106 protein-coding genes and 1 tRNA gene (1 of these 107 cut by a window edge) are annotated in these 112615 nt (G+C 72.7%); 58 read left to right on the top strand and 49 right to left on the bottom strand.

Annotation, left to right across the window (positions count from 1 at the left end; translation table 11 throughout):
- Positions 1-114: 114 nt before the first annotated feature.
- Entirely contained in the window at positions 115-1644 is a 1530-nt protein-coding gene (locus ACZ7LK_RS22525; RefSeq protein WP_471142927.1) for an FAD-dependent oxidoreductase, read from the bottom strand.
- Between the two features lie 82 nt (positions 1645-1726).
- Between ACZ7LK_RS22525 and ACZ7LK_RS22530 the strand changes: the two genes are divergently transcribed.
- Both ACZ7LK_RS22530 and ACZ7LK_RS22535 read left to right on the top strand, forming a co-directional pair.
- The gene (locus ACZ7LK_RS22530) at positions 1727-2980 is read left to right on the top strand and encodes a cytochrome P450 (RefSeq protein WP_471142929.1); all 1254 of its coding nucleotides are present in this window, start codon (positions 1727-1729) and stop codon (positions 2978-2980) included.
- 162 nt (positions 2981-3142) lie between these two features.
- Complete coding sequence (locus ACZ7LK_RS22535; RefSeq protein ID WP_471142931.1) at positions 3143-4138, top strand: esterase/lipase family protein; 996 nt, start codon at positions 3143-3145, stop codon at positions 4136-4138.
- A gap of 61 nt (positions 4139-4199) precedes the next feature.
- Here the strand turns inward: ACZ7LK_RS22535 and ACZ7LK_RS22540 are convergent, their stop codons facing one another.
- The 4 genes from ACZ7LK_RS22540 to ACZ7LK_RS22555 form a co-directional block, all read right to left on the bottom strand.
- A complete protein-coding gene (locus ACZ7LK_RS22540; protein ID WP_392275764.1) occupies positions 4200-5243 on the bottom strand; it encodes a lytic polysaccharide monooxygenase auxiliary activity family 9 protein in 1044 nt (347 codons plus the stop codon).
- A 281-nt stretch (positions 5244-5524) separates the two neighbouring features.
- Positions 5525-6109, bottom strand: coding sequence for a hypothetical protein (locus tag ACZ7LK_RS22545; protein ID WP_471142934.1), 585 nt, complete (start codon positions 6107-6109; stop codon positions 5525-5527).
- Positions 6110-6188: 79 nt separating this feature from the next.
- Positions 6189-6689, bottom strand: a complete 501-nt coding sequence (locus tag ACZ7LK_RS22550; protein ID WP_471142937.1) for a ribonuclease FAU-1 family protein — start codon at positions 6687-6689, stop codon at positions 6189-6191.
- Positions 6670-7593 (bottom strand): GNAT family N-acetyltransferase, encoded by a 924-nt coding sequence (locus tag ACZ7LK_RS22555; protein ID WP_471142939.1) that lies wholly within the window; start codon positions 7591-7593, stop codon positions 6670-6672. Before ACZ7LK_RS22555 ends, ACZ7LK_RS22550 begins: the two co-directional genes overlap by 20 nt.
- Positions 7594-7665: 72 nt before the next feature.
- On the opposite strand from ACZ7LK_RS22555, the gene ACZ7LK_RS22560 reads away from it, so the two are divergent.
- Positions 7666-8040, top strand: coding sequence for a GntR family transcriptional regulator (locus ACZ7LK_RS22560; RefSeq protein WP_469463893.1), 375 nt, complete (start codon positions 7666-7668; stop codon positions 8038-8040).
- 114 nt (positions 8041-8154) lie between these two features.
- Here the strand turns inward: ACZ7LK_RS22560 and ACZ7LK_RS22565 are convergent, their stop codons facing one another.
- From ACZ7LK_RS22565 to ACZ7LK_RS22580, 4 genes are all read right to left on the bottom strand, one after another.
- Entirely contained in the window at positions 8155-9249 is a 1095-nt protein-coding gene (locus ACZ7LK_RS22565) for a DUF5925 domain-containing protein (RefSeq protein ID WP_392275769.1), read from the bottom strand.
- Between the two features lie 76 nt (positions 9250-9325).
- Positions 9326-10129 carry a polysaccharide deacetylase family protein gene (locus ACZ7LK_RS22570; RefSeq protein ID WP_392276052.1) on the bottom strand — a complete coding sequence of 268 codons (804 nt, stop codon included), beginning with the start codon at positions 10127-10129 and terminating at the stop codon, positions 9326-9328.
- Positions 10130-10151: 22 nt separating this feature from the next.
- Entirely contained in the window at positions 10152-11144 is a 993-nt protein-coding gene (locus ACZ7LK_RS22575; RefSeq protein ID WP_471142942.1) for a glycosyltransferase family 2 protein, read from the bottom strand.
- Positions 11141-11971 (bottom strand): glycosyltransferase family 2 protein, encoded by an 831-nt coding sequence (locus ACZ7LK_RS22580; protein WP_392275770.1) that lies wholly within the window; start codon positions 11969-11971, stop codon positions 11141-11143. The genes ACZ7LK_RS22575 and ACZ7LK_RS22580 overlap by 4 nt, the downstream gene beginning before the upstream one ends.
- Before the next feature lie 830 nt (positions 11972-12801).
- Here ACZ7LK_RS22580 and ACZ7LK_RS22585 point away from each other — a divergent pair.
- Both ACZ7LK_RS22585 and ACZ7LK_RS22590 read left to right on the top strand, forming a co-directional pair.
- On the top strand, positions 12802-13611 hold the full coding sequence (locus tag ACZ7LK_RS22585) for an SGNH/GDSL hydrolase family protein (protein ID WP_392275771.1): 810 nt from the start codon (positions 12802-12804) through the stop codon (positions 13609-13611).
- Positions 13612-13904: 293 nt separating this feature from the next.
- Complete coding sequence (locus tag ACZ7LK_RS22590; protein WP_392275772.1) at positions 13905-14168, top strand: hypothetical protein; 264 nt, start codon at positions 13905-13907, stop codon at positions 14166-14168.
- A gap of 136 nt (positions 14169-14304) precedes the next feature.
- Here the strand turns inward: ACZ7LK_RS22590 and ACZ7LK_RS22595 are convergent, their stop codons facing one another.
- The 4 genes from ACZ7LK_RS22595 to hmgA form a co-directional block, all read right to left on the bottom strand.
- Positions 14305-15501, bottom strand: coding sequence for a CaiB/BaiF CoA transferase family protein (locus tag ACZ7LK_RS22595; protein WP_471142946.1), 1197 nt, complete (start codon positions 15499-15501; stop codon positions 14305-14307).
- 90 nt (positions 15502-15591) lie between these two features.
- Positions 15592-16791, bottom strand: coding sequence for a type ISP restriction/modification enzyme (locus ACZ7LK_RS22600; protein ID WP_469463898.1), 1200 nt, complete (start codon positions 16789-16791; stop codon positions 15592-15594).
- A gap of 14 nt (positions 16792-16805) precedes the next feature.
- Positions 16806-17555, bottom strand: coding sequence for a GntR family transcriptional regulator (locus tag ACZ7LK_RS22605; RefSeq protein WP_392275774.1), 750 nt, complete (start codon positions 17553-17555; stop codon positions 16806-16808).
- 12 nt (positions 17556-17567) lie between these two features.
- Positions 17568-18890 (bottom strand): homogentisate 1,2-dioxygenase, encoded by a 1323-nt coding sequence (gene hmgA, locus ACZ7LK_RS22610; RefSeq protein WP_392275775.1) that lies wholly within the window; start codon positions 18888-18890, stop codon positions 17568-17570.
- A 326-nt stretch (positions 18891-19216) separates the two neighbouring features.
- Here hmgA and ACZ7LK_RS22615 point away from each other — a divergent pair, with 326 nt between their 5' ends.
- The 6 genes from ACZ7LK_RS22615 (at position 19217) to ACZ7LK_RS22640 (ending at position 27360) form a co-directional block, all read left to right on the top strand.
- Positions 19217-21424: a molybdopterin oxidoreductase family protein gene (locus ACZ7LK_RS22615; protein WP_471142949.1), complete on the top strand. Its 2208-nt coding sequence runs from the start codon at positions 19217-19219 to the stop codon at positions 21422-21424.
- A gap of 120 nt (positions 21425-21544) precedes the next feature.
- The gene (locus tag ACZ7LK_RS22620; protein ID WP_392275777.1) at positions 21545-22927 is read left to right on the top strand and encodes a CitMHS family transporter; all 1383 of its coding nucleotides are present in this window, start codon (positions 21545-21547) and stop codon (positions 22925-22927) included.
- Entirely contained in the window at positions 22927-24159 is a 1233-nt protein-coding gene (locus ACZ7LK_RS22625) for an MFS transporter (RefSeq protein WP_471142951.1), read from the top strand. Before ACZ7LK_RS22620 ends, ACZ7LK_RS22625 begins: the two co-directional genes overlap by 1 nt.
- A gap of 120 nt (positions 24160-24279) precedes the next feature.
- On the top strand, positions 24280-24747 hold the full coding sequence (locus tag ACZ7LK_RS22630; protein ID WP_392275779.1) for a DUF3574 domain-containing protein: 468 nt from the start codon (positions 24280-24282) through the stop codon (positions 24745-24747).
- 104 nt (positions 24748-24851) lie between these two features.
- Positions 24852-26246, top strand: coding sequence for an aldehyde dehydrogenase family protein (locus ACZ7LK_RS22635; RefSeq protein ID WP_471142954.1), 1395 nt, complete (start codon positions 24852-24854; stop codon positions 26244-26246).
- Positions 26247-26280: 34 nt separating this feature from the next.
- Entirely contained in the window at positions 26281-27360 is a 1080-nt protein-coding gene (locus tag ACZ7LK_RS22640; RefSeq protein ID WP_392275781.1) for a zinc-binding dehydrogenase, read from the top strand.
- Between the two features lie 114 nt (positions 27361-27474).
- Here ACZ7LK_RS22640 and ACZ7LK_RS22645 read toward each other — a convergent pair whose 3' ends face one another.
- Positions 27475-28170: a TetR/AcrR family transcriptional regulator gene (locus ACZ7LK_RS22645; protein WP_392275782.1), complete on the bottom strand. Its 696-nt coding sequence runs from the start codon at positions 28168-28170 to the stop codon at positions 27475-27477.
- Positions 28171-28232: 62 nt separating this feature from the next.
- On the opposite strand from ACZ7LK_RS22645, the gene ACZ7LK_RS22650 reads away from it, so the two are divergent.
- From ACZ7LK_RS22650 to ACZ7LK_RS22660, 3 genes are read left to right on the top strand one after another with little or no spacing between them, the layout of a single operon-like run.
- A complete protein-coding gene (locus ACZ7LK_RS22650; RefSeq protein WP_392275783.1) occupies positions 28233-29384 on the top strand; it encodes an acyl-CoA dehydrogenase family protein in 1152 nt (383 codons plus the stop codon).
- 58 nt (positions 29385-29442) lie between these two features.
- The gene (locus ACZ7LK_RS22655; RefSeq protein WP_392275784.1) at positions 29443-29730 is read left to right on the top strand and encodes a YiaA/YiaB family inner membrane protein; all 288 of its coding nucleotides are present in this window, start codon (positions 29443-29445) and stop codon (positions 29728-29730) included.
- A 59-nt stretch (positions 29731-29789) separates the two neighbouring features.
- A complete protein-coding gene (locus ACZ7LK_RS22660) occupies positions 29790-30431 on the top strand; it encodes a TetR/AcrR family transcriptional regulator (RefSeq protein ID WP_471142959.1) in 642 nt (213 codons plus the stop codon).
- Here ACZ7LK_RS22660 and ACZ7LK_RS22665 read toward each other — a convergent pair.
- Positions 30422-30883, bottom strand: a complete 462-nt coding sequence (locus tag ACZ7LK_RS22665) for a MaoC family dehydratase (protein ID WP_392275786.1) — start codon at positions 30881-30883, stop codon at positions 30422-30424. The genes ACZ7LK_RS22660 and ACZ7LK_RS22665 overlap by 10 nt on opposite strands.
- A gap of 102 nt (positions 30884-30985) precedes the next feature.
- On the opposite strand from ACZ7LK_RS22665, the gene soxR reads away from it, so the two are divergent.
- Positions 30986-31486, top strand: coding sequence for a redox-sensitive transcriptional activator SoxR (gene soxR / locus ACZ7LK_RS22670; RefSeq protein ID WP_392275787.1), 501 nt, complete (start codon positions 30986-30988; stop codon positions 31484-31486).
- 23 nt (positions 31487-31509) lie between these two features.
- On the opposite strand, the gene ACZ7LK_RS22675 is transcribed toward soxR, so the two are convergent.
- From ACZ7LK_RS22675 to ACZ7LK_RS22695, 5 genes are all read right to left on the bottom strand, one after another.
- Positions 31510-31926, bottom strand: coding sequence for a DUF2267 domain-containing protein (locus ACZ7LK_RS22675; RefSeq protein ID WP_392275788.1), 417 nt, complete (start codon positions 31924-31926; stop codon positions 31510-31512).
- Between the two features lie 93 nt (positions 31927-32019).
- Positions 32020-32445 (bottom strand): Hsp20/alpha crystallin family protein, encoded by a 426-nt coding sequence (locus ACZ7LK_RS22680; protein WP_392275789.1) that lies wholly within the window; start codon positions 32443-32445, stop codon positions 32020-32022.
- 157 nt (positions 32446-32602) lie between these two features.
- Positions 32603-33313 (bottom strand): 3-keto-5-aminohexanoate cleavage protein, encoded by a 711-nt coding sequence (locus tag ACZ7LK_RS22685; RefSeq protein WP_471142964.1) that lies wholly within the window; start codon positions 33311-33313, stop codon positions 32603-32605.
- Positions 33314-33444: 131 nt separating this feature from the next.
- A complete protein-coding gene (locus tag ACZ7LK_RS22690; protein WP_392275791.1) occupies positions 33445-34056 on the bottom strand; it encodes a hypothetical protein in 612 nt (203 codons plus the stop codon).
- A gap of 326 nt (positions 34057-34382) precedes the next feature.
- Positions 34383-35621, bottom strand: coding sequence for an exo-beta-N-acetylmuramidase NamZ family protein (locus ACZ7LK_RS22695; protein WP_471142967.1), 1239 nt, complete (start codon positions 35619-35621; stop codon positions 34383-34385).
- Between the two features lie 252 nt (positions 35622-35873).
- Here ACZ7LK_RS22695 and ACZ7LK_RS22700 point away from each other — a divergent pair, with 252 nt between their 5' ends.
- From ACZ7LK_RS22700 to ACZ7LK_RS22710, 3 genes are read left to right on the top strand one after another with little or no spacing between them, the layout of a single operon-like run.
- Complete coding sequence (locus ACZ7LK_RS22700) at positions 35874-36641, top strand: SDR family oxidoreductase (protein WP_471142969.1); 768 nt, start codon at positions 35874-35876, stop codon at positions 36639-36641.
- Complete coding sequence (locus ACZ7LK_RS22705) at positions 36638-38299, top strand: class I adenylate-forming enzyme family protein (RefSeq protein WP_392275794.1); 1662 nt, start codon at positions 36638-36640, stop codon at positions 38297-38299. The genes ACZ7LK_RS22700 and ACZ7LK_RS22705 overlap by 4 nt, the downstream gene beginning before the upstream one ends.
- Positions 38300-38342: 43 nt before the next feature.
- Positions 38343-38936: a TetR/AcrR family transcriptional regulator gene (locus ACZ7LK_RS22710; RefSeq protein ID WP_392275795.1), complete on the top strand. Its 594-nt coding sequence runs from the start codon at positions 38343-38345 to the stop codon at positions 38934-38936.
- Between the two features lie 9 nt (positions 38937-38945).
- Here the strand turns inward: ACZ7LK_RS22710 and ACZ7LK_RS22715 are convergent, their stop codons facing one another.
- The 4 genes from ACZ7LK_RS22715 to ACZ7LK_RS22730 all read right to left on the bottom strand — a co-directional run bounded on the left by ACZ7LK_RS22715 (position 38946) and on the right by ACZ7LK_RS22730 (position 43976).
- On the bottom strand, positions 38946-40802 hold the full coding sequence (locus ACZ7LK_RS22715; protein WP_471142972.1) for a lysyl oxidase family protein: 1857 nt from the start codon (positions 40800-40802) through the stop codon (positions 38946-38948).
- Positions 40803-41060: 258 nt separating this feature from the next.
- The gene (locus ACZ7LK_RS22720) at positions 41061-42275 is read right to left on the bottom strand and encodes an acyl-CoA dehydrogenase family protein (protein ID WP_471142975.1); all 1215 of its coding nucleotides are present in this window, start codon (positions 42273-42275) and stop codon (positions 41061-41063) included.
- 9 nt (positions 42276-42284) lie between these two features.
- The gene (locus ACZ7LK_RS22725; RefSeq protein WP_392275798.1) at positions 42285-43307 is read right to left on the bottom strand and encodes a phosphotransferase family protein; all 1023 of its coding nucleotides are present in this window, start codon (positions 43305-43307) and stop codon (positions 42285-42287) included.
- 372 nt (positions 43308-43679) lie between these two features.
- Positions 43680-43976 (bottom strand): hypothetical protein, encoded by a 297-nt coding sequence (locus ACZ7LK_RS22730; protein ID WP_392275799.1) that lies wholly within the window; start codon positions 43974-43976, stop codon positions 43680-43682.
- A 114-nt stretch (positions 43977-44090) separates the two neighbouring features.
- Here ACZ7LK_RS22730 and ACZ7LK_RS22735 point away from each other — a divergent pair, with 114 nt between their 5' ends.
- Entirely contained in the window at positions 44091-45017 is a 927-nt protein-coding gene (locus ACZ7LK_RS22735) for an NADP-dependent oxidoreductase (protein WP_469463911.1), read from the top strand.
- A 36-nt stretch (positions 45018-45053) separates the two neighbouring features.
- On the opposite strand, the gene ACZ7LK_RS22740 is transcribed toward ACZ7LK_RS22735, so the two are convergent.
- The 3 genes from ACZ7LK_RS22740 to ACZ7LK_RS22750 are packed head-to-tail and all read right to left on the bottom strand — an operon-like array spanning position 45054 to position 46281.
- Complete coding sequence (locus ACZ7LK_RS22740) at positions 45054-45365, bottom strand: DUF202 domain-containing protein (protein ID WP_392275801.1); 312 nt, start codon at positions 45363-45365, stop codon at positions 45054-45056.
- Positions 45365-45757, bottom strand: coding sequence for a YidH family protein (locus tag ACZ7LK_RS22745; RefSeq protein ID WP_392275802.1), 393 nt, complete (start codon positions 45755-45757; stop codon positions 45365-45367). Before ACZ7LK_RS22745 ends, ACZ7LK_RS22740 begins: the two co-directional genes overlap by 1 nt.
- Positions 45754-46281 (bottom strand): NUDIX domain-containing protein, encoded by a 528-nt coding sequence (locus ACZ7LK_RS22750; RefSeq protein WP_392275803.1) that lies wholly within the window; start codon positions 46279-46281, stop codon positions 45754-45756. Before ACZ7LK_RS22750 ends, ACZ7LK_RS22745 begins: the two co-directional genes overlap by 4 nt.
- Before the next feature lie 86 nt (positions 46282-46367).
- On the opposite strand from ACZ7LK_RS22750, the gene ACZ7LK_RS22755 reads away from it, so the two are divergent.
- Positions 46368-48026 (top strand): FAD-binding dehydrogenase, encoded by a 1659-nt coding sequence (locus ACZ7LK_RS22755; RefSeq protein ID WP_469463912.1) that lies wholly within the window; start codon positions 46368-46370, stop codon positions 48024-48026.
- Between the two features lie 76 nt (positions 48027-48102).
- On the opposite strand, the gene ACZ7LK_RS22760 is transcribed toward ACZ7LK_RS22755, so the two are convergent.
- Genes ACZ7LK_RS22760 through ACZ7LK_RS22775 form a run of 4 tightly spaced genes read right to left on the bottom strand, consistent with a single transcriptional unit; the run spans position 48103 to position 50889 of the window.
- The gene (locus ACZ7LK_RS22760; RefSeq protein ID WP_392275805.1) at positions 48103-48480 is read right to left on the bottom strand and encodes a nuclear transport factor 2 family protein; all 378 of its coding nucleotides are present in this window, start codon (positions 48478-48480) and stop codon (positions 48103-48105) included.
- On the bottom strand, positions 48477-48902 hold the full coding sequence (locus ACZ7LK_RS22765; protein WP_392275806.1) for an ASCH domain-containing protein: 426 nt from the start codon (positions 48900-48902) through the stop codon (positions 48477-48479). The genes ACZ7LK_RS22760 and ACZ7LK_RS22765 overlap by 4 nt, the downstream gene beginning before the upstream one ends.
- Before the next feature lie 57 nt (positions 48903-48959).
- Entirely contained in the window at positions 48960-50357 is a 1398-nt protein-coding gene (locus ACZ7LK_RS22770) for a GntP family permease (RefSeq protein ID WP_471142982.1), read from the bottom strand.
- Positions 50358-50379: 22 nt separating this feature from the next.
- Positions 50380-50889, bottom strand: a complete 510-nt coding sequence (locus ACZ7LK_RS22775) for a gluconokinase (RefSeq protein ID WP_392275808.1) — start codon at positions 50887-50889, stop codon at positions 50380-50382.
- Positions 50890-51031: 142 nt separating this feature from the next.
- Here ACZ7LK_RS22775 and ACZ7LK_RS22780 point away from each other — a divergent pair, with 142 nt between their 5' ends.
- From ACZ7LK_RS22780 to ACZ7LK_RS22795, 4 genes are all read left to right on the top strand, one after another.
- On the top strand, positions 51032-51733 hold the full coding sequence (locus ACZ7LK_RS22780; protein WP_469463915.1) for a FadR/GntR family transcriptional regulator: 702 nt from the start codon (positions 51032-51034) through the stop codon (positions 51731-51733).
- Positions 51734-51937: 204 nt separating this feature from the next.
- Entirely contained in the window at positions 51938-53404 is a 1467-nt protein-coding gene (locus tag ACZ7LK_RS22785; RefSeq protein WP_469463916.1) for an amino acid permease, read from the top strand.
- A 141-nt stretch (positions 53405-53545) separates the two neighbouring features.
- Positions 53546-54631 carry an S-(hydroxymethyl)mycothiol dehydrogenase gene (locus ACZ7LK_RS22790; protein WP_392275811.1) on the top strand — a complete coding sequence of 362 codons (1086 nt, stop codon included), beginning with the start codon at positions 53546-53548 and terminating at the stop codon, positions 54629-54631.
- Complete coding sequence (locus ACZ7LK_RS22795; protein ID WP_392275812.1) at positions 54631-55260, top strand: MBL fold metallo-hydrolase; 630 nt, start codon at positions 54631-54633, stop codon at positions 55258-55260. Before ACZ7LK_RS22790 ends, ACZ7LK_RS22795 begins: the two co-directional genes overlap by 1 nt.
- Here the strand turns inward: ACZ7LK_RS22795 and ACZ7LK_RS22800 are convergent.
- Together ACZ7LK_RS22800 and xylB are read right to left on the bottom strand one after the other, a co-directional pair.
- Positions 55244-56173 (bottom strand): RluA family pseudouridine synthase, encoded by a 930-nt coding sequence (locus tag ACZ7LK_RS22800; protein WP_469463917.1) that lies wholly within the window; start codon positions 56171-56173, stop codon positions 55244-55246. The genes ACZ7LK_RS22795 and ACZ7LK_RS22800 overlap by 17 nt on opposite strands.
- A 23-nt stretch (positions 56174-56196) precedes the next feature.
- A complete protein-coding gene (gene xylB / locus ACZ7LK_RS22805) occupies positions 56197-57657 on the bottom strand; it encodes a xylulokinase (protein WP_471142987.1) in 1461 nt (486 codons plus the stop codon).
- An 82-nt stretch (positions 57658-57739) separates the two neighbouring features.
- Between xylB and xylA the strand changes: the two genes are divergently transcribed.
- Complete coding sequence (gene xylA / locus ACZ7LK_RS22810; RefSeq protein ID WP_392275815.1) at positions 57740-58909, top strand: xylose isomerase; 1170 nt, start codon at positions 57740-57742, stop codon at positions 58907-58909.
- A 579-nt stretch (positions 58910-59488) separates the two neighbouring features.
- Here the strand turns inward: xylA and ACZ7LK_RS22815 are convergent.
- Together ACZ7LK_RS22815 and ACZ7LK_RS22820 are read right to left on the bottom strand one after the other, a co-directional pair.
- Positions 59489-60736: an ROK family protein gene (locus ACZ7LK_RS22815; protein ID WP_471142989.1), complete on the bottom strand. Its 1248-nt coding sequence runs from the start codon at positions 60734-60736 to the stop codon at positions 59489-59491.
- Positions 60737-60815: 79 nt separating this feature from the next.
- Positions 60816-60900, bottom strand: a tRNA-Leu gene (locus ACZ7LK_RS22820).
- A gap of 141 nt (positions 60901-61041) precedes the next feature.
- Between ACZ7LK_RS22820 and ACZ7LK_RS22825 the strand changes: the two genes are divergently transcribed.
- The 3 genes from ACZ7LK_RS22825 to ACZ7LK_RS22835 all read left to right on the top strand — a co-directional run bounded on the left by ACZ7LK_RS22825 (position 61042) and on the right by ACZ7LK_RS22835 (position 63739).
- Entirely contained in the window at positions 61042-62373 is a 1332-nt protein-coding gene (locus tag ACZ7LK_RS22825; protein WP_471142992.1) for a M20/M25/M40 family metallo-hydrolase, read from the top strand.
- 175 nt (positions 62374-62548) lie between these two features.
- Positions 62549-62782, top strand: coding sequence for a chaplin (locus ACZ7LK_RS22830; protein ID WP_392275818.1), 234 nt, complete (start codon positions 62549-62551; stop codon positions 62780-62782).
- A gap of 138 nt (positions 62783-62920) precedes the next feature.
- Positions 62921-63739 carry a chaplin gene (locus ACZ7LK_RS22835; protein ID WP_471142995.1) on the top strand — a complete coding sequence of 273 codons (819 nt, stop codon included), beginning with the start codon at positions 62921-62923 and terminating at the stop codon, positions 63737-63739.
- Positions 63740-63809: 70 nt separating this feature from the next.
- On the opposite strand, the gene ACZ7LK_RS22840 is transcribed toward ACZ7LK_RS22835, so the two are convergent.
- Entirely contained in the window at positions 63810-63998 is a 189-nt protein-coding gene (locus ACZ7LK_RS22840) for a DUF5703 family protein (protein WP_005319466.1), read from the bottom strand.
- Positions 63999-64045: 47 nt separating this feature from the next.
- Between ACZ7LK_RS22840 and ACZ7LK_RS22845 the strand changes: the two genes are divergently transcribed.
- Positions 64046-64705, top strand: a complete 660-nt coding sequence (locus tag ACZ7LK_RS22845; RefSeq protein ID WP_392275820.1) for a hypothetical protein — start codon at positions 64046-64048, stop codon at positions 64703-64705.
- Between the two features lie 95 nt (positions 64706-64800).
- On the opposite strand, the gene ACZ7LK_RS22850 is transcribed toward ACZ7LK_RS22845, so the two are convergent.
- A complete protein-coding gene (locus tag ACZ7LK_RS22850; protein WP_471142997.1) occupies positions 64801-67032 on the bottom strand; it encodes a helix-hairpin-helix domain-containing protein in 2232 nt (743 codons plus the stop codon).
- On the bottom strand, positions 67029-68012 hold the full coding sequence (locus tag ACZ7LK_RS22855; protein ID WP_392275822.1) for an aldo/keto reductase: 984 nt from the start codon (positions 68010-68012) through the stop codon (positions 67029-67031). The genes ACZ7LK_RS22850 and ACZ7LK_RS22855 overlap by 4 nt, the downstream gene beginning before the upstream one ends.
- 187 nt (positions 68013-68199) lie before the next feature.
- On the opposite strand from ACZ7LK_RS22855, the gene ACZ7LK_RS22860 reads away from it, so the two are divergent.
- Positions 68200-69252, top strand: a complete 1053-nt coding sequence (locus ACZ7LK_RS22860) for an LLM class F420-dependent oxidoreductase (RefSeq protein WP_392275823.1) — start codon at positions 68200-68202, stop codon at positions 69250-69252.
- A gap of 298 nt (positions 69253-69550) precedes the next feature.
- Positions 69551-70336, top strand: coding sequence for a ferritin-like domain-containing protein (locus tag ACZ7LK_RS22865; RefSeq protein ID WP_392276053.1), 786 nt, complete (start codon positions 69551-69553; stop codon positions 70334-70336).
- 11 nt (positions 70337-70347) lie between these two features.
- On the opposite strand, the gene corA is transcribed toward ACZ7LK_RS22865, so the two are convergent.
- The gene (gene corA / locus ACZ7LK_RS22870) at positions 70348-71346 is read right to left on the bottom strand and encodes a magnesium/cobalt transporter CorA (RefSeq protein WP_469465264.1); all 999 of its coding nucleotides are present in this window, start codon (positions 71344-71346) and stop codon (positions 70348-70350) included.
- Positions 71347-71399: 53 nt separating this feature from the next.
- Between corA and ACZ7LK_RS22875 the strand changes: the two genes are divergently transcribed.
- From ACZ7LK_RS22875 to mshC, 4 genes are all read left to right on the top strand, one after another.
- The gene (locus ACZ7LK_RS22875) at positions 71400-72086 is read left to right on the top strand and encodes a histidine phosphatase family protein (RefSeq protein ID WP_392275824.1); all 687 of its coding nucleotides are present in this window, start codon (positions 71400-71402) and stop codon (positions 72084-72086) included.
- 65 nt (positions 72087-72151) lie between these two features.
- Positions 72152-72742 carry a DUF3090 domain-containing protein gene (locus ACZ7LK_RS22880; protein WP_156695229.1) on the top strand — a complete coding sequence of 197 codons (591 nt, stop codon included), beginning with the start codon at positions 72152-72154 and terminating at the stop codon, positions 72740-72742.
- Positions 72706-73533, top strand: coding sequence for an SCO1664 family protein (locus ACZ7LK_RS22885; protein WP_469465263.1), 828 nt, complete (start codon positions 72706-72708; stop codon positions 73531-73533). The genes ACZ7LK_RS22880 and ACZ7LK_RS22885 overlap by 37 nt, the downstream gene beginning before the upstream one ends.
- A 121-nt stretch (positions 73534-73654) precedes the next feature.
- On the top strand, positions 73655-74884 hold the full coding sequence (gene mshC, locus ACZ7LK_RS22890; protein WP_392275826.1) for a cysteine--1-D-myo-inosityl 2-amino-2-deoxy-alpha-D-glucopyranoside ligase: 1230 nt from the start codon (positions 73655-73657) through the stop codon (positions 74882-74884).
- A 115-nt stretch (positions 74885-74999) separates the two neighbouring features.
- Here the strand turns inward: mshC and ACZ7LK_RS22895 are convergent, their stop codons facing one another.
- The 5 genes from ACZ7LK_RS22895 to ACZ7LK_RS22915 all read right to left on the bottom strand — a co-directional run bounded on the left by ACZ7LK_RS22895 (position 75000) and on the right by ACZ7LK_RS22915 (position 81508).
- Positions 75000-76130: a PAC2 family protein gene (locus tag ACZ7LK_RS22895; RefSeq protein ID WP_471143003.1), complete on the bottom strand. Its 1131-nt coding sequence runs from the start codon at positions 76128-76130 to the stop codon at positions 75000-75002.
- Positions 76131-76542: 412 nt separating this feature from the next.
- Positions 76543-78153 carry a glycerol-3-phosphate dehydrogenase/oxidase gene (locus ACZ7LK_RS22900; protein ID WP_392275828.1) on the bottom strand — a complete coding sequence of 537 codons (1611 nt, stop codon included), beginning with the start codon at positions 78151-78153 and terminating at the stop codon, positions 76543-76545.
- 6 nt (positions 78154-78159) lie between these two features.
- Positions 78160-79686, bottom strand: coding sequence for a glycerol kinase GlpK (gene glpK / locus ACZ7LK_RS22905; protein ID WP_471143007.1), 1527 nt, complete (start codon positions 79684-79686; stop codon positions 78160-78162).
- 31 nt (positions 79687-79717) lie between these two features.
- On the bottom strand, positions 79718-80509 hold the full coding sequence (locus ACZ7LK_RS22910; RefSeq protein ID WP_392275830.1) for an MIP/aquaporin family protein: 792 nt from the start codon (positions 80507-80509) through the stop codon (positions 79718-79720).
- A 234-nt stretch (positions 80510-80743) separates the two neighbouring features.
- Positions 80744-81508, bottom strand: coding sequence for an IclR family transcriptional regulator (locus ACZ7LK_RS22915; protein WP_392275831.1), 765 nt, complete (start codon positions 81506-81508; stop codon positions 80744-80746).
- A gap of 236 nt (positions 81509-81744) precedes the next feature.
- On the opposite strand from ACZ7LK_RS22915, the gene metH reads away from it, so the two are divergent.
- From metH to ACZ7LK_RS22935, 4 genes are all read left to right on the top strand, one after another.
- Positions 81745-85257, top strand: coding sequence for a methionine synthase (gene metH, locus ACZ7LK_RS22920; RefSeq protein WP_392275832.1), 3513 nt, complete (start codon positions 81745-81747; stop codon positions 85255-85257).
- Positions 85258-85394: 137 nt separating this feature from the next.
- Positions 85395-86096, top strand: a complete 702-nt coding sequence (locus ACZ7LK_RS22925) for an HAD family hydrolase (protein WP_392275833.1) — start codon at positions 85395-85397, stop codon at positions 86094-86096.
- A 478-nt stretch (positions 86097-86574) separates the two neighbouring features.
- On the top strand, positions 86575-88173 hold the full coding sequence (locus tag ACZ7LK_RS22930) for an ABC transporter substrate-binding protein (RefSeq protein WP_392275834.1): 1599 nt from the start codon (positions 86575-86577) through the stop codon (positions 88171-88173).
- Positions 88174-88237: 64 nt separating this feature from the next.
- On the top strand, positions 88238-89827 hold the full coding sequence (locus ACZ7LK_RS22935) for an ABC transporter substrate-binding protein (protein ID WP_392275835.1): 1590 nt from the start codon (positions 88238-88240) through the stop codon (positions 89825-89827).
- A gap of 139 nt (positions 89828-89966) precedes the next feature.
- Here the strand turns inward: ACZ7LK_RS22935 and ACZ7LK_RS22940 are convergent, their stop codons facing one another.
- Both ACZ7LK_RS22940 and ACZ7LK_RS22945 read right to left on the bottom strand, forming a co-directional pair.
- Positions 89967-90638, bottom strand: coding sequence for a response regulator (locus ACZ7LK_RS22940; RefSeq protein ID WP_392275836.1), 672 nt, complete (start codon positions 90636-90638; stop codon positions 89967-89969).
- 17 nt (positions 90639-90655) lie between these two features.
- Entirely contained in the window at positions 90656-91591 is a 936-nt protein-coding gene (locus ACZ7LK_RS22945; protein ID WP_392275837.1) for a RecB family exonuclease, read from the bottom strand.
- Positions 91592-91698: 107 nt separating this feature from the next.
- Here ACZ7LK_RS22945 and ACZ7LK_RS22950 point away from each other — a divergent pair, with 107 nt between their 5' ends.
- The 3 genes from ACZ7LK_RS22950 to ACZ7LK_RS22960 all read left to right on the top strand — a co-directional run bounded on the left by ACZ7LK_RS22950 (position 91699) and on the right by ACZ7LK_RS22960 (position 94628).
- Positions 91699-92946 carry a site-2 protease family protein gene (locus ACZ7LK_RS22950; protein ID WP_392275838.1) on the top strand — a complete coding sequence of 416 codons (1248 nt, stop codon included), beginning with the start codon at positions 91699-91701 and terminating at the stop codon, positions 92944-92946.
- Positions 92947-92964: 18 nt separating this feature from the next.
- Positions 92965-93852, top strand: a complete 888-nt coding sequence (locus ACZ7LK_RS22955) for a tRNA (adenine-N1)-methyltransferase (RefSeq protein ID WP_073758328.1) — start codon at positions 92965-92967, stop codon at positions 93850-93852.
- Between the two features lie 203 nt (positions 93853-94055).
- The gene (locus tag ACZ7LK_RS22960; protein ID WP_471143011.1) at positions 94056-94628 is read left to right on the top strand and encodes a hypothetical protein; all 573 of its coding nucleotides are present in this window, start codon (positions 94056-94058) and stop codon (positions 94626-94628) included.
- 4 nt (positions 94629-94632) lie between these two features.
- On the opposite strand, the gene ACZ7LK_RS22965 is transcribed toward ACZ7LK_RS22960, so the two are convergent.
- A complete protein-coding gene (locus ACZ7LK_RS22965; RefSeq protein WP_392275840.1) occupies positions 94633-94944 on the bottom strand; it encodes a ferredoxin in 312 nt (103 codons plus the stop codon).
- A 232-nt stretch (positions 94945-95176) separates the two neighbouring features.
- On the opposite strand from ACZ7LK_RS22965, the gene arc reads away from it, so the two are divergent.
- The 5 genes from arc to prcA all read left to right on the top strand — a co-directional run bounded on the left by arc (position 95177) and on the right by prcA (position 100899).
- Positions 95177-96943, top strand: coding sequence for a proteasome ATPase (gene arc, locus ACZ7LK_RS22970; RefSeq protein WP_392275841.1), 1767 nt, complete (start codon positions 95177-95179; stop codon positions 96941-96943).
- Positions 96944-97211: 268 nt separating this feature from the next.
- Positions 97212-98723: a depupylase/deamidase Dop gene (dop, locus tag ACZ7LK_RS22975; RefSeq protein WP_392275842.1), complete on the top strand. Its 1512-nt coding sequence runs from the start codon at positions 97212-97214 to the stop codon at positions 98721-98723.
- A 166-nt stretch (positions 98724-98889) separates the two neighbouring features.
- Positions 98890-99108: a ubiquitin-like protein Pup gene (locus ACZ7LK_RS22980; protein ID WP_016325855.1), complete on the top strand. Its 219-nt coding sequence runs from the start codon at positions 98890-98892 to the stop codon at positions 99106-99108.
- Between the two features lie 149 nt (positions 99109-99257).
- The gene (gene prcB / locus ACZ7LK_RS22985) at positions 99258-100103 is read left to right on the top strand and encodes a proteasome subunit beta (protein ID WP_392275843.1); all 846 of its coding nucleotides are present in this window, start codon (positions 99258-99260) and stop codon (positions 100101-100103) included.
- Between the two features lie 34 nt (positions 100104-100137).
- Positions 100138-100899 (top strand): proteasome subunit alpha, encoded by a 762-nt coding sequence (prcA, locus tag ACZ7LK_RS22990; protein ID WP_064069118.1) that lies wholly within the window; start codon positions 100138-100140, stop codon positions 100897-100899.
- 104 nt (positions 100900-101003) lie between these two features.
- Here the strand turns inward: prcA and ACZ7LK_RS22995 are convergent, their stop codons facing one another.
- Positions 101004-102050: a LacI family DNA-binding transcriptional regulator gene (locus tag ACZ7LK_RS22995; RefSeq protein ID WP_471143246.1), complete on the bottom strand. Its 1047-nt coding sequence runs from the start codon at positions 102048-102050 to the stop codon at positions 101004-101006.
- Positions 102051-102363: 313 nt separating this feature from the next.
- Between ACZ7LK_RS22995 and ACZ7LK_RS23000 the strand changes: the two genes are divergently transcribed.
- The 10 genes from ACZ7LK_RS23000 (at position 102364) to tatC (ending at position 110791) form a co-directional block, all read left to right on the top strand.
- Complete coding sequence (locus tag ACZ7LK_RS23000) at positions 102364-103644, top strand: MFS transporter (protein WP_471143016.1); 1281 nt, start codon at positions 102364-102366, stop codon at positions 103642-103644.
- A gap of 9 nt (positions 103645-103653) precedes the next feature.
- A complete protein-coding gene (pafA, locus tag ACZ7LK_RS23005; RefSeq protein ID WP_064069120.1) occupies positions 103654-105015 on the top strand; it encodes a Pup--protein ligase in 1362 nt (453 codons plus the stop codon).
- A gap of 242 nt (positions 105016-105257) precedes the next feature.
- Entirely contained in the window at positions 105258-106241 is a 984-nt protein-coding gene (locus ACZ7LK_RS23010; RefSeq protein WP_471143019.1) for an FKBP-type peptidyl-prolyl cis-trans isomerase, read from the top strand.
- A gap of 46 nt (positions 106242-106287) precedes the next feature.
- Complete coding sequence (locus ACZ7LK_RS23015; RefSeq protein ID WP_392275846.1) at positions 106288-106659, top strand: FKBP-type peptidyl-prolyl cis-trans isomerase; 372 nt, start codon at positions 106288-106290, stop codon at positions 106657-106659.
- A 170-nt stretch (positions 106660-106829) separates the two neighbouring features.
- Complete coding sequence (locus tag ACZ7LK_RS23020; protein ID WP_392275847.1) at positions 106830-107786, top strand: helix-turn-helix transcriptional regulator; 957 nt, start codon at positions 106830-106832, stop codon at positions 107784-107786.
- Positions 107787-107802: 16 nt separating this feature from the next.
- Positions 107803-108759 (top strand): helix-turn-helix transcriptional regulator, encoded by a 957-nt coding sequence (locus ACZ7LK_RS23025; protein ID WP_392275848.1) that lies wholly within the window; start codon positions 107803-107805, stop codon positions 108757-108759.
- A 71-nt stretch (positions 108760-108830) separates the two neighbouring features.
- Entirely contained in the window at positions 108831-109079 is a 249-nt protein-coding gene (locus tag ACZ7LK_RS23030; protein ID WP_392275849.1) for a hypothetical protein, read from the top strand.
- A gap of 20 nt (positions 109080-109099) precedes the next feature.
- Positions 109100-109297, top strand: coding sequence for a hypothetical protein (locus tag ACZ7LK_RS23035; RefSeq protein WP_392275850.1), 198 nt, complete (start codon positions 109100-109102; stop codon positions 109295-109297).
- A 212-nt stretch (positions 109298-109509) separates the two neighbouring features.
- The gene (gene tatA / locus ACZ7LK_RS23040) at positions 109510-109785 is read left to right on the top strand and encodes a Sec-independent protein translocase subunit TatA (RefSeq protein ID WP_392275851.1); all 276 of its coding nucleotides are present in this window, start codon (positions 109510-109512) and stop codon (positions 109783-109785) included.
- 49 nt (positions 109786-109834) lie between these two features.
- Positions 109835-110791: a twin-arginine translocase subunit TatC gene (tatC, locus tag ACZ7LK_RS23045; RefSeq protein WP_471143025.1), complete on the top strand. Its 957-nt coding sequence runs from the start codon at positions 109835-109837 to the stop codon at positions 110789-110791.
- A 62-nt stretch (positions 110792-110853) separates the two neighbouring features.
- Here tatC and ACZ7LK_RS23050 read toward each other — a convergent pair whose 3' ends face one another.
- Positions 110854-111351 carry a hypothetical protein gene (locus ACZ7LK_RS23050; protein WP_471143027.1) on the bottom strand — a complete coding sequence of 166 codons (498 nt, stop codon included), beginning with the start codon at positions 111349-111351 and terminating at the stop codon, positions 110854-110856.
- 213 nt (positions 111352-111564) lie between these two features.
- Between ACZ7LK_RS23050 and ACZ7LK_RS23055 the strand changes: the two genes are divergently transcribed.
- Positions 111565-112615: the 5' end (the start) of a DEAD/DEAH box helicase gene (locus ACZ7LK_RS23055; RefSeq protein WP_392275854.1), read on the top strand. The gene runs 1769 nt beyond the window's last position; 1051 of the gene's 2820 nt are visible here — the first part of the coding sequence; its start codon is at positions 111565-111567; the stop codon falls past the right edge of the window.

Raw genomic sequence — 112615 nt, forward strand, 5'->3', positions numbered from 1 at the left:
GGCGACCGACGACAACGCCGCGAGCGCGCGTGCAGGACACCGCGGGCCAGGCGAGACTTTCCGGACACGACCTAGGACGTGCTCTTCGCATCCGGCCCGGTCCGAACGACACCCCTAGCGCTCCGCCAGGCCGGTCTTCGCCAGGTAGCGGTCGAGGTGGGCGGGGTCCTGGGTGGCCAGGCCGATGTGGCCGTCGGGGCGGACCAGGAACAGTCCCGCGCCCAGCTCCTCCGCCAGGGCGCCGCCGGCCACCCGGTGCGTGACGACGGCCGGCGGTACCCGGGGTGGTGTGCGGTCCACCACGAGCAGGGTGAAGTGCGGGCCCCGCAGCAGCTCGAAGAGCCGCCGCGTACCGCCGCCCTCCGTGGAGCAGGGCAGGTCGGGGGCGCGGTCGCCCGCCTGGACGGCCGTGCCGGGGAGCCGTTCGCGGGTCTCGGTGCTCAGGGCGCTGTCCCGGTAGTGGACCGACAGCAGGTGGGTGGTCCGGCCCCGGTGCCGTGCCTGCTCGTCACCCCCGTCCGGGCTGCGGCCCGCCCGGTAGAGCCGGGAGCTGAGCTCCAGGACGTGCGCGGCGGCGGGCCGGCGCTCTGCCTCGTAACTGTCCAGCAACGCGTCCGGGGCGTGGTGGCGCAGCACCTGTCCCAGCTTCCAGCCCAGGTTGTAGGCATCCTGGACACCGATGTTCAGCCCCTGCCCGCCGCCCGGCGGGTGGGCGTGCGCGGCGTCGCCCGCGAGGAACACCCGCCCGTCCCGGAAGCGCTCGGCCAGCGCGGTACGGGGCCGGTAGTACGAGTGCCACAGCACGTCGGTGACCGCGTCGGCGGGCAGGTGCGTGCGGGTGGCGACCAGCTCCCGTACCGCGTCCTCGGTGAGCTCCCGTTCCTCGCCGTCCGCCCGGGCGTTGAGCTGGAACGCGTCCATGCCGGGCAGCGGGCACAGCAGCAGGCCCGCGTCCCCGCCGCCCGGGCCGTCCGGCCAGATGTGCCAGTGGTCCTGGTCCAGGCCCCGGACGCGCACGTCCGCCACCACGGCCGGGCGCAGCCCGCCCTCCTCGCCCTTCATCGCGACGCCCAGCGCCTCCCGCACGGTGCTGCGCCCGCCGTCGCACCCGACCAGGTACGGCACGGTCAGTGTCCGGCGGCCGCCGTCGGCGTGCTCCAGCTCGGCCAGTACGTGCCGCTCCGCCTGGTGCAGGGTCGTCAGCCGGGTTCCGTACTCCACCGTCCCGCCCAGGGCCAGGAACCGGTCGCGGAGGATCTCCTGGGTACGCCACTGCGGGACCAGCCACGGCTCGGGATACCCCGACACCGGCGCCCCGGGGTCACGTTCGAGGAGCCGCCAGGTGCCCTCCCGGCGGCCGTCCCGCCAGGTCTGCATGGGCGGGAACGGGCCGCCGGCCGACCGGAGCTCCGCCATGACCCCGAGGTCGTCCAGCACTTCCTGGGTGCGGGGCTGGAGGCTCTTGCCCCGGGAGCCCCCGAAGAGCCGTTCGCCCGCCTCAACGACATGCGTACGGACGCCCCGGCGGGCCAGGTCGCAGGCGAGGGTGAGCCCGGTCGGGCCGGCGCCGACGACCAGGACGTCCACGGCGCCGTGCACCGGTGCCCCTCGGCGCGGTGCGGCGGTGTGCGGGTCGGTGGGCATCTCTCACCGCTTTCTGCCGTGCGGGCACGGCCTGGGAGTGCACGGAACGGTTGTCTGCCGGAAGATGCGGCATATGTGGAATATGCCCCTGAAGCAGTCACCCGCGTCGAGTGGCCGGCCACATCCGCCCACATGGCCGGACGCCGTCGGCTGTCCCTTCGACTTCAGCGAGGCCCTCGATTTCGACCCGGTGCTCGCTGACCTCATGGCCAGGGGGCCGGTGAGCCGCGTCCGGCTGCCCTACGGCGACGCCGACGCCTGGCTCGTGACCAGCTTCGACGGGGTACGGCGGGTGACCACCGACCCCCGGTTCAGCCGCGCGGCCATCGTCGGCCGGGACTATCCGCGGCTGACGCCGGAGCCCATCGTGTCGCCGGAGTCGGTCAACGTGCTGGACCCGCCGCACAGCGGCCGCCTGCGCCGCGTCGCCGCGCGGGCGTTCACCAAGCGGAACGTCGAGCGCATGCGGCCGGCCATCGAGCGGGTGGCCCACCGGCTGCTGGACGGGATGGCCGAGCACGGCCCGCCGGCCGACCTGGCCCACCACCTCTCCACCCGGCTGCCGCACCACACCATCTGCGAGCTGCTCGGCGTGGCCCCGGCCGACCGGCCGCTGCTGCTGCGCCGGACGCACGAGATGCTGGCCACCGCCCCGGAGGCCCGGCGGACGGCGGCGGACGCCAAGCGGTTCCTGCGCGACCACTTCACCGACCTGGTGGCCCGGCGGCGGAGGGCCCCGGGGGACGACCTCATCAGCGCCATGGCGACCGCGCACGCCGGTGACGGTGAACGGCCCCTGGACGACCGCGAACTGGCGGTCCTGGCGGTGACCCTGATCCTGAGCGGCAACGACACGGCCACCTGCCAGATCAGCAACATCGTCTACACCCTGCTCACCCGCCCCGGCCGGTGGGAGGAGCTGGTGCGCGACCCCGCGCGGCTGCCCGGGACGCTGGACGAGCTGCTGCGTCTCATCCCGTTCCGCAAGGGCGTCGGCATCCCGCGCGTCGCGCTGGAGGACGTGGAGGTGGAGGGCGTCCTCATCCGCGCGGGCGACTTCGTCCATGTGTCGTACCTCGCGGCCAACCGGGACCCCTCGGTGTTCTGCGACCCCCATGAGCTGGACCCGGACCGGCCGGCCCACCCCCACATGACCTTCGGCTGGGGCGGCCACCACTGCGTGGCCGCGCCCCTGGCGCTGGCGGAGCTGCGGGTGGCGGTCGGGGCCCTGGCCGAACGGTTCCCCCGACTGCGGCTCGCGGTCCCGGCGCGACAGGTGCGGTGGGACACGGAGACGATCCGGCGCTTCCCGCTGCGGCTGCCGGTGAGGTGGTAGGACGTCAGTTTTTACCGACGCGTAACTTCCTTGTTGCCGCTACCCGTGCGTAGCTTGGCATGAGCACGGCATGACTGCCGTGCCTCCCCACCAGTGGTCCGGGCCACAGGGCGTACCGCCATCGCCCCATCCCCATTCCTTGAGCCGCGAGGAGACCACTCGATGCTGCCCTCACGCCCGCCCTTCCGCAGACACGCCCGCGCCGCCACCCGCACCCCCTCACCCGGGTCCGCCCACACCCCCTCGCCCGGGTCCGCCCGCACCCCCTCACCCGGGTCCGCCCGCACCCCGTCACGCGGCCGCTCGCGCCTGCGCCGCGCGCTCAGGGCCTCCGCCGTCCTGCTGCTCGCCGTCGCCGCGACCCTCGCGCCCGCCTCCGCCGCCCAGGCCTCGGCCCCCAGCAGCGGCTGGAACGACTACACCTGCCGGCCGTCGGCCGCCCACCCCCGCCCGGTCGTCCTCGTCCACGGCACCTTCGGCAACTCCGTCGACAACTGGCTCTCCCTCGCCCCCTACCTGGTCCGGCGCGGCTACTGCGTCTTCTCCCTCGACTACGGCCAACTGCCGGGCGTGCCGTTCTTCCACGGCCTCGGCCCCATCGCCGCGTCCGCCGGACAGCTCGACACCTACGTCGACCAGGTCCTCGCCGCCACCGGCGCCGCCGAGGTGGACCTCGTCGGCCACTCCCAGGGCGGCATGATGCCGCGCCACTACCTCAAGTTCCTCGGCGGCGCCGACAAGGTGAACGCCCTGGTCGGCATCGCCCCCGACAACCACGGCACCACGCTCCTCGGCCTGGCCGAACTGCTGCCGTACTTCCCCGGCGCGGCCGACCTGCTGAGCGCCAAGACCCCCGGTCTCGCCGACCAGGTCGCCGGCTCCCCGTTCCTCCAGAAGCTCAACGAGGGCGGCGACACCGTGCCCGGCGTCCGCTACACCGTCATCGCCACCAAGTACGAGGAGGTCGTCACCCCGTACCGCTCCCAGTTCCTCGACGGGCCGGGCGTCCGCAACGTCCTGGTCCAGGACCTGTGCCCGCTGGACTTCTCCGAGCACGTGGCCATCGGCCTGCTCGACCGCATCGCGTACCACGAGGTCGTCAACGCCCTGGACCCGGCGCACGCGACGCCCACCACCTGCGCGTCCGTCGTCGGCTGACGCAACGACGCGAAGGGGCCCGTCCGGATCCGGACGGGCCCCTCCCGCATGCGACCGGTCGTCAGCGCGTGGACCTGCGGCGGGCGCTGCCGAACAGCACGGCGGCACCCACCGCGAGGACGGCCGCGCCACCGGCGGCCAGGTACGGGGTCGCACCGCTGCCGCCGGTCTCGGCGAGGTCGGCCCCGCTCGCGGCGGCGGCGACGGGCGAAGGGGTCCCGGCACCCTGGGCCTGGAGCGTGCCGGCCTGCTCGGCCTGGGCGGTCGCGTCCGCCTGCTCGGGCCGCCCGGACTCCTGGGCGGTGGAGCCCGCCGGGCTCGCGGGCGCCGCGGGGCTCGCGCCGTGGTCGTCGCCGCCGTGCCCGCCGTGGTCGACCGTCGACTTGTCCGTACCCTGCTCGATCTGCTCGTCGGAGGGTGCCGACGCGACCGGCGCGGGAGCGCCGCCCGTCTGCCCGTCGTCCTTGCCGAACACCACGTCGGAGCAGGTGTAGAACGCCTCGGGCGAGTCGGAGCGCTGCCATATCGAGTAGATCAGGTGCCGGCCGGACCGGGCCGGGACGGTGCCGTCGAACACGTACGCACCGCTCTCCAGCCGGGGGTTGGTCACCTTGGCGAACGGCTTCGCCTCCAGGTCCGACCACTTCAGCGGCTTGGCCGGGTCGTAGCCGTCCTTGGTGATGTACAGCTCGAAGGACCCCTTGTGCGGGGCGGTCGCCTTGTACCGGAAGGTGTGGCCGCCGGCGGCCAGCTTCGACGAGGGCCAGTCGCCCCGGGGCAGGTCGAGCCCCTTGTACTTGTCGCGGTTGGCGCTGCACAGCTTGCCGTCCGGGATCAACTTCCGGTGCTGGCCCGCCGCGTTGGCGATGTTGACCTCGTTCCAGTCGTAGAACGCCTGCGGACCGCTCGCCGCCAGCGCCGCCTTGCAGGCCGCCGAGTCCGGGCTCTCCGGCCCCTCCGCGTAACAGGCGGACACCCGGCTGACCGGATCGGTCATCGTTCCGTGCGCCATGGCCGGCGACGCGGCCGGTCCCGCGAGCGTGAACGGCGCGAGGCCCAGGACGACGGCGGCGGCTGCCGGCTTGCTGAGGCGGCGATCAGTCACGATGACGTTCTCCTTCGAGGGGACGAACAGATGTGGGGGGTTACGGACCCGGGCCCGGACGGGCGGCGCAGCCCCCCGGCTTCGGCACCGACGGTCCGGACCAGCTCCGGTGATCGCCAAACTAGCCCCTGGAAACGCCTGGTCCGGCCCCTGCGAGCGGCTGATGAGGATCCTTATGCTCCGCTTAAGGCGATGCTAAGAAGACGCTCAGGTAGCCGCTCGGCAGCCGCCCGCCCGGCCGCTCGGCTCGCCGGGCGCGCCGGCCCCCCGCTCCGCACGCCCTAGTCGTCGTCGACGCCCAGGTCGGCGCGCATGGAACGCTTCATCTCCCGCAGGTGCGGCCAGACCCCCCGGTGGAACTCGTCCTCCAGGCCCGCCAGTTCGCCGGGGTGGGCGGCGGGCGCCGCACCGTACTGCCGGAGCGTGCCGTACGCGGCGTTCAGACGCGACTTGGCCGTGCTGCACGTGCGCAACACCGCCTCCGGGACCACCATCTGGGCCTCCGCGTAACTGTCCCGGAAGGCCAGCCTGCTCGCCTCCAGATCCGCCAGGGACGCCTCGGCGTCCTCGCCGCGCCGCAGGGCGTGCAGATGGCTGGTCATCGACGTCAGGAACTGGCGCGCGGCGGTGTTCAGCGCGATGTAACAGGCGCGCCGCCGCTCCAGGTTCTCGCGCCGGCGCTGCTCGGCCAGCTCCACCCGGCGCAGCTCCTCTGCGTGCTCGCGCTCCTCGCGACGCTGCTCGGCCGCCGCGCGCAACTCCATCCGCTTGGTGCGGTCCGCGCGGTTCTGCGTGAGCAGCGCGGCCCCCAGAGTTCCCGCCACGCCCACGACGGCGACCAACAACCCCGCCCAACCGGCGCCCATGTACGTCCCTTCATGCCCCGCGGAAGACCTCCGCCCCACGGTAGGCGCCCCGCCGGAGGCCGTGCGCCCGCGTCGTCCCCTACCGCGAGCCGGGCTCCAGGCCGCCCGGCAGGCCACCCGTCCGGGCCAGGGCCTCCAGCGTGTCCAGGGCGGCGAGCGCGGCGGCCGCTGCGGCGGGGTCCCGCTCGGCCAGGCCGCTCGCGGCGAACTCGTCCTCGTCCAGCCGCAGCACCTCGCTGCCGTCCGCCGACACCCACAGGTCCAGGTCGAGGTCCTCCACGACCACCTCACCCAGGGCGGCGTCGACCACGGCCGGCCGGGTGACGTCGCAGTACCAGCCCTTCAGGGAGCCGTCCCCCGAGCGGACCTCCTTCACCGCGTACCACCGGTCGCGCCAGTAGTGCTCGGTGAAGACGTCACCCGGTTCGAAGCGTACGAACCCGAAGTCCCGCGTCCCGTCCACCGCCCACGGGGCGCGCACGGTGAGACGGGATCCGGCCTCGGCGACCACCACCGCCGGATACACGATCTTCGTCCGCCCCGCCTTGACGAGGCGGACGTCAACCGAGCGCGCGGACATGCCGGACCTCCGTCGCGCAGACCCGGTAGCCGAACCACTCGTTGATCGCCAGCATCGGCCCGTTCTCCGCGTCGTTGTTGGTGAACGCGTCCGTGTATCCGGCCGCCCGGGCGCGGCGCAGCGAGTCCGTCTTGGCGAGCTTGGCGAGCCCCCGGCCCCGGTGCGCGCGCAGCGTGCCGGTCATGCCCGAGTGGTAGCGGGTCTCCCCGTCGGTGTGGGCGGCGGTGAACGCGGCCACCTCGCCGTCCACCGTCACCACCGTGGTCAGGTCGCGGTCGAGCAGCGGGTGGTTCCAGGTGCCGGCGAGCCAGTCCTCGTAGTCGTCCAGGTCGGCACCGATGTCGCTGGGCTCGTCCGCCGTCACCTCCGCGTCCGCCTCGAACAGCGGGCGCGGGTCGTCGGCGTACGCGGCGGCGGTGCGCAGCTCGACACCGGGTGGCAGCTCCCCGGGCAGCTCCGGCAGGGTGCCGCCCGCCAGGTCCAGCCGCAGGAAGTGCGCGGGACGGGTCGGCCGGTAGCCGCGCTTCCCGGCGAACGACCGGCAGTCCGGCTCGTCCAGCACCCAGGCGTACACGCTCCGCGCCCCCTCGGCCGCCAGGTGCTCCTCGGCGGTGCGCAACAGCAGGCCGCCCGCCCCGTGCCCGCGGTGCGCGGGGTGCACCTGGGGGTTGGCGTACGACAGCCCGGGGGTGCCGGATTCGTACGCCAGGCCGATCTGGGCCGTGCCGACGACCTCGCCGTCCACCTCCGCCACCAGCAGCCGGTACCTCGCCGCCGGGTTCGCCGACGCCACGCGGAAGAGCACCGCCTTCGGCGTCGTCACCTCGAAGGGCAGCGCGGCCCGTCTCACCCTGGTCACGGCCTCGGCGTCGGCCGGCCGGAAGTCACGCACGATCGTGGTCATGGAGCGGCACGGTACGCGCGCGGCCACGGCGGCCGCCTCCCAATTACGCCCGCGTACGGGACAATCGTGCCCGTGACCCTGAAGATCGTCATCGACGCGGACTCCCCGACCGCCCCGTACGAACAACTGCGCGCCCAGATCTCCGAGCAGGCCCGCTCGGGCAAGCTGCCCGTCGGCCACAAACTGCCCACCGTCCGGGGCCTCGCGGAGGAACTCGGCCTCGCCGCGAACACGGTCGCCAAGGCCTACCGGGTGCTGGAGACGGACGGGGTGATCGAGACGCGCGGCCGGGCCGGCACGTTCGTCGCCGCCGCCGGTGACGCCGCCGCCCGCCAGGTGGCCGCAGCGGCCGCCGCGTACGCCGCGGAGGCCCACCGGCTGGGCCTGACCCGCGCCGACGCCGAAGCGGCCGTGGCGGACGCGCTCCGGGCGGTGTACGAGCGGTAGCGGTTCCGCGCGCACCCGCGGTACGCGCATCCCGCACTGCCCGCGGTACGCGCACCCCGCGGTACGCGCATCCCGCACTGCCCGCGCACCCCGCGGTAGGCGCCCGCCCGCTCGCTACAGGTACAGCCCCGCGTCCGCGCCGCGCGCCTGGTCCGGGATGGCCGCCGGGCCGGTGCCGCGCCGCAGCGCGTACAGCTCCGCCAGCGTCGCCCCGTCCCGGCCGACGCCCTCCTCGGTGCCGAGCCACGTCACCGCCTCCGGGCGGGTCAGCGGGCCGACCTCGATCCGGGCCAGGCAGCGGCCCGGGCGGACCACGGCCGGGTGCAGCCGCTCCAGGTCCTCGTTGGTGGTGACGCCCACCAGCACGTTGCGGCCCTGGCCCAGCAGCCCGTCCGTCAGGTTCAGCAGCCGGGACAGGGCCTGGCCGGCGGTGTGCCGGGCCTCGCCGCGGATCAGCTCGTCGCAGTCCTCCAGCAGCAGCAGCCGCCACCGGCCGTTCCCGGTGCCCTCGTCCTCGCCGATGGCGATGTCCATCAGGTACCCGACGTCGTTGAACAGCCGCTCCGGGTCCAGGACGCAGTCGACCTGGCACCAGTCGCGCCAGGACCGGGCCAGGGTGCGCAGCGCGGACGTCTTCCCGGTGCCCGGCGGGCCGTGCAGCAGGAGCAGGCGGCCCGCGATGTCGTCGGGCGTGACCTTCATCAGCCGGTCCATCGCCTCGGCCACCGGCGCCGTGTAGTTGGGCCGGATCTCCTCCCACGTCCCGGCGGTGATCCGGCGGGTGGTGCGGTGCGGGCCGCGGCGCGGCGACACGTACCAGAAGCCCATGGTCACGTTGTCCGGCTGCGGCTCCGGGTCGTCCTTCGCCCCCTCCGTGGCCTGCTTCAGCACCCGTTCGGCCAGGTCGGCGTCGACCGCCGTCACGGTCACGTCGGCGCCCCGGCTCCAGCGGGAGACGAGCAGCGTCCACCCGTCGCCCTCGGCCAGGGTGGCGCTGCGGTCGTCGTCGCGGGCCGTGCGCAGCACCGCGGCGCCCGGTGGGAGCAGGGTCGCGCCGGGCTTGACGCGGTCGATGGACGAGCTGTGCGCGTACGGCTGCTCGCCCGTCGCGAAGCGCCCGAGGAACAGCGCGTCGACGACATCGGCGGGGGAATCGCTGTCGTCGACGGTGAGCCGGATCGGCAGGGCCTCATGCGGGTTGGCGGACATGCGCCCCATGATCCGGCACACCCGCCTTCCCCGCACGGTGTTTACGTGCGTGTTCGGACCAGGACGTCCGCCGCGTTTACGTGCGTGTTCGGACCAGGACGTCCGCCGCCCGCGCGGCGCGCCGGACGAGCGCGTACCCCTTCGTCAGCGCCCGGTCCCGTGCGAAGGCCCGGCCGACCGCCCGGCCCTCCACCAGCCGTTCGAACGCGGCGAGGTCCGTGGTCCGCCGCACGGTCACCCGGCGCAGCGCGTACGGCCCCTGGGAGCGCCGGGCCAGCGCGTTGCCCACGGCCAGCGACTGGGCGAACCCGGCCTCCCGGACCGCGCGGCGCACCCGCCGGCTGGAGTAGCCGTAGGGGTAGGCGAAGGAGACGGGCGCGGTGCCCAGCTCCCGCGCGACGATCTCCCGGCACCGTACGGCCTCGGACCGGAGCCGTTCGTCGCCGAGCCGGTCCAGCGGCGGGTGGGTGTGGCTGTGGCCACCGATCTCGGTGCCCGCGGCCGCCAGTTCCCGCACCTGGTCCCAGTCGAGCATGGTGTCCGGTGCGCCGCCCTCGTGGTGCGCGCCGCGCAGCCAGCCGGTCGACACGAACAGCGTGGCGGCGAAGCCGTGCGCGGCGAGGACCGGCAGGGCGTGCCGGTGCACCCCCTCGTACCCGTCGTCGAAGGTGACCAGCACCGGCCGGGCCGGCAGCGGCGCCCCGGTCCGCCAGGCGGCGCCGAGCCGCGCGGTGGTGACCGGGGTGAACCCGCGCTCGCCGAGCAGCCCCATCTGCTCGGCGAACGCCTCCGGTGACACGCTCAGCCGGTACGCGGCCCTCGCGGGCCGGTGCCCCACCGCGTGGTACATCAGGATCGGCACCGCGACCGGGCCGTTCATGCCGTCCCCCCGGCCGGGCCGTTCATGCCGTCCCCCCGGCCGGGCCGTTCATGCCGTCCCGCGCGGACCCGCACCTCCGGGTGGCCAGTGAGCCCCGTGCGTAGCCGGCCGCCGCCACCGCCGCACCGGTGACGATGGCGCCCGCCCGGCCCGCGCCGCCCGGCCGGGCGAGCACGAAGTCCCGCAGCCCGCGCGCCACTCCGGCGGGCAGCACGCGCGCGGTGTACCGGCGTTCGGTGGCGAGCCCCCGGCCCGCGCCGACGCTCCGGGCGACCAGTGCCTTGGACAGCCCCTCGGCGTAGGCGCGGGCGCGGAAGTAGCGGTACGTCGCACGGGCGGGCGGGACCTTGTGGTGGATCACCGCCCGGTCGTCGATCAGCAGCACGGCGTCCGGTACGGCACGGGCGAGCCGGATGCACAGCTCGGTCTCCTCGCAGCCCAGCGGCCGCGCGTCACCGTCCCGCCCGATGCCGGTGGCGAACCCGCCCGCCGCGTCGAAGGCGCCGCGCCGGAAGGAGGCGTTGCCGCCCAGGACGTTGCGCACGCGGACCCGCCCGGCGGGCAGGCCCCGGTAGGTGCAGCCGACGACCCAGTCGAACTCCTCCGGGAACCAGACCGGGCGCCGGCCCGACACCCAGGCCGGAACGGTCCGCCCGCCGACGGCCCACACCCGGGGGTCGTCGTACGCCGCGTCGAACCACCGAAGCCAGTCCCGGTCGGCGACGGCGTCGTCGTCGAGGAAGGCGACGATGTCACCGCGGGCGGCGGCGATCCCGGTGTTGCGGCCGGCCGACAGGCCGCGGGGGCCCGCGTTGGCCAGCACCCGCACGTCCTCCCCGGCGTCCGCGTACTCCTTGCCCAGCCGCTCCCGCAGCGGCTCGTTGTGGTCCACCACGAGCAGCGTCTCCAGCGCGGGGCGGGACTGGCGGCGTACGGATTCCACGGCCGCCAGGACGTCCTCCCAGCGGTCCTCGGTGTACGCGCAGATCACCACGGAGAAGCGACGCCCCCTCACGACAGCCCCACCCGGGGCGCGCCGGCGGAGGAGCCCGCCGTGCGGCGGCGCCCGGCGCGCCGGACGCCCTTCTCCCGGAGGATCACCCGCAGGACGCGGATGCCGTCGCGCACGGCGTTGAGGTTGCTGACGCCGTGGATGCGCACGTACTCGTGGCTGGGCACCTCCTGGACCCGGAGGCCGGCCTTGACGACCCGGATGTTGATCAGTGTCTCGATCTCGAAGCCGGTGCAGTCCAGGGCGATCTCGTCGAGGCAGTGGCGCCAGAAGGCGTTGTAGCCGTAGCAGAGGTCGGTGTAGCGGGCGCCGAACTTGGCGTTGACGGCGGCGCACAGCAGGCGGTTGCCGAGCTTGCGGACCGGCGTCATGTCGTCGGTGCCGCCGCCGTTGGCGAAGCGGGAGCCCTTGGCGAAGTCGGCGCCGCCGACCAGGGCGGAGACGTACGACACGATCTCCTGGCCGTCGGCCGAGCCGTCGGCGTCGACCATCACGATGATGTCGCCGGTGCAGGCGGCGAAGCCGCTGATGAGGGCGTCGCCCTTGCCCTTGCCTGCCTGCTCCACCACCTTCACGTCCGGCCGCAACCCCCGGGCGACGCCGACCGTGTCGTCGGTGGAATTCCCGTCGACGAGGACCACTTCGTGAATCCAGTCGGGCAGGGTCTTGAACACGTACGGAAGGTTCTCCGCCTCATTCATCGCGGGAATCACCACACTCACCGGCGGTGTGATGGCCAGGTGCGAGGTGATCGCCCGGTACTGGGCGGCTATTCGGCCGTCGTCGGATTCGACGGCATCGCCGGCGGCCGGGTGCAGGAAAGAGCTCATGGGTCATTTCCCTCTCGTCCGGTGGACCGCCCACCCCCGGGCGGTCCGGCTGTGTATCCGGTTCGAAAGGGGGGTTGTCGCCCACCCGTCCCACGGCGGAGCGGATCTCCGTAGAGGACGGGTGAACTGGCAGTTCCGGCCGTGCGCGGTACGCGCCTCGGCACGGGAAACGACACCGGGCACGGCACCCCCCTACCGCGCCCCGCCCCCGTTCCCTCGCGGCGCTCGAGCCCTCCCCTTGAGCCGCGTTGCGTGATGGACCGGTGCGGGTGGATGTACGACGGTATTGATAATGGCGACTGTATGGCAAGACCTGGACAGCGGCTCACCTTTTTGCTTCTTTGGCCGTACTTTGACGGACTGCGACAAAGACGCCTCGTGGGCGCGACCGGTTCCCGGGAATGGAGCGGAAACAATCCTTCCGGGTATACGAGGGAATTGGGGCGGGAGGTGTGCCTGGGAAACCGAATTCCCCCCGCGTCACGCGCGTATGTCAGTGGCCCGGCGCCCCCCGAAGGCCGGCCGTGACCGCACCCCGGCGCGCGGCACCCGGCGCGCGGCACCCGGCAACCGGCGCGTGGCACCAGGCGCGCGGCGCGCGGCGCCAGGCGCCCGGCCCCCGGTGCCGTCGCATCGGACGGCGGGGGAGGGTGACACCTCATCGAAAAAGACTCCGCACGGGTGAGTTGCCCCCAAAGTTGCGGATATCGGCCCTCAAGGCCGAGCAGACTTTGACTCGACGTCACCTGCGCGCCACGCCCGGCTATTGGCATGGACACTGCATCCTGCTACGAACTTTTTAGGCAGAAATCCTGCCTAAGGGAGGTTCCATGAAACTGTCCCGAGCCGCGGCCTTCTCCACCTCACTCCTCCTCGGTATCGTCCTCGCCCTCACCGGGGCGGGGGCGGCGCGAGCCGACTCGTCGGCCGCAGCCCTCGACTACGTGGCCCTCGGCGACTCGTACTCCTCCGGAGTCGGCGCCGGCAGCTACGACAGCTCCAGTGGCAACTGCAAGCGCAGCACCCGTGCCTTCCCGGCCCTGTGGGCCGCCGCCAACTCCCCCTCGTCGTTCGCGTTCACCGCCTGCTCCGGTGCCCGCACCAACGATGTGACGGCAAGTCAGCTCGGCCCCCTGTCCTCCGCCACCGACCTCGTCTCCCTCACCATCGGCGGCAACGACGCCGGCTTCGCCGACGTCATGACCACCTGCGTCCTCCAGTCCGAGGCCACCTGCATCGCCCGCGTCAACGAGGCGAAGAACTACGTCGACACGACCCTGCCGGGCCGTCTCGACTCGGTCTACTCCGCGATCAGGACGAAGGCCCCCTCGGCACGGGTCGTCGTCATCGGCTACCCCCGCTTCTACCAGCTCGGCGGGAGCTGTCTCGCCGGTCTCACCGAGAACGAGCGCCGCGCCATCAACAGCGGCGCCGACCACCTCAACGCGGCGACGGCCAAGCGCGCCGCCGACCACGGGTACGCCTGGGCCGACGTCACCGCGGCCTTCACCGGCCACGAGATCTGCTCGGGCGCGTCCTGGCTGCACAGCGTGAACTGGCTCAACATCGGCGAGTCCTACCACCCCACGGCCGCCGGGCAGTCCGGCGGTTACCTCCCCACCTTCAGGGCGGCGCTGTAAGGAGCCACGACCGGTGACCGGGCCCGCCCGCCGGCCCCGTGCCCACGAAGTCGGTAACGCCCCGTCACCACTGGGGCGCTGACCGGCCCTTCGGTCACGGGGCCGCGGGCCGGCCCGGTCCTGCCCCAGGCGGAAAGCCATCCAACTCGCGCTGATACCAGCCGCATTCGGAGGGTAGTCGTCAACCGTCGTACATGTGTGGTGAATCGCTCCACCGGGATACACGGGTGTGATGCGGGGACGATAGGGTTAATCTGCAGCGGCCGGGTGCCCTCGTACGGGTGGGGAGTGACATGGAACAGATAACGGTGCGCAGCAGGCCTCGGGTGCCTGCCATCACATGCGGGAGCAGCGCGACCAGCAGGCGCCTCGACCGCCACCTCTCGGTGCTGGGCGGCCCGGCCGTCCCGCAGCGCGAGTCGGCCGAAGCGACCCTGCTCATGCGGGAGTTGACGACGCGTGACATCGCCCACACCCGCACCAGCAAGAGCGCGCGCGTCAGGCTTTTCGCCCCCCTGCGCCGCCTGCGTCGCTCGCTCTTCGGCAACCACGCCTGACGGCTCCCGCACCCGCCGCCCACGCTCCCGCCGCGCCAGGTCGTTCCCCGGCCACGACCACGGCCTGTGACCGTGCGGCGGCCGGGGGCGGGGCCGTGCGGCACCGGCCCCGCGAAGGCCGGGGGCGCCCCGGGCCTCAGGCGACCACGCCCGCCCGCCGCAGCTCCTCACGGCCGTCCGCCGAGAAGCCCAGCTCCCGCAGCACCGCGTCCGTGTGTTCGCCCAGGGCGGGCACCGCGCCCATCCGCGCCTCGGGACCACCCGGCAGGGTGATCGGCGGCAGCATCGCCCGCAACGGCCCGACCTCGGTGCCGACCTCCCGCCACCGGTCCCGCGCCGCGAGCTGCGGGTGGGCCGCCACGTCCGCGACCGTGTTGAGGCGGGCGCACGCGATGCCCGCCGCCTCCAGGCGCTCGATCGCCTCCGCCGTGTCCAGCACGGCCAGCGCCTCCGCCACCACCGCGTCGGTCCTCCCCCGGTGCGCCACCCGGGCCGTGTTGGTCGCGAACGCCGGGTCGTCGCCCAGCTCCGGCCGGTGCAGCACCTGTGCGGCCAGCCGCCGCCACTCGCGGTCGTTCTGCACCGACAGCAGCACCAGGCCCCCGTCGGCGGTCGGGTAGGCGTCGTACGGCGCGATCACGGCGTGCGCCACCCCGGTGCGCGCCGGTGCCTCACCCCCGTGCATCCCGTGGTGCAGGGGATGGCCCATCCACTCGGCCAGCGACTCCAGCATGGAGATCTCCACCGGGCCGCCCCGCCCGGTGGCCGCCCGCCGCAGCAGCGCCGCCAGCACCCCCGAGAAGGCGTACATCGCCGCCGCGATGTCGGCCGCCGGGACGCCCGCCTTGACGGGCTGCGCGGGTGTCCCGGTCACCGACACCAGCCCGGCCTCGCACTGCACGAGCATGTCGTACGCCCGCTTGTGCGCGTACGGGCCGCCCGCTCCGTACCCGGAGATGTCCACCGCGACCAGCCGTTCGTGCGCCGCGCACAGGGTGGCCGCGTCCAGGCCCAGCCGGGCCGCCGCGCCCTGCGCGAGGTTCTGCACGAACACGTCCGCGCCGGCCACGAGCCGGCGGACGACGTCCAGTCCGCGCGGGTCCTTCAGATCCACGGCCACCGACTCCTTGCCCCGGTTGCACCACACGAAGTGCGAGGCCAGACCGCCGGCAGCGGTGTCGTACGCACGGGCGAAGTCACCGCCCCCGGGACGCTCGACCTTGATCACCCGGGCGCCCAGGTCGGCGAGCTGGCGGGTGGCGAACGGCGCGGAGACGGCCTGCTCGACGGCGACGACGGTGATGCCTTCGAGGGGCAGTGGCAGAGTGCTCATGACAGCCGTACCTACCGTGTACGTACCACCTTTGTCACCCCTCGGGGCCGGGCGACGCCCGGTGCGGGGCGGCTCCGGGCGCCTCGGGGGCTACAGCAGGGCGAGCTGGCCCTCGGGGCCCTCCTCGTCCCGGTCCAGGACGGAGGCGGGGCGGCGGGCCGTGCCCGGGGCGGGCAGCACGCCGGCCGTGCGCAGGTCGGTACGGGTGAGCCGCCCGGTGGCGGACAGGTCGGGCCGGAGCGACTCGAGCTGGGCCTGGAGGGCGAGCACGGTGATCAGTTCCAGCAGCTCGGACGTCCACTCCTGGGGCCATGCGGCGGGGCGGATCGCCTCCAGGGTGCCCGGCTCGGCGGGGGCGGTGCGGCGGGCGAACCAGAGCTCCAGCACGCGGATCCCGCCCACCCGGTAGTCCCAGGCCTCGGCCGGTACGGGGGCCACCCGGCCGCCGTCGCCGACCAGCAGGGCCTCGGTCTCCGCGTCGTACGCCAGGCCGCGCGGGCGCGCCGGGAGCGCGGCGCGCACGTAGGGGCGGCGGCCGCCGGGCAGGCGCGGGCGCTCACCGCCCCGGGCGCCCCTTAGCTGGACCTCCGCCATCCGGTGGCCCAGCTCCACACCGGACGCCCACACGGCGGGGTCGGCCGGCAGCGGGACGGCGCACCCGGCGGGGGAGGGGCGGGCGGCGGCCAGCGCCCAGGCCAGCACGTCCCCGGGTGCGACCGGGCGGCCGTACCGCGCGCCCAGCAGCTCGGCCAGCCCCGGCGCGAGGTTCGGTTCCCGGCCGCCCGGGCGCCGGTACAGCGGGCGGATGCGGCCGGGCCGCCCCGCCGGGGAGCGGCCGTCCGGCAGCGCGGCGGTCACCAGGAGCGCGGGCCCCGGCGCCCGTGGCACGTACCCCTGCTCCACGGCGAACGACTGCCGCTCGTCCGCCACCCGCCACAGCTCCGGGCGGGCCACGTCCAGCAGCCGGTGGTCCGGCAGCAGCCACTGCTCGTCGAACGGCCCGTGGGCCAGCCGCACCGGCTCCGGGCACGGCCCCGCCTCCCGCGCCAGCCGCCCCGTGCCGGTGCGCTGCCCGGGCAGCGCGGCCACCGAACTGGTGAGCGTCCGCGCCCGGCTGGGCCGGAACAGCGCCTCCCGCTCGCCGTCCCCGGCCGCCGCCAGCGCCGCCCAGCGGGCCCGCAGGGTGCGCACGTCGGGGGCGACCACCCAGGAACGCCCCAGCCGCAGCGGCGCCACGGACCAGGGCATCAGGTCGTCGAGCAGGGGCGCGTCATCCGTCACGGCCCGCATGGTAGTGACCGCGCTCAGTCCGCCTCCACCGTGACGGTGAAGGAGAACCGGTCGCCCCGGTAGCGGATGCGCGCCACGTCCACGACCCGGCCGTCCTCGTCGTAGGTCACGCCCGTGTAGTGCAGGATCGGGGACAGCAGCGGGACCTGGAGCAGTTCGGCCGTCTCCGGGTCCGCGAGCCGGGCCTCCACGGTGTCGGTGATCCGGCTGATCCGCACCCCGACCGCGTCCCGCAGCACCTTCGTCATCGGCCACCGCTCCAGGTCGGCCAGGTCGATCCGGGCCGCGACCTCGGGCCGGACAGCGTTCTCCGCCCAGTTCGTCGGCTCACCGCTCTCGCCGTCGCGGCGCAGCCGCCGGTACACGACCACCTCCGACAGCCCGGGGAAGTGCTCGGCGAGATCGCCCGGCACCTTGTCGCCGCCGTGGCCGAGGATCGTCGTCCGCTCGCCCGACTGCTGGGCCACGATCGCGTCGATCGAACCCAGCAGCCGGCGGGGCGCGCTGCGCCGGGCGCCCGGCTCGATGAAGGTGCCGCGCCGCCGGTGCCGGGTGATGAGCCCCTCCGCCTCCAGCTCCTTGAGCGCCTGCCGCATGGTCAGCACGCTGACCCCGTAGTGGGCGGCGAGCTGCTCCTCGGTGGGCAGCCGCAAGGAGGCGTCCGGCGCGCGCCCGAGTATGGAGGCGCGCAGGGACTGCGAGACCTGGTACCACAACGGGAGCTTGCGGTTCAGGACCAGCGAGTCAGGGGCGAAAGCGGTCACGGGTACTCCGTACTACGGCCGAAAGTGGCGCTCAAGACCCTGCCACACGTCGTCGTACCCGCGCTGCAGGTGGTCGGCGTCCGCCGCCTGGGCGGTGGCCGTGACGGGCCAGCGCGTCTCGAACATGAACGCCAGGCCGTCGTCGATCTTCTGCGGCTTCAGCTCGGCCGCGCTCGCCCTGTCGAACGTCTCCCGGTCGGGGCCGTGGGCCGACATCATGTTGTGCAGCGAGCCGCCGCCGGGGACGAACCCTTCGGCCTTGGCGTCGTACGCGCCCTCGATCAGGCCCATGTACTCGCTCATCACGTTGCGGTGGAAGTACGGCGGGCGGAAGGTGTCCTCGCCGACCAGCCAGCGCGGGGCGAAGACCACGAAGTCGACGCCCGCGAGCCCGGGGGTGTCGGACGGCGAGGTGAGCACCGTGAAGATCGACGGGTCGGGGTGGTCGTAGGAGATCGTCCCGATGACGTTGAAGGTGCGCAGGTCGTAGACGTACGGAACGTGGTTGCCGTGCCAGGCGACGACGTCCAGCGGGGAGTGGCCGTACGTGGCGGTCCACAGGTTCCCGCAGAACTTGTTCACCACCTCCACCTCGCCCTCCACGTCCTCGTAGGCCGCGACCGGGGCGCGGAAGTCCCGCGGGTTGGCCAGGCCGTTGGCGCCGATCGGGCCCAGGTCGGGGAGCTGGAACGGCTGGCCGTAGTTCTCGCACACGTAACCGCGCGCGGTCCCGTCCAGCAGCTCGACGCGGAAGCGCACCCCGCGCGGGACGAGCGCCACCTCGCCGGGGCGGGCGGCGAGCAGGCCCAGCTCGGTGCGGAGCAGCAGTCCGCCGCGCTCGGGGACGATCAGCAGCTCGCCGTCGGAGTCGCTGAAGACACGGTCCATGGACGCGTTGGCGTGGTAGAGGTGCACGGCCATGCCGGTGCGCTGGGCGGCGTCGCCGTTGCCGCCGAGCGTCCACAGGCCGGCCAGCCAGTCCGTGCCGGGCGCCGGCTCGGGGAGCGGGTTCCAGCGCAGCCGGTTGGGGTCGGCGACGGTCTCGGTGAAGGGCGCGGTGCGGATGGCCCCGTTGTCCACGCGGGTGAAGGGCGGGTGCGCGGCCGAGGGGCGGATGCGGTACAGCCACGAGCGGCGGTTGTGGGCGCGCGGCTCGGTGAACGCGGAGCCGCTCAGCTGCTCGGCGTACAGGCCCAGCGGCGCGCGCTGCGGGGAGTTCCGCCCGAGCGGCAGCGCGCCGGGTACGGCCTCCGAACCGTGTTCGTTGCCGAAGCCGGAGGAGTACTCCAGTGCCTCGGCGATCTTCTTCGCCTGCTCGCTGCCGCCATGGGTCATCGCCCGCTCCTCGACCTGCGTGGATGGAATCCTATGTATGACCGTAGGATTCCGTCCGCCGCACGTCAACGGGGGCGGGGCGCGTCTTGGACGATTTCCGGAGCCGTCGGGTTCCGGCGGCGCGGCGGCAGGGACCTGCCCCCAGGGCGGTGCGCTTCCCCGGTGCGCCCAGGTACGGAGGGGACGGCAGCTACCGGTACGGGCGGCACGGCCCCGGCTCGGGTCGGGCAGGCCCCGGGAACCCGGCCCCGCGAAACCGTCGCCCGCATGCCTACCGGTCGGTATGCTCGCCGCGAGTGCCCACACGCCGCCCCGGGAGGCCCGCCATGCCCACCGCCCCGCGCATCTGCCCGCTCTGCGAAGCCACCTGCGGGCTCACCCTCACCCTCGACGGCACACGCGTCACCGGCGCGCGCGGCGACCGGGACGACGTCTTCAGCCAGGGGTTCATCTGCCCCAAGGGCGCCTCGTTCGGCGAGCTCGACGCCGACCCGGACCGTCTGCGCACCCCGCTCGTCCGCGACGAGCACGGCACGCTGCGGGAAGCCTCCTGGGACGAGGCGTTCGACCTGATCGCCCGCCGGCTGCCGCCGCTCGTCGAACGGCACGGCGCCGACGCCGTCGGGGTGGTCCTCGGCAACCCCAACGTCCACACCATGGCCGGGGCGCTCTACCCGCCCGTCCTCCTCGGCGCCCTGCGCACCCGCAACCTGTTCACCGCCTCCACGCTCGACCAGATGCCCAAGCACGTCTCCAGCGGGCTGATGTTCGGCGACGCGTTCGCCATCCCCGTACCGGACCTGGACCGCACCGCCCACCTGCTGGTGATCGGCGCCAACCCCCTGGACTCCAACGGCAGTCTGTGCACCGCGCCGGACTTCCCCGGCAAGCTCAAGGCGCTGCGCAAGCGCGGCGGCACCCTCACCGTCGTCGACCCGCGCCGCACCCGCACCGCGCGCCTCGCCGACCGGCACGTCGCGATCCGCCCGGGCACGGACGCGCTGCTGCTCGCCGCCCTCGTGCACGTCTTGTACGAGGAGGGCCTCACCGACCTCGGGGCACTGGCCGGGCACGTCCGGGGGGTCGAGGAAGTCGGTTCCGCCGTACGGGACTTCGCGCCCGAGGCGGTCGCCGGGGCGTGCGACGTGGACGCCGGCACCATCCGGGCCCTGGCCCGCGAGCTGGCGGCGGCCCCGGCGGCGGCCGTGTACGGACGGGTCGGCGGCAGCACCGTCGCGTACGGCACGCTGACCAACTGGCTCGTCGACGTCCTCAACGTCCTGACCGGCAACCTCGACCGGCCCGGCGGCGCGCTGTTCCCGCTCTCCGCCACCGCGCCGGCGCCCCGCCCGGCGGGCCCCGGCAAGGGCTTCGCGCTGGGCCGCTGGGCGAGCCGGGTGTCCGGGCACCCGGAGGCGAAGGGCGAACTGCCCACGGCCGCGCTGGCGGAGGAGATCGAGACCCCCGGCGAGGGGCGGATCCGGGCGCTCGTCGCCATCGCCGCCAACCCGGTGCTGTCCGCCCCGGACGGCGACCGCCTCGACCGGGCCCTCGCCTCGCTGGACTTCATGGTGAGCGTCGACCCCTACCTCAACGAGACCTCGCGCCACGCGCACGTGGTCCTGCCCCCGCCGCCGCCCTCCCAGAGCGCCCACTTCGACTTCGCGTTCAACGGGTTCGCCGTCCGTAACCAGGTCCGCCACACGCCCGCGCCCGTCCCGCTGGAACCGGGCCGCATGGACGAGTGCGAGATCCACGCCCGGCTGGTCCTGGCCGCGACCGGCATGCACGGCGCCGACCCGTCCGCCGTCGACGACATGGTCATCCGGCGCACCCTCGCCAAGGCCGTCACCGAGCCGCACTCACCCGCCTACGGCCAGGACCCCGAGGAGTACGCGGCCCGGCTCACCGGCCGCACCGGCGCCGAGCGGCGCCTGGACCTGATGCTGCGCCTCGGCCCGTACGGGCTGACGCTCGACCGGCTCCGGGAGCACCCCCACGGCATCGACCTGGGCCCCCTGGAGCCGCGCGTCCCGCAGATCCTGAAGACCCGCAGCGGCCGCGTCGAACTCCTGCCGGACCCCATCGCCGCCGACCTGCCCCGGCTGCGCGCCTTCCTCCACACCGCCCCGCCCGCCGACGACACGCTGCTCCTCGTCGGCCGGCGTCACCTCCGCTCCAACAACAGCTGGATGCACAACGTCCCCACACTCAACGGCGGCACCAACACCTGCACCCTCCAGGTCCACCCCGACGACGCGGCCCGCCTGGGGCTCACCGACGGCACCCCCGCCCGGGTGAAGGGCGAGGGCGGCGAGCTCCGGGTCCCGGTGGAGGTGACCGACACCGTGCGCCGGGGCGTGGTGAGCCTTCCGCACGGCTGGGGGCACGACCGGCCCGGCACGCGCACGACCGTCGCCTCGACGCGCCCCGGCGTCAACGTCAACCAGCTCCTCGACGGCACCCGGCTCGACCCCCTGTCCGGCACCGCCGTGCTCAACGGCTTCCCCGTACAGGTATCACCGGCGCCATGACCTGGGGTTTTGCTCGTATTGCTCACGCGTCAACACCTTGCTGACGGCAGAACGGGGCACCTAACGTCGTCCGGGCCGCCGCCCCCGGTGGAGTTCAAGGGTGAACGTTAGGTGTCCTCCATGCTGACCATCCTCGGCTTCGGCATGATCGCGACCTTCCTGGTCCTGATCATGCTGAAGAAGATGTCGCCGATCGCGGCGCTCGTCCTCATCCCCGCCCTGTTCTGCGTCCTCGTCGGACAGGGCGCGCACCTCGGCGACTACGTCATCGAAGGCGTGGGCAAGCTCGCGCCCACCGCCGCGATGCTGATGTTCGCCATCGTCTACTTCGGCGTGATGATCGACGTCGGGCTCTTCGATCCGGTCGTCCGGGGCATCCTGCGCTTCTGCAAGGCCGACCCCATGCGGATCGTCGTCGGTACGGCGGTGCTCGCCGCGATCGTCTCGCTCGACGGCGACGGCTCGACCACCTTCATGATCACCGTCTCGGCGATGTACCCGCTCTACAAGCGCCTGGGGATGAGCCCGGTCGTCCTGACCGGTGTGGCCGCCACCGCCAACGGCGTCATGAACACCCTGCCCTGGGGCGGTCCCACCGCCCGCGCGGCCACCGCCCTCAAGCTGGACGCCGGCGACATCTTCGTACCGATGATCCCCGCCCTCGGGGTCGGCCTGGTGTTCGTCTTCGTCCTGGCGTACGTCCTGGGGCGGCGGGAGCGCACCCGCCTGGGGCACCTGAGCCTGGACGGGGCCATGGCGCCGCGGCCGGAGAGCGTGCTGGTCACGGCGGGCGGGGACGCCGAGGGGGGCCGCCCCGCGGGCCCCGCGGCTGGCGGCACCGGACCGGAGCCCGAGGGGGCCTTCCAGGGACTCGACCCCGACCGCCCCACCCTGCGGCCCCGGCTGTACTGGTTCAACGCGGCCCTCACCGTGGTCCTGCTCACCGCCATGATCCTGGAAGTGCTGCCCATCCCGGTGCTCTTCCTGATCGGCGCGGCCCTCGCCCTGACGGTCAACTTCCCGCACATGCCCGACCAGAAGGCCCGCATCGCCGCCCACGCCGACAACGTCCTCAACGTCTCCGGCATGGTCTTCGCCGCCGCCGTCTTCACCGGCGTGCTCACCGGCACCGGCATGGTCGAGCACATGGCCGACTGGCTCGTCGGTGCCGTCCCGGACGCCATGGGCCCGCACATGGCACTGGTCACCGGCCTGCTGAGCCTGCCGCTGACGTACTTCATGTCGAACGACGGCTTCTACTTCGGCGTCCTGCCCGTCCTCGCCGAGGCCGGCGCCGCCCACGGCGTGTCACCGCTGGAGATCGCCCGCGCCTCGCTGGCGGGCCAGGCGCTGCACATGTCCAGCCCGCTCGTGCCCGCCGTCTACGTCCTGGTCGGCATGGCCAAGGTCGAGTTCGGCGACCACACCCGGTTCACCGTGAAGTGGGCCGCGCTCACCTCGCTGGTGGTGCTCGGCGCGGGAATCCTCTTCGGCACCGTCTGATGGAGCGCCGGTACTGGCTGCTGCGCCTCGTCATCGCCTTCGGCTTCGCGCAGGGGGCGGTGTCGATGGCGCGGCCCGCCGTGTCGTACCGCGCCCTGGCCCTGGGCGCCGACGAGCGCGCGGTCGGTGCCGTCGCGGGCGTCTACGCGCTGCTGCCGCTGTTCGCCGCCGTACCCCTGGGGCGCCGGACCGACCGGGGGCGGTGCGGCCCGCTGCTGTCCGCCGGCGTGGTGCTGATAGCCGGCGGGTGCGCGCTGAGCGCGACGGCGGGCACGCTCGGGTGGATGGCCGCGTGGAGCGGGGTCATGGGCCTCGGCCACCTGTGCTTCGTCATCGGCGCCCAGTCCCTGGTGGCCCGCAGGTCCCTCCCGGCCGACCAGGACCGCGACTTCGGGCACTTCACCATCGGCGCGTCGCTGGGCCAGCTCGTGGGGCCGGTCGCCGCGGGCCTGCTGATCTCCGGCCACGACGGCGCCATGGGCCGTACCAGCGCCCTGGCCCTGGCGGTCTCGGCGGGCGTCGCGGCCGTGGCCTTCACGTCCCTGTGGCGCGTCGAGGACCGCGCCGGGACCGGCCACGCGCGCGTGGAGCGGGACAGGGTCCCGGTGCACCGGATCCTGCGGACGCGGGGCGTCCCGGCCGGCATCTTCATCAGCCTCGCGGTGCTCTCGGCGACCGACGTCCTCACCGCGTACCTGCCGGTGGTGGGGGAGCACCGCGCCATCGCCCCCGCCACCGTGGGACTGCTGCTGAGCCTGCGCGCCGCCGCCACCATCGCCTGCCGGCTGGTCATGACACCGATGATCCGGATGGTCGGCCGTACGGCCCTGCTCACCGGCACCTGCCTGCTCGCCGGGCTGCTGTGCGCCGGGATCGCCCTGCCGCTCCCGGTACCGGTGCTGGCGGTGGTGCTGGTGCTGCTGGGCTTCTGCCTCGGCGTCGGCCAGCCGCTGTCGATGACCACCGTGGTGGGGGCCGCCCCCGCCGGGGCCCGCTCCACGGCCCTCGCCCTGCGCCTGACCGGCAACCGGCTCGGCCAGGTCGCGGCCCCCGCCTCGGCCGGCCTGGTCGCCGGGGTCGCGGGCGTGGCGGCGCCTTTCGTCCTGCTCGGCGTTCTGCTGGTGGCGTCGGCGGGGCTGGGCGTAAGGGCGGGACGCCGGCCCGGCCAGGCCGCGGCCCCGCGCCCCGGGGCCGGGCGCCGCGCGGCCCACGAGGGCCGGCAGCGCACCTGACGCCACGACCCGGGTGCTCCCGGGTCACCGGATCCGGTCGGTTCCGGTGTTTCGGCCGGTCCGGACGGCGGCGGACTGCCAGAGTGATCGCGCTCACGTCCCCGCACGGAAGGGCACGTCATGCCGATCCCGACCACCGCCCGCGCCCGCCTGGCCGTCGCCACGGCGGCCGTCCTGCTCGCGGCCGGCGCCCCCGCCGCGTACGCGGCCCTCGGCGACGACGGGGCGGCCGGCACCGCGGCCGGCAGCGCCCGGGGCGCGGCCTACCGGGAGACGCGGCTGCTCTTCGGGACCGGGCGGCCCGACGGCGGACCGGCCGTCACCGACCGGCAGTTCATGGCGTTCGTCGACCGCGAGGTCACCCCCGCCTTCCCGGAGGGGCTGACCGTGCGGGAGGGGCGGGGGCAGTGGCGGGACGCGAACGGCGGGATCGAGCGGGAGCGCTCGTACGAACTGGTCCTGCTCTACCCGCCGGCGGAGGCGGCCGCCCGCGATCCGCGGATCGAGCGGATCCGCGCCGCGTATGAGCGTACTTTCGGCCAGGAGTCGGTCGCCCGCCTCGATGAGAGGACCACGGCGGACTTCTGATGTGATGTGCTCGGTCCCGCAGCCCCTGGCGTCAGAAAACTACCACCGCTAGTTTGGGGTCGGAAGACCATGGAGAACGGTCCGACGGCCCGGAGGAGAAGCGGATGAAGGCCCACGAGGGGATGTACATCGACGGTGCCTGGCGGCCCGCCGCAGGCACCGACACCATCGCGGTGGTGAACCCGGCGGACGAGCAGGTCATCGCCCACGTCCCGGCCGGCACGGCCGAGGACGTCGACGCGGCGGTCCGGGCCGCCCGGGCGGCCTTCCCCGCCTGGGCCGCCACCCCGCCCGCCGAGCGGGCCGCCCGGCTCACCGCCCTGCGCGACGTGCTCGCCGCGCGCCAGGAGGAGATCGCCGCCACGGTGACGGCCGAGCTCGGCGCGCCGGAGCAGCTCGCCCAGCAGGTGCACGCCGGGCTGCCGGTCCTGATCACCGGCACGTACGCGGAGATGGCCGCGTCGCACCCGTTCGAGGAGAAGGTCGGCAACTCCACCGTCCTGCTCGAACCGATCGGCGTGGTGGGCGCCATCACGCCCTGGAACTACCCGCTCCACCAGGTGGTCGCCAAGGTGGCCCCCGCCCTGGCCGCCGGCTGCACCGTGGTGCTCAAGCCCGCCGAGGACACCCCGCTCACCGCCCAGCTCTTCGCCGAGGCCGTCGAGGAGGCCGGCTTCCCCGCCGGCGTCTTCAACCTGGTCACCGGCCTGGGACCGGTCGCCGGCCAGGCGCTCGCCGAGCACGAGGGGGTGGACATGATCTCCTTCACCGGCTCCACCGCCGTCGGCAAGCGGATCGGCGCGCTCGCGGGCGGAGCCGTCAAGCGGGTCGCCCTGGAACTCGGCGGCAAGTCCCCCAACGTCATCCTGCCCTCCGCCGACCTCGCCAAGGCGGTCCAGGTCGGCCTGGCGAACGCCCTGTCCAACTCCGGCCAGCGGTGCAGCGCGCTGACCCGGGTCCTGGTGCACGAGGACCAGTACGAGGAGGCCGTGTCGATCGCGGCGGAGGCCGTCGCCAAGTTCACCCCCGGCGACCGGCTCGGCCCGATGGTCAACGCCAAGCAGCTCCAGCGTGTCCGCGGCTACATCGAGAAGGGCGTCGAGGAGGGCGCCCGGCTCGTCACGGGGGGCACCGAACCGCCCCTCGACCAGGGCTACTACGTCAGCCCCACCGTCTTCGCCGACGTCACCCCCGAGATGACCATCGCCCGGGAGGAGATCTTCGGCCCGGTCGTCTCGTTCCTCAAGTACGCGGACGAGGAGGACGCCCTCCGGATCGCCAACGACTCCCCGTACGGCCTCGCCGGCGCGGTGTGGGCCGGCGACGAGGCGGAGGCCGTCGCGTTCGCGCGCCGCATGCAGACGGGCCAGGTCGACATCAACGGCGGCCGCTTCAACCCGCTCGCCCCCTTCGGCGGCTACAAGGAGTCCGGTGTCGGGCGCGAGCTCGGCGCGCACGGCCTCACCGAGTACCTCCAGACCAAGTCCCTCCAGTTCTGAGCCGGTCGACGCACCGGGAGAGAGAGAAACGATCGTGGTCCGCGCCGCCGTCCTGCCCGCCATAGGTGCTCCGCTGGAGATCACCGGCATCGAACTCCCGGAGCCCGGCCCCGGCCAGGTGAGGGTCCGCCTCGCCGCCGCCGGCGTCTGCCACTCCGATCTGTCGCTGTCCAACGGCACCATGCGGGTGCCCGTCCCCGCCGTCCTCGGCCACGAGGGCGCCGGCACCGTGCTCGCCGTGGGCGAGGGCGTCACCCACGTCGCCCCCGGCGACGGCGTCGTCCTCAACTGGGCGCCGTCCTGCGGCTCCTGCCACCCCTGCACGCTCGGCGAGGTGTGGCTGTGCGCCGACGCCCTCACCGGCGCGGGCAACGTCCACGCGGTCACCGAGGACGGCAGGGAGCTCCACCCGGGCCTGAACGTCGCCGCGTTCGCCGAGGAGACCGTCGTCGCCGCCAACTGCGTGCTCCCCGTCCCCGACGGGGTACCGCTCACCGACGCCGCCCTCCTCGGCTGCGCCGTCCTCACCGGGTACGGGGCGGTCCACCACTCCGCGCGGGTCCGCGAGGGCGAGTCCGTCGTCGTGTTCGGCGTCGGCGGGGTGGGCCTCGCGACCCTCCAGGCGGCGCGGATCGCGGGCGCGGGGCCGGTCATCGCGGTCGACGTCTCGCCCGAGAAGGAAGGGCTCGCCCGGCGGGCCGGGGCCACCGAGTACCTGGTCGCCTCCGAGACCACGGCCAAGGAGGTCCGGAAGCTCACCGGCGGGCACGGCGCCGACGTGGCGGTCGAGTGCGTCGGCCGCGCCGCCACCATCCGTACCGCCTGGGACTCCACCCGGCGCGGCGGCCGCACCACGGTCGTCGGCATCGGCGGCAAGGACCAGCAGGTGACGTTCAACGCCCTGGAGATCTTCCACTGGGGCCGGACGCTCTCGGGCTGCGTGTACGGCAACTCCGACCCCGCCGCCGACCTGCCCGTCCTCGCCGCGCACATCCGCGCCGGACGGCTCGACCTGGACGCGCTCGTCACCGAGCGGATCGGGCTCGAGGGCATCCCGGCGGCGTTCGACAACATGCTCGCGGGCAAGGGCGGCCGCGCCCTGGTGGTCTTCTAGGCCTCCGCACCCGCCCGACCGGGAACCTCCCGGTCCCGCCCGGCCCGGCGGACGCCCCGGCCCGCCCCGCGCGGCCGGGGCGTCCGTGCGTCGGCGCGCCGCGGGGCCGCGCGGCTACCGTTCGGCCCCGGCCGAAGCGTCCCGCGCCACGGAGCCGCCCGGGGGCGGTGCGTCCCGTACGCCCTCGTAGCGGACCGCCAGTCCGTCCAGCAGCGCCCGCAGGCCCGTTTCGAAGGCGCCCTCGTCGACCTGCTCCTGGCGTTCGGCGAGCAGATGGGCCTGGCCCAGGTGGGGGTAGTCGGCCGGGTCGTACGCCGTCTCGTCGTCGACGAAGCCGCGGGCGAACGAACCGAGCGCCGAGCCGGTGATGAAGTACCGCATCAGCGCGCCGATGTGGGTGGCCTGGGCCGGGGGCCAGCCCGCGCGGACCATGGCGCCGAAGACGGCGTCGGCGACCCGGAGGCCCGCCGGACGGCGGCCCGGCCCCCGGGCCAGCACCGGGACGACGTTCGGGTGGGCGGTGAGGGCCGCGCGGTAGGAGACGGCCCAGTCGTGCAGGGCCGTACGCCAGTCGCGGCCGTCGGACTCGTCGAACATCGACAGGTCGACCCGGGCGCTCACGGAGTCCGCGACCGCCTCCAGGATCTCGTCCTTCGTCCGGAAGTGGTTGTAGAGCGACGGCCCGCTGACGCCCAGCTCGGCGGCGAGACGCCGGGTGGAGACGGCGTCCAGGCCCTCCGCGTCCACGAGCGCGGCGGCCGTGGCGACGATGCGGTCTCGGCTGAGGAGGGGCTTGCGCGGTCGGGCCATGCGGCACATAGTAGGCCTGGCACAAGAAACTAGCAGTGATAGTTAAAGTGGGGTGTGCGGGTATGGACCTGGAGCTGAGCGACGAGCAGGAAGCCGTCCGGCAGCTCGCCGAGGACTTCGTCCAGCGCGAGATCGCCCCGCACGTCGTGGCGTGGGACCGCGCCGAGAACGTCGACAAGTCGATCGTCAAGAAGCTCGGCGCGCTCGGCTTCCTCGGCCTGACCGTGCCGGAGGAGTACGGCGGCTCGGGCGGTGACCACCTGGCGTACTGCCTGGTGACCGAGGAGCTGGGGCGCGGCGACTCCTCCGTGCGCGGCATCGTCTCCGTCTCCCTCGGCCTGGTCGCCAAGACGGTCGCGGCCTGGGGCGACGAGGAGCAGAAGCGGCACTGGCTGCCCCGGCTCACCTCCGGCGACGCGATCGGCTGCTTCGGCCTCACCGAGCCCGGCACGGGGTCCGACGCCGGGAACCTCACCACCCGGGCCGTGCGCGACGGCGGCGACTACGTCATCGACGGCACCAAGATGTTCATCACCAACGGCACCTGGGCCGATGTGGTGCTCCTCTTCGCCCGGACCGGGGACCGCCCCGGCCACCGGGGCGTCTCCGCCTTCCTCGTCCCCACCGACACCCCCGGCCTCACCCGCCGCACCATCCACGGCAAGCTGGGCCTGCGCGGCCAGGCCACCGCCGAACTGGTCCTGGAGGGCGTCCGGGTCCCCGCCTCCGCCCTGCTCGGCCCCGAGGGCAAGGGCTTCTCCATCGCCATGTCCGCGCTCGCCAAGGGCCGGATGTCGGTCGCCGCCGGCTGCGTCGGCATCGCCAGGGCCGCGCTGGACGCGGCCGTGCGGTACGCGGGGGAGCGGGAGCAGTTCGGCAAGCCCATCGCCTCGTACCAGCTCGTCCAGGAGCTGATCAGCGACATCGCGGTGGACGTGGACGCGGCGCGGCTGCTCACCTGGCGGGTCGCCGATCTCGTCGACCGGGGCGAGGAGTTCGCCACGGCCGCCTCCAAGGCCAAGCTCTTCGCCTCCGAGGCCGCCGTGCGCTCCGCCAACAACGCCCTCCAGGTCTTCGGCGGTTACGGCTACATCGACGAGTACCCGGTCGGCAAACTCCTCCGCGACGCCCGGGTGATGACCCTCTACGAAGGCACCAGCCAGATCCAGAAGCTCATCATCGGCCGCGCCCTGACCGGGGTCTCCGCCTTCTGAGTACGGTGTGAGTACGGGTACGGATACGGGCCGTGCCACAGCCGCGCATCCTGTCCCCATGAGTGACACACCGGTCAAGCAGCAGAACACCGCCGCCTACTACGGCCAGGCCGTCGCGTCCTTCGCGGTCGCCCTCGGCGCGGTCGCGCTCGGCATCTTCAACCTGGAGACCGACGCCTGGGTGCGCGCCTTCCTCGGCATCGCCGTGCTCTACCTCACCACCTCCGCCTTCACCCTCGCCAAGGTCGTCCGCGACCGGCAGGAGGCCGGGCAGATCACCAGCCGCGTCGACCAGGCCCGGCTGGAGAAGCTGCTCGCCGAGCACGACCCGTTCCAGAAGCTCTAAGCGCTTGCTCACTGTCGGGGTATGGTGTTCCCTCCCACGACCACCGGAAGGGGCGAACGATGAGCACGGCGGAGGAGACGGCCGGCGGCGAGGACACGCCGTGGGACGAGGTGACCCCCGACGCGGCCAGGCGGCTGCTCGTCGCCGCCGTCGAGGCCTTCGCCGAGCGCGGCTACCACGCCACCACCACCCGCGACATCGCGGGCCGGGCGGGTATGAGCCCGGCGGCGCTCTACATCCACTACAAGACCAAGGAAGAGCTGCTCCACCGGATCAGCCGCATCGGCCACGTGAAGGCCCTGGAGATACTCCAGGCCGCCGCCGACGGCCCCGGGACCGCCGCGGAGCGGCTCGCCGACGCCGTACGCTCCTTCGTCCGCTGGCATGCCGGACGGCGCACCACCGCGCGCGTGGTGCAGTACGAACTCGAGTCGCTCGGCGCCGAGCACCGCGAGGAGATCTTCGAGCTGCGCCGCATGAGCGACGCCGCGGTGCGCCGGATCATCAACGAGGGCGTGGCGGCGGGCGAGTTCGACGTCCCCGACGTCTCCGGCACCACCCTGGCGGTGCTCTCGCTCTGCATCGACGTGGCCCGCTGGTTCAGCACCGCCGGACGCCGGACGCCCGACGAGGTCGGCGCGCTCTACGCCGACCTCGTCCTGCGCATGGTGGGGGCCGGGGCCCCCGGCGCTCAGAAGTAGTAGCGGGACAGGGACTCGGCGACGCACACCGGCTTGTCGCCGCCCTCGCGCTCCACCGTGACCACGGCCGTCACCTGCACACCGCCGCCCGCGTCCTCGACGTCCTTGAGGAGGGCCGTGGCGCGCAGCCGCGAGCCGACCGGCACCGGGGCGGGGAAGCGGACCTTGTTGGTCCCGTAGTTCACGCCCATCCGCATGCCCTCCACCCGCATGATCTGCGGTACGAGGAGGGGCAGCAGCGACAGCGTGAGGTAGCCGTGCGCGATGGTCGTCCCGAAGGGTCCCGAGGCGGCGCGCTCGGGGTCCACGTGGATCCACTGGTGGTCGCCGGTGGCCTCGGCGAACAGGTCGATCCGCTTCTGCTCGACCTCCAGCCAGTCGCTGTGCCCGAGCTGTTCGCCCACCGCGCCGCGCAGCTCGTCGGCGGACGTGAAGATCCTCGGCTCTGCCATGTCCCGGCTCCCTGACTCTCGATGTCTAAGCGCTTGCTCAGCATGCTGGCCGGGTGCGCTCCTGTCAACGGATCGCCGGGGACGACCAGTAGGGTTCGAGGGGTGCCGCAGCTTCCAGAGAAGATCCACGAGCTCACCGTCGGCCAGCTTTCCGCGCGCAGCGGGGCGGCCGTCTCGGCCCTGCACTTCTACGAGTCCAAGGGCCTCATCAGCAGCCGCCGCACCAGCGGCAACCAGCGCCGCTACAGCAGGGACGCGCTGCGCCGGGTCGCCTTCGTGCGCGCCGCGCAACGCGTGGGCATCCCGCTGGCCACGATCCGGGACGCCCTGGCGCGGCTGCCCGAGGAGCGCACGCCCACCCGGGAGGACTGGGCGCGGCTGTCCGAGGCGTGGCGCGCGGAACTGGACGAGCGGATCAAGCAGCTCGGCCGGCTGCGCGACCATCTGACCGACTGCATCGGCTGCGGCTGCCTCTCCCTGGAGACGTGCGTGCTGTCCAACCCGGACGACGTCTTCGGTGAGCGCCTCGCCGGCTCCCGCCTGCTGCCCGAGGCGCGGCGGCCGGCCGGCCGGAAGACCCCCGGGTCCGAAGCGCCGGCGTAGCCCCCGCTCGCGGTGCCGGGGCGTCAGGCCGGCGGGGGGAGGCCCGGGTCCATGCCGGGGCGGCCGAACAGGAGGTCGTACCCGGGCGGAAGCTGGAGGAGTATCCGGCGCATCAGGTCCTCGTCCGCGGTGTCGGCCACGACGCTCAGCACCGCGCCGATGTCCCACTTGGCCGTCTCCTCCGTGGCACCCTCGATCCACGCCGCCGTGGCCCGTACGAACCGGTCGGGCCCGAGCGGTTCGGCGGCCGGGAGCGGGTTGAGCAGCACCAGGGCACAGGTTTCCGGCAGGCCGGCGGCCAGCTCGGCCCGCTCGTTGCCGACGAGATGGGCGCCCAGCAGCGCCAGGACGACCCTGGCCGCCCGGTCCGCCTCCCGCCGGGAGGGGTATTCACCGCGTTCCTGTACCGCGGTCAGGAACGCGTCCCAACGCATGCGCATCTCTCTTCCCCTCGGTACCTCGATCGACGGGCCCGGGCGGGGCCGGGAGGAACCGGGCCCCGCCCGTCTCTCGCGCTGCGGCGGCGGGCCGGGTCAGCCGCTGATCTGCTTGCGGTCGCTGCCGCCGCTGATCTCGATCTTGCGGGGCTTGGCCTGCTCGGCGACCGGGATCCGCAGCGTCAGGACACCGACGTCGTACGACGCCTCGATGCGCTCGGTGTCCAGCGTCTCGCCCAGGAAGAGCTGGCGGCTGAAGGTGCCGGACGGCCGCTCGGCGATCACCATCTCGGCGTCGCCGTCCGGGGCCGTACGCCGCTCGGCCCTGACGGTGAGGACGTTGCGCTCGACGTCCAGGTCGATGCTCTCGGGCGTCACGCCCGGGAGGTCGAGCCGGACGACGAAGGTCTCCCCCTCGCGGTAGGCGTCCATCGGCATGGCCGCCGGGTGGGTGCCGGTGCCCAACAGGCGCTCGGTGAGCCGGTCGAGCTCACGGAAGGGGTCGGTCCGCATCAGCATCATCGGTCCCTCCTCTGCGTCATCACGGATGCTGCTGACGTCTGCTTTTTCTTATAGCTCGGCCGGTGAAAGTTGACAAGCCACGACTCAAGAAAACTCACTCGCGCGCTCCTGGCCGGCCGCGTGCCCGCGCCGCGGCGGGCACGTGTCCGCCCGGCGGTCACGCCCGGTACGCCCGCGCCGCCTCCACCAGCCGCGCGTTCGACCCCGCGGGCCGCCCGTCGGGCAGGACCAGCGTGTCCTCCAGGCCGACGCGGGTGTCCAGCCCCAGCCGTACCGCCAGGCGCAGCACGGGCCAGGCCCCGCCGTCCTCGCCGTGCAGCAGGACCGGCACGCCACGGGCACCGCCCAGCTCCGCCAGCAGCGCCCGGGCCGTGTCCCCGGCCGTCGCCGCGTCCCGGTCCGTCACCTCGGCCAGCACCCTCGTCACCCGGGGCGCCAGGGGCGACGCCAGGAACCGCCGCGCGCCGTCCGTACCGGACCAGACACCGGCCTCCACGCCCACGCCGCGCTCCAGCAGCGCGGCGGCGACCTCCTCGGCGCCCGGCTCGTGCCAGTTGACCGAGGCGTGGTCGGGCAGCACCGTCCAGGAGCGCACCCGCTCCACCCGCCGCCGTGGATCCGGCTCGGCCCAGGCGCCCGTGGTCACCCCGACCGGGACGTCCACCACCTCCCGTACCGCCCCGAGTGCCGCGGCCACCACCCGTGGGGACATCGTGTCGTCCCCGCACGGTGTCTTGGGGTGCAGATGGACATCGGCGGCCCCGGCCGCGACCGCGCGGGCGGCCGCCTCGGCCAGCGCGGCGGGCGACACGGGGACGGCCGCGGCGTCACCGGGCCCGCGGCTCCCGTTCAGACAGACCTGGATCATGCCCCGATGGTGGCATCCTCCACCGGCGACGGGCCCGCCACCGGCGACGGGCCCACGACCGGCGAGGGGCGTACCGGCCGGGCTGAGGGGGCGTGCCGACGCAGTCGCGCGCCCCCGCTCGTTGCCCGCACTCACGCCACCGACACGAGTTCCCGGCGCCGTTCCCGTTTCGCCGTCGCCAGCGCGTCGGGCGTCAGCACCGCCTGCGGCACCACCACTCCGCAGTGGGTGCACACCGGTCCGAACCACGGCTCGTTCGACAGGTCCGGTCGCCAGACGATCGCGTCCCCCGCGCACACCGGGCAGTGCTCGCCGGGGCCGGCCTCCAGGGCGGTGATCAGCCGGCGCAGCGCCTCCGCCAGGGGCACCGTCGGGTGCAGCGACGGGTCGTCGCACCGCGCTATGCCGTTGCCGCCCCACGTGCGCCGGTGCCAGTCGTCGATCCAGCCGGGCCGCCGCAGCCCGTCGTGCTTCTCGCGCCTGCGGCGCGCGGCGAACTTCTCCTCGTACGCGAGCCAGACCGCCCGTGCCTCCTCCAGCTCGTCGAGCGCGGCCACCAGCCGCGCCGGATCGGGTTCCCGGTCCTCCGGCCCGAACCTGTGCCTGGTGCACAGGTGGTCCCAGGTCGCCCGGTGCCCATAAGGGGCGAACCGCTCAAGGCACTTGCGCAGCGAGTACCGCCGCAGCGCCAGATCACATCCCGGATCACGCACCTGTCTTGCAAGACTCCGGAAACCGGCCATTGCACTGCCACCTCCGTCACTCGTACTTCGGCGTCGATGAATGGACGTACGGGTTCCCGGTTCGGCTCCATCGAAAAACGAATGACGCCCATCAGCGGGACATCTGACGTGAAATGTCCCCACGGCGCCGGGAGTGGCGCTCCGGCGGAACTGACGCTCCCTCACCACACAGCGGGTACGGCGGCGTCCGGCCGCGCACGAACACCCCCATACCCGGCCGTACCGCCCGCGCGACGGCAACGGCGGGATACCACCGCTCCGGACGGCCGGTCCCCGGCGCCGCCACCCCGGCGGCCGTGGCCGGTTCGGCCACCGGCCCCACCGGATCAGCGGTACATCAGGTACCGCCGGCGCATCGCGCGGAAGGCCGCCAGGTCCGCCTCCCAGGCGCCCACGACCTCGTCCGTGTCCGCGCCCGCGTCGACCAGCGTCCGGACCCGGGTCGAACCCGTCAGCTTGTCGATCCAGTTGTCCGCCCGCCAGGCGAACCCGCTCCAGCTCCGTTTCGCCGTCACCAGCAGACCGATACCCGCGCGCACCGGATCGAACGCCTCCCGGTCGTGGACGTGCACCTGCACCCCGCCCACCGTCCTGCCCTGGAACTTGGAGAACACCGGGGCGAAGTACGCCTCCCGGAAGCGCACGCCCGGCAGGTCCAGGGCGTTCGCGGCCTCCGCCCAGCGCCGGTCGACGCCCTCGGCGCCCAGCAGTTCGAAGGGCCGGGTCGTCCCCCGCCCCTCCGAGAGGTTCGTGCCCTCGAACAGACACGTCCCGGAGTACACCAGCGCCGTGTCCGGCGTCGGCATGTTGGGGCTCGGCGGCACCCACGGCAGCCCCGTGGCGTCGAAGAAGTCCGACCGCCGCCACCCCGACATCCGTACCGTCGCCAGCTCCACCGGCTTCGCCAGGAACTCCCCGTTGAACAGCCGCGCCAGTTCCGCCACCGTCATCCCGTGCGCCTGGGCGATCGGCTCCCGCCCCACGAAGGTCGCGAACGGCCGCTCCAGGACGGGCCCCAGCGCGGCCCGCCCGGTCACCGGGTTCGGGCGGTCCAGCACCATGAGACGCTTACCCGCGAGCGCCGCCGCCACCATGCAGTCGTACAGCGTCCAGATGTACGTGTAGAAGCGGGCGCCCACGTCCTGGATGTCGAACACGACCGTGTCGACGCCCGACGCGGTGAAGACGTCCGCCAGGGGCTGCCCGCTCTTCAGGTACGTGTCGTAGACCGGCAGCCCCGTCGCCGGGTCGTCGTACCGCCCCTCCGAACCGCCCGCCTGGGCCGTGCCCCGGAACCCGTGCTCGGGGCCGAACACCGCCACCAGGTCCACCCGGTCGTCGGCGTGCATCACGTCCACGATGTGCCGGGCCCCTGCCGTCACCCCCGTCGGGTTGGTCACCACGCCCACCCGCTGCCCGGCCAGCGCCGCGTACCCGTCGGCCGCGAGCCGGTCGAAACCGGTCCGCACCCGCCGGCCGCCCCCGTGCGCGACGGCGGGCGCCGCGGCCGCCACCGCCCCGGCCGCACCGCCGGCGACCAGCAGACCCCGCCTGGACACGCTCATCCGCACACCTCCGTGACGACCGACCGTTCCGGCCACGCACGCTAGCGCGCCCCGCGCCGCCAGGGAACGAACACGGCACGACGGCCTTCCCTCCGCACATACCGACTGGTTAGTCTGTCGCTCGTCCGTGGTCATCGGTCACCCTCACCGGGCGCCGGCCACAGGTCGCCGGGCACCGGCGACAGGCCGCCCGGCACCGGTCACCGGCACCGCGGGCACGCCAGACACCAGTCACCAGAGAGGCGGGTCCCGATGAGCACGACGGTCCAGGGCGCGGGCGTGGTCGTCACCGGAGCGGGCGGCGGTATCGGAGCCGCCCTCGCGCGCAGGTTCGCCGCGGAAGGGGCCCGCGTCGTGGTCAACGACCTCGACCCCGCCCGCACCAAGGCCGTCGCCGACGAGATCGGCGCCACCGCCGTCCCCGGCGACGCCTCCGCGATCGTCGACGAGGCCCGCGAGGCGCTCGGCGGCACCGTCGACGTCTACTGCGCCAACGCCGGCCTCGCCTCACCCGGCGACGCCTTCGCCGGCGAGGACGTCTGGGCGGCCGCCTGGGACGTCAACGTGATGGCCCACGTCCGCGCCGCCCGCGCCCTGCTGCCCGACTGGCTGGAGCGCGGCTCGGGCCGCTTCGTCTCCACCGTCTCCGCCGCCGGGCTGCTCACCATGGTCGGCGCCGTGCCGTACAGCGTGTCCAAGCACGGCGCCTACGCCTTCGCCGAATGGCTCTCGCTCACCTACCGCCACCGCGGCCTGAAGGTCCACGCGATCTGCCCGCAGGGCGTCCGCACCGACATGCTCACCGCCGCCGGCTCGGCCGGGGACCTCGTCCTCGCCCCCACCGCCATCGAACCCGAGGACGTGGCCGACGCGCTGTTCGAGGGCATCGAGTCCGACCGCTTCCTGATCCTGCCGCACCCCGAGGTGGCCGGTTACTACCGGGCCCGTGCGAGCGACCCCGAACGCTGGCTGAACAATATGAGCCACATCCAGCAGAAGTGGGAGGGCAGCGGGCAGTGAACCCGACGACCTCGATCTACGCGGCCAAGCCCTGGCTCGCCCAGCTCAGCGACGCCCAGCGGGCGCCGGTCCGGCCGGCGGCCACCCTGGTGCACGCCCTCCGCGCGGCCGCCGCCCGCGCCCCGGAGCACCCCGCGCTGGCCTATTTCGACGGTCGCCTGACCTACCGCGAGACCGACGCGCTCTCCGACTCGGTGGCCGGACACCTGGCCTCCCGGGGCATCGGCCGCGGCGACCGGGTCGCGGTCATGCTCCAGAACACCCCGCACTTCGTCCTCGCCCTCCTCGGCGCCTGGAAGGCGGGCGCCACCGTCGTCCCGCTGAACCCGATGTACAAGTCGGCCGAGGTCGCCCACGCCCTGGACGACTCCGGGGCGAGCGCGCTGGTCTGCTCCGACCGCGCCTGGGAGGCGTACCTCCGCGGGACCGCCGCGGCCTCGTCCGTGACCGTCGTCCTCACCGCCTGCGAGAAGGACCTCCAGACCCGCGACGACCCGCGCGTCCTCGGCTTCGAGCGGCTGCCCGTCCCGGCCGACACCCACGACCTGGTCGCCGTCGCGCGGGCCGGGCACCCGGCGCCCGACGGGCGGGACCCCGCCGGCCCCGACATCGCCCTGATCAGCTACACCTCCGGCACCAGCGGCACCCCCAAGGGCGCCATGAACCGGCACGACGGGATCATGTACAACGCCGAGCGGCAGCGCACCGGCCACCCCGTCGAGGAGGGCGCGGCCTACTTCGCCCTCGCCCCGCTCTTCCACATCACCGGCCTGGTCTGCGAACTGGCCGCCTGCGTCGCCAACGCGGGCACCCTCGTCCTCGCGTACCGCTTCGAGGCGGGCGTCGTCCTGGACGCCTTCGCCGAGCACCGTCCCGCCTACACCGTCGGCCCCTCCACCGCCTTCATGGCCCTGGCCGCCCACCCCGCCGCCACGCCCGGCCACTTCGCCTCCTTCCGGGTGATCTCCTCCGGCGGCGCCCCGGTGCCCCCGGCGCTCGTCGAGAAGTTCCGCACCGCGTTCGGCCCCTACATCCGCAACGGCTACGGCCTCACCGAGTGCACCGCCCCCTGCGCCTCCGTACCGCCCGAGAAGGAGGCGCCGGTCGACCCCGTCTCCGGCACCCTGTCGGTCGGCGTGCCGGGACCCGCGACCGTCGTGCGCATCCTGGACGAAACGGGCGCCGAGGTGCCGTTCGGCGAGCAGGGCGAGATCGCGGTACGCGGCCCCCAGGTCGTCCCCGGCTACTGGCGGCTGCCGGAGGCCACCGCCACGACCTTCCCGGACGGCGAACTGCGCACCGGCGACATCGGCTTCATGGACCCGGACGGCTGGCTCTACGTCGTCGACCGCAAGAAGGACATGATCAACGCCTCCGGCTTCAAGGTGTGGCCGCGCGAGGTGGAGGACGTCCTCCACACCCATCCGGCGGTCCGCGAGGCGGCCGTCGTCGGGGTCCCCGACGCCTACCGGGGGGAGACGGTCAAGGCCTACGTCAGCCTCCGGCCCGGCGCCTCGATCGAGCCCGCCGAGCTGTCCGCGTACTGCGAGCGGCGGCTGGCGGCGTACAAATATCCCCGCGAGGTCGAGATCCTGCCGGAACTCCCCAAAACCACGAGTGGGAAGATCCTCAGGCGGGAACTGCGTTACCCCGCGTAAGACGACGGCGACACGGACGCGGACACGAGAGAGGTGGCGGCACATGGCCAGGACGACGGACGGGAGCGGCACCCCCGTCCCCCAGAGGCTGCTGGCCACCGCCACCCGGCTCTTCGCGGAGCGCGGCTACGACCGCACCTCCGTCCAGGAGATCGTCGAGGCGGCGGGCGTCACCAAGGGCGCCCTCTACCACTACTTCGGCTCCAAGGAGGACCTGCTCCAGGAGGTGTACTCGCGCGTGCTGCGGCTCCAGCAGGAGCGGCTGGACGCCTTCGCGGGCGCGGACGCCCCGGTGGAGCAGCGGCTGCGCGACGCCGCCGCCGACGTGGTGGTCACCACCATCGACAACCTCGACGACGCGTCGATCTTCTTCCGGTCGATGCACCACCTGAGCCCGGAGAAGAACAAGCAGGTGCGGGCGGAGCGGCGCCGCTACCACGAGCGGTTCCGGGCCCTCATCGAGGAGGGCCAGGAGGAGGGCGTCTTCTCCACCGCCACGCCCGCGGACCTGGTGGTGGACTACCACTTCGGCTCGGTCCACCACCTGTCCACCTGGTACCGCCCGGGCGGGCCGCTCAGCCCCCAGCAGGTGGCCGACCACCTGGCCGACCTGCTGCTGAGGGCGTTGCGGCCCTGACGCCGGACGTCAGTTGGCGTTCACCAGGTCGTGCGCCGGCACGGTGACCGTACGGGCGCCCTTCTTCCCGCCGAGGACGATCTTGCGCAGCGCGCTGTTGTTGGTCAGGTCGGTCTCCTTGAGCCGCTTCGCCGGGTTGGCCAGCACCTGGATGTAGTAGGTGCCGTTCGGCAGCGTGGTGATGTCGAAGGACTGGCCGGGCAGGTCCTGGGTGTAGGTGTCGCCGGAACCGACGTCCAGCACCTCACGCACCGAGATCGAGTTCTCCTGGCCGCAGGCCGTGGACAGGTCGGTGTTGTACGGGTGCCAGTTGGCGTTCTTCACCGTGTAGTCGACCGCGTCCGTGTTGGCCAGGCAGAAGGCCTCCTTGCCGCTGCGCACGGCCTCCTTCTGGTCCGCCTTCAGCAGCCGGTAGCTGGCGAAGTCGGTGAAGTGCCAGTGCACGTGGCCCGGGCGCGGGTCCCACTCCATGGTGCCGGTCGGGGTGTAGCCGACCTGCTTGCCCTTGGCGTCGTAGAAGTACTGGTAGGCGTCCATCAGCTCCTTGCCGGGGGAGCGGAAGCCGTCGACGACGAGCTGGGCGGGGCCGGCGTTCCACACGTTGGCGCTGAAGGCGAGGAAGTCCTTGCCCTTGTCGGGCCCCTCGGTGGCCGGCGGGCTGACGGTGATGCCGTAGGCGGGCAGCGAACGGAGGTCGGGCTTGGGGACGTCGGGCACGGTCGCCTTGCCGGTCGGCCGCTTGGGGACGGCCTTCACCGCGGGCGCCTTGCGGGAGCCGTCGGTCTGGCCGCCCCCGTCACCCATCCGCGCCCCCGCCTTCAGGCCCTGCCGCTTGACCGCCCACGGCACGGCGGGCGGTGCCGGGATCAGAGGCCCGTGGCCCACGTTGTACGAGGGTCCCGCACCGCTGGTGGGAGCCGCGGGCGCCGCCGGGGCCACGGCCCCGTGCCCCGCGTGCCCGCCCGCGGTGCCGTGCCCGGCCGCCGCGGTGCCGTGCCCGGCCGGAGCCGGGTGCGTGCCGTGGCCCGCCGGAGCGCCGTGCCCGTCGTGCCCGGCGGCGGACGGGGCCGCGTGCCCGTCGTGCCCGGCCGGGGCGGTCACCCCGGTGTGGCCGGCCGCGTGGGTGTCGCGCCGCGCGGCGGACGCCACTCCGGCGCCGCCCCCCTCGCCGCTGACCTCGCGCACGGTCACCTTGACCGTCTGCGGCTTGTCCGCGATGCCGAAGACGTCCCGGTAGCGCTTCGCCACGGACACCTTGGCCGTGTAGGTGCCGGCCGGCAGGACGACGGGCCGCGAGTAGACGCCCGCGTACGTGTTGGCGGCCCAGCCCTGCTCCACGCCCCACACGGAACCGAGCGTGAAGGGGTTGGTGGGGCAGCTCTCCGGATACTTCGACGTCGCCGGGGCGTCGGGCCGGACCCGTCCCGAGGCGTTGTTGGGGCAGAAGTCCTCCGTGCGGTTCAGCACGGTCTTCCCGGCCGCGTTGGTGAGGGTGACCTGGACGAACCCGGGCAGCCCCGAGAAGTCCTTCACCAGGCCCGCGGGCAGCGCCTTGGCGCGGGTCCTGTTCCCCTCGCGGACCATCTGCGTGGCGACGACCGGGTCCTTGTAGGACTTGCGGGTCACCCTCAGTTCCAGCGGGGCGCCCTCGGCGGTGAGGTAGGTACCGAGGTCGAGGTAGACGCCCGGTTCCTCCTTGTAGGAGTCGAGCGTCACCGACTTGGCGGCGGCGATCAGGCTGAGCTGCGGGGTGGACGGGGCCGCCTTGCCGTCGGGCGCGGCGGCGACGATGCCGGCGGTCACGGCGACGGCCGCGGTTCCGGCGATCACCGAGCGCCCGAGACGGGTCTGGTGGGATCTGGTCATCGTTCCTCGTTCTGCGAGTGCCGATCGGGGACGGAGGGCGGCCGGCGCGCGTGGTCGGGGCGCGTGGCCGTCTCCGGCCCGTGAGAGCGTCCCCGGGTCCTGTGGGTTGGCTGTGAACCGGTCACCCCCGGATCCTTGGCCGAAACCAGTCACCGGCCGCCGGACCGGACCGCCCCGCGGTTCCCGTCGCCGGGCCTCGCACGCGGAGGAGCCCGGGACCACGAAGGCCCCGGGCTCCACCCGCTTCCGTACGGGAACTCAGAGGTACGCCTTCAGCTCCCGCCGCGCCAGCGACCGCTGGTGCACCTCGTCCGGGCCGTCCGCGAGCTTCAACGTGCGTGCCGACGCCCACAGTTCGGCGAGCGGGAAGTCCTGGCTGACGCCTCCCGCGCCGTGCACCTGGACCGCCTTGTCGATGATGTCCACCACCGCGCGGGGCGTGGCGATCTTGATGGCCTGGATCTCGGTGTGGGCGCCCCTGTTGCCGACCGTGTCCATCAGCCAGGCCGTCTTCAGCACCAGCAGCCGCAGTTGCTCCACCGTCACCCGGGCGTCGGCGATCCACCCCTGCACCTGCCCCTGCGCGGCCAGCGGCTTGCCGAAGGCGGTACGGGACACCGCACGGCGGCACATCAGCTCGATCGCCCGCTCGGCCATGCCGATCAGCCGCATGCAGTGGTGGATGCGCCCGGGGCCGAGCCGGGCCTGGGCGATGGCGAAGCCGCCGCCCTCCTCGCCGATCAGGTTCGCCGCCGGCACCCGGACGTCCTCGAAGACGACCTCGGCGTGTCCGCCGTGGGAGTGGTCCTCGTACCCGTACACCTGCATCGCGCGCCGGACGTGCAGCCCCGGGGTGTCGCGGGGCACCAGGACCATCGACTGCTGGCGGCGGACGTCCTCGCCGTCCGGGTCGGTCTTGCCCATCACGATGAAGATCGCGCAGTCCGGGTTCATCGCCCCGGAGATGTACCACTTGCGGCCGTTGATGACGTAGTCGTCACCGTCCCGCCGGATCCGGGTCTCGATGTTGGTCGCGTCGGACGAGGCCACCTCGGGCTCGGTCATCGCGAAGGCGGACCGGATCTCCCCGGCGAGCAGCGGCCGCAGCCACCGCTCCTTCTGCCGCTCGTCGCCGAACTGGGCCAGCACCTCCATGTTGCCGGTGTCCGGGGCCGCGCAGTTCAGCGCCGTGGGCGCCAGGTGCGGGGAGCGGCCGGTGATCTCGGCGAGCGGGGCGTACTGGAGGTTCGTCAGACCGGCGCCGTGCTCCTCGTCGGGCAGGAAGAGGTTCCACAGGCCCTGCCGGCGCGCCTCGGCCTTGAGATCCTCGACCACCGCCGGGGTGTCCCACGGGGAGGCGAGCTTCGCGCGCTGCTCGTGCGCGAGCTCCTCCGCCGGGTAGACGAAGTCGTCCATGAAGGCGAGGAGTTTCGCCCGCAGTTCCTCGGTGCGCGCGTCGAATGCGAAGTCCATGGGTGACGGTCAGCCTTCCTGGAGGGTGGTGAGGCCGTGCTCGATGAAGACCGGGACCAGCTCGCCGATCCGGTCGAAACCGGCGCCGACGGTCTGCCCGAGGGTGTAGCGGTAGTGGATGCCCTCCAGGATCACGGCGAGCTTGAACCAGGCGAACGCCGTGTACCAGGAGATGGCGGAGGTGTCGCGGCCGGAGCGGTCGGCGTAGCGCTCGACCAGCTCGGCGGGCGAGGGGTGCCCGGGCGCGGCCGCGGTGGTGGAGACGGGGGAGTGCGGCAGGTCCAGCCGGACGCTGTACATGGCCAGCAGGCCCAGGTCGGTGAGCGGGTCGCCGAGCGTGGACATCTCCCAGTCCAGGACGGCGTTCACCCGGTCGTCCTCGCCCAGCAGCGCGTTGTCCAGGCGGTAGTCGCCGTGCACGACGGTCGCCGCGGGGGAGCGCGGCAGGTCACGGCCCAGGGCGGCGTGCAGCTCGTCGATCCCGGCCAGCTCGCGGCTGCGGGAGGCGTCGAGCTGCTTGCCCCAGCGCCGGAGCTGCCGGTCCAGGAAGCCGTCGGGCCGCCCGAAGTCGCCGAGCCCCACGGCCGCGGGGTCCACCGCGTGCAGGTCGACCAGGGTGTCGACCAGGCCGAGGACGGCGGCCCGGGTGCGCCCGGGGCCGAGCGGGGCGAGCTGCGCGGCGGTGCGGTACGGGGTGCCGGACACGAACTCCATGACGTAGAACGGCGCTCCGAGCACCTCCTCGTCCTCGCACAGCACCAGCGGCTCGGGGACCGGCACCGCCGTCGGGTGCAGGGCGCTGATCACCCGGTGCTCGCGCCTCATGTCGTGGGCGGTGGCGAGGACGTGTCCGAGCGGCGGGCGGCGCACCACCCACTGGCCGGTGGAGTCGGTGACGAGGTACGTGAGGTTCGACCGGCCGCCCTCGACGAGGCGGGCGCTGAGCGGTCCGCTCACCAGGCCGGGCCGCTCGCGGTCGAGGAAGCCGCGCAACCGCTCGGGATCGAGACCTGGTGGGGGAGCTGAGCTCATCGTTCGCACCTCCGGATACGGGAAGACGGGTGGTGGTACGCAGCATGACCGACCAGTCGGTATGTCGTCCAGTACCGGACCGGTAATCGCCTGTGGGTATCCAGCTCCGGGGTCATGTCACTGAACAGCGTGCACAGGAGAGAACGCCGTCGCCGATCGACTGTGTCCCGCCCACCTCGCTCATCGCCGCTGCACCCGCCCTCTACCCTCCCGGCCCCGGCCCGCCGCCCGCCCCAAGCCCCGGCCGTCACCCGGTCACGGACATGAACGCGCGCTCCGGGCCCGGCGAGTGGGTGTGCGGCGGCTCACCCGTCCCCGGAGGCCGGCCGGCCTCGGCGCGGGCCCCGGGCGCACCCCGGTCGGTGGCGGCGGTCAGTGATCGTCCCAGTGGCCCTCGTGCGCCGCGTGCCGGTGTCCCTCGTGCACGTAGTCCATGTGGTCGCCGTGTGCGACGGCCGGGTGCCCGCACCCCTCGCCGTGCTCGTGGCTGTGCCCGCTGTGGGCGATGTGCTCCCCCGGCTCGCACTCGTCCCAGTGCCCGGAGTGCTCCCGGTGCAGGTGCCCGTCGTGGACGTAGTCCAGGTGGTCGTTGTGGACCATCGCCCGGTGCCCGCAGGCCGGACCGTGCACGTGGGTGTGCGAGGAGTGTTCCTGATGGAGAACGGTCATCGCGGGCCTCCGACGTCGAGGACGACACCACCAGGCTAGCCCTTTTTGTCGGCATTGATCGGTTTGTGGTTCCCTCCGCTTGCGAGCCGGCGGAGCGGCCCGGAGGGTCGGACCATGAAGGCCATCAGCTACCACCACTACGGCGGCCCCGAAGTCCTCGAGTACGGCGACCGGCCGGACCCCAAGGTGGGCCCGGACAAGGTGCTCGTCCGGGTGCGCGCTGCCGCCGTCAACCCGGTCGACTGGAAGGCCCAGGCCGGGTACCTCGACACGACCTTCGACACCGTCTTCCCGGTGATCCCCGGCTGGGACGTCTCCGGCGTCGTCGTCCAGCCCGGGGTGTCCGTACCGGAGTTCGCCGTCGGGGACGAGGTGATGGGGTACGTCCGCGAGGACGTCCTGTGCCACGGCACCTTCGCCGAGTACGTCGCGGCGCCCGTCCGCACCCTGGCGCGCAAGCCCCGCAACCTGGGCTTCGAGGAGGCGGCGGCCCTGCCGCTGGCCGGCCTCACGGCGTACCAGGCGCTGCACCGGGCGCTCGCCGTGCGGCCGGGCGACACCGTCCTGGTGAACGCCGCGTCCGGCGCCGTCGGCTCGATGGCCGTCCAGATCGCCCGGCACATCGGTGCCCGGGTCATCGGCGCCGCCCGCGGGAACGGCCTGGACCGGGTACGCGAGCTGGGCGCCGAACCGGTGGCGTACGGGGACGGCTTCACCGGACGGGTCAGGAAGCTGGCCCCGCACGGCGTGGACGCGGCCCTCGACACCGTCGGCGGTCAGGTCCTCAAGGACTCCGCCCACCTGCTCGCCCCCGAGGGCCGCCTGGCCTCCGTCGCCGACGGCGAGGTCGTCGCGCTCGGCGGCCACTACTACTGGGTACGCCCCGACATGGCCGACCTCACGGTCCTCGCCGAACTGGCCGAACAGGGCGCCCTGTCGGTCCGGGTCGCCCGCACCTTCCCCCTGGAGCAGGCCGCCGAGGCCCAGCGCGCCAACCGGGAGGGCGGCCTGCACGGCAAGGTCGTCGTCACCGTCGGCTGAGGCGCGGGCGGCGGAACCCGTGACACGCCGCCACGCTCACACCACCACCGCCACCCCGAACGCGGCCAGCGCCACCGTGCAGGCCGCCGCCGCGACCGCGCCGCGCGGCGTCATCGGGACCGGGCGCACCGGGGCCAGCGCCCCCACCCGGCGATGGGCGACGATCAGGAACGCCAGCCACACCAGCAGCGACAGCCCCGCCCCCACCAGTCCCGCCGCGTCCACCCCGTCGTGCAGCGCCTGCTTGGCGGCGAGCACCGCCGCGACCGTCGCCGACAGGGTCGTACGCCGCCACGCCAGCCGCGTCCGCTCCGGCTGGAGCCCCGGGTCGCGGCCGCCCACGTCCATCAGTCGCGCCAGCCGAACAGGACGACCACCACCATCGCGCCCGCGACCAGACCCACCGCCAGGCTCAGCAGCGTCGGGAAGCGGCTCACCGGCAGGTCCTCGCCCCGCCGCATCGCCCGCTCGCACCGCACCCAGTGGTTCACCGCCCGTAGCGCGCACAGCGCCCCGGCGGCCAGCAGGGCGAGCGCCATCCCCACCCGGACGCCCCACCGCAGGTCGGGCAGGAACTGGTCCACCGCGAACCCGCCGCCGACCAGCGCCAGCGCGGTACGGAGCCAGGCCAGGAAGGTGCGCTCGTTGGCGAGGGAGAACCGGTAGTCGGGCGTCGCGCCCTCCTCCCGGATCCGCTGCGGCGCGAACCACAGCCGCAGGCCCCGCACGAAGTCGCTCACATGATCAGACTACCGGCGCGGTACTCGCGCAGCCTTTCGTAGGCCGCCAGCCCGTCCGGCACCCACTCCCAGTCGCCCAGCCGCGCCTCCAGCTCCCGCTCCGGCAGGAACGCGTGCCAGGCGACCTCCTCGGCCTGCGGCTCCACCGGCAGGGCGCACCGCACCTCGTACACGGCCGACCACCACGACCCGCGCCCGCCCCCGTCCTCGTACAGGAACTTCAGCAGCGGCGTGGGCGCCGGCAGCCCGCGCACGCCCAGCTCCTCCTCCGCCTCCCGCAGCGCCGCCTCGTCGTAGCCCTCGCCCGCCCCGACGACACCGCCCACGAACATGTCGTACAGCGACGGGAAGACCAGCTTGGTGGCCGTGCGGCGGTGGACGAACAGCCGGTCCTCGGCGTCCCGGGCCAGGACGAACACGCACCGGTGCCGCAGGCCCCGCGCGTACACCTCGCCGCGCGGCGCCCGCCCCACCACCTCGTCGTGCTCGTCGACGACGTCCAGGATCTCTTCGGCAGCGCTCATGCGGCCATGAAATCACCGCCCGCCTGTTGACGTGTTACCGCCGCGTACCGAAGATCGGAGCACCCGGCCGACAAGGATGAGGACCCATGGCGTACGACGCTGATGTGATCGTGATCGGGGCGGGTCTCGCGGGCCTGGTCGCCACCGCCGAGCTCGTCGACGCGGGCCGCAGCGTCATCCTCCTCGACCAGGAGCCGGAACAGTCCCTCGGCGGCCAGGCGCACTGGTCCTTCGGCGGGCTGTTCTTCGTCGACTCGCCCGAACAGCGCCGGATGCGCATCCGCGACAGCCACGCCCTCGCCCTCCAGGACTGGCTCGGCACCGCCGGCTTCGACCGCCCCGAGGACCACTGGCCGCGCGCGTGGGCCGAGGCGTACGTCGACTTCGCGGCCGGCGAGAAGCGGGCCTGGCTGCACCGGCAGGGCGTCCGCTTCTTCCCGGTCGTCGGCTGGGCCGAACGCGGCGGCTACGGCGCCACCGGGCACGGCAACTCGGTCCCGCGCTTCCACATCACCTGGGGCACCGGCCCCGGCCTCGTCGCCCCCTTCGAGCGCCGCGTCCGCGCGGGCGTCGACCGGGGCCTCGTACGGCTCGCGTTCCGTCACCGGGTCACCGGCCTCGGCCGCACCGCGGGCGCCGTCGACACCGTCAGCGGCGAGGTCCTGGAGCCGTCCGGCGCCGAGCGCGGCACGGCCAGCAGCCGCCGGGTCACCGGCACGTTCGCGTACCGGGCCCAGGCCGTCGTCATCACCTCGGGCGGCATCGGCGGCAACCACGACCTGGTCCGGGCCCAGTGGCCCGAGCGGCTCGGTACCCCGCCCGAGAAGCTGCTCTCCGGCGTGCCCGCCCACGTCGACGGCCTGATGCTCGGCATCGCCGAGGAGGCTGGCGCCCACCACATCAACCGCGACCGGATGTGGCACTACACCGAGGGCATCGAGAACTGGAACCCCATCTGGGCGCGGCACGGCATCCGCATCCTCCCCGGACCGTCCTCGCTGTGGCTGGACGCGCACGGCCGGCGGCTGCCCGTCCCGCTGTTCCCCGGCTTCGACACGCTCGGTACCCTCGAACACATCGCGCGGAGCGGCCACGGCCACACCTGGTTCGTCCTCAACCGGCGCATCATCGGCAAGGAGTTCACCCTCTCCGGGTCCGAGCAGAACCCCGACCTCACCGGCAAGTCCGTGCGGGGCGTCCTGGACCGCGCCCGCGCCGACGTCCCCGGCCCCGTCAAGGCGTTCATGGACCACGGTGCCGACTTCGTCGTCGAGGACGACCTGACGTCCCTGGTGCGCGGCATGAACGCGCTGACGAAGGAACCGCTGATCGACGAGGCCGCGCTGCGCCGCGAGATCGTCGCCCGCGACCGCGAGATCGCCAACCCCTTCACCAAGGACCTCCAGGTCACGGCGATCCACGGGGCCCGCAAGTACCTCGGCGACAAACTGATCCGCACGGTCGCCCCGCACCGCGTCCTCGACCCCAAGGCGGGCCCGCTCATCGCCGTACGCCTCAACATCCTCACCCGCAAGTCACTGGGCGGCCTGGAGACCGACCTCTCCTCCCGCGTGCTCACCGCCGACGGCACCCCGCTGCCCGGCGTCTACGCGGCCGGCGAAGCCGCCGGTTTCGGCGGCGGCGGCGTCCACGGCTACCGGGCCCTGGAGGGCACCTTCCTCGGCGGGTGCATCTTCTCGGGCCGCGCCGCCGGCCGCGCCGCCGCGCAGGCCACCGGCGCGTAGCGCGCATCGGGCCGCGCGCGGGTGCCCCGCGGCCCTGCCGGCACGGCACCCCCCGAGGCGGGTGTCGCCACACTCCCTAGGGCACGCCCTCCGGCACCGGAGTCCCCTGGTGGTAGTACAGCCGCCAGGCGCCGCCGGTCTCCGGGTCGCGGCGCCAGAGGGAGCTGCGCCGGGTCCGGCGGCCGTCCAGGACCGCCTCGTACGTCAGATGCACCAGGTCCGGGGCGAGCAGGACGCCCGTCATGCCGGACACCTCGTACCGGGGCCCGTCCGCCGCACCGCCCTCCAGCTCCGGCAGCGCGGCGAGCATGTCGTCCCGGCTCCACCGCCGCCCCGAGGCGCCGACCTCCACGAAGTCCGGGTGCAGCAGCCGGGCCGCCTCCGCCCGGGACGTGCGTACCGCCGGGTCCACCAGCCGCAACTCGCCCGCGACCGCCTCGTCCACCCCCGTCACCGCAGACGCTCCACGACGCGGAACCGCTCGGCGACCACCATCGTCCCGTCGTCCACCGTGAAGTCCGGGTCCCCGAGGGCCTCGCGCATCTCGGCGCCGTGCCAGAAGCGTTCGTGGCCCGCCCGCCACTCGGCGACCGAGGCGTACCCCTCGCCCTCGTCGAGCGCGTGCGCCAGGTCCACCTCGCCGAGCGGCAGCACCCGCACCTCCGTCACCTCGACCACCGCCACCTCGCGGCCGTCGGAGTCGATGAGCGCGGAGCGTTCGCCGATCTCCGGCAGCTCCTCGTCCTCCGCCTCGTACTCCACGAGGAGACCGGTCGTCGACACCTTCTCGCCCGACAGGACGGCGGCGACCAACCGGTCGCGCAACGGCCCGGGGAAGGCCAGCAGATACGGCTTGAGCTGTTCGGAGTCCGTCATGGGGCGACAGTCTGGCAAGACCGCCGCCCCGACCGCGAGGCAATACCCGGGGCGCGGCTACAGCACCAGGGACAGCAGCAGCACGCACCCGATGCCGACGACCGAGATGATCGTCTCCATCACCGACCAGGTCTTGACCGTCTGGCTGACGGACATCCCGAAGTACTCCTTCACCAGCCAGAACCCGGCGTCGTTGACATGGCTGAAGAACAGCGAGCCCGCGCCGATCGCCAGTACCAGCAGCGCCGCGTGGGCGGTCGACATGTCGGCCGCCAGCGGTGCGACCAGCCCGGCCGCCGAGATGGTGGCGACCGTCGCCGAGCCGGTGGCCAGCCGGATCGCCACCGCGATCAGCCAGGCGAGCAGCAGCGCCGGAACCGACCAGTCCTCGGAGAAGTCCAGGATCATCCGCCCGACGCCCACGTCGATGAGCGTCTGCTTGAAACCGCCGCCCGCGCCGACGATCAGCAGTACGCCGGCGATCGGGGCGAGGGACTTCTCGACCGTGGAGGAGATCCGCTCCTTGGTGAAGCCGGCCGCCCGGCCCAGCGTGAACATGCCGGCCAGGACGGCGGCGAGCAGCGCGATCAGCGGGGAGCCGATGACGTCGGTCACCCGCTGGACGTGGTTCTCCGGGTCGTCCACCACGATGTCCACCAGCGCCTTGACCAGCATCAGCACCACGGGCAGCAGCACCGTCGCGACCGTGGCGCCGAAGCCCGGCCGGCGCTCCAGGTCCTCGGAGGCCCGCTGGGGGACCATCCGCTCGGGCACCGGGACGTCCACCCAGCGCGCCGCGTACCGGGAGAAGAGCGGACCGGCGATGATCACGGTCGGGACGGCGACGACGATGCCCAGCGCCAGCGTCACGCCCAGGTTGGCGCCGATGGCGTCGATGGCGACCAGCGGGCCGGGGTGCGGCGGTATCAGCCCGTGCATCACGGACAGGCCCGCCAGCGCCGGGATGCCGATCCGCATCAGCGAATAGCCGCCCCGCTGGGCCACCATCAGCACCACCGGGATCAGCAGCACGATCCCGACCTCGAAGAACAGCGGCAGCCCGATCACCGAGGCGATCAGCACCATCGCCCACGGCATGGCCCGGCCGCCCGCCCTCGCCAGGATGGTGTCGACGATCCGGTCCGCACCGCCCGAGTCGGCGAGCAGCTTGCCGAGGATCGCCCCGAGCGCGATGAGCACACCGACTCCCGCCACGGTCGAGCCGAGGCCCTTGGTGAACGAGGCGATGGTCGCGTCCAGCGGGGCGCCGGCGAAGGCGCCGAGCGCCAGTGAGCCGATGGTCAGCGCCAGGAAGGCGTGCAGCTTGGTCCTGGTGATGAGCAGGACGATGAGGGCGATGCCCGCCAGGACGGCGATGCCGAGCCGGGCGTTGCCGGCCGAGGTGATCGGCTCGGTGGCGTCCGCTGCCAGCATCTCGACGTTGAGACTGGTCACAGGGGTTCCTCGGGTAGGCGGATCAGGGGGCGAGCCGGCGCAGCGCGGCGACGGCCCGGTCGGCGATGTCCTCGGGGGAGCCGGCGACGTCCACGGCCACCCCGGCCTCGTCGTCCCCGAGCGGCTGGAGCGTGGCGAACTGCGAGTCCAGGAGCGCGGCGGGCATGAAGTGCCCCGTGCGCGCGGCCATCCGCCCCTCGATCAGCGACCGGTCGCCGGTCAGGTGCAGGAAGACGGCACCGGGCGCGGCCGCCCGCAGCCGGTCGCGGTACGACCGCTTCAGCGCCGAGCTGCTCACCACCCCGCCGAGGCCCGCCCGCCCGTGCGCCCACCGCCCGATGGCGTCCAGCCAGGGCCACCGGTCGTCGTCGTCCAGCGGGACGCCGGCCGACATCTTGGCGATGTTCGCCTCGGGGTGGAAGTCGTCGCCCTCGGCGTACGGGACGCCGAGGCGTTCGGCGACCAGCGGGCCGACGGTGGTCTTGCCGGTCCCGGCCACGCCCATCACCACGACGACGGGGGGTTGCTCCATGGGGTGCCTCGCTGTCTTCCTCGACATCGATCCGGACGCCCGCGCGGCATCCGTCGCCGCACACTGAAACCCATCTGGTACGACGTATTCAAGAGCCTGTGACGTAAAAGTCATACTTTTCAGTGGCGGTTACGCTATGCACATGACGACGCAGGCACCCGGGCTCCACACGCATGTCCTGGACACCCTGGGCCTGGCGATCACCGCGGGGGAGTACCCGCCGGGCAGTGTGCTGCGCACCGACGAGCTCGCCCAGCGCTTCGAGGTGTCACGCACCGTGATCCGCGAGGTGGTCCGCGTCCTGGAATCCATGCACCTGGTGGAGTCGCGCCGCCGCGTCGGCGTGACCGTGCGCGCCACCGAGCAGTGGAACGTCTACGACCCGCGCGTCATCCGCTGGCGGCTGGCCGGCGCCGACCGCCCCCGCCAGCTCCGCTCGCTCACCGTCCTCCGCTCCGCCGTCGAGCCGGTCGCCGCCGGCCTCGCGGCCACCCACGCCACCCCCGAGCAGTGCCGGGAGCTGACCGAGCAGGCCCTCGGCATGGTCGCGACCTCGCGCGGCCGGCAGCTCGAGGCGTATCTGGTCCACGACATCGCCTTCCACCGGATTGTGCTCAACGCCTCCGGCAACGAGATGTTCGCCCGGCTCGGCGACGTGGTCGCCGAGGTCCTCGCGGGGCGGACGCACCACCACGTGATGTTCGAGGACCCCGACCCGGCCGCCGTCACCCTCCACGTGCGGGTCGCCGAGGCCGTACGGGAGCGGGACGCGGACCGGGCCGAGCGGCTCACCAGGGAGATCGCCACCGGGGCGCTCCGGGAGCTCGACGTCCTCGCCCCGTAGCTCCACCACGTAAGCTGCTCAACGCTGATTAACCAGTCGGTAACCTCAAAAACACCTCAGATCCGCCCGTACGTGACATAGGCCACAGCCAAAACGGCGGCGAAGCCGTGACTATGTGCCCTGGCCTTCTGCCGCGGTGACCACATTCATCACCCACGTACGGCTGGCTGATACCGCACGACCCCTCACAAAGGCGACTTCCAGATGAGTGACCGCACCATGCCTGCGGCCGACACCCTGAGCCCCGGGACTCCCGCGGCGACGGGCGCCCCCCACATCGACGCCGGTGACGCCGGTTACAGCAAGGACCTCAAGTCCCGCCACGTCAACATGATCGCCATCGGTGGCGCGATCGGCACCGGCCTCTTCCTCGGCGCCGGTGGCCGCCTGGCCGGGGCCGGTCCCTCGCTCGCGATCGCGTACGCGGTCTGCGGCGTCTTCGCCTTCTTCGTCGTCCGGGCCCTCGGTGAGCTGGTGCTCTACCGTCCCTCCTCCGGCGCCTTCGTCTCCTACGCCCGTGAGTTCATGGGCGAGAAGGGCGCCTACACGGCCGGCTGGCTGTACTTCCTCAACTGGTCGACCACCGCCGTCGCCGACATCACCGCGGCGGCGACCTACGCCCACTTCTGGGCCATGTTCAGCGACGTCCCGCAGTGGATCCTCGCCCTGATCGCCCTGGCCGTCGTCCTCACCGCGAACCTGATCTCGGTGAAGTACTTCGGCGAGATGGAGTTCTGGTTCGCGATCATCAAGGTCGCCGCGCTGGTGATCTTCATGTGCGTGGGCATCTTCCTGGTGGTGACCCAGCACGAGGTCGGCGGCCACACCCCGGGTCTCGCCACCATCACCGACAACGGCGGCATCTTCCCGATGGGCATGGTGCCGATGCTGATGGTCGTCCAGGGCGTCGTCTTCGCCTACGCGTCCGTCGAGCTGGTCGGCGTCGCCGCCGGTGAGACCGAGAACCCCGAGAAGATCATGCCGAAGGCGATCAACTCGATCATGTGGCGCGTGGGCCTGTTCTACGTCGGCTCGGTCGTCCTGCTGGTCCTGCTCCTGCCGTACACCTCGTTCTCCGGCGACCAGAGCCCCTTCGTCACCGTCTTCGACAAGCTCGGCATCCCCGGCACGGCCGGCGTCATGAACCTGGTCGTCCTCACCGCCGCCCTCTCCAGCCTGAACTCCGGCCTGTACTCCACCGGCCGCATCCTGCGCTCGATGGCCATGTCCGGCTCCGCGCCCAAGTTCACCGCCCGGATGAACAAGGGCCAGGTGCCCTACGGCGGCATCCTGCTCACCGCCGGCTTCGGCGTCCTCGGCGTCGCCCTGAACTACGTCATGCCCGGCGAGGCCTTCGAGATCGTGCTGAACCTCGCCTCCATCGGCATCCTCGGCACCTGGGGCATGATCATGCTCTGCTCGCTGCTGTTCTGGTCGCGCTCCAAGGAGGGCAAGGTCACCCGCCCCTCCTACCAGCTGCCCTGGGCCCCGTACACCCAGATCGTGACGCTGGTCTTCCTCGTCTCCGTCCTCGGCCTGATGTGGTACGGCGGCGGCGTCGGCCGGACCACCGTCAACTGCCTGCCGCTGATCGCGGCCCTGCTCGTCGGCGGCTGGTTCGCCGTCCGCAAGCGCGTCAACGCGCTGGCCACCTCGCAGCCGCAGGACTGACCCACCCCGGGCACGCGTCGAGCCCCCGCCGGACACCCGTCCGGCGGGGGCTTCGCTTGTGCGGCCGAATATGCACCCCCCGGGACGCCCCCGACCGGAATAGTGGTGCCGGACAATCGCGTGACGAAGGGAAGAGCCACGATGGCGCAGCAGGTCACAGGGGTCATTGCCCCGGGGAAGAACGAACCCGTGCGGGTGGAGACCATCCTGGTCCCCGACCCCGGCCCCGGCGAAGCCGTCGTCCGGATCCAGGCGTGCGGGGTGTGCCACACCGACCTGCACTACAAGCAGGGCGGCATCAACGACGACTTCCCGTTCCTCCTCGGCCACGAGGCCGCCGGTGTGGTCGAGTCCGTCGGCGACGGCGTCACCGACGTCACGCCCGGCGACTTCGTCATCCTCAACTGGCGGGCCGTCTGCGGCACCTGCCGGGCGTGCCGGCGGGGCCGGCCCTGGTACTGCTTCGCCACCCACAACGCCGTACGGAAGATGACCCTGGAGGACGGCACCGAGCTGTCGCCCGCCCTCGGCATCGGCGCCTTCGCCGAGAAGACCCTCGTCGCCGCCGGCCAGTGCACCAAGGTCGACCCGTCCGTCGCCCCCGCCGTCGCCGGCCTCCTGGGGTGCGGCGTCATGGCCGGCATCGGCGCGGCGATCAATACCGGCCAGGTCGGCCGGGGCGACTCCGTCGCCGTCATCGGCTGCGGCGGCGTCGGCGACGCGGCGATCGTGGGCTCCCGGCTGGCGGGCGCCGCGCGGATCATCGCCGTCGACATCGACGACCGCAAGCTGGAGACCGCCCGGACCATGGGCGCCACCCACACCGTCAACTCCCGCACCACCGACCCCGTCGAGGCGATCCGTGAACTCACCGACGGCTTCGGCGCCGACGTCGTCATCGAGGCGGTCGGCCGGCCCGAGACGTACCGGCAGGCCTTCTACGCCCGCGACCTCGCCGGCACCGTCGTCCTCGTCGGCGTACCGACCCCCGAGATGACCCTGGAGCTCCCGCTCCTCGACGTCTTCGGACGCGGCGGCGCCCTCAAGTCGTCCTGGTACGGCGACTGCCTCCCCTCCCGCGACTTCCCCATGCTCATCGACCTGCACCGGCAGGGCCGCATCGACCTGGCCGCCTTCGTCACCGAGACGATCGGCCTCGGCGACGTCGAGAAGGCGTTCGCCCGGATGCACGAGGGCGACGTCCTGCGCTCGGTGGTGGTCTTCTGATGACCGCGCGCATCGACCACCTCGTCACCTCCGGCACCTTCTCGCTGGACGGCGGCACCTGGGACGTCGACAACAACGTGTGGATCGTCGGGGACGGCGCCGAGGCCGTCGTCATCGACGCGGCCCACGACGCCGACGCCATCCTCGCCGCTCTCGACGGCCGGACGCTGCGGGCCATCATCTGCACGCACGCCCACGACGACCACATCGGCGCCGCCCCGGCGCTCGCCGCCGCCACCGGCGCCCGCGTCCTGCTGCACCCCGACGACCTGCCGCTGTGGAAGCGGACCCACCCCGACCATTACCCGGACGGGGAACTCACCGACGGCCGGACCCTCACCATCGCGGGCACCGACCTCACCGTCCTGCACACCCCCGGCCACGCCCCCGGCGCCGTCTGCCTGTACGCGCCCGACCTGGGCACCGTCTTCACCGGCGACACCCTCTTCCGGGGCGGCCCGGGCGCCACCGGCCGGTCCTTCTCCCACTTCCCCACGATCATCGACTCGATCCGCGACCGGCTGCTCACCCTGCCGCCGGACACCGTCGTCCGTACCGGACACGGGGACGGCACCACCATCGGCGCCGAGGCCCCGCACCTCCAGGAGTGGATCAACCGAGGCCACTGAGCGACAGCCCGCTCACGAACCGCATCGGCACACCCGTGACCGGGTCGGTGAACTCCAGCCGCCGCGCCAGCAGTTGCAGCGGTCGGGTGAAGTCCTCCGGCCCGTCCTCCCGCACCACCGGATACAGCGGATCGTGCAGGATCGGCACGCCCAGCCGGGCCATGTGCACCCGGAGCTGGTGGGTCTGGCCGGTCGCCGGCACCAGCCGGTACCGGCCGAGCCCGCCCCGGTGCTCCAGCAGCTCGACCCGGCTCTCGCTGTTCGGCTCGCCCGGCTCCTCCCGGGCCGCGAGCACCCCCCGCTCCTTCACGATCCGGCTGCGCACGGTCACCGGCAGCGGGAGCCCCGGATCGTACGGGGCCACCGCCTCGTACTCCTTGCGCACCCGCCGGTCCCGGAACAGCGACTGGTACGCGCCCCGGTCCCCGGGCTCCACCACGAACAGCGCCAGCCCCGCCGTCAGCCGGTCCAGCCGGTGCGCCGGCTGCAACCCGGGCAGGCCCAGCTCGCGCCGCAACCGCGCCACCGCCGTCTCCGTGACGTGCCGCCCGCGCGGCGTCGTGGCCAGGAAGTGCGGCTTGTCGGCGACCACGATCCGCTCGTCCCGGTGCACGATCCCCACCTCGAACGGCACCCGCTCCTCGGGCGGGAAGTCCCGGTGGAACCACACGTAACGCCCGGGCGCGTACGGCTCGTCCGCCCCGACCGGCACCCCGTCCGCCCCCACGAAGCGGCCCGCCGCGAGCATCGCGTCCACCCGCCCGGCGCCGATCGCCCCCGCGTACCGGCCCAGCAGATGGTCCCGGACGGTCGCCCACGCCCCCTCCGGGTCGGCCGGCAGCCGCAGCCGCACCGGGTCCACGCCGTCGCGCTGCGGAAGCGGGGCCACCGGGGCCCTGGTCCTGCGTCTCACCCGCCCCACGGTATACGCCCACGTCACCCGGGCGTACGCGCCTCCCACCGGGCCCCCAGGGCGCCGGCGGCGGGCAGGGCGGCGGCGATCCGGTCCCAGGCGGCCCGGTCGCGCTCCACTGCCGGGAGCGCCTCGCCCGCACCGCCGCCCCACGCGGACGCCACGGCCACCGGATCCTCTCCGGTCGCCGCCCCCGCCGCCAGCGCGGCGGCACCCAGCGCGACCGGCTCCGGGGCGCGCGGCAGCACCACCGGCCGCCCCGACAGGCGGCGCACGGTCTCCACCCACGTACGCCCCCGGGCGCCGCCGCCGATCAGCCGCAGCGGCACGTCCGCACCCGCCGGAGGCAGCTCGTCCAGCACCCGCAGGACCGTGAACACCGCGCCCTCGTAGGCGGCCCCCAGGAGCTGCTGCCGGGTGGTCGCGTGCCGCAGCCCGGTCAGCAGACCCGACGCGCGGGGCAGATCGGGGGTGCGCTCACCGTCCAGGTACGGCAGGAGGACGGCCTCCCCGCCGGGCGCGGCGTCCTCCCGGTCCAGGCCCAGCAGCGCCGCCACCTTGTCGACCGCCAGCGTGCAGTTGAGCGTGCAGCCCAGCGGCAGGAACGTGCCGTCGGTGGCGGCGAACCCGGCCAGCGCGGCCGTCGCCGGCCGGGTGCGGGTGGCCGCGAAGACGGTCCCGGACGTACCGAGCGACACCACCGGGTGGTCGAGCAGCCCCCGCGCGCCCAGCCCGAGCCCCACGGCGGCGGCCATGTTGTCCCCGGTGCCCGCGGCGACGGCGATGCCCTCCGGCAGGCCCAGCTCCCCGGCCGCCCGGGCCGTCAGCGACCCCACGCGGGTGGCCCCCGACGGGGCGACCGCCGGCAGCAGGGCGCCGTCCAGCCCCAGGAGGTCCAGCAGCCCCGGGTCGTACGCCCCGGTCGCGGTGGCGTACCAGCAGGTGCCGGACGCGTCCCCCGGGTCGGTGGCGGCGGTGCCGGCGAGCCGCTCGGTGAGGAAGTCGTGGGGGAGGCGCACGGCGGCGGCCGCCGCGGCGGTACGCGGCTCGTGCTCGCACAGCCAGCGCCACTTGGCCGCCGTCATCGACGCCACGGGCACCGAACCGGTACGGGCCAGCCAGCCGCCGGCGCCCAGCTCCCCGGCGAGCGCGGCGGCCTGCGGTGCCGCGCGGGTGTCGTTCCACAGCAGCGCGGGACGCAGCGGGCGGCCCGCGGCGTCCAGGACGACCAGTCCGTGCTGCTGGCCGGCCACCGCGATGCCGGTCACCGCCCGGGCGTCCCGGCCGCGCAGGGCCTCGCCCACGGCCGCGGCCAGTGCCCGCCACCACTGCTCGGGGTCGCTCTCCCGGGCGCCGCCCTCGCCGCTCACGGTGTGGGCGGCCCGGCCCGTCGCCACCACCCGCCCGGACACCACGTCCACCACGACCGCCTTGGCCGACTGGGTGGAACTGTCCACACCGATGACCACCGGGGACGACGACATCGCGCACCTCTCTCTTGGCGAAGGGCTTCCCGTAGCGTATTAGTAATGTCAGAAAACAAATAGATCGGCTGGAGGCCCGGACATGTCGGAACGCTTCATCCCCGCTCCCGAGGACAGGTTCACCTTCGGGCTGTGGACGGTGGGCTGGCAGGGCGCCGACCCCTTCGGTACCGCCACCCGCCCCGCCCTCGACCCGGTCGAAACGGTCGAGCGCCTCGCGGCCCTCGGCGCGTACGGCGTGACCTTCCACGACGACGACCTGATCCCCCACGGGTCCTCCGGCGCCGAGCGCGAAGCGCTGGTCAAGCGGTTCCGCGCCGCCCTCGACCGCACGGGCCTCAAGGTCCCCATGGCCACCACCAACCTCTTCACCCATCCGGTCTTCAAGGACGGCGCCTTCACCGCCAACGACCGCGACGTCCGCCGCTACGCCCTGCGCAAGACGATCCGCAACATCGACCTCGCGGTCGAGCTCGGCGCCGGGGTGTACGTCGCGTGGGGCGGCCGCGAGGGCGCCGAATCGGGCGCCGCGAAGGACGTCCGGGCGGCCCTGGACCGCATGAAGGAGGCCTTCGACCTCCTCGGCGAGTACGTCACCTCCCAGGGCTACGACCTGCGCTTCGCCATCGAGCCCAAGCCCAACGAGCCGCGCGGCGACATCCTCCTGCCCACCATCGGCCACGCCCTCGCCTTCATCGAGCGCCTGGAACGCCCCGAACTCGTCGGCGTCAACCCCGAGGTCGGCCACGAGCAGATGGCGGGCCTCAACTTCCCCCACGGCATCGCCCAGGCCCTGTGGGCGGGCAAGCTCTTCCACATCGACCTCAACGGCCAGTCCGGCATCAAGTACGACCAGGACCTCCGCTTCGGCGCCGGCGACCTCCGCCAGGCCTTCTGGCTGGTCGACCTTCTGGAGAGCGCCGGCTACGACGGCCCCCGCCACTTCGACTTCAAGCCCGTCCGCACCGACGGCCCCGACGGCGTCTGGGAGTCCGCGAAGAACTGCATGCGCAACTACCTGATCCTCAAGGACCGCGCCGCCGCGTTCCGCGCCGACCCCGAGGTCCGAGCCGCCCTCGCCGCCTCCCGCGTACCCGACCTCACCCGCCCCACCGCCGCCGACGGCCTCGCCGGGCTGCTCGCCGACGCCTCGGCGTACGAGACCTTCGACCCCGCGACGGCGGCGGCCCGCTCCATGTCCTTCGAGCGCCTCGACCAACTGGCCCTCGAACACCTCCTGGCCACCCGCTGAGCCCGCCGGCCGCGCTCGGTGCCCGGTGCGCGGCGCCTGCCGGTGGGTGGCCTCTTCCGGTCCCGGCGATGCGGTGCCTGCCGGTGGGTGGGGGGTGTGGCCCCTCCGGGCTCACCTCCTCGAGGCCGGCGGCCTGCGCCACCGGTAAGGGCACCCGCCCCTTGCCTCCCCCAAGCTCTCGGCTTCGCTGGAGCAGGGGGGATCCCCATCCTCTGCGGGGGCGACCCTGCACGGCCCCACCCCGGCCCGTCGCCCGTCCGCGGGCCGGTTCGCCCGAGGCCGTGGCCCTCTCCCTCGAACGTCGTCCGCGGGCCGGATCGTCCTAGGGGGCTCTGTGGCGTGTACGTCGTCCGCGGGCGGATATCGGTACCTACGGCGGGTTGGGGAGGGTCGTACGGCGAGGAGGGGCCGTGCAGGGTCGCCCCCGCAGCGGTTGGCGGCGACGAACGGCCACAAGACCGGTAGGGTGCCCCGCCAACCGCGAGGAGGTGAGCCCGGAGGGGCCCCGCCCCTGACCCACCGGCCGCAACCCACCCCCCGTAAGGCCACCCGCCGCAGTCACCCGGCGCGCGGCCGGGGCTACCCGGCCGCGCGGGCCGCGTGGCCCGCCGGGTCGGCGATCACGTCACGGACGACCACCGCCGCCGCGCCGCGCGCCGCGTCGCCGGACGAGGAGGAGCCCCGCAGCCGCCCGGACCCCGCCGGCCACAGCCCGGACACCACGCGCCGGGTCAGTTCACGGTCGGCCGCCGGGCCCAGCCACGGCATGAGCGGCCGGTAGACACCGCCCAGCACCACCGCCTCCGGGTCCAGCAGGTTCACCGCGCCGGAGACGACCAGCCCGAGCATCCGCCCGGCGCGCTCCAGGGCCGCCACGGCCAGGGTGTCACCGGCGCGGGCCCGCCGTTCCAGCTCGGCCACGCCCGGCAGCCCCGCCGCCTCGTCCAGGCCCGCGCCCCGCAGCAGCGCGGCCTGCCCGGCGTACTGCTCCAGGCACCCCCGCGAACCGCACCGGCACTCCGGACCGTCCGCGTCCGCCACGACGTGCCCGATCTCCCCGGCGAAGCCGTGCGCCCCGCGCAGCAGCCGGCCGTCCACGACGACAGCCCCGCCCACCCCGATCTCGCCGGTCAGGTACAGGAAGCCGCGCACGCGCTCCGGCCCGGCGCCGACGCCGAACCACAGCTCCGCCAGCGCCGCCGCGTTCGCCTCGTTGTCCGAGCCCACCGGCAGCGGCGGCCGGCCGGGCCGCGCGGCGGCCAGGGCCCGCCCGAACAGGTCCTCCGCCGCGACCCGGTCCCAGCCGAGGTTCGGGGCCTGGCGCACCGTGCCGCCGGAGACCAGACCGGGCAGCGCCAGCCGAGCCCCGGCCGGGTGGAGGTCGTGCCCGGCCGCGGAGTCCAGCGTCCGCGCCGCGATCCGCGCGGCCCGCTCCAGTACCTCGCCGGGGGCGGCGCCCCGGTTGTCGACGTGCTCGGTGAGCCGGACCCGGTCGGCACCGGCGAGGTCGACGACGCAGACGGTCACGTAGTCGACGTTGATCTCGACGCCGAGCCCCGCCGGTCCCGTACGGGCCACTCTCAGCGCCGTCCCGGGCCGGCCGGCCTGGCCGCTGAACGTCTTGCCGCGCTCGGTGAGGAACCCTCCCGCCAGGAGCTGCTCCACCAGCGACGACACCGCAGCCCGCGTGAGGCCGACCCGCGCCGCGACCGCCGCCCGGGTCGCCTCGCCCTCGTCGTGCACGGCCCGCAGCACCAGGCTCAGGTTGTGCCGCCGCACGGTGTCCTTGTCGGCCTTGGGCTCCAGCGGGTCGGGGGTGCTCTTCATGGTGCGGCCGAGCCTATGCGAAGCCCGGTGACGCCGAAGAGCGGCCCCGGTCTGCGGACCGGAACCGCTCTTCTCGCTGTGTCCGAGGGGGGACTTGAACCCCCACGCCCGATAAAGGGCACTAGCACCTCAAGCTAGCGCGTCTGCCATTCCGCCACCCGGACAAGGTGTCTGTCTCGCGGCCCGTGGCCGTTCCGACGTGGAAAACCATAGCAAACATTGGGAGGGCTCGATCACGCCCCCGTCCGCGCCGGGGGAGGGGGCAGGATGGGAGCCTCAGCAGCAGCGACGCGGGAGGAACCAGCGTGAGCCAGTCGAGCACGGCGCGAACCGCCACCGTCAGGGGCGAGGACGAGGTCACGGACCTCTGCCGCGACCTCATCCGGATCGACACCAGCAACTACGGCGACCACTCGGGGCCGGGCGAGCGCGCGGCCGCCGAGTACATCGCCGAGAAGCTGGCGGAGGTGGGGCTGGAGCCGAGGATCATCGAGTCCCACAAGGGACGCGCCTCCACGGTGGCGCGCATCGCGGGCGAGGACCCGTCCCGGCCCGCCCTGCTGATCCACGGCCACACCGACGTGGTGCCGGCCAACGCGGAGGACTGGACGCACCACCCGTTCTCGGGCGAGATCGCGGACGGCTGCGTCTGGGGCCGCGGCGCGGTCGACATGAAGGACATGGACGCCATGACGCTGGCGGTCGTACGGGACCGGCTGCGCGGCGGCCGCAAGCCCCCGCGCGACATCGTGCTGGCGTTCCTCGCGGACGAGGAGGCGGGCGGCACGTACGGGGCACGTCACCTCGTGGACAAGCATCCCGGTCTCTTCGAGGGCGTCACGGAGGCGATCGGCGAGGTCGGCGGCTTCTCGTTCACGGTGAACGAGAACCTGCGCCTGTACCTGGTGGAGACGGCCCAGAAGGGCATGCACTGGATGCGGCTCACCGTGGACGGCACGGCGGGGCACGGCTCCATGACCAACACCGACAACGCCATCACCGAGCTGTGCGAGGCGGTCGGCAGGCTCGGCCGGCACACCTGGCCGGTCAGGGTCACCAAGACCGTACGGTCGTTCCTGGACGAGCTCTCGGACGCGCTCGGGACCCCCCTGGACCCGGAGGACATGGACGCCACCCTGGCGAAGCTGGGCGGCATCGCCAAGATGATCGGTGCCACCCTCCGCAATTCCGCCGCACCGACCATGCTCGGCGCCGGGTACAAGGTCAACGTCATCCCGGGGCAGGCGACCGCCCACGTGGACGGGCGTTTCCTGCCGGGGTACGAGGAGGAGTTCCTGGCCGACCTGGACCGGTTGCTGGGGCCGCGGGTCCGGCGCGAGGACGTGCACGCGGACAAGGCCCTGGAGACCAGTTTCGACGGGGACCTGGTGGACGCCATGCAGTCCGCGCTCCGGGCGGAGGACCCGATCGCCCGGGCGGTGCCGTACATGCTGTCCGGCGGGACCGACGCCAAGTCCTTCGACGACCTCGGCATCCGCTGCTTCGGCTTCGCGCCGCTGAAGCTGCCGCCGGAGCTGGACTTCGCGGGGATGTTCCACGGGGTGGACGAGCGTGTCCCGGTGGAGGGCCTGAAATTCGGGGTGCGGGTGCTGGACCGTTTCATCGACGCCAGCTGAGCCCCGGCCCGATTACCTGGAATAGTCGGGTGAAACGAAACTCCAATAATCGCCCGCGTGTGCACATCTGACCGAAAAGGGTGAACGACGTCATCCGGTCGTAGCCCGATTACCTCCCTGTCGTTACAAGTGATGCGGTCCGCGGCTGGGACCGCATTGCCAACAAGGAGGAATAATGATCAAGAAGGTCGCCGCTGTCGCGGCCGCCACCGGCGGACTGGTACTGGCTGGCGCGGGCATGGCCATGGCCGATGCGGGTGCGAACGGTGCCGCCGTTGGCTCCCCCGGTGTCATCTCGGGCAATGTGGTGCAGGTTCCCATCCACATCCCGGTCAACGCCTGCGGCAACACGGTGAACATCATCGGCCTGCTGAACCCGGCCTTCGGGAACGTCTGCGTCAACGACTGACGTTGAGCCTCGACCCCTAGTGGTCCGAGCCCGGCCGGCCCCGGAGCGCGCGCCATGCGCTCCGGGGCCGCCGGAATTTCGTACCCCGGGCGCTGTGCCCGGGAGTATTCCGGAAGCCTAGAAGGCAGGGAACCAGCTATGCGACAGGTCACGCGAAAGGGCCTGACCATCGTGGCGGCCGCGGGCGGTGTGCTCGCCCTCGGCGGCGGATTCGCCCAGGCGCACACCGGCGCCGACGCCCACGGGGCGGCGACGAATTCCCCGGGCGTCGCGTCCGGGAACAACGTGCAGGCACCGGTCAGCGTGCCGGTGAACGCGTGCGGCAACACCGTGAACGTCGTGGGGGCACTCAACCCGTCGTTCGGGAACAAGTGCGTCAACAAGTCCAACGGCGCCAAGGCGAACGGGGCGGCGGCGAACTCTCCCGGCGTCGCGTCCGGCAACAACGTCCAGGCCCCGGTGAACGTGCCGGTCAACGCCTGCGGCAACAGCGTGGACGTGGTCGGCGCGCTCAATCCGTCGTTCGGCAACGGCTGCGCCAACGGTCACCCGCACAAGCCCGGCCACCCGGGCGAGCCCGGCAACCCCGGCCACCCGGGCGAGCCCGGCAACCCCGGGAACCCGGACGAGCCCGGTAACCCCGGCCACCCGGACGAGCCCGGCAACCCCGGGAACCCCGACGAGCCCGGCAACCCGGGGAACCCGGACGAGCCCGGCAACCCCGATGAGCCGGACGAGCCGGGCAAGCCCGGTAAGCCGGTTCAGCCGGGTACCCCGGACGAGCACGGCTCGCCGATCGAGCCGAACGAGCCCGGCGCGCACACCGTCACCCCGCCCGAGGCGGACGACGAGCTGGCGCTGACCGGTGCGGCACCGCTCGGCATGCTGATCCCGGCGGGCGCGGGCCTGCTGCTCGGGGGCACGGTCCTCTACCGCCGTGCCCGGCAGTCCTCGTAGTCCCCGTCCCCGCGGAGACGACGGAGCGGGCCTCGCGATCGCGGGGCCCGCTCCGTGCTGCGCGCCACCCTCACCAGGTGGCGCGCACCTGACGGATGATGCGCCGGCGCAGCCGCACACGGCGGCTGCCGTCCCGGTGCAGACTCAGTCGGTCCAACTCCCAGTGTCCGTACTCGGCATGGTCGGTCAGCAGACGGGTCGCCTCCTTGCGGGACACCCCGCGAGGCACGTACACGTCGACGAATTCGTATTCCGGCATCGCATCTATTGTGCGGGCAGAGGCCCGGTACGGATAGCGTCTGCACTATGTCTGATGCTGCGCAGCCCACCGCTGCCGAGGTACGCGCCGCCGCCGAGGCGGTCAAAGCCGCACTGGACCGGCACCTGGAGGCGGTCGAGAACCGCACCGGTGACGACGACCCGGCCGTCTACGCCGCCTTCAACGCGCTCGCCACCGCGGCCGAGGCCTACGACGAGCGGCTCTACGACCGCTACGACGAGGTCACGCCGTTCGAGATCCCCGGTGTGGAGGATTCCCTCCCGCCGTACGAGGGCCCGGAGGAACCGAGCGCGCTGACCGTGCTGATCCGCCGCGACTACGCGGTGGTGGAGCCACAGCGCCTGCTGGCCCAGTCGCAGCGCATCGCGGATCTGGACCGGGAGGACGACGGCGAGCGGACCGCCGCCGTGGTGGGGGCGAGCGTGCCCGCGGCGCTGGGGGTGCTGTTCGGCGAGTTCGAACCCGACGAGATCGCTTCGCGGCACAAGGAGTTCGGTCTGGAGGAGGGGGACTCCACGCTGTGGGTGGCCGCCGCCGACGAGCTGCCGGAAGCGGGGGAGTGGCTGAGCACCCCGTTCGACCAGGCGGATCCCGGCCGGGTGATCTGCCGCTTCGACGTGAGCGCGGTGTTCGACGAGGACGAGCTCCACGGCGACCCCGACGACCATCGTCCCCACTCCGCCTGACCCGCGCTCCGGGCCCCGCCGCCGCCCCGGCTCCCGCCGGGGCGGCGGGGGCCGGGGTCTGCGCGGGTGTCCCCAGGGGAGATCCGCCCGAGGGGTCAGTCCTCGCCGGTGGCGAGCAGGGCTTCCAGGAGGCCCCGCAGCCGGGTGGTGCGGGGGCGGGGGAGCACCTCGGCCACGGCGCGCGGCAGGGCCTGGTCCACGCCGTGCACCACCGAGAGGTGCCGCTCGCCCCGGCCGAACGCGGTGTGGACCCACGCCCGGTCCAGCGCCTCCGCCGCGTCGCCCGGCAGGACGACGACCGCCGCCGGCCAGCGCATGCCCACCGACTGGTGGGCGGTCAGCGCCCAGCCGTGCCGCAGGGCGGTGTCCACGCGGTCCTTGGGGACGAGCACCCGCTCGCCCTCGCAGTCCAGGTGCAGCCCGTCGGCGTCCGCCGAGAGGACCGTGCCCGGCACCGTCCGGCCCGGCGCGGGGGCGTGGGCGACCCGGTCGCCCGGATCGAAACCGCCGAAGCGGCCCGGCCCCGGGTTCAGCCGCTGCTTCAGCGCCGCGTTGAGCGCCCGCGTCCCCGCCGGACCGCCATGGCCGACGGTGATCACCTGGGTCCGGTCGGCGGGCACCCCGATCGCGCGCGGGATCGAGTCGGCCACGAGCTGCACCGTCCGGTGCACCGCCTCGCCCGGTTCCCGGACCGGGACGATCACGACCTCCTTGCCCGGTGCCTCCACCTGGTTGAGCTCCCCGATCCCGATGCCGGACACCAGCTCGCCGATCGGCCCCGGGTCCGGGGTGCGCGACGCGACGTGCGGGCACGCCCCGGCCGCCAGCACGTCGGCGAAGACCCGTCCCGCGCCCGCCGACCACAGCACGCCCGGGTCACCGCTGAGCACCAGGCGGCAGCCGTCCGGCAGGGCCTCCACCAGCATCGCGGCCGTCTCGACGTCGAGCTGCGGAGCGTCCAGCACGACCAGCAGGTCCAGGGCGAGCGCCCCGTCCTCGTCCCGGCCGGGACCGGCCGTCCCGGCCAGCAGCCCGGCGACGGTGACCGCGCCGGCCTCCGGCTCCAGCCGGCGGCGGCCGTTCTCCGTGTACGCGGCCACGGCCGCGCGGAGCCCGAGCTCCCTCGCGGCACCGGCCAGGGCGACCGCCTCGGCCCGTGCCGCCTCGCCGCCGGTGTGGGCGACCAGCCCGTGCCCGGCGACCGCGCGGGTCAGGTCGGTCCGGGGGGCGTCCTGCCAGCGGGTGTCCGGGCCGGTCCTGGCGAGCCGGGCCAGGCCGTCGGCGAGGCTCTCCTCCGCCAGCGCGTACCGGTCCAGCCCCAGCAGCACCGGCACCGGCTCCGTGTCCTCCGCCCGCTCCTCGTCCCCGGCGCCCTCGTCCTCGTCCAGCCCGTCGTGGAAGACCAGCACCGCGCCTTCGGCGATCGCGTGCTGCACCGCCTCGTCCGGCTCGGGCACGGACCGCTCCGCGAGCGCCGCCCGCACGGCCGACGCCTCCAGCGCCGTGTGCCCCTGGAGGGCGGCGCGCTGGAGCACCCAGTCGACAAGGGCGACCGTCCGGCGCTCGTCCCCGGGGCCGCACTCCGCGCCGAGCAGCGCCCGGGCGAACCCGTCGGCCTGCTCGGGGCGCACCCCCGCCACCGACAGCAGCTGCCAGGGGTCGTCGCGCAGCGCGTCCGCCGCCGTCGCGCCCAGTACGGCGGCGACGCCCGCGGCGAGCGACTCGGGCGCGCCGCCCTCGGCCAGCACGGCACGCACGGCCGCGACCGTCTCCGGCGCGGCCGCCCGCGCGGGACGGGCTGGCTCCACCGGGGCGGCCGGCCGCGCGGGCGCGGCGGGCTCGGGGGCGGGCCGGCGGGGCGCGGGCGCGGGGGAGTCGAAGAACGCCGTGCCGGACGCCCCGCCGCTCTCCACCGCCCGCACCGCCGCCAGCAGGTCGGCGGCCGTGCCGCTCAGTTTGGCGCCCGCCTCGATGGGGCCGCCCTTCTCCGCCTTGCGCTGCTCGATCCGCGCCCGCAGCTCCCGCTGGGCCGCCAGCTCGGCCTCCGCCTCGGAGACCCCGCTCCCGGTGGCGCCCTCCGCGGCGGCGCCCTCCGCGGCGGCGCCCGGAGCCTCCTCCTCCGTACCGCCGCCGTCCGCCTGGGTGTCGGCCCCGGTGTCCCCGTCGGTGTCCGCCGCGTCCGGGGTCCCGCCCGCGTCCGCGCCGTCACCCACCGGGGCGGTGGGAGCCCCGGCGGCGTCGGGGGCCTCCGGGGCGTCGGGTGCGGGGGCGTCCTGGTCGTCGTCGGCCGAGGAGCCGGGGGTTGCCCCCCGGGGAAGCGCGGTCACAGCGTGCTCCAGTCCTGATCGGGATAGCGGTGCACGGGCGCCGACACGTCGTCGAGCGCCCGGCGGATCTCGTCAGGAAGACTAAGGGTCTCCACTGACAACGCGGCCGTGAGCTGCTGCGCGTTGCGCGCGCCCACCACCGGCGCCACCACGCCCGGCCGGTCCCGCACCCACGCCAGGGCCACCTGGAGGGGGGTGGCCGCCAGCCCGTCGGCGGCCGTGAGCACCGCGTCCACGATCCGGGTCGCCGAGTCGTCCAGGTACGGCTCCACGAACGGCGCCAGCCGGTCGGACGCCCCCCGTGAGTCGGACGGCGTGCCCTGCCGGTACTTGCCCGTGAGCACCCCGCGCCCGAGCGGCGACGAGGGCAGCAGTCCCACCCCGAGGTCCAGCGCGGCGGGCAGCACCTCGCGCTCCACGCCCCGCTGGAGCAGCGAGTACTCCATCTGCGTGCTGGCGAGCCGGGCCCGGGCCCCGCCCGGCGCGAGCTGCCAGGTGGCGGCCTTGGCCAGTTGCCACCCGCAGAAGTTGGACACCCCCACGTACCGGGCCCGGCCGCTGCTGACGGCTATGTCCAGGGCCTGGAGCGTCTCCTCCAGCGGGGTCTCCGGGTCGAAGGCGTGCACCTGCCACAGGTCCACGTAGTCCGTGCCGAGGCGGGCCAGTGACGCGTCGAGCGCGGCCAGGAGGTGACCGCGCGAGCCGTCGAACCGCCGGTCGGGGTCCGGCACGCTGCCGGCCTTCGTGGCGACGACCATGTCGCGTCGGGGGACCAGCCGCTCCATGAGCTGCCCGAGCAGGTATTCGGCCTCGCCGCCGCCGTACACGTCCGCCGTGTCGATCAGCGTCCCGCCGGCCTCCCAGAACGCCTTGAGCTGGTCCGCCGCGTCGTGCTCGTCGGTGTCCCGCCCCCAGGTGAGGGTGCCGAGGCCGATCCGGGACACACGCAGGCCGGTACGGCCGAGATGCCTCTGCTCCATGGCCGCGAGATTACTGGCCAGAGGCCCACGCGGAGAGAGCCTGTGGACAAGCTCGTACCGGCGTGAGGCGCGTCCCCCTCCGGTACCAGGCGCGTCCCCCTCCTGACGGGACGCGCACCCGCGCGCTAGAGTCCGGACGCAGATCGTTACTGATCAGTACATGAGTCGATGAGTAAGGGGACCGGCTATGCGGCTCGGCATCAACCTCGGCTACTGGGGCGCGGGCATGGACGGCGACAACCTCGCCGTCGCCCAGGAGGCGGACCGCCTCGGCTACGACGTCTGCTGGGCCGCCGAGGCGTACGGCTCCGACGCCCCCACCGTCCTCGCCTGGGTCGCCGCCCAGACCGAGAACATCGACATCGGCTCCGCGATCATGCAGATCCCGGCCCGCCAGCCCACCATGACGGCGATGACGGCGGCCACCCTGGACTCGCTGTCCGGCGGCCGCTTCCGCCTCGGCCTCGGCGTCTCCGGACCCCAGGTCTCCGAGGGCTGGTACGGCGTCAAGTTCGACAAGCCGCTGGCGCGCACCCGCGAGTACGTCGAGATCGTGCGCAAGGCCATGGCCCGGGAGCGGCTGACCCACGAGGGCGAGCACTGGACCCTCCCGCTCCCCGGCGGCCCCGGCAAGCCGATCAAGCTGACCGTCCACCCGCAGCGCGAGCACATCCCGCTCTACATCGCGGCGATCGGCCCCAAGAACCTGGAGCAGACCGGCGAGATCGCCGACGGCGCCCTGCTGATCTTCCCCTCCGCCGAGCACCTGGAGGAGACCGCGCTGCGGCACATCCGCGCGGGCCGCGAGAAGGCCGGCGCGACCATGGACGGCTTCGACGTCTGCCCGACCCTCCCGCTGGCCGTCGGCGACGACGTCAACGGGCTCGCCGACATGTTCCGCCCGTACACCGCGCTGTACGTCGGCGGCATGGGCAGCCGCAAGCAGAACTTCTACAACCAGCTCGCCCAGCGCATGGGCTACGAGAAGGAAGCCGCCGAGATCCAGGACAAGTACCTGTCCGGTGACAAGAGCGGCGCCGCGGCCGCCGTCCCGCACCGGCTGATCGACCAGACCACGCTGCTCGGCTCCGTGGAGCGGATCGCCGACCGGATGCAGGCGTACGCGGCAGCCGGTGTCACCACGCTCACCCTCGCCCCGGCCGGCTTCACGCTCGACGAGCGGATCGCCGCGCTGCGGGCGGGCACCGAGGCCCTGGAACGCGCCGGCCTGGTCGACTAGGCACCCCCTGAGCCCTCGCTGCGGGCCGGCCTTCCGGACAGGCCTGCGGCCGTGGTGGGGGCTCGGGGTCATCCCCGCCACGGCCGTCACGCAGCACAACGCGCCAGGCCCCCGACTGGTTACTGCCCGGGCGCGTCCGCCGCGCGCGCCGGCCCCGTTCCCTCCCCTGCCACCGATGCTCCGCCATCCGGCGGACTTCCGAGGTCCTGCTGTTGCCACGCCCGGCATGCGGCATTTGACTCCTTCTTCGCGGGACTTCGCGGATGGGCGCGAGGACGCGCTGATGGAGGTGGCATTGATGCTGTCGGCCCGGAGCCTGTTCCAGGAGATCGTCGACAACGACGACTCCTACCAGCTCTTCTGTTCCATCGCGGCCAGCGGGGAGGCCCAGGGCGGCTGGGAGAACGCCCGTATCGCGGCCCTGCTCCCCGAGAGCATGGCGGAACTCGCCCCCAAGGTGACCCGGCACGGTGCCGACGAGGACAAGCACGGCCGGATCTTCCAGGGCCTGCTCAAGAAGCGCGGCCTGGAACCGGTCCCCGTGCCGCCCGGGACCGACTACACGATGCTGCTGGAACAGCGGGGCATCGGCCTTGCCCACGAGAAGCTGCGCCGGGACCAGCGGCTGACGGAGGAGGACGTCCTGGTCTACCTCTCGCACAGCCGGGTCACCGAGCAGCGTGCCGCCGACCAGATGGACATGCTCGTCACGTACTTCGGCGACCACCCCGAGGTCGGCAAGGCGATCCGGATCATCTGCCACGACGAGGAGAACCACCTCGCCTACTGCCACGAGGAACTGCTGCGCCTCGCCTACGCCGGGCACGGCCGCACCATCCAGCGCACCCTGCGCCAGTGCGCGCTCGCCGAGATCGCCGTCTACCGCGACGTCAGCCTCGCCGTCATGGACCACATGGGCCGCGTCCTGCGGTGGCCGGCCGCCAAGCGGACCGCCCTCGCCCTGGGCATCCGGGCCATGTACGCGTACGAGAGGGCCGGCGGCTGGCGCCGCATGGTGGACCTCAGGATGCCGGAGCGGCGCAACCCGCTGGGCGGACCGGCCGAGCCCGCCCCGGCCTTCTGAGCCCCCGGCGCCTACAGCCACCCCCGGCGCTTGAACAGCCGGTACAGCCCGACCACCGCGACGCCCATCAGCACGATCACGGCCGGGTAGCCCCACGTCTGGTGCAGCTCCCACATGTGGTCGAAGTTCATGCCGTAGACGCCCGCGACCATCGTGGGCACCGCGGCCATCGCCGCCCACGCCGAGATCTTCCGCATGTCGTCGTTCTGCCGTACCCCCATCTGCGCCAGATGGGCCGACAGGATGTCCGACAGCAGCCGGTCCAGCCCCTCCACCTGCTCCGTCGCACGGGTCAGGTGGTCGCTGACGTCCCGGAAGAACGGCTGGGCGTCCGCGCTGACGAACGGCACGCCCGCCCCCGCCAGCCGGGCCATCGGCGCGGCCAGCGGCCCGGTGGCCCGGCGGAACTCCAGGACCTGCCGCTTGAACATGTAGATCCGCGACGCCGTGTTCTTGGCGTCGCCGCCCGTCGGCTGGAAGACCTCCGTCTCCATCTCCTCCAGGTCGACCTGGAGCTCGCCCGCCACCTCGATGTAGTGGTCCACGACCGCGTCGCTGATCGCGTACAGCACGGACGTGGGCCCCTGGCGGAGTACTTCCGGTTCCGCCTCCAGCCGCTTGCGCACGGCCGTGAGCGGCGCGCCCTCGCCGTGCCGGACCGTCACCACGAACGAGTCGCCCATGAACACCATGAGCTCGCCCGTGGTGACGGTGTCGCTCGCCGGCTCGTACACGACCGGTTTGAGCACCATGAACAGCGAGTCGTCGTACACCTCCAGCTTGGGCCGCTGGTGCGCCTTGAGGGCGTCCTCCACGGCCAGCGGGTGCAGGCCGAACTCCTCGGCGACGTGATCGAACTCCTGCTCCGTCGGTTCGTGCAGCCCGATCCAGAGGAAGGCGTCGCCCGTTTCGGCGGCGCGCGCCGCCGCGAGCGCGTCGGAGAAGTCGGACGGGCCCTCACTGCGGCGCCCGTCCCGGTAGATGGCACAGTCCACGATCACGGCGCGTATTCTTCCCCGGCCCCCGGCGCCTTGCACGCACGGAGCCGCCTAGGCTGGCAGGCATGGCCACGTTGATCCTCGTACGGCACGGACGCTCGACCGCCAACACCTCCGGCGTACTCGCGGGGCGGACGCCCGGTGTCGCCCTCGACGAGCGCGGCGCCGCACAGGCCGCGGCGCTGCCCGGCCGGCTGGCCGGGGTGCCGCTCGCGGCGGCCGTGACCAGCCCGCTCCAGCGGTGCCGGGAGACCCTCCAGCCGCTGCTGGACGCCCGCCCCGGGCTGCCCCTGCACTCCGAGGAGCGGATCGGCGAGTGCGACTACGGCGACTGGTCCGGGCGCAAGCTCGCCGAACTGGCCGACGAACCCCTGATGGACGTCGTCCAGCGCCACCCGTCCAACGCCGCCTTCCCCGGCGGCGAGTCCATGCGCGCCATGCAGGCGCGCGCCGTGGAGGCCGTGCGCGAGTGGAACGCGCGCGTGGAGGCGGACAACGGGGAGGACGCGGTCTACCTGATGTGCTCGCACGGCGACATCATCAAGTCGCTCGTCGCCGACGCACTCGGGATGCATCTCGATCTGTTCCAGCGGATCCATGTGGATCCTTGTTCCGTGACGGCGATCCGTTACACCCGTCTCCGGCCTTCTCTTCTGCGGCTCGGCGACACCGGTGACTTCGCCGCGCTGGTTCCGCGCGACCAGCCCGGCGGCGAGGCGGCCGAGGTGGGCGGCGGCGCGGGAGCACCGTGATCCAATCGCACAGTAGGGTGGACGGGCCGTAGCGCCCGTCCGAACCGAAGCAAGGGAGAGGGAACGTGTCCCGTCAGGTGTTCCTCTATGACCCACCGGAGCGCTTCGTGGCCGGCACGGTCGGGCTGCCTGGCCGCCGTACGTTCTTCCTCCAGGCCTCCGCCGGGGGCCGGGTCACCAGCGTCGCCCTGGAGAAGACCCAGGTGGCCGCGCTCGCCGAGCGGATCGACGAGCTGCTCGACGAGGTGGTGCGGCGCACCGGGGGCAACGCCCCGGTGCCGGCCGTGGCACCGTCCGACGTCAGTGACACCGCGCCCCTGGACTCCCCGGTCGAGGAGGAGTTCCGGGTCGGCACGATGGCGCTGGCCTGGGACGGCGAGGAACAGCGCATGATCGTCGAGGCGCAGGCGCTCGTCGAGCTGGACGTGGAGTCCGAGGAGGACCTCGCGGAGGCGGAGGAGCGGCTGCTCCAGGACGAGGAGAACGGCCCGCCGATGCTGCGCGTCCGGCTCACCGGGGCGCAGGCCAGGGCGTTCGCCAAGCGGGCCCTCGACGTGGTCAACGCGGGACGGCCGCCGTGCCCCCTGTGCAGCCTGCCGCTCGATCCGGAAGGACACGTATGCCCGCGCCAGAACGGATACCGCCGGGGAGCCTGACGGCGGTGGAGCTGCTCGACCTGCTCGCCAAGGGCGAGCTGACGGTGCGCGGCCAGGTCCGCGAGGCGTCCAACGCGGTGCTGTTCTGCTCCGTCGCGTACGAGGGCCAGGAGGCGGACTGCGTCTACAAGCCGGTCGCCGGCGAGCGTCCGCTGTGGGACTTCCCCGACGGGACGCTGGCGCGGCGCGAGGTCGCGGCGTACGAGGTGTCCGAGGCAACCGGCTGGGGTCTGGTCCCGCCGACCGTGCTCCGGGACGGCCCGTTCGGCGAGGGCATGGTCCAGCGGTGGGTCGAGGACGACCCGTCCGCCCCCCTGCTGGCGCTCGTCGAGGACGAGGAGCCGGGGGAGGGCTGGAAGGCGGTGGGGTTCGCCCAGGTCGACGAGGACCGCACCGCGCTGCTGGTGCACGCCGACGACGTACGGCTGCGGCGGCTCGCGGTGCTCGACGCGGTGATCAACAACGGTGACCGCAAGGGCGGCCACCTGCTGCCCGCGCCGGACGGCCGGCTGTACGCCATCGACCACGGCGTCACCTTCCACGTGGACGACAAGCTGCGCACCCTCCTGTGGGGCTGGGCGGGCGAACCGCTGCCCGCGGAGGCCCTGGACGTCCTCACCCGTCTGGGCGCCGCCCTGGAGCCCGGTGCGCCCCTGGCGGCCCGGCTGGCGGAGCTCATCACGCCCGGCGAGGTGACGGCGGTACGGTCCCGGGTCGCCGCCCTGCGCGCGTCCGGCCGCCACCCGGAGCCTTCCGGCCAATGGCCGGCCATCCCCTGGCCGCCCGTCTGACCGGTCTCCCGGGTACCGTCCGGGCCGCGCACATGGGCGGCGGTCGCGCAAGAGGGCGTGTTCGGTCGGGAATTCCGTATCCGGTTCGTATCCGGAACTCGCGTCCGGTTACGCTCGTGACATGCATGCCTGGCCCGCTTCTGAGGTCCCCGCCCTGCCCGGCAAGGGCCGCGACCTCCGGATCCACGACACCGCGACCGGCGAGCGAGTGACCCTCGCCCCCGGCCCCGTCGCCCGTATCTACGTGTGCGGCATCACGCCGTACGACGCGACCCACATCGGTCACGCGGCGACCTACAACGCGTTCGACCTCGTTCAGCGCGTGTGGCTCGACACCAAGCGGCAGGTCCACTACGTCCAGAACGTCACCGACGTGGACGATCCGCTCCTGGAGCGCGCCGTCCGCGACGACATCGCCTGGGAGACCCTCGCCGAGCGCGAGACGTCCCTGTTCCGCGAGGACATGACCGCCCTCCGGATGCTCCCGCCGCGGCAGTACATCGGGGCCGTCGAGGCGATACCCGGCATCGTCCCGCTCGTCGAGCGGCTCCGTGACGCCGGCGCCGCGTACGAGCTCGACGGCGACGTCTACTTCTCCGTCGAGGCCGACCCGCACTTCGGCGAGGTCTCGCACTACGACGCCGAGCTCATGCGGGCCCTGTCCGCCGAGCGCGGCGGCGACCCCGACCGCCCCGGCAAGAAGAACCCGCTCGACCCGATGCTGTGGATGGCCGCCCGCGAGGGCGAGCCGAGCTGGGACGGCGGCACCCTCGGGCCCGGCCGCCCCGGCTGGCACATCGAGTGCGTCGCCATCGCGCTGGACCACCTGGGCATGGGCTTCGACGTCCAGGGCGGCGGCTCCGACCTGGTCTTCCCGCACCACGAGATGGGCGCCTCGCACGCCCAGGCGCTGACCGGCGAGCACCCGTTCGCCAAGGCGTACGTGCACGCCGGGATGGTCGCCCTGCACGGCGAGAAGATGTCCAAGTCCAAGGGCAACCTGGTCTTCGTCTCCGCGCTGCGCCGCCAGGGCGTCGACCCGGCCGCCATCCGGCTCGCCCTGCTGTCCCACCACTACCGCGCCGACTGGGAGTGGACCGACGAGGTGCTCCGGGCCGCCGTGGAGCGGCTGGGCCGCTGGCGCGCCGCCGTCTCCCGCCCGGACGGGCCGTCCGCGGACGCGCTGGTCGACGAGGTGCGCGAGGCGCTGGCCGACGACCTGGACGCCCCGGCCGCCCTCGCGGCCGTGGACCGCTGGGCCGCCCGCCAGGAGGCGGAGGGCGGCACGGACGAGGCCGCGCCGGGCCTTGTCTCCCGTGCCGTCGACGCCCTTCTGGGCGTGGCCCTGTAGGGCGGGACGACACCGCTCCGACACGCCCCTGGGGGGGCGTACGGCACCGCTGACGACGAAGGGGCGGCACCTCGGCCGAGGTGCCGCCCCTTCGTCGTCAGCTTCGTCAGCTTTGTCAGTCCTCCGAGGAACCCGGCGAACCGGGGGATCCGGGAGAGCCGGGGGAGTCCGGGGTGTCCGGCGTCTCGCCGGCCCGCGTCGCGTCCGGGGCTTCCGGGCCCTCCGGGGCTTCCGGGGTCTCCGCGGCGTCCTGGGGCAGCCTCCCGGGCGCTTCCGGGGAGTCCTGGGAGCCGCCCTCCGCGCCCGTGTCCTCCGCCTTCGACGGCTTCGGCGGCCGCGTCCGCCCGCTCGACGTGTCGCGCAGGTACGAGCTGTCGCCGCCGGTCTCGGTCGCGTGGCCCGGCCCCCCGTCCCGCCGCCGCAGGTACCGCTCGAACTCGCGCGCGATGGCCTCGCCCGACGCCTCCGGCAGCTCGGCGGTGTCCCGCGCCTCCTCCAGCGTCTGGACGTACTCCGCCACCTCGCTGTCCTCCGAGGCGAGCTGGTCCACGCCGACCTGCCAGGCGCGCGCGTCCTCGGCCAGCTCGCCCAGCGGGATGCGGAGGTCGATGAGGTCCTCCAGCCGGTTGAGCAGGGCCAGCGTCGCCTTGGGGTTCGGCGGCTGCGACACGTAATGCGGCACCGCCGCCCACAGGCTCACCGCCGGCACGCCCGCGTGCGTGCAGGCCTCCTGGAGGATGCCGACGATCCCGGTCGGCCCCTCGTACCGGGTCTCCTCCAGGTCCATGGTGCGCGCCAGGTCCGGGTCGGACGTGACGCCGCTGACCGGCACCGGCCGGGTGTGCGGGGTGTCGCCGAGCAGCGCGCCCAGGATCACCACCATCTCCACGCCCAACTCGTGGGCGAAGCCGAGCAGCTCGTTGCAGAACGAGCGCCAGCGCATCGACGGCTCGATGCCGCGCACCAGCACCAGGTCACGCGGCTTGTCGCCGCCCACCCGGACCACCGACAGACGGGTGGTCGGCCAGGTGATCTTCCGTACCCCGCCGTCCAGGTACACCGTGGGCCGGTTGACCTGGAAGTCGTAGTAGTCCTCGGCGTCCAGCGCCGCGAACACCTCGCCCTTCCACTCCCGTTCCAGGTGCGCGACCGCGGTGGAGGCGGCGTCGCCGGCGTCGTTCCAGCCCTCGAACGCGGCCACCATGACCGGGTCGATCAGCTCGGGAACCCCCTCGAGCTCGATCACCCAGGCCTCCTTCCGAAGTTCCGTGCGTACGGACCAACCTTACGGCTTTCCGGGGCACCGCCCGCAGTCCCCGTACACCTCCGAGTGCGGTGCCGACCGGGAGCCACTACCCAGGGCGACCGGGGGAAACACGGCGGAGAGCCGGCCGATTCGGTGGCGCGCCGCCCACGGGCCGGCCGCCGCGCCGGTACGGGTCGGGGGCCGGCCGGGGCCACCGCTCCGCGCCCGCCGGGCGCACGGCCGCCGCACGGCGAAGCCCGGCGCCCGCGGCGGCGGTTGCGGGTCCGGGCCGGTGAGGCGGGCGCCGCCATGACGTGTCCGGACGTACAGCGAGGGCGGCTCCCCCCGGAGCCGCCCTCGTGTTCCTGACCGGTGGTCACCGGGCCCGTACGGCCGGGGCCCGGCCCGTCGGTCAGGCCTTCTTGCCGAGCATGTCCTCGACCCTGGCGCGGATGTCGTCCGTCGCCAGGCCGCGGATCGTCAGCGTGGTCCGGCGCCGCAGCACGTCGTCGGCCGTCTCGGCCCACTCGTGGTCCCGGGCGTAGGCGACCTGGGCCCAGATCTCCGGCGCGTCCGGGTGGATGCGCTCGGCCAGCGCGGGGTCGTCGTTGGCCAGGCGGGCGATGTCGAAGGACAGCGACCCGTAGTGGGTGGCCAGGTGGCGGGCGGTGTCGGCGGACATGCGCGGGCCGGGGGTGCCCCCGTCGACGAGCAGCCGGTGGGCGACCGCGTTGGGGTTGGCTATGCCCGGCAGCGGCAGCTTCTTGGGGAGCCGGGAGATCGGCTCCATGTCCTCGCCCAGCGGGTGGCCGGGCAGGGACGCCAGCTTGTTCATCACCGTACGGCCGATGTGGCGGAACGTCGTCCACTTGCCGCCCGCGACCGACAGCATGCCGCCGCGGCCCTCGGTGACGACCGTCTCGCGCTTGGCCTTGGAGGTGTCGCCGGGCCCGCCCGGCAGGACGCGGAGGCCGGCGAAGGAGTAGGTGATCAGATCCCGGGAGAGCTGCTGGTCGCGGATGGAGAAGGCGGCCTCGTCCAGGATCTGGGTGATGTCCTTCTCGTTGACCGCGACCTCGCCCGGGTCGCCCTCGTACTCCTCGTCGGTCGTGCCGAGCAGCAGCATGTCCTCCCAGGGGAGGGCGAAGGTGATGCGGTACTTGTCGATCGGGGTGGCCAGCGCGGCCTTCCAGGGCGAGGTGCGCTTCAGGACGAGGTGCGCGCCCTTGGACAGGCGGATGGAGGGGGCCGCGTTGGGGTCCTCCATCCGGCGCAGGTGGTCGACCCAGGGGCCGGTGGCGTTGAGCACCAGGCGGGCGTCGACGCCGAACTCGTCACCGCTGGTGCGGTCCTTCAGGTCGGCGCCGGTGACCCGGCCCTGGGTGAAGCGCAGGCCGGTGACCTCGGCGTGGTTGAGGACGGTGGCGCCCGCGTCGACGGCGGCGCGGACGGTCATCAGAGCCATGCGCGCGTCGTTCATCTGGTCGTCGCCGTAGACGGCCACGGCCTTGAGGTTGTCGGTGCGCAGCTCGGGCACGTCCTGGGCGGCCTTGGCGGGGCTCAGGAGGTGGCCCACGCCGTCGCCGAAGGCGGAGAGCGCCGAGTAGGCGAAGACGCCCGCGCCGAGCTTGGCGGCGCCGTGCGGGCCGCCCTTGTAGACCGGCAGGTAGAAGGTGAGCGGGTTCGCCAGGTGCGGGGCGACCTGGCGGGAGACCGCACGGCGCTCGAAGTGGTTCTCCGCGACGAGCTTCACCGCGCCGGTCTGGAGGTAGCGCAGACCGCCGTGGAGGAGCTTGGAGGAGGCGGAGGAGGTGGCGCCGGCGAAGTCGCCGGCGTCCACCAGGGCCACCCGCAGCCCGGACTGCGCGGCGTGCCAGGCCGTGGAGATGCCGAGGATGCCGCCGCCGATCACCAGGAGGTCGTACGTCGCCTTGGAGAGCTGCTCCCGTGTCTCGGCACGGCTCGGCAGGGAACCGGCAGCCGGGTGCGTCCCGAGGGCAGGGACGCTCTGCAGGGTGGTCATGTCGATTTACTCCTCGTCCTCGATCCAGCCCATGGTCCGCTCGACGGCCTTGAGCCAGTTCTTGTACTCGCTGTCACGCTTGTCAGCGTCCATGCGGGGGGTCCACTCGGCGGCCCTGCGCCAGTTGGCGCGCAGCGCGTCGGTGTCGGGCCAGAAGCCGACGGCCAGGCCGGCGGCGTAGGCGGCGCCGAGGCAGGTCGTCTCGGCGACCATGGGGCGCACCACGGGGGCGTCCACGAAGTCCGAGAGCGTCTGCATCAGCAGGTTGTTGGAGGTCATGCCGCCGTCGACCTTGAGCGCGGCCAGTTCGACGCCGGAGTCCTTCGTCATGGCGTCGGTGATCTCGCGGGTCTGCCAGGCGGTGGCCTCGAGCACGGCGCGCGCGATGTGCGCCTTGGTGACGTACCGGGTGAGGCCGGCGATCACCCCGCGGGCGTCGGAGCGCCAGTAGGGGGCGAAGAGGCCGGAGAAGGCCGGTACGAAGTACGCACCGCCGTTGTCGTCGACCGAGGACGCGAGGGTCTCGATCTCGGCGGCGGAGTTGATCAGGCCCATCTGGTCGCGCATCCACTGCACCAGGGAGCCGGTGACGGCGATGGAGCCCTCCAGGGCGTACACCGGGGCGTCGTCGCCGATCTTGTAGCCGACGGTGGTGATGAGCCCGGAGTACGAGTTGATGATCTTCTCGCCGGTGTTCATCAGCAGGAAGGTGCCGGTGCCGTACGTCGACTTGGCCTCGCCCTCCGAGAAACAGGTCTGGCCGAAGAGGGCGGCCTGCTGGTCGCCGAGCGCGGAGGCGACCGGGACACCGTCCAGGACGCCGCCCTTGACGTGGCCGTACACCTCGGCGGAGGACCGGATCTCGGGCAGGACGGTCGCGGGGACCTCCATGGACTGGAGGATCTTGTCGTCCCACTCCATGGTGTGCAGGTTCATCAGCATGGTGCGGGACGCGTTGGTGACGTCGGTGACGTGGTGCCCGCCGTCGGTGCCGCCCGTGAGGTTCCAGATGACCCAGGAGTCCATGGTGCCGAAGAGGATGTCGCCGCGCTCGGCGCGCTCCCGCAGGCCGTCGACGTTGTCGAGCATCCAGCGGATCTTCGGGCCGGCGAAGTACGAGGCGAGCGGCAGGCCCGTCTCGCGCCGGAAGCGGTCCTGGCCGACGTTGCGGCCGAGCTCGCGGCACAGGGCGTCGGTGCGGGTGTCCTGCCAGACGATGGCGTTGTGGACGGGCTCACCGGTGTTCCTGTCCCACAGCAGCGTGGTCTCGCGCTGGTTGGTGATGCCGATGGCCTTGACGTCGGCGGCGGTGATGCCGGCCTTGTCGATGGCGCCCGCCACGACCTCCTGGACGTTCGCCCAGATCTCCGCGGCGTCGTGCTCCACCCAGCCGGGCTTGGGGAAGATCTGCTCGTGCTCCTTCTGGTCGACGGAGACGATGCGCCCGTCGCGGTCGAAGACGATGCAGCGGCTGGAGGTGGTGCCCTGGTCGATGGCCGCGATGAAGGGGCCGGTGGTGTGTGCGTCGGTCACGGTTGCTCCCGTATCGGTAGAGAAGGACGGCTCAGGCGAACGCGATGTTGTAGATACCCGCGGCGAGGGCTCCGCCGACCAGCGGGCCGACGACGGGGATCCAGGCGTAGCCCCAGTCGGAGCCGCCCTTGTTCGGCAGCGGGAGCAGGGCGTGCACGATGCGCGGTCCGAGGTCACGGGCCGGGTTGATGGCGTAGCCGGTCGGGCCGCCGAGGGAGAGGCCGACGCCGACCACGACGAGCGCGGTGATCAGGGCGCCGAGGGTGCCGAGGCCCTTGCCGCTGTTGTTGAGGCCCTGGGTGAGGACCGCCAGCACGAGCACCGCGGTGCCCAGGATCTCGGTGGCCAGGTTCTGCCAGACGTTGCGGATCTCGGGGCCGGTGGAGAAGACGCCGAGCACGGGGCCGGCCTTGCCGGCGGCCTCGTTGTGCGGGCCCTCGATGGCCTTGTCGGCCGGGTCGCCCACGATCTCGGGGTCGGTGAGGTGGGCCTGGAAGTGGCCGTAGTAGGCGATCCAGACCAGCGCCGCGCCGACCATGGCGCCCAGGAGCTGGCCCGCGAAGTAGACGGGGACGTTCTTCCAGTCCCCGTCCTTGATCGCGATGCCGACCGTGACGGCGGGGTTGAGGTGGGCGCCGGACAGGGTGCCCGTCGTGTAGACGGCGGTCAGAACGGCAAAGCCCCACCCGAAGGTGATGGCCAGCCAGCCGGCGTCCTGCGCCTTCGAGCGCTTGAGTACGACGGCGGCGACCACGCCACCGCCGAGCAGGATGAGTACGGCGGTACCAATGATCTCGCCGATGAAGATGTCGGAGCTGGACACCCGCGACTCCTTTGTCCTTCGTCCAGGGGAAGGCGAACCCCGGGTCCCTCCGGTGGTCCGCGCCCTCAGGTGTGGGCGTTAACCGGCCTCCTGGCGTTGTCACACTCTAGCGCGTATTGCCGGTAGGTGTTCGACAATGCCGACCGATGAACGGCAGTTTTGCCCCCGGGTAAACGTGGCGTCAAGGGTTCTGTTGGCCGAAATGCGTTCGTTACCGAGGGGTGCCCCGGGGCGTCAGAAGCGCCCGGCGCCCAGGTCCCGGGAGACCGCGCGGGCACAGTCCCGTACCGCCGCGACCAGCTCGTGACGCAGCTCGCCGCCGTCGCAGACCCGCTCCACGGCGCCCGTGATGGCCACCGCCCCGACCGGCATCCGGCGCCGGTCGTGGATGGGGGCGGCCACCGAGGCCACGCCCTCCCAGGTCTCCTCCACGTCCGCCGCCCAGCCGCGCGCCCGGGTCAGGTCCAGGACGGCCTCGAAGTCCTCCAGGTCCGTCACGGTGCGCGGGGTGAACGTCTTGCGGTCCACCTCCAGGGCCTCGGTGTGCGCCACCGGGTCGTAGGCGGACAGCACCTTGCCGAGCGCCGTGGAGTGCAGCGGCTGCATGGCCCCGACCTCCAGCACTTGACGGCTGTCGTCCGGGCGGAAGACGTGGTGGACCACCAGGACGCCGTGCTGGTGCAGCACCCCCAGGTGGACGCTCTCACCGCTGGAGCGGGCCAGGTCGTCGGTCCACACCAGGGCCCGGGCGCGCAGCTCGTGCACGTCCAGGTAGCTGTTGCCGAGGCGCAGCAGCTCCGCGCCGAGCTGGTAACGGCCCGAGGCGGGGTCCTGCTCGACGAAGCCCTCCGCCTGGAGGGTGCGCAGGATGCCGTGCGCGGTGCCCTTGGCCAGGTCCAGCGACGAGGCGATGTCCGACAGTCCGAGACGGCGTTCCCCACCGGCGAGCAGTCGCAGCATCGCCGCCGCCCGCTCCAGCGACTGGATGTTCTTCGGCATCGCCCGGCCTTTCTCCCTCAGTTCGACAATGCTGAACACTATCGGTCGTTGCCGACCTTGAGCCACATCGAGGAAGCCCCCGGGGTACTCACACGAACGGACGCCGCCGCCCCAGCATGCCGTCCCACCACCTGGAACAAGATGTCCGCCCCGGCGGGTACGCGGTTACTCTGGCCCGGTGCGTCCTCCCCCGAGGGCGCAAAGCCGACAGCCGTCGCACTCCAGGGAGCACATCCATGGCCTCGTTGCCGACCCCTTCCGCTGACAGCAGGACCCGAGCCGCGGCCCTCCGCGACGCGCTCGCCTCCCGCGTGGTCGTGTCCGACGGAGCCATGGGCACGATGCTCCAGGCGCAGGACCCCACGCTCGAGGACTTCGAGGGCCTCGAGGGCTGCAACGAGATCCTCAACGTCTCCCGGCCCGACATCGTCCGTACGGTCCACGAGGAGTACTTCGCCGCCGGTGTCGACTGCGTCGGGACCAACACGTTCAACGCGAACTTCTCCGCCCTGGGGGAGTACGACATCTCCGACCGCATCCTGGAGCTGTCCGAGGCCGGCGCCCGGATCGCCCGCGAGGCCGCCGACCGGTTCACCGCCGGTGACGGCCGGCAGCGCTGGGTGCTCGGCTCCATGGGGCCCGGCACCAAGCTGCCCACCCTCGGACACGTCGCGTACGGCACCCTCCGCGCCGCCTACCAGCAGAACGCCGAGGGCCTCATCGCCGGCGGCGCCGACGCGCTGCTCGTCGAGACCACCCAGGACCTCCTCCAGACCAAGGCCGCCATCCTCGGCGCCCGCCGGGCCCTGGAGACCGCCGGCCTGGACCTGCCCCTGATCTGCTCCGTCACCGTCGAGACCACCGGCACCATGCTGCTCGGCTCCGAGATCGGCGCCGCGCTCACCGCCCTGGAGCCGCTCGGCATCGACATGATCGGGCTGAACTGCGCCACCGGCCCCGCCGAGATGAGCGAGCACCTCCGCTACCTCGCCCGCCACTCCCGCCTCCCGCTGTCCTGCATGCCCAACGCCGGCCTGCCGGTCCTGGGCAGGGACGGCGCGCACTACCCGCTGACCGCGCCCGAGCTCGCGGACGCCCAGGAGACCTTCGTCCGCGAGTACGGGCTGTCCCTGGTCGGCGGCTGCTGCGGCACGACGCCGGAGCACCTCCGCCAGGTCGTCGAGCGCGTCCGCGGCCTCGTCCCCGCCGAGCGGGACCCCCGCCCCGAGCCGGGCGCGGCCTCGCTGTACCAGACCGTGCCGTTCCGCCAGGACACCGCGTACATGGCGATCGGCGAGCGGACGAACGCCAACGGCTCCAAGAAGTTCCGGGAGGCGATGCTGGAGGGCCGCTGGGACGACTGCGTGGAGATGGCCCGCGACCAGATCCGCGAGGGCGCCCACATGCTCGACCTCTGCGTCGACTACGTCGGCCGCGACGGCGTCGCCGACATGGAGGAGCTGGCCGGCCGGTTCGCCACCGCCTCCACCCTCCCGATCGTCCTGGACTCCACCGAGGTCGACGTCATCCGGGCCGGGCTGGAGAAGCTCGGCGGCCGCGCGGTGATCAACTCGGTCAACTACGAGGACGGCGACGGCCCGGACTCCCGCTTCGCCAAGGTCACCGCCCTCGCCAGGGAGCACGGCGCCGCGCTGATCGCGCTGACCATCGACGAGGAGGGCCAGGCCCGCACGCCCGAGGCCAAGGTCGCCATCGCCGAACGGCTGATCGCCGACCTGACCGGCACCTGGGGCATCCGTGAGGAGGACATCCTCATCGACACCCTGACCTTCACCATCTGCACCGGTCAGGAGGAGTCCCGCAAGGACGGCATCGCCACCATCGAGGCGATCCGCGAGCTCAAGCGCCGCCACCCGGACGTCCAGACCACCCTGGGCCTGTCGAACATCTCCTTCGGTCTGAACCCGGCCGCCCGGGTCCTGCTGAACTCGGTCTTCCTCGACGAGTGCGTCAAGGCGGGCCTGGACTCGGCGATCGTGCACGCCAGCAAGATCCTGCCGATCGCCCGGTTCGACGAGGAGCAGGTCACCACCGCCCTCGACCTGATCTACGACCGGCGCAGCGAGGGCTACGACCCGCTGCAGAAGCTGATGGCACTGTTCGAGGGCGTCAACACCAAGTCGCTCAAGGCGGGCAGGGCCGAAGAGCTGGCCGCGCTGCCTCTGGAGGAGCGGCTCAAGCGGCGCATCATCGACGGCGAGAAGAACGGCCTGGAGGCCGACCTCGACGAGGCCCTCACCACCCGCCCCGCCCTCGACATCGTCAACGACACCCTGCTGGACGGGATGAAGGTCGTCGGCGAACTGTTCGGCTCCGGCCAGATGCAGCTCCCGTTCGTGCTCCAGTCGGCCGAGGTCATGAAGACCGCGGTCGCCCACCTGGAACCGCACATGGAGAAGACGGACGACGACGGCAAGGGCACCATCGTCCTGGCCACCGTCCGGGGCGACGTGCACGACATCGGCAAGAACCTCGTCGACATCATCCTGTCCAACAACGGCTACAACGTCGTCAACCTCGGCATCAAGCAGCCGGTTTCGGCCATCCTCGAAGCCGCGGACGAGCACAAGGCCGACGTCATCGGCATGTCCGGTCTCCTGGTCAAGTCGACCGTGATCATGAAGGAGAACCTGGAGGAGCTCAACCAGCGCGGCCTGGCCACCGCCTACCCGGTCATCCTCGGCGGCGCCGCCCTGACCCGCGCCTACGTGGAACAGGACCTGCACGAGATCTACCAGGGCGAAGTCCGCTACGCCCGGGACGCGTTCGAGGGCCTGCGCCTGATGGACGCCCTCATCGCCGTCAAGCGCGGCGTCCCCGGCGCCACCCTCCCCGAACTCAAGCAGCGCCGGGTGCGCCCCACGGCCGGCGCCGTCGTCGACGAGCCGGCCCCCGAGAGCGGCGTCCGCTCCGACGTGGCCACCGACAACCCCGTACCCGCCCCGCCGTTCTGGGGGACCCGGGTCGTCAAGGGCATCCAGCTCAAGGAGTACGCGTCCTGGCTGGACGAGGGCGCCCTGTTCAAGGGGCAGTGGGGCCTGAAGCAGGCCCGCGCGGGCGACGGGCCGACGTACGAGGAGCTCGTCGAGACCGAGGGCCGGCCCCGGCTGCGCGGCTGGCTGGACCAGCTCCACACCCGGAACATGCTGGAGGCCGCCGTCGTCTACGGCTACTTCCCCTGCGTGTCCAAGGGCGACGACCTGATCCTCCTGGACGAGAGCGGCAACGAGCGCACCCGCTTCACCTTCCCGCGCCAGCGCCGGGGCCGGCGGCTGTGCCTGGCCGACTTCTTCCGCCCCGAGGAGTCGGGCGAGACCGATGTCGTCGGCCTCCAGGTCGTCACCGTCGGCTCCCGGATCGGCGAGGCCACCGCCGAGCTGTTCGCCTCCGACTCGTACCGCGACTACCTCGAACTGCACGGTCTGTCCGTCCAGTTGGCGGAGGCGCTCGCCGAGTACTGGCACGCGCGGGTGCGCGCGGAGCTGGGCTTCGCGGGCGAGGACCCCGCCGACGTGGAGGACATGTTCGCGCTGAAGTACCGCGGCGCGCGGTTCTCGCTCGGCTACGGCGCCTGTCCCGACCTGGAGGACCGCGCCAAGATCGCGGACCTGCTCCGGCCGGAGCGGATCGGCGTCCACCTCTCCGAGGAGTTCCAGCTCCATCCGGAGCAGTCCACCGACGCCATCGTCATCCACCACCCCGAGGCGAAGTACTTCAACGCGCGCTGACACCGGGCGCGACGTACACTGGTCGGTCCAGAACAGGCCGGTCGCTCCTCCCCGGCGGAATCCCGGCGGGGATGTCCCGGAGGGCTTCCCACCGGGGAGAGCGGCCGGCCTTCTCGTCCCTTCCTGGAGGTGTGCCGATGACCAGTACGGTCCCCGCGTCCCTGACCCGTACGGCCGGGGGTTCCGCCCTCCAGGCGGTGTTCCTCGACATGGACGGCACGCTCGTCGACACCGAGGGGTTCTGGTGGGACGCGGAGGTCGAGGTCTTCGGCGAGCTGGGCCACGCCCTCGACGAGTCCTGGCGCGACGTGGTCGTCGGCGGCCCGATGACCCGCAGCGCCGGGTACCTCATCGAGGCCACCGGCGCCGACATCACACTCCCGGAGCTGACCGTGCTGCTCAACGAGCGCTTCGAGCGGCGCATCGGCCGGGGCGTGCCGCTCATGCCGGGCGCCGAGCGGCTGCTCACCGAGCTCGCCGCGCACAACGTGCCGACCGCGCTGGTCTCCGCCTCGCACCGCCGCATCATCGACCGCGTCCTGCACTCGCTGGGCCGCGACCGCTTCACGCTCACCGTCGCGGGCGACGAGGTCTCCCGTACGAAACCGCACCCCGACCCGTACCTGCTGGCCGCCCGCGGAGTGGGCGCCGAGCCCGCCAGATGCGCCGTCATCGAGGACACCGCGACCGGTGTCGCGGCCGCCGAGGCCGCGGGCTGCCGGGTGGTCGCCGTGCCCTCCGTCGCGCCCATCGCGCCCGCCGACGGGCGGGTCGTCGTGCGATCCCTGGAAGAAGTCGACCTGCGCTTTCTGCGGACATTGATCACCCGAATGAACTGAGCGCACACCGAGCGTACGGCGCCGAATAGCAGCGAAAACCGGAAGTGTCCGGGGAGGCAATTCCCGGTGCCCCGGCATCCGGCTCCCGGAGTGACCTTGCTCACTCAGCGTGGCGCGGACCGCATGGCCGGAAACGCCCACATGCCCGGAACACCATGCTTCGGCCTCGCCCATGTGTCCTGATTCATGGAGCCGTGTACGAATCATTCCAGCGCATAGAGATCGATCGGCGCGCATTACTGATCACTGTCCGATGTCGCCCCAACTCGGCCCCGTTCCTGGAAGTGTGGCGTCGCCTACTAATCTCTTGCCGAGAACTTCGCCGCAGTTTCCGCGTGCCCCGTCCGGCCACCAAGCCCACGGGAACACACGATCGATCGCTCTGTATCCCGGCCCGATCGCCCCGCCCCGACCGGGCGGACGCGGCGGAGTGTCCGAACGCCGCTGTACCCAGTGCCGGATGAGGAGAACGTCCAGAATGAACCGCAAGACCTTGGTGCTGCCGGCCGTCGCAGGCCTGCTCGCCCCCCTGCTCGCCGCCTGCGGCGGTTCGGGTGGCGGCTCCGGCGGTGACGCCATCGTCGTCGGTACCACGGACCAGTTCGCCGCCACAGAGGACGCTTCCGCCCCCTTCGACCCGGCCTTCGCCTACGACACCGGCGTCTGGAACGTGCTGCGCCAGACCGTCCAGACGCTGATGCACGTCCCGCGCGGCGGCGGCGCCCCGGTGCCCGAGGCGGCCTCCCAGTGCGGCTTCACCGACCGCGCCAGCGAGAGCTACCGCTGCACCCTCCGGGACGGTCTGACCTTCGCGGACGGCACGCCGGTCACCCCCAAGGACGTCAAGTTCTCCATCGAGCGGGTGCTCGCCATCAAGTCGGACAACGGCGCCGCCGGTCTGCTGTCGAACATCGACACGATCGAGACCAAGGGCGAGGACGAGGTCGTCTTCCACCTCAAGAGCCCCGACGCCACATTCCCGTACAAGCTCTCCACCCCCGTCGCCGGCATTCTCAGCAGCGAGAAGTACGACGCCAAGAAGCTCCGCGACGGCTTCGACGTCGACGGCTCCGGGCCGTACACGATGAAGGCGCACGTCAGCGGCGACCGGGTCACCCGGGTGGTCTTCACCAGGAACAGCCACTACAAGGGCGACATCAAGCTCCGCAACGACAAGGTCGAGCTGCGGTCCTTCGACGACCCCGGCGCGATGGGCAAGGCGCTGGAGTCCGGTGACATCGACATGATGACCCGGACGATGTCGCCCGAGCAGGTCAAGGACCTCAACGACGACCCCAAGCCCGGCGTCAAGATCACCGAGGTGCCCGGCCTGGAGATCCGCTACCTCGGCTTCAACACCAACGACCCGTCGGTCAAGAACAAGGCGGTCCGCCAGGCCATGGCGGCCGTCGTCGACCGCGACCAGCTCGCCGGCAAGGTGTACGGGTCCACGGCCACCCCGCTGTACTCGCTCATCCCCTCCAGCATCACCGCCCACACCAACTCCTTCTTCAACAAGTACGGCGAGCCGAACGGCAAGAAGGCCGCCGGCATCCTCCGCGACGCCGGCATCACGACCCCGGTGAAGCTGACGCTGCACTACACCAGCGACCACTACGGCACCGGCACCGCCCGGGAGTTCGCCGCGCTGCGCGACCAGCTCAACGCCACCGGGCTCTTCGACGTGACCGTCCAGGGCGCCAAGTGGTCGGAGTTCCGCCCCGCCCAGAAGCGCGGCGACTACGCCGTGTACGGCCTCGGCTGGTTCCCCGACTTCCCGGACCCGGACAACTACGTCGCACCGTTCCTCGACGCGGACAACTTCCTCAACACCCCCTACGTCAACAGCGCCACGCGCAGCCGGCTGCTCCCCGAGTCGCGCCGCGCGGCGGACCGCAACGCCGCCTCGCCCGCCTTCGCGCAGATCCAGGACATCGTCGCCACCGACGTCCCGGTGCTGCCGCTGTGGCAGGGCAAGCAGTACGTCGCCGCCCGCGACGACCTGACCGGTGTCGAGTGGGCGCTGAACACCTCCTCGGACCTGCAGCTCTGGGAGCTCTCCCGAGGTATCGCCTGACCCTGCTGTACCCGGCCGCGCACACGGGCTCGGCCGGCGATGAGATCCAAAAGGCAAGGTTCCTGTGAAGGCACACAACAAGTGGCTGACGGCCCCGCTCGCCGCGGGGCTTGCGGCCGCCCTGCTGAGCGGCTGCGGCGAGGAGAAGAGCGGCGGCGCCGGTGACGCCGGCGGCTCGGTGACCGTCGGCATGTCCGACGAGGTTCTGGCGACGGACCCCGCCGCCGGTTACGACCCGGGCTCGTGGCTGCTGTTCAACAACGTCTTCCAGTCCCTGCTCGGCTTCCCCAAGGGCTCGTCGGTGCCCCAGCCGGAGGCGGCCGACAAGTGCGGCTTCGACCAGGGCGGCAGCAAGGTCTACCGCTGCACGCTGCGTGACGGGCTGAAGTTCAGCAACGGCAATGCCCTGACCTCCGAGGACGTCAAGTTCTCCTTCGAGCGGGCGATGAAGATCAACGACCCGGCCGGGCCGGCGCCGCTGCTCGCCACCATCGCCAAGATCGACACGCCGGACGACAAGACCGTCGTGTTCACGCTGAAGGTCCCCGACGCCACCTTCCCGAGCAAGATCGCCTCGGGTGCCGGCTCCATCGTCGACCACCGCGAGTACCAGGACGGGGAACTGCGCGAGGACGGCAAGGCCGTCGGCTCCGGCCCGTACAAGCTGGACTCCTTCAGCGACGGCGAGGCCGTCTTCTCGCCCAACCCCGAGTACCGGGGCACGGTCAAGGTGAAGAACGGCGGCGTCCGGCTGAAGTTCTTCCACGGCGACCGCAAGGCGCTGGGCACGGCCCTCCAGAAGGGCGACGTGGACATCGCCTACCGTGGTCTCGCCGCCGCCGAGATCGCCGGCATCCAGGCCTCCAGCACCTCCGCCGAGCGCGAGATAGAGGTCATCGAGGGCTCCAGCGCCGAGGTTCAGCACCTGGTGTTCAACGTCGAGGACCCGGTCGTCGGCAAGCTCGGCGTACGCAAGGCCATCGCCTACCTCGTCGACCGGGACGCCCTGGTCAACGAGATCTACCGGTCCACCGCCACCCCGCTGTACTCGATCATCCCGGCGGGCGTCGTCGGCCACAACACGGCCTTCGTCAACGAGTACGGCGACAAGCCGCAGCGCGACAAGGCCGCGCAGGCCCTGCGCTCGGCCGGCATCGATGACAAGGTGAAGCTCACCCTCTGGTCGACGCCCAGCCGTTACGGCCCCTCCACCGACGACGAGCTCAAGGCCATCGCCAAGCAGCTCAACGACAGCGGCCTGTTCGAGGCCACCGTCCAGTCGGTCGAGTTCGACCAGTACGAGAAGGACATCAAGGCCGGCAAGTACGGCGTGTACGTCAAGGGCTGGGTGCCCGACTACCCGGACCCCGACAACTTCACGCAGCCGTTCTTCGGCGAGGGCAACGTCCTCGCCAACAACTACAAGAACAGCAAGATCACCGGCACGCTCGTCCCGCGCACCTCCGCCACCGCCGACCGGACCGCCACCGAGGAGGACTTCGGCAAGCTCCAGGACCAGGTGGCCAAGGACCTGCCGATCCTGCCGCTGTGGCAGGGCAAGCAGTACGCGGTCGCCCGCGACGGCATCAGCGGCCTGGAGTGGACGCTGGACGCGTCCACCGTCTTCCGCTTCTGGGAGATCAAGAAGGGCTGATCCCGCCCGCCCCACGCACGAACGGGGTGCCCGGCCACCGGCCGGGCACCCCGTTCGCGTACGCCACCGGCACGCCGTCGGCACGCCACCGCGCGCGGTACGCCGACGGTGCCCGCGGCGGCGTGCCCGGCGCCGGCGGTCACTGGGCGCCGGGACGCACCAGACCGCTCTCGTACGCGTACACCGCCGCCTGCACGCGGTCGCGCAGGCCCAGCTTGGTCAGCACATGCCCCACGTGCGTCTTGACGGTCGTCTCGCTGACGAACAGGTCCGCGGCGATCTCCGCGTTCGACAGCCCGCGCGCCACCAGCTTCAGCACCTCGACCTCGCGGTCCGTCAGCGTGCCCAGCGCGTCCGGCACCGGCTCCTCGCCGGACGGCAGGTGGTCCGCGTACTTGTCCAGCAGCCGGCGCGTGATGCTCGGCGCCAGCATCGCCTCGCCCGCCGCGACCACCCGGATCGCCTGCACCAGCTCATTGGCCGGCGCGTCCTTCAGCAGGAAGCCGCTGGCCCCGGCGCGCAGCGCCTCCACCACGTACTCGTCCAGATCGAACGTGGTCAGCACCAGCACCTTCGCCGGACCGTCCCGGCCCGGACCGGTGATCTGGCGGGTCGCCTCCACCCCGTCCATGCGGGGCATCCGGATGTCCATCAGGACGACGTCGGGCTGAAGCGCCCGGACCTGGTCGAGGGCCTGGAGGCCGTCCCCGGCCTCACCCACGACCGCGATGTCCTGCTCCGCCTCCAGGATCATCCGGAAACCGGTACGCAGCAGCGGCTGGTCGTCGACCAGTAGGACGCGGATGGCCACAGGTACTCCTCCAAGGCTCAGCGGACGGGGCCCATTCTGCCCTGGTCGCCCGCCCCCGGCCCCGCCGGTCCCGGAACCTCTCCGTCCGCCCGCGGCGCGGGGACGATCGGCAGCGGGTACACCGGGGGAGTGCCGCCGAACTCCGGGCACACCGACCGGTGGTCGCACCACCCGCACAGCTTCGTCGGACGCGGCCGCCAGTCACCCGTCTCGGTGGCGAGCGCGATCGCGTCCCACAGCGCCTGGAGCTTGCGCTCCACCCGCAGCAGGTCCGCCTCCACCGGGTCGTACGTCAGCACGTCGCCACTGCCCAGGTAGACGAGCTGGAGCCGGCGCGGCACCACGCCCTTCAGCCGCCAGACCACCAGCGCGTAGAACGTCATCTGGAACAGGGCGCCCTCGCTGTACTCCGGACGCGGAGCCTTGCCCGTCTTGTAGTCGACGATCCGCACCTCGCCCGTCGGCGCCACGTCGACCCGGTCGATCACCCCCCGCAGCCGCAGCCCCGAGTCCAGCTCGGTCTCCACGAACAGCTCCCGCTCCGCCGGCTCCAGCCGCGTCGGGTCCTCCAGCGTGAACCACCGCTCGACGAGCTGCTCCGCCTCGGCCAGCCAGCGGGCCAGCAGCTCCCCGTCGGCGTCCCCCTCGAACAGCTCGCCGAGCTCGGGCCGCGACTCCAGCAGCCGCGTCCACTGCCCCGGCACCATCGCCTTCGCCCGCGGCACCGTCCGCTCCACCGCCGGGTCGTCGAAGAGCCGCTCCAGCACGGCGTGCACCAGCGTGCCCCGCGTCGCCGCCGCGCTCGGCTTCTCGGGCAGCTTGTCGATCACCCGGAACCGGTACAGCAGCGGGCACTGCATGAAGTCGCTCGCCCGCGACGGCGAGAGCGACACGGGCGGGCGTGGGCCCGAGGACGCGGACGGGCTCGGAGAGCTGGAGGGGCTCGTGGTCATGGTTCCAAACCCTACGGCCCGCCACTGACACCCCGCGGCATACCATCGACGCCAGAACCTCCCACACTGCATGATCGTCGTGTGACGCTTCACACCGAAGGGAACCTGTGAACAAGGACGACGAGAGCGGCGAGCACCCCCGCCCGCGGTCCGACCAGGCCGGAGCCACCGCTCCCGACAGCGGAAAGCCGCGGCGGCCACGGGAAGGCGGCGGCATCCTGATGGGCCGCGTCCTCGGCGTGCCCGTGTACGTCGCCCCCAGCTGGTTCCTGGTCGCGGCCCTCATCACCTGGGTCTTCGGCGGCCAGATCGAGCGCGTCCTGCCCGAGCTCGGCAACGCCCGCTACCTGGTCTCCCTCTTCTTCGCGGTCGCCTTCTACGCCTCCGTGCTCGTGCACGAACTGGCGCACACCGTCGCCGCGCTCCGCTTCCGGCTGCCGGTCCGCCGCATCCAGCTCCAGTTCTTCGGCGGCGTCTCGGAGATCGAGAAGGAGTGCGAGACCCCCGGCCGCGAGTTCGTCCTCGCCTTCGTCGGCCCGCTGCTGTCGCTGGTCCTCGCCGGGGTCTTCTACGCCACGATGTACGCCGTGGAGCCCGGCACCGTGCCCGGCGTCCTGCTCGCCGGCCTGATGATCTCCAACCTGATCGTCGCCGCCTTCAACCTGCTGCCCGGGCTGCCGCTCGACGGCGGCCGCATGCTCCGCGCCGTCGTGTGGAAGCTCACCGGCAAGCCCATGAGCGGCACGGTCGCCGCCGCCTGGGTCGGCCGCGCCCTCGCCGTCACCGTCCTCATCGGCCTCCCGCTGCTCACCCACACGGGTGCCCTCGGCAACGACACCGAGGAGATCAGCGGCCTGGAGACCGTCACCGACGCGCTCCTCGCGGCCATCCTCGCCGCCATCATCTGGACCGGCGCCGGGAACAGCCTCCGCATGGCGCGGCTGCGCGAGCACCTCCCCGAGCTGCGCGCCCGCACCCTCACCCGGCGGGCCGTCCCCGTCGAGCCCGCCACCCCCCTGTCCGAGGCGCTCCGCCGCGCCAACGAGGCCGGCGCCCGGGCCCTCGTCGTCGTCGACGGCCACGGCGAGCCCACCGCCCTCGTCCGCGAGACGGCCATCGTCGGCGTCCCCCAGCACCGCCGCCCCTGGGTCGAGGTCGGCGGCCTCGCCCAGGACCTCACCGAGGGCATGCGGGTCGGGGCGGACCTCGCGGGCGAGGCGCTGCTGGACCGGCTCCGCGCGAATCCGGCCACCGAGTACCTGGTGGTCGAGGAGTCCGGCGAGATCTACGGCGTCCTGTCCACCGCGGACGTCGAGCGGGCCTTCGTCCAGGCCATGGCACGCCCGGGCTCCTGAAGCCCATACACTGGTCACATGTCCGAACCGACCGGTGCCGCCCGCCGTCGCGGGCCCTTCGAGGTCGGGGACCAGGTCCAGCTCACCGACCCCAAGGGACGCCACTACACGTTCACGCTCGAGGCCGGGAAGAATTTCCACACCCACAAGGGTTCCTTCCCGCACGACGAGCTGATCGGTGCTCCCGAGGGCAGTGTTGTCCGTACCACGGGAAACGTCGCCTACCTCGCGCTGCGCCCCCTGCTCCCCGACTACGTCCTGTCCATGCCCCGCGGCGCCGCCGTGGTCTACCCCAAGGACGCGGGGCAGATCCTGGCGTTCGCCGACATCTTCCCCGGCGCGCGCGTCGTCGAGGCGGGTGTGGGCTCCGGCTCGCTCAGCAGCTTCCTGCTCCGCGCCATCGGCGACGACGGCATGCTGCACTCCTACGAGCGGCGCGAGGACTTCGCCGAGATCGCCAAGGGCAATGTGGAGCGCTACTTCGGCGGCCCGCACCCCGCCTGGCAGCTCACCGTCGGCGACCTCCAGGACAACCTGTCCGACACCGACGTCGACCGGGTCATCCTGGACATGCTCGCCCCCTGGGAGTGCCTGGAGGCCGTCTCCAAGGCCCTCGTCCCCGGCGGCATCCTCTGCTGCTACGTCGCCACCACCACCCAGCTCGCCCGGACCGTGGAGTCCATCCGCGAGATCGGCTGCTTCGCCGAGCCGGCCGCCTGGGAGTCGATGATCCGCAACTGGCACGTGGAGGGCCTGGCGGTCCGCCCCGACCACCGGATGATCGGCCACACCGGCTTCCTGCTCACCGCCCGCCGCCTCGCGGACGGCGTGGAGCCCCCGATGCGCCGCCGCCGGCCCGCCAAGGGCGCGTACGGTGAGGACTACGAAGGCCCGAACAAGGGCTGACGCCGGGTCCGGCGCAGGCCCCGGGCACCCGTCCCGAGGCCCCGACAACGCAGCGGCGCCGCCGTCGAGTTCCCGCCACCGGTGGGGGAACTCGACGGCGGCGCCTTTACGTTCGCGTTACCGACCCCCTGGTTACGGGCCCCGTGTGACGTGTGGCACGATGCTGGCCACCCCCACCGCACAGCCCACAGGAGACGCTCCGCGTGCCGACCTCCGCCGTCCCGGACCTCGCACACACCCACGCCCGCCCGGTGCACTGGCTCGCCACCGCCGCGGCGATGGCCGCGGTGGTCGCCGGCGCCGGGATGCTCCAGCCCGGGGCCGCGACGGCCTCCCAGACGGGCGTGATCCGGACAGCGGCGGCCCCGGCGCCCGCGCCGGCCCCGGACCCGGCCTCGGTGGCGTACCCGCTCGACTGCGCGGGGGCGCCCAGCGTGGTGGCCGAGCGGGCCACGGGCGACATCGACGGCGACGGGCGGCCGGAGACGGTCGTGGCGGCGCACTGCCGCGCGGGCTCCGGCACCCCGCCCAGCGGGGTGTACGTCCTGGTCGGCGGTGCCGCGGGACCCCGGGTGGTGGCCACGCTGGTGGCCCCGGCCGAGCGCCGCAGCGTCGAGCGGCTCGCCGTACGTGACGGGGTGGTCACCGCGACCGTGCTGGGCTATTCCTCACCGGACGTGCCGAGCTGCTGCCCGGACCGGCGCGAGACGGTCAAGTGGCGCTGGCAGGGGGACGAGTTCGTCCGCTCCTCCGCGGTCGAAGCCGGGAGTGCGTGAGCGGTCACTCCGCGTCAGGCCCGTAGACCTCGACCCGGTCGGCGACGCGGCGTACGTGGATGCAGTCGCCCGGGCACTCCTTGGCGGAGTCGACGACGTCCTGGAGCAGGGGCAGCGGCACGGGTGTGGTGGCGCCGGGGGCCTGGAGCAGTTCGTCGTCGGGACTCTTCACGTAGGCCAGGCCGTCGATGTCCAGCTCGAAGACCTCGGGAGCGTACTGCGCGCAGATCCCGTCGCCGGTGCAGAGGTCCTGGTCGATCCAGACCTCCAGGTCCTCGCCCGCGCCCGTGGTCGGGGCCTCGTGCTGCACGGTCATGTTCCTGCCTCTGCTGTGGTAAGTCGGGCCAACCCTGACGGGTGTTGACCACTCCGACCATACAACCGCCCGCTTTCAGATGTTGATGGGTGGGTATCCCCCTGATGCGAGGGAGAGCGCAAGGGTGAAGATCGGACACACCCCGAGAGTCTTTGTGATCTAGGGGTTTCAATCACCACCCACCCAGGTAGGGTCAGGAAGCGTCCAGCTCCCCTTGGAGGAGGTGAGGACCGTGGCAGCCCACGACGACGACATCAACCGCGGCATCCGGCCGGGGCGGGGGTCTGAAGACCCTGCCGGCCAGGTTGCCTATCTCGAGCAGGAAATCGCCGTCCTGCGACGTAAGCTCGCCGACTCTCCGCGTCACACGAGGATTCTCGAAGAGCGGATCGTCGAGCTGCAGACCAACCTGGCCGGCGTGTCCGCGCAGAACGAGCGACTCGCCAATACGCTCCGTGAGGCCCGCGACCAGATCGTGGCCCTCAAGGAGGAGGTCGACAGGCTCGCGCAGCCTCCGGCCGGCTTCGGTGTCTTCCTGCAGGCGAACGAGGACGGCACCTGCGACATCTTCACCGGGGGCCGCAAGCTCCGGGTGAACGTCAGCCCCAGCGTCGAGCTCGACGAGCTCCGGCGCGGCCAGGAACTCATGCTCAACGAAGCGCTCAACGTGGTCGAGGCCATGGAGTTCGAGCGCGCCGGGGACATCGTCACCCTCAAGGAGATCCTCGAGGACGGCGAGCGCGCCCTGGTGATCGGGCACACCGACGAGGAACGGGTGGTGAGGCTCGCCGAGCCGCTGCTGGACATCACCATCCGGCCCGGCGACGCCCTGCTGCTGGAGCCCAGGTCCGGCTACGTCTACGAGGTGATCCCGAAGAGCGAGGTCGAGGAACTCGTCCTCGAAGAGGTCCCGGACGTCGACTACACCAAGATCGGCGGTCTGGGGAACCAGATCGAGCTGATCCGCGACGCGGTCGAGCTCCCGTACCTCTACCCCGACCTCTTCCAGGAGCACGAGCTGCGGCCGCCGAAGGGCATCCTTCTGTACGGCCCGCCCGGCTGCGGCAAGACGCTGATCGCGAAGGCCGTCGCCAACTCCCTTGCCAAGAAGGTCGCCGAGGTGACCGGGCAGCCCGCGGGGAAGAGCTACTTCCTCAACATCAAGGGCCCCGAGCTCCTCAACAAGTACGTCGGCGAGACCGAGCGGCACATCCGCCTGGTCTTCCAGCGTGCTCGTGAGAAGGCCAGCGAGGGCACCCCGGTGATCGTCTTCTTCGACGAGATGGAGTCCCTGTTCCGCACCCGTGGCTCCGGTGTCAGCTCGGACGTGGAGAACACCATCGTCCCGCAGCTGCTCGCCGAGATCGACGGCGTGGAGGGCCTGGAGAACGTCATCGTCATCGGCGCCTCCAACCGCGAGGACATGATCGACCCCGCCATCCTGCGGCCGGGCCGGCTCGATGTGAAGATCAAGATCGAGCGTCCGGACGCGGAGGCCGCCAAGGACATCTTCGCCAAGTACCTGACACCTTCGCTGCCGCTGCACGCGGACGACCTGACCGAGCACAATGGGTCCAAGGAAGCCGCGGCCCAGGCGATGATCCAGTCGGTCGTGGAGCAGATGTACGCGGAGTCCGAGGAGAACCGGTTCCTCGAGGTCACGTACGCCAACGGTGACAAGGAAGTCCTGTACTTCAAGGACTTCAATTCCGGAGCGATGATCCAGAACATCGTCGACCGGGCGAAGAAGATGGCCATCAAGGCCTTCCTCGACCACAACCAGAAGGGCCTCCGGGTCTCCCACCTCCTCCAGGCTTGCGTGGACGAGTTCAAGGAGAACGAGGACCTGCCCAACACCACCAACCCGGACGACTGGGCCCGGATCTCCGGAAAGAAGGGCGAGCGGATCGTGTTCATCCGCACGCTCGTCACCGGAAAGCAGGGCGCCGACACCGGTCGCTCCATCGACACGGTGGCGAACACCGGTCAGTACCTGTAGATCGCATTCCGGCTGCGGGTGCCCGGGAGTCCCCCGCGAAAAGCGGGGGAGGGCATCCGCGGCCGGCTGCTTTCACCGGTCCTGGCCACCATTCCGACCACACCGCAGCAATGACGCAATTGATCTCCCCACCAGCGCAGAGGCGTTCTAGGCTCTTCCGTACCGCCGAGTCGCGCAGTGCGGGGACGGGCACCGCACACGCATCGGAGAAGCAGCGGTACTTGAGCGCCGTTCCCGGACGGGGACGCCGCCGGGCAAGGAGGGCCGCATGACTGTACGGCGAGTAATGGGCATCGAGACGGAGTACGGGATCTCCGTCCCCGGCCACCCGAACGCCAATGCCATGCTCACCTCGTCCCAGATCGTCAACGCCTACGCGGCGGCGATGCACCGGGCGCGACGCGCCCGCTGGGACTTCGAGGAGGAGAACCCGCTGCGGGACGCCCGCGGCTTCGACCTCGCCCGCGAGGCCGCCGACTCCAGTCAGCTCACGGACGAGGACATCGGCCTGGCCAATGTGATCCTCACCAATGGCGCGCGGCTCTACGTGGACCACGCCCACCCCGAGTACAGCGCCCCCGAGGTCACCAATCCGCGCGACGCCGTCCTGTGGGACAAGGCCGGCGAGCGGATCATGGCGGAGGCCGCGGAGCGGGCCGCCCAGCTCCCGGGCGCCCAGCCGATCCACCTCTACAAGAACAACACCGACAACAAGGGCGCCTCCTACGGCACGCACGAGAACTACCTGATGAAGCGGGAGACCCCCTTCTCGGACATCGTGCGCCACCTGACGCCCTTCTTCGTCTCCCGGCAGGTCGTCACGGGCGCCGGCCGGGTCGGCATCGGCCAGGACGGCCACGAGCACGGCTTCCAGATCAGTCAGCGTGCCGACTACTTCGAGGTCGAGGTCGGACTGGAGACCACCCTCAAACGGCCGATCATCAACACCCGGGACGAGCCGCACGCCGACGCCGAGAAGTACCGCCGCCTCCATGTGATCATCGGCGACGCGAACCTCTCCGAGATCTCGACCTACCTCAAGCTCGGCACGACGGCCCTGGTGCTCTCGATGATCGAGGACGGCTTCATCACGGTGGACCTCGCGGTCGACCAGCCGGTGCGCACCCTGCACCAGGTCTCCCACGACCCCTCGCTCCAGTATCTGATCACGCTGCGCAGCGGCCGGACACTCACCGCGGTGCAATTGCAGATGGAGTACTTCGAGCTGGCCCGCAAGTACGTGGAGGAGCGGTTCGGGGCCGACGCCGACGAGCAGACCATGGACGTGCTGGCCCGGTGGGAGGACACCCTGGGCCGGCTGGAGAACGATCCCATGAGCCTGGCGGGCGAGCTGGACTGGGTGGCCAAGCGGGAGCTCATGGAGGGGTACCGCCGCCGGGACGGCGTCGACTGGGACGCGGCGCGGCTGCACCTGGTCGACCTGCAGTACGCCGACGTGCGCCCCGAGAAGGGCCTGTACAACCGTCTGGCGGCCCGCGGGAGGATGAAGCGGCTGCTGACCGAGGACGAGGTCACGCGGGCGCAGTCGAAGCCTCCTGAGGACACCAGGGCCTACTTCCGGGGCAGGTGCCTGGAGCAGTACGCGGACGACGTGGCCGCCGCCTCCTGGGACTCGGTGATCTTCGATCTGCCCGGCCGCGACTCCCTCCAGCGGGTTCCCACCCTGGAACCGTTGCGCGGTACACGTAACCATGTGAAGGAGCTCCTGGACCGCTGCCGCACGGCCGAGGACCTGGTCCGCGTGCTGTCCGGGCACTGAGCCCCGGCCGAGTACTCGTGCGAAAAGAGCTTGGCCGGGGGATCTCCGGGAATCATGGGGATACTCCCTGGACGTTGGAGAAAGTGCAGGGCCGATGTCAGACCGTCCTTGTAGGGTCTGATCTTGAGACACCGAACCAAGCGGGCAAACGAGCGGGGTGAGGGATATGGCGACCAAGGACACCGGCGGCGGGCAGCAGAAGGCCACGCGTTCCACCGAGGAGGTCGAGGAGCAGGCGCAGGACGCGCAGGCTTCGGAGGACCTCAAGGAGCGCCAGGAGAAGCTGTCCGACGACGTCGACTCCGTACTCGACGAGATCGACGACGTCCTCGAGGAGAACGCCGAGGACTTCGTGCGGTCCTTCGTGCAAAAGGGCGGACAGTAGAGCTCGTTGTCCCTCCCGGTGCCGTCGGTGAAAGCCGAGGGCACCGGGACGGATGACCGGCGACGGCACGGGTAAGGTCCGTGCACAGCACGCATGATCGGCCCGACCGTCGCAGCGGCGGGCCGCCGCCTCATTTCGGAAGGAAACGCGTGGAAGCCAACCCTCGTAGCATCGGGCGTCTGCCGGCAGCCTTCCTGACGCCCGGCTCCTCCTCCTTCATGGACTTCCTTGCCGACCACTCGCCCGAGCTGCTGCCCGGCAAGCGGACCCTGCCGCCCCTCCAGGGTGCCATCGAGGCACCGCACGGCACGACCATCGTCGCCACCACCTTCCCCGGCGGCGTGGTGCTCGCCGGTGACCGGCGCGCCACGATGGGCAACATGATCGCCCAGCGGGACATCGAGAAGGTGTTCCCGGCCGACGAGTACTCGGCGGTGGGCATCGCCGGTACCGCCGGACTCGCCGTGGAGATGGTCAAGCTCTTCCAGCTTGAGCTGGAGCACTTCGAGAAGGTCGAGGGCGCCCAGCTCTCCCTGGAGGGCAAGGCGAACCGCCTCTCCACGATGATCCGCAGCAACCTGGGCATGGCCATGCAGGGCCTGGCCGTCGTCCCCCTCTTCGCCGGCTGGGACGTCGAGCGGGAGAAGGGCCGGATCTTCAGCTACGACGTGACGGGCGGCCGGTCCGAGGAGCACGGCTTCGCGGCCACCGGCTCCGGCTCCATCTTCGCCCGTGGCGCCATGAAGAAGCTCTACCGCGACGACCTGACGGAGCAGCAGGCCATCACCCTGGTCGTGCAGGCGCTCTACGACGCGGCGGACGACGACTCGGCGACCGGCGGCCCGGACGTGGCCCGGCGGATCTACCCGATCGTCACCGTCATCACCGACGAGGGCTTCCGGCGGCTCACCGAGGCCGAGTCCTCCGAGACCGCCCGCGCGATCCTGGAGCGCCGCCTCGAACAGCCCGACGGCCCGCGCGCCGCGCTGCTCTGATGTTTGCCCATCTGAAGAAAGGGACGGATAGCCGGTGACGACGCCGTTCTATGTCTCGCCCGCACAGGCCATGCAGGACCGGGCGGAGTACGCCCGCAAGGGCATCGCCCGTGGACGCAGCCTGGTTGTGCTGCAGTACGCCGACGGCATCGTCTTCGTCGGTGAGAACCCGTCCCGTGCGCTGCACAAGTTCAGCGAGATCTACGACCGCATCGGTTTCGCCGCGGCCGGCAAGTACAACGAGTACGAGAACCTCCGGATCGGCGGCGTGCGGTACGCGGACCTGCGCGGCTACACCTACGACCGCGACGACGTGACGGCCCGCGGGCTCGCCAACGTCTACGCCCAGACGCTCGGCACCATCTTCTCCAGCGCGGGCGAGAAGCCCTACGAGGTGGAGCTGGTCGTGGCGGAGGTGGGCACCTCCCCGGAGGGCGACCAGATCTACCGGCTGCCGCACGACGGGTCGATCGTGGACGAGCACGGCTCGGTCGCGGTCGGCGGCAACGCCGAGCAGATCAGCAGCTTCCTCGACCAGCGGCACCGCGACGGCATGTCGCTCGCCGAGGCGCTGAAGCTCGCCGTGCAGGCGCTGTCCCGGGACACCAACGGCAGCGAGCGGGAGATCCCCGCGGAGCGGCTGGAGGTGGCGATCCTGGACCGCACGCGCCCGCAGCAGCGCAAGTTCAAGCGGATCGTCGGCCGCCAGCTCTCCCGCCTCCTGGAGGCGGACGCCTCGGCCTCCACCCCGACGGACGCGCCCTCGGACGAGGAGCCGGAGGAGTCGGAGGACTGATCCGGGCCCGGACACGAGTGCCCCGGACCGCGCCCGCGGTCCGGGGCACCGGCATGCCGGGGGCCGTGTCGGGGCCGTGCCCGGGCCGTGGCCGGGATTCTGTGTCAGGGGGCCGGGGGCGGCCCCGAGGAGCCCCGGACCATGAGGGTGACCGGCAGGTCGCCGGACTCCGGCGGACGGCCCGCCAGGACGTCCAGCAGGGCCGTCATCCCGCGCTCGCCGATCCGCTCGGCCGGCAGCCGGACCGTGGTCAGCTCCGGTTCCACCGCCGTGGCGAGGGCCAGGTCGTCGAAGCCGGTGACCGACACGTCCTCCGGGACGCGCAGCCCGAGCCGCCGTACCGCCTTGCAGGCGCCCGCCGCCACGATGTCGTCGTCACAGACCAGGGCCGTCGGGCGCGGCCCCGGCGCGGTCAGCGCGCGCTCGGCGGCCTCCCGGGCGCCGCCCACGTCCAGTGGCGCCGGAACGGTCCGTACCGTGACGCCGGGGACGCCGCCCAGGCAGGCGGTCATGGCCCGGCCGCGGACGTCGAACGTCCAGGACGGCACCGCCGACGACAGGTGCGCGAAACGGCGGTGACCCAGGGTCAGCAGATGGTCCGTCACCTGGCGCACGCCGTCCGCGATGTCGAGGTTCACCCGGGCCGCCGCGCCCGGGTCCGCCGGGTCGCTGTCCAGCATCACCAGCGGCAGGTCGGTGCCCCCGATCGCCCGCAGCGCGTCGGCGGCCATCGAGGACGCGATCACGCCGTCCAGGGCCGCGCGGGCGGAGGCGAAGGGGTCGCGCGCCGGGCCGACGCCCTCGGGTGAGGGGTACAGGACGACACCGAACCCGTGCCGGGCGGCCACCGCGGCGGCGCCCGTGTAGACCCGGGCGAAGAACTCGTTGGTCAGCGCGGGCACCACCAGCAGCGCGGTCCTGGTACGGCCCAGACGGAGGTTCCGGGCCGCGAGGTTGGGCCGGTACCCGAGCTCGTCCGCCGCCTCCCGCACCAGCCGGGCGGTGCGCTCCGAGACCCGCCCGCGCCACTTGTCGCCGAGCACCAGCGACACGGTCGCCTGGGACACCCCGGCCGCCCGGGCCACGTCCCGGCTCGTCGGCCGCGCTGCGCCGGGGCGGCCCGCCGCCCCGCCGGACGGGTCGCCGGCCACGACCGCCCCGCCGGACGGGTCGCCGGCCACGACCGCCCCGCCGGGCGGGCCGCCGTCCGCGGCGGGGCGCGCGGGTGCGCCGGCCCCGGAGGCGTCGGCGTCCCGCCCGCCGGGGGCACCGGCCCGCCCGGGGGCGGGCCCGGCCGCCGTCCTGGGCGCCGGGTCGGGGACCTGGGGGTCCGGGTGGTGCACGCACGCCTCCGCTTCGGGGATCCCGCCCGCGAGGTGGACCCGCGGGATGCCGTCATGGTACGTATGACGAAGGACGTTATACGTAAAACCTCGGCCTCCGGCCGGGGGAGAGGGGCAGCACATGGCCGCCGCACCGGGCGGGTACGCCGACATCCTGAAGGCACCCCATGCCGCCAGGCTGCTCATCGGCACCCTCATAGGGCGCCTCCCCAACGGCACCGGACCCATCGCGATCATGGTGTTCACCCGTGCCGAGGGCGGCAGCTACAGCCTCGCCGGCGCCCTCGCCGCGGTGTACGGCATCGGCAACGCCGTCGGCCAGCCCCTCCTCGGCCGGGCCGTCGACCTGTACGGCCAGCCCCGCGTCCAGCTCCCGGCGGCCCTGGTCTCCGCCCTGGGCATGGCCCTGCTGGTGCTGGCCGGCACGGATCCGCTCCCGCTCACCTACGCGGCGGTCGCCGTCGCCGGGCTGTTCACCCCGCCCCTGGAGGGCGGGCTGCGGGCTCTGTGGCCGAGCGTGCTGGGCCGCGAGGAACGGGTCCACCGGGCGTACGCCATGGACGCGGTCGCCCAGGAGGTCATGTTCACCGTCGGGCCCCTGCTGGTCACCCTGCTCGTGGCGCTCTGGTCGCCCGCCGCCGCCCTGCTCGTGATCAACGCCATCGGTGTGCTCGGCGCCCTGTCCGTCGTGCTGTCCGAGCCGTCCCGTGCCTGGCGCTCCGCCCCGCGCGAGGCGCACTGGCTCGGCGCGCTGCGCTCGCCCGGGCTGCTCGCCCTGCTCGGCGCGTTCTTCTTCGTCGGCCTCGCCCTCGGCTCCATCACGGTCGCCGCCTACGCGTACGCCGAGGATTACGGCAGCGAGTCCGTCTACGGCTGGCTGATGGCCGCCCTGGGCCTCGGCGCGCTGGTCGGCGGCACAGTCTACGGGGCCCGGCAGTGGGCGGGCGCCCCGGAGCGCCGCCTGCGGGCCCTGATCGGCCTTCTGGCGCTCGGCTACCTGCCGCTCACGCTGACCCCCGGCGTGGTGGCCATGACCGCCCTGGCGGCCGTCTCGGGCGTGTTCCTCGCGCCCGCCATCGCCTGCGCGTTCATCGTCGTGGACCGGCACGCGCCGCGCGGCACGGTCACCGAGGCGTTCTCCTGGCTGGTCACCACCTTCGGGGTGGGCGCCGCCGCCGGAACGGCCGTCGCCGGCCCGGTGGTCCAGCACTCCGGCACCACCGCGAGTTTCGCGGTGGCCTGCGCCGGCGGATTCGCCGCCCTGCTGGTCCTGCTGGCGACCCAGCGCGTACTGGCAGTTCCCCGCCACCAGGCCCAACACGCCGAAGATGTCGTGGCGGCATCGGAAAATGATCGAAACGGTGCCGTCGAACCCGGTTTCAGCTCAGGCCATCAGGCGTAATGTTCAGTCATGGACCGCCGCATTTTCGGGCTGGAGAACGAGTACGGCGTCACGTGCACGTTCAGGGGACAGCGCCGACTGTCTCCTGACGAAGTGGCGCGCTACCTCTTCCGCCGTGTCGTGTCATGGGGCCGCAGCAGCAATGTCTTCCTGCGGAACGGTGCCCGCCTCTACCTCGACGTGGGATCACATCCGGAATACGCAACTCCGGAATGTGACAACGTGACGGAACTGGTCACCCACGACAAGGCCGGCGAGCGCATTCTCGAAGGTCTGCTCGTCGACGCCGAACGCCGCCTGCACGAGGAGGGAATCGCGGGCGACGTCTATCTCTTCAAGAACAACACCGACTCGGCGGGAAACTCCTACGGCTGCCACGAGAACTATCTCGTCGCCCGCCACGGAGAGTTCTCGCGGCTCGCGGACATCCTCATCCCGTTCCTCGTCACCCGGCAGCTGCTGTGCGGCGCGGGGAAGGTGCTCCAGACCCCGCGCGGCGCCGTGTACTGCGTCAGCCAGCGCGCCGAGCACATCTGGGAGGGCGTCAGCTCCGCGACGACCCGCTCCCGGCCCATCATCAACACCCGCGACGAACCGCACGCGGACGCCGAGCGCTACCGTCGGCTGCACGTCATCGTCGGCGACTCGAACATGTCCGAGACGACCATGCTCCTCAAGGTCGGCGCCACCGACCTCGTGCTGCGCATGATCGAGGCCGGCACGGTGATGCGGGACCTGACCCTGGAGAACCCGATCCGGGCGATCCGCGAGGTCAGCCACGACATCACCGGCCAGCGCAAGGTGCGGCTCGCCAGCGGCCGCGAGGCCTCCGCCCTGGAGGTCCAGCGGGAGTACTACGAGAAGGCCGCCGACTTCGTCGACCGCCGTGGCATCCGCACCGGCACCGTCGCCCAGGTCCTGGAGCTGTGGGGCCGCACGCTGGACGCCATCGAGCAGGAGGACCTCGACCGGATCGGCACCGAGATCGACTGGGTCATGAAGTACAAGCTGCTGGAGCGGTACCGGGCCAAGCACAACATGACCATGTCGCACCCCAGGGTCGCCCAGATAGACCTCGCGTACCACGACATCCACCGTCGCCGCGGGCTCTACTACCTGCTGGAGAAGAAGGGACAGGCCGCCCGGATCTGCAACGACCTGAAGATCTTCGAGGGCAAGTCGGTGCCCCCGCAGACCACCCGGGCACGGCTGCGCGGCGACTTCATCCGCCGGGCGCAGGAGCAGCGCCGGGACTTCACGGTGGACTGGGTGCACCTCAAGCTCAACGACCAGGCGCAGCGCACCGTGCTGTGCAAGGACCCCTTCCGGTCGGTGGACGACCGGGTGGAGAAGCTCATCGCCGGGATGTGAGCCGGCGGCCGCCGCCGGGTCCCGCGGGGGACCCGTCGGCGGCACCGGCCCGAGGGCGCCCGCCGCCGGGCGCCCGGGGGCCGGGCGGGAGGCCGGGATCACCACCGGGAGGCGTCGTGCGGGGCTCGTACGGCGCCTCACCCACGCCGTAGAGTCACGCCGTAGAGTGACGCGACACCCTCGCGAACTCGACTGCGAAGACCTACAGATCCCGAGATCCCGACCAAGATACGAGGCATTCCGTGCGCCGTCGCTCCCTCCTCCTCGCCGTCCCCGCCGGCCTGCTCACGCTCGCGGGCTGCGGCGACGACAAGTCCGACAAGGCCAAGACCGACGAGAGCCCGTCGGCGTCCGCCCCGGAGACGTCCACGAAGATCGTGGAGGGACCGCTCCCCGCCATCACCGCGGGCACCGCGTTCGGCCAGAAGCCGACCATCGCCAAGGGCCCGGGCAAGCCCTCGTCCGACCTGGCGGTGAAGACGCTGATCCCCGGCAAGGGGCAGACGGTGGCCAAGGGCGACTACCTCCAGTTCGACTACCTCGGGCAGATCTGGGACACGGCGAAGGTCTTCGACAACTCGTACGACCGCAAGGCGCCGCTGACCAGCGCCATCGGCGTCGGCCAGCTCATCCCCGGCTGGGACAGGGCGCTGCCGGGCAAGAAGGTCGGCAGCCGCGTCGAGCTGGCGATCCCGCCGGCCCTCGGTTACGGGTCCCAGGGCAACCCGCAGGGCGGGATCAAGGGCACCGACACCCTGGTGTTCGTGGTCGACATCCGCGGCACCTTCAACGGCAAGAGCTCGGCCAAGGGCCGCGAGGTCGCGCAGGACAACATCGACCTCCCCAAGATCGGCACCAACACCGACGGCGCCGCCCCGTCCATCGACGTGCCGAAGAAGCCCGCGCCCAAGGGCCTCGTCGCGAAGTACGTCCTGGAGGGCGACGGCCCGGTGGTCAAGCCCACGGACAAGCTGCTGCTCCAGTACAAGGGCGTCCTGTGGGAGGGCGGCAAGGAGTTCGACTCCAGCTACAAGGGCGGCCAGCTCGCCGAGTTCCCCCTGCAGAGCCTGATCAAGGGCTGGCAGCAGGGGCTGGCGGGCAAGAAGGCGGGCAGCCGCGTCATGCTCGTCGTCCCGCCGGAGCTCGGCTACGGCGACCAGGCGTCCGGGGACATCCCCGCCAACTCGACGCTGGTCTTCTCGCTCGACATCCTCGCCGTGATGTAAGACTGTCCCGGTTGCCCAGTACATTCGTTTGAGGAGCACTGTTTTCGTGAGCATCGAGAAGCCCGAGGTCGACTTCCCGGGTGGCGAGCCGCCGAAGGACCTGGAGATCAAGGACATCTGGGAGGGCGACGGCCCCGAGGCCAAGGCCGGCGACATGGTCAAGGTCCACTACGTGGGCGTGGCCTTCTCCACCGGTGAGGAGTTCGACTCCTCCTGGAACCGCGGTACGCCGCTCCAGTTCAAGCTCGGCATCGGCCAGGTCATCGCGGGCTGGGACCAGGGCGTGCAGGGCATGAAGGTCGGCGGCCGCCGTCAGCTGATCATCCCCGCGCACCTCGCGTACGGCGACCGTGGCGCCGGCAGCGCCATCGCGCCGGGCGAGACGCTGATCTTCGTCTGCGACCTCGTCGGCGTCTGATCCGCCCGCGGTCGCCGCTGAGGCACACCGCACCCGTGGCCGACCGGCCACCCAGAGGGCCCGTGCCTCCCGGTACGGGCCCTCCGCCGTGGCGCGACTTTTCCCGCGACACCCCGGGGCGGTACGTTGAGCGGGAAAAGTGAGTCCATAAGAAGAGGTGCAGGGCGTCGATGGCCATTGCCAAGGCCGAGCGGCTGATGAATCTGGCGCTGTGCCTCCTGGGGACCCGGCGCCCGCTGAGCAAGCGCGAGCTGCGCGGCTCGATCGAGGCGTACCTCGAAGCCGGCTCGGACGACTCCTTCAACCGCATGTTCGAGCGCGACAAGGATGATCTGCGCGAGCTCGGCCTGGTCATCGAGACCGTGGACAACCTCGACGGCGAGACCGGCTACCTGGCCCGCCGCGACTCCAACCGGCTCCCCCCGATCCAGCTCGACGCGGAGGAGGCGGCCGCCCTGGGCCTGGCCGCCAAGGTCTGGCAGCAGGCCCGCCTCGCCGGCGCCGCCAGCGGAGCCCTCCAGAAGCTGCGCGCCGCCGGCATGCCCGAGGCCGGGGACGCGTACGACACCCCGCACAGCGCCCTCGAACCGCGCATCCCCGTCCACGAGGCGGCCTTCGAGCCGCTGATGCTGGCCTGCCGGGACCGGCGCCCCGTCGTCTTCGAGTACCGCAAGGCCAATGCCGCCCGCCCCGAGACCCGGCAGGTCGAGCCCTGGACGCTGGAGTGCTGGCGCGGCCACTGGTACCTGGCGGGCTGGGACCGTGACCGGGGCGCCGAGCGCGTCTTCCGGCTCTCCCGCATCACCGGCAGGGTCCGCTCCCGGGCCGGGGCCTTCACCGCCCCCGTACCGGACGTGTCGACCGTCCGCGAGACCGTCGAGAGCTGGGCGGGGGAGACGGCGACCCGCTCCGCCCGGATCCGGCTGCGCACCGACTGCGGCTACCCGCTGCGCGCCCGCGCCCTGTCGGTGCGGGAGCTGGGGGGCGGCTGGGACGAGCTGGAGATCCCGTACGGGCACGGACTGGACGCCTGGCTCGTCGAGTTCGGCCCGGACGTCGTCGTACTGGAACCGGCCGATCTGCGGGCCGACGTGGTGGACCGGCTGCGCGCCGTGGCCAAGGGCTGAGGGGGAACGGACTTCGATGGCCGCGAACGCGATCGACCAGACCAGGCGGATGCTCTCGCTGGTGACGTACCTGCGTGAGCGCCCCGGCGCCCATGTCGGGGACGTCGCACGGGCGTTCGGTATCACCGAGGACGAGCTGATCTCCGACCTCGACGTGCTGCCCATGTGCGGCACCAGCTTCCGCGGTGGCGACCTGCTCGACATCGACACGGACGGCGAGCAGATCTGGTGGCACAACCCCGACGACGTCGCCGAGCCGCTGCGGCTCGCCGCCGACGAGGCGACCGCCCTGCTGGTGGCGGCCCGGGCCGTCGCCACGCTGCCCGGACTGCGGGAGGGCGACCGGGAGGCGCTGCTGCGCGCCACCGCCAAGCTGGAGGCCGCGGCGGGGGAGGCGGCGGGCGCCAGCTCCCGGCTGTCGGTGACCTTCGAGTCCGAGGGCGGGGTGTTCGCCGAGGTCGACCGGGCCATCTCGGAACGGCGCCGGCTGTGGCTGCGGTACTACTCGCCCGCGCGGGACGAGCTCACCGAGCGGGAGGTCGACCCGATCCGCCTCTTCGCCGTCGGCCACACCTACATGGAGGCCTGGTGCCGGCTGTCCGAGGCGCGGCGGACCTTCCGCCTCGACCGGGTGGCCGAGATCCGGCTGCTGGACGAGCCGTCCGCGCCGCCCGAGATCGAGCTGCGCGACCTGTCCGAGGGCCTGGTCCAGCCGTCGGCCGACGACCCCGAGGTCGTGGTCGAGGTGGGGCCGGGCGGCCGCTGGGTGGCCGAGTACTACCCGCACGACAGCGCCGAGGAACTGCCCGACGGCGGGCTGCGCATCACCCTGCGCACGCCGGAACCGGCCTCGCTGCGGCGCCTCGCCCTGCGCCTGGGCGGGGAGGGCCGGATCGTCACCCCGCCGGAGCTGGCGGCGAGCGCCCGGCAGGCGGCGTGCGAGGCGCTGGCCGCGTACGGCGACCAGGAGTAGGCGGAGCCGGGGCAGTCGAGCCGATCAGGCCGATCAGACCACCGTCGAGGGAATTGAGGTAATTGTCCGTGATGCCCGGAACCATTCCGCCGCCTCCGGCCCCCGTCCTCTTCAAGGCCGCCTGCCCCGAGTGCCAGGCGCGCTGCGAACTGTCGGCCGGGTCACTGCGCCTGGCCATCGGCGCCAGCCGCCGGACCACCTTCTACTCCTTCACGTGCCCCGCGTGCGGCTCCGCCGTACGCAAGCCCGCCGGTGAGCGCATCGTCGAACTCCTCACCGGCGGCGGCGTGCGGACGCTCCGCCTCCACTCCACGGTCTGACCGTCGTCTAGGCTCTGCGCATGTTCTGGCCCATGCTCGCCATCGCCCTGGGGTTCCTCGGTATCGCCGTCCTCGGCGTCCTCGGCATCCGGGTGTTCATCGAGGCCCAGCGCCTCGGCCGTCAAGTGACGCACACCACACAGCGGATCAACCGCGCCGCCGAGGACCTGGAGCGGGCGGCCACCGATCTCGCCCGTACGGGCGAGGACTTGCGGTAGGGCCGCCACCCTCCTCGCGCCCGGGCCCGAGAGGTACGCTGCTTGTCCCGGCGGAGGTATGGAGGTACTCGCCGGGAACGCGGAGTATGCACAGGGATTGCCCGACGTTTACCCGTGCGAGTTACGATCCTTGCAGCATGGGGCTGGACAACTGTCCGGTCGCACAGGTAAGCCCCCTCCCCCCAGCCGCCTCGGTGAGAAGGAAGTCGCACATGATCGGCAATCTGAAGCCCCTCGAGATCGTTCTGATCATCGCAGTCATCCTGCTGCTCTTCGGTGCCAAGAAGCTCCCCGAGATGGCGCGTTCGCTGGGCAAGTCGGCCCGCATCCTCAAGAGCGAGGCGAAGGCCATGAAGAAGGACGACGCCGAGCCGGCTCCCACCGCCGACCCCGCGGCCCAGCAGCCCGCCCCGCGCACCATCCAGGCCGCACCCGGCGACGTGAGCAGCGCCCGCCCGGTCGCCGAGCAGAACACCACCAAGAGCTGACGCACACGCGCTGACGGCTGCCGCACTCGCACGAGACAAGGGAAGTGGGTTGCTCAAGTCTGCCCGCAAGCGGGAGAAGAACGACGAGGGGCGCATGCCCCTTGTCGATCATTTGCGTGAACTGCGGAACCGGCTGCTGAAGGCGGTCCTGGCGATTCTCGTCGCCACGATTGTGGCGGCCTTCTTCCAGAAGGACATCTTCGAGTTCCTCATGAGGCCGATCATCGACTCGGTCGGCTGTGAGGGCGGTGTCGTCGTCCAGAAGAACGGGCAGCTGTGCGCGGTCCTGAAGACGGACACGCTGATCTCGCCTTTCACCATTGCCCTCAAGGTCGCCCTCATGGCGGGCGTCCTCGCGGCGACCCCGGTGTGGCTCTACCAGCTGTGGGCGTTCGTCGCCCCGGGGCTGCACCGGCACGAGAGGCGCTACGCCTACGCGTTCGTGGCGGTCGGCGTCCCCCTCTTCGTGGCGGGTGCCTACCTGGCATACGCGATCCTGCCGCAGACAGCGGCGATCATGCTCAGCTTCACGCCGTCCGACACGCAGAATCAGATCTCACTCGACGACTATCTCGACCTGATCACCCGCATGGTGATCGTTTTCGGTCTCGCCTTCGAGCTGCCCCTGCTTCTCATCGCCCTCAACATGACGGGCGTCATCAGCGGCAAGCGCATGCTCGGCTGGTGGCGAGGGATGATCATCGGCCTCACCGCGTTCGCGGCCATCGCCACCCCTGGCGGCGAGCCGCTCTCCATGCTGCTGCTGGCGGGCCCGCTGGCTGTGCTGTACTTCCTGGCGACCGGACTCTCGCTGCTGAACGACATGCGTCGGCGGCGCGGGAACGGCGACGCCGAGCTGAGCGAGGACGAGGCTTCGGTGCTGGACCTCACGCCTGAAGCCATCGGCGCCGTCGAGTCCGTCCACGCCGCCCCGGCCTTGCCCGAGCAGGCGGACGGTGGCCGTTCGCAGCGGTTGAACGGCAGCTCATACGACGACGTCACCTGAGGTGAGCCGCAGGTAAGGGCCCACCGGTGAGTGGGCCCCGTGGCGGGGGACCTACGAGAAGATCAAATTGAAGGCGAGCCGCCCAGCTGCCAAGTCTTGTCCCCGCCTCCGTCATTGGCGACGTTGTACGTAACCACGCCGTCCGCGCTCCACCCGGCGGGGACGCTGCTGTAGTGGGACGGGGTGATCAGCAGCCGGGTCGACTCCGGGTAGTTGTTCATGTGTCCGGTGTACTGGGCGCTTGCGGACTTCACCGTGGCGTCGTTGCGCTCCAGCCTGACCTGTATGGAGAACTTGTCGAGGCCGGTGCTGATCCCGCCCCCCGCCGCGGTCCAGCGAGTCTCCGCTCGAGCGGTTATCGCGTTGGCTGCCGTGCGCTGGACGCACGGCTGGACCTGCACGACCAGATTCGTGCCTATGGTGTCGATCTCCTGCCGCTGCCAGCCGCTGCACTGTGTCGCGGATGCAGCTTTCGCCGGCGCGGCCAAAGCCAGCGTGGCGCCTGACGAGACTACGGCGGCAAGCAGGGCCGTTCCCGTGCGGGACGATGTGATCTTCATTGTTCCCCTCCGGTGAGTGCGTTGCGTAGCGGAACGCACGCGGTCTGCGGTGGATCATGCCAACCGCGGGCTCACAGGAAGGTTCTCGGGGGGACGCACCGGCGAACAGCGCGGTGGTGCGAGGGGTGCGTCCGGTCCTCCGTGCAGAGACGGAGAAGGGTGCGGTTAAAGATCGGCTGACTGTCAGTGGCGGCGGGTAGGCTCGATAACAAGATGACAGAAGAACTCACACCCGCGGAAGCGTACGCGGCCGCCCGGCTCCGCGCCGCCGAGCAGGCCACCGCGCTCGCTCCTTTCCGCGCCCTGTACGACTTCGAGCTGGACCCCTTCCAGATCGAGGCGTGCCAGGCCCTCGAGGCCGGCAAGGGAGTACTCGTCGCGGCACCCACCGGCTCGGGCAAGACCATCGTCGGTGAGTTCGCCGTGCACCTCGCCCTGGAGCAGGGGCGCAAGTGCTTCTACACCACGCCCATCAAGGCCCTGTCGAACCAGAAGTACGCCGACCTGGTCAAGCGGTACGGGCCCGGGAAGGTCGGGCTGCTCACCGGTGACAACAGCGTCAACGCCGACGCGCCGGTGATCGTCATGACCACCGAGGTGCTCCGCAACATGCTGTACGCGGGGTCCCAGTCCCTCCGGGGCCTGGGGTACGTGGTGATGGACGAGGTGCACTACCTCTCCGACCGGTTCCGCGGGGCCGTCTGGGAGGAAGTGATCATCCACCTCCCCGAGTCCGTGACCCTGGTGTCGCTCTCCGCGACCGTGTCCAACGCCGAGGAGTTCGGTGACTGGCTCGACACGGTCCGTGGCGACACCGAGGTGATCGTCTCGGAGAGCCGGCCCGTGCCGCTGTGGCAGCACGTCCTGGCCGGACGCCGGATCTACGACCTCTTCGAGGAGGAGACCGACCACGGCGGCCGCGGCTCCGCCCGCCGCGAGGTCAACCCCGACCTGGTCCGCCTGGCGCGCATGGAGAACTCGCGCCCGATGGGCGGCCGGGACCGGCGGCGCGGGCGCGAGGCGGACCGCGAGCGGGAGCGGCGGCAGCGCTCGCGGATCTGGACCCCGGGACGGCCCGAGGTCATCGAGCGGCTGGACGCCGAGGGCCTGCTGCCCGCCATCACGTTCATCTTCAGCCGGGCCGGCTGCGAGGCCGCCGTACAGCAGTGCCTGTACGCGGGCCTCCGGCTCAACGACGACGAGGGACGCGCCCGCGTCCGCGAGATCGTCGAGGAGCGCACCGCCTCCATCCCCACCGAGGACC

It is taken from the genome of Streptomyces sp. NPDC039423, assembly GCF_055598725.1.

Coding starts and splice junctions, on each gene's coding strand:
- ACZ7LK_RS22525 (WP_471142927.1), bottom strand. CDS start 1,644: ATGCCCACCGACCCGCACACCGCCGCACCGCGCCGAGGGGCACCGGTG.
- ACZ7LK_RS22530 (WP_471142929.1), top strand. CDS start 1,727: ATGCCCCTGAAGCAGTCACCCGCGTCGAGTGGCCGGCCACATCCGCCC.
- ACZ7LK_RS22535 (WP_471142931.1), top strand. CDS start 3,143: ATGCTGCCCTCACGCCCGCCCTTCCGCAGACACGCCCGCGCCGCCACC.
- ACZ7LK_RS22545 (WP_471142934.1), bottom strand. CDS start 6,109: ATGGGCGCCGGTTGGGCGGGGTTGTTGGTCGCCGTCGTGGGCGTGGCG.
- ACZ7LK_RS22550 (WP_471142937.1), bottom strand. CDS start 6,689: ATGTCCGCGCGCTCGGTTGACGTCCGCCTCGTCAAGGCGGGGCGGACG.
- ACZ7LK_RS22555 (WP_471142939.1), bottom strand. CDS start 7,593: ATGACCACGATCGTGCGTGACTTCCGGCCGGCCGACGCCGAGGCCGTG.
- ACZ7LK_RS22565 (WP_392275769.1), bottom strand. CDS start 9,249: ATGTCCGCCAACCCGCATGAGGCCCTGCCGATCCGGCTCACCGTCGAC.
- ACZ7LK_RS22570 (WP_392276052.1), bottom strand. CDS start 10,129: ATGAACGGCCCGGTCGCGGTGCCGATCCTGATGTACCACGCGGTGGGG.
- ACZ7LK_RS22580 (WP_392275770.1), bottom strand. CDS start 11,971: ATGAGCTCTTTCCTGCACCCGGCCGCCGGCGATGCCGTCGAATCCGAC.
- ACZ7LK_RS22585 (WP_392275771.1), top strand. CDS start 12,802: ATGAAACTGTCCCGAGCCGCGGCCTTCTCCACCTCACTCCTCCTCGGT.
- ACZ7LK_RS22590 (WP_392275772.1), top strand. CDS start 13,905: ATGGAACAGATAACGGTGCGCAGCAGGCCTCGGGTGCCTGCCATCACA.
- ACZ7LK_RS22595 (WP_471142946.1), bottom strand. CDS start 15,501: ATGAGCACTCTGCCACTGCCCCTCGAAGGCATCACCGTCGTCGCCGTC.
- ACZ7LK_RS22600 (WP_469463898.1), bottom strand. CDS start 16,791: ATGCGGGCCGTGACGGATGACGCGCCCCTGCTCGACGACCTGATGCCC.
- hmgA (WP_392275775.1), bottom strand. CDS start 18,890: ATGACCCATGGCGGCAGCGAGCAGGCGAAGAAGATCGCCGAGGCACTG.
- ACZ7LK_RS22615 (WP_471142949.1), top strand. CDS start 19,217: ATGCCCACCGCCCCGCGCATCTGCCCGCTCTGCGAAGCCACCTGCGGG.
- ACZ7LK_RS22620 (WP_392275777.1), top strand. CDS start 21,545: ATGCTGACCATCCTCGGCTTCGGCATGATCGCGACCTTCCTGGTCCTG.
- ACZ7LK_RS22625 (WP_471142951.1), top strand. CDS start 22,927: ATGGAGCGCCGGTACTGGCTGCTGCGCCTCGTCATCGCCTTCGGCTTC.
- ACZ7LK_RS22630 (WP_392275779.1), top strand. CDS start 24,280: ATGCCGATCCCGACCACCGCCCGCGCCCGCCTGGCCGTCGCCACGGCG.
- ACZ7LK_RS22635 (WP_471142954.1), top strand. CDS start 24,852: ATGAAGGCCCACGAGGGGATGTACATCGACGGTGCCTGGCGGCCCGCC.
- ACZ7LK_RS22645 (WP_392275782.1), bottom strand. CDS start 28,170: ATGGCCCGACCGCGCAAGCCCCTCCTCAGCCGAGACCGCATCGTCGCC.
- ACZ7LK_RS22650 (WP_392275783.1), top strand. CDS start 28,233: ATGGACCTGGAGCTGAGCGACGAGCAGGAAGCCGTCCGGCAGCTCGCC.
- ACZ7LK_RS22655 (WP_392275784.1), top strand. CDS start 29,443: ATGAGTGACACACCGGTCAAGCAGCAGAACACCGCCGCCTACTACGGC.
- ACZ7LK_RS22660 (WP_471142959.1), top strand. CDS start 29,790: ATGAGCACGGCGGAGGAGACGGCCGGCGGCGAGGACACGCCGTGGGAC.
- ACZ7LK_RS22665 (WP_392275786.1), bottom strand. CDS start 30,883: ATGGCAGAGCCGAGGATCTTCACGTCCGCCGACGAGCTGCGCGGCGCG.
- ACZ7LK_RS22675 (WP_392275788.1), bottom strand. CDS start 31,926: ATGCGCATGCGTTGGGACGCGTTCCTGACCGCGGTACAGGAACGCGGT.
- ACZ7LK_RS22680 (WP_392275789.1), bottom strand. CDS start 32,445: ATGATGCTGATGCGGACCGACCCCTTCCGTGAGCTCGACCGGCTCACC.
- ACZ7LK_RS22685 (WP_471142964.1), bottom strand. CDS start 33,313: ATGATCCAGGTCTGTCTGAACGGGAGCCGCGGGCCCGGTGACGCCGCG.
- ACZ7LK_RS22690 (WP_392275791.1), bottom strand. CDS start 34,056: ATGGCCGGTTTCCGGAGTCTTGCAAGACAGGTGCGTGATCCGGGATGT.
- ACZ7LK_RS22695 (WP_471142967.1), bottom strand. CDS start 35,621: ATGAGCGTGTCCAGGCGGGGTCTGCTGGTCGCCGGCGGTGCGGCCGGG.
- ACZ7LK_RS22700 (WP_471142969.1), top strand. CDS start 35,874: ATGAGCACGACGGTCCAGGGCGCGGGCGTGGTCGTCACCGGAGCGGGC.
- ACZ7LK_RS22710 (WP_392275795.1), top strand. CDS start 38,343: ATGGCCAGGACGACGGACGGGAGCGGCACCCCCGTCCCCCAGAGGCTG.
- ACZ7LK_RS22715 (WP_471142972.1), bottom strand. CDS start 40,802: ATGACCAGATCCCACCAGACCCGTCTCGGGCGCTCGGTGATCGCCGGA.
- ACZ7LK_RS22720 (WP_471142975.1), bottom strand. CDS start 42,275: ATGGACTTCGCATTCGACGCGCGCACCGAGGAACTGCGGGCGAAACTC.
- ACZ7LK_RS22725 (WP_392275798.1), bottom strand. CDS start 43,307: ATGAGCTCAGCTCCCCCACCAGGTCTCGATCCCGAGCGGTTGCGCGGC.
- ACZ7LK_RS22730 (WP_392275799.1), bottom strand. CDS start 43,976: ATGACCGTTCTCCATCAGGAACACTCCTCGCACACCCACGTGCACGGT.
- ACZ7LK_RS22735 (WP_469463911.1), top strand. CDS start 44,091: ATGAAGGCCATCAGCTACCACCACTACGGCGGCCCCGAAGTCCTCGAG.
- ACZ7LK_RS22740 (WP_392275801.1), bottom strand. CDS start 45,365: ATGGACGTGGGCGGCCGCGACCCGGGGCTCCAGCCGGAGCGGACGCGG.
- ACZ7LK_RS22750 (WP_392275803.1), bottom strand. CDS start 46,281: ATGAGCGCTGCCGAAGAGATCCTGGACGTCGTCGACGAGCACGACGAG.
- ACZ7LK_RS22755 (WP_469463912.1), top strand. CDS start 46,368: ATGGCGTACGACGCTGATGTGATCGTGATCGGGGCGGGTCTCGCGGGC.
- ACZ7LK_RS22765 (WP_392275806.1), bottom strand. CDS start 48,902: ATGACGGACTCCGAACAGCTCAAGCCGTATCTGCTGGCCTTCCCCGGG.
- ACZ7LK_RS22775 (WP_392275808.1), bottom strand. CDS start 50,889: ATGGAGCAACCCCCCGTCGTCGTGGTGATGGGCGTGGCCGGGACCGGC.
- ACZ7LK_RS22780 (WP_469463915.1), top strand. CDS start 51,032: ATGACGACGCAGGCACCCGGGCTCCACACGCATGTCCTGGACACCCTG.
- ACZ7LK_RS22785 (WP_469463916.1), top strand. CDS start 51,938: ATGAGTGACCGCACCATGCCTGCGGCCGACACCCTGAGCCCCGGGACT.
- ACZ7LK_RS22790 (WP_392275811.1), top strand. CDS start 53,546: ATGGCGCAGCAGGTCACAGGGGTCATTGCCCCGGGGAAGAACGAACCC.
- ACZ7LK_RS22795 (WP_392275812.1), top strand. CDS start 54,631: ATGACCGCGCGCATCGACCACCTCGTCACCTCCGGCACCTTCTCGCTG.
- xylB (WP_471142987.1), bottom strand. CDS start 57,657: ATGTCGTCGTCCCCGGTGGTCATCGGTGTGGACAGTTCCACCCAGTCG.
- xylA (WP_392275815.1), top strand. CDS start 57,740: ATGTCGGAACGCTTCATCCCCGCTCCCGAGGACAGGTTCACCTTCGGG.
- ACZ7LK_RS22815 (WP_471142989.1), bottom strand. CDS start 60,736: ATGAAGAGCACCCCCGACCCGCTGGAGCCCAAGGCCGACAAGGACACC.
- ACZ7LK_RS22830 (WP_392275818.1), top strand. CDS start 62,549: ATGATCAAGAAGGTCGCCGCTGTCGCGGCCGCCACCGGCGGACTGGTA.
- ACZ7LK_RS22835 (WP_471142995.1), top strand. CDS start 62,921: ATGCGACAGGTCACGCGAAAGGGCCTGACCATCGTGGCGGCCGCGGGC.
- ACZ7LK_RS22840 (WP_005319466.1), bottom strand. CDS start 63,998: ATGCCGGAATACGAATTCGTCGACGTGTACGTGCCTCGCGGGGTGTCC.
- ACZ7LK_RS22845 (WP_392275820.1), top strand. CDS start 64,046: ATGTCTGATGCTGCGCAGCCCACCGCTGCCGAGGTACGCGCCGCCGCC.
- ACZ7LK_RS22855 (WP_392275822.1), bottom strand. CDS start 68,012: ATGGAGCAGAGGCATCTCGGCCGTACCGGCCTGCGTGTGTCCCGGATC.
- ACZ7LK_RS22860 (WP_392275823.1), top strand. CDS start 68,200: ATGCGGCTCGGCATCAACCTCGGCTACTGGGGCGCGGGCATGGACGGC.
- ACZ7LK_RS22865 (WP_392276053.1), top strand. CDS start 69,551: ATGCTGTCGGCCCGGAGCCTGTTCCAGGAGATCGTCGACAACGACGAC.
- ACZ7LK_RS22875 (WP_392275824.1), top strand. CDS start 71,400: ATGGCCACGTTGATCCTCGTACGGCACGGACGCTCGACCGCCAACACC.
- ACZ7LK_RS22885 (WP_469465263.1), top strand. CDS start 72,706: ATGCCCGCGCCAGAACGGATACCGCCGGGGAGCCTGACGGCGGTGGAG.
- mshC (WP_392275826.1), top strand. CDS start 73,655: ATGCATGCCTGGCCCGCTTCTGAGGTCCCCGCCCTGCCCGGCAAGGGC.
- ACZ7LK_RS22900 (WP_392275828.1), bottom strand. CDS start 78,153: ATGACCACCCTGCAGAGCGTCCCTGCCCTCGGGACGCACCCGGCTGCC.
- ACZ7LK_RS22915 (WP_392275831.1), bottom strand. CDS start 81,508: ATGCCGAAGAACATCCAGTCGCTGGAGCGGGCGGCGGCGATGCTGCGA.
- metH (WP_392275832.1), top strand. CDS start 81,745: ATGGCCTCGTTGCCGACCCCTTCCGCTGACAGCAGGACCCGAGCCGCG.
- ACZ7LK_RS22925 (WP_392275833.1), top strand. CDS start 85,395: ATGACCAGTACGGTCCCCGCGTCCCTGACCCGTACGGCCGGGGGTTCC.
- ACZ7LK_RS22930 (WP_392275834.1), top strand. CDS start 86,575: ATGAACCGCAAGACCTTGGTGCTGCCGGCCGTCGCAGGCCTGCTCGCC.
- ACZ7LK_RS22945 (WP_392275837.1), bottom strand. CDS start 91,591: ATGACCACGAGCCCCTCCAGCTCTCCGAGCCCGTCCGCGTCCTCGGGC.
- ACZ7LK_RS22955 (WP_073758328.1), top strand. CDS start 92,965: ATGTCCGAACCGACCGGTGCCGCCCGCCGTCGCGGGCCCTTCGAGGTC.
- ACZ7LK_RS22965 (WP_392275840.1), bottom strand. CDS start 94,944: ATGACCGTGCAGCACGAGGCCCCGACCACGGGCGCGGGCGAGGACCTG.
- dop (WP_392275842.1), top strand. CDS start 97,212: ATGACTGTACGGCGAGTAATGGGCATCGAGACGGAGTACGGGATCTCC.
- ACZ7LK_RS22980 (WP_016325855.1), top strand. CDS start 98,890: ATGGCGACCAAGGACACCGGCGGCGGGCAGCAGAAGGCCACGCGTTCC.
- ACZ7LK_RS23000 (WP_471143016.1), top strand. CDS start 102,364: ATGGCCGCCGCACCGGGCGGGTACGCCGACATCCTGAAGGCACCCCAT.
- pafA (WP_064069120.1), top strand. CDS start 103,654: ATGGACCGCCGCATTTTCGGGCTGGAGAACGAGTACGGCGTCACGTGC.
- ACZ7LK_RS23020 (WP_392275847.1), top strand. CDS start 106,830: ATGGCCATTGCCAAGGCCGAGCGGCTGATGAATCTGGCGCTGTGCCTC.
- ACZ7LK_RS23025 (WP_392275848.1), top strand. CDS start 107,803: ATGGCCGCGAACGCGATCGACCAGACCAGGCGGATGCTCTCGCTGGTG.
- ACZ7LK_RS23030 (WP_392275849.1), top strand. CDS start 108,831: ATGCCCGGAACCATTCCGCCGCCTCCGGCCCCCGTCCTCTTCAAGGCC.
- ACZ7LK_RS23035 (WP_392275850.1), top strand. CDS start 109,100: ATGTTCTGGCCCATGCTCGCCATCGCCCTGGGGTTCCTCGGTATCGCC.
- tatA (WP_392275851.1), top strand. CDS start 109,510: ATGATCGGCAATCTGAAGCCCCTCGAGATCGTTCTGATCATCGCAGTC.
- ACZ7LK_RS23050 (WP_471143027.1), bottom strand. CDS start 111,351: ATGAAGATCACATCGTCCCGCACGGGAACGGCCCTGCTTGCCGCCGTA.